The sequence below is a fragment of the Rhodococcus coprophilus NBRC 100603 genome (assembly GCF_001895045.1).
GTDB classification, from domain to species: domain Bacteria; phylum Actinomycetota; class Actinomycetes; order Mycobacteriales; family Mycobacteriaceae; genus Rhodococcus; species Rhodococcus coprophilus.
In genome coordinates this window covers 114,065-229,407 of the sequence record NZ_BDAM01000001.1, presented here as the reverse complement: position 1 = coordinate 229,407, position 115,343 = coordinate 114,065, and the positions used below count along the sequence as shown (strand labels likewise).

General features: G+C 69.9%; 86 protein-coding genes and 1 pseudogene (2 of these 87 running past the window's edge). 51 read left to right on the top strand and 36 right to left on the bottom strand.

Annotation, left to right across the window (positions count from 1 at the left end):
* Nucleotides 1-354, bottom strand: partial view of a DJ-1/PfpI family protein gene (locus RDCOP1_RS00970; RefSeq protein WP_072698212.1) — the 5' portion only. 255 nt of this gene lie to the left of the window's left edge; only the first 354 of its 609 coding nucleotides appear in the window; the start codon lies at nt 352-354; its stop codon lies beyond the left edge, outside the window.
* Nucleotides 355-407: 53 nt separating this feature from the next.
* Nucleotides 408-1,835: a rifampin monooxygenase gene (rox, locus tag RDCOP1_RS00965; protein ID WP_072698211.1), complete on the bottom strand. Its 1,428-nt coding sequence runs from the start codon at nt 1,833-1,835 to the stop codon at nt 408-410.
* A gap of 355 nt (nt 1,836-2,190) precedes the next feature.
* Between rox and RDCOP1_RS00960 the strand changes: the two genes are divergently transcribed.
* The 4 genes from RDCOP1_RS00960 (at nt 2,191) to RDCOP1_RS00945 (ending at nt 9,596) form a co-directional block, all read left to right on the top strand.
* Complete coding sequence (locus RDCOP1_RS00960; protein ID WP_072698210.1) at nt 2,191-3,924, top strand: ABC transporter ATP-binding protein; 1,734 nt, start codon at nt 2,191-2,193, stop codon at nt 3,922-3,924.
* A gap of 35 nt (nt 3,925-3,959) precedes the next feature.
* The gene (locus RDCOP1_RS00955; RefSeq protein ID WP_072698800.1) at nt 3,960-5,876 is read left to right on the top strand and encodes an ABC transporter ATP-binding protein; all 1,917 of its coding nucleotides are present in this window, start codon (nt 3,960-3,962) and stop codon (nt 5,874-5,876) included.
* A gap of 76 nt (nt 5,877-5,952) precedes the next feature.
* A complete protein-coding gene (pepN, locus tag RDCOP1_RS00950) occupies nt 5,953-8,439 on the top strand; it encodes an aminopeptidase N (protein ID WP_072698209.1) in 2,487 nt (828 codons plus the stop codon).
* Nucleotides 8,436-9,596, top strand: a complete 1,161-nt coding sequence (locus tag RDCOP1_RS00945; protein ID WP_371836796.1) for a tyrosine-type recombinase/integrase — start codon at nt 8,436-8,438, stop codon at nt 9,594-9,596. The genes pepN and RDCOP1_RS00945 overlap by 4 nt, the downstream gene beginning before the upstream one ends.
* 27 nt (nt 9,597-9,623) lie before the next feature.
* Here RDCOP1_RS00945 and RDCOP1_RS00940 read toward each other — a convergent pair whose 3' ends face one another.
* The gene (locus RDCOP1_RS00940; RefSeq protein ID WP_072698208.1) at nt 9,624-11,030 is read right to left on the bottom strand and encodes an aminotransferase-like domain-containing protein; all 1,407 of its coding nucleotides are present in this window, start codon (nt 11,028-11,030) and stop codon (nt 9,624-9,626) included.
* Here RDCOP1_RS00940 and RDCOP1_RS00935 point away from each other — a divergent pair.
* The 5 genes from RDCOP1_RS00935 to RDCOP1_RS00915 all read left to right on the top strand — a co-directional run bounded on the left by RDCOP1_RS00935 (nt 11,029) and on the right by RDCOP1_RS00915 (nt 17,235).
* Complete coding sequence (locus tag RDCOP1_RS00935) at nt 11,029-12,018, top strand: DMT family transporter (RefSeq protein WP_072698207.1); 990 nt, start codon at nt 11,029-11,031, stop codon at nt 12,016-12,018. The two genes, RDCOP1_RS00940 and RDCOP1_RS00935, sit on opposite strands and share 2 nt — an antisense overlap.
* Nucleotides 12,019-12,062: 44 nt before the next feature.
* Complete coding sequence (locus RDCOP1_RS00930; RefSeq protein ID WP_072698798.1) at nt 12,063-12,470, top strand: YciI family protein; 408 nt, start codon at nt 12,063-12,065, stop codon at nt 12,468-12,470.
* Nucleotides 12,471-12,477: 7 nt separating this feature from the next.
* Nucleotides 12,478-13,644, top strand: a complete 1,167-nt coding sequence (locus RDCOP1_RS00925) for an RNA polymerase sigma factor (RefSeq protein WP_072698206.1) — start codon at nt 12,478-12,480, stop codon at nt 13,642-13,644.
* 84 nt (nt 13,645-13,728) lie between these two features.
* Nucleotides 13,729-14,703, top strand: coding sequence for a pirin family protein (locus RDCOP1_RS00920; RefSeq protein WP_072698205.1), 975 nt, complete (start codon nt 13,729-13,731; stop codon nt 14,701-14,703).
* A 111-nt stretch (nt 14,704-14,814) separates the two neighbouring features.
* Nucleotides 14,815-17,235, top strand: coding sequence for a phosphoketolase family protein (locus RDCOP1_RS00915; protein ID WP_072698204.1), 2,421 nt, complete (start codon nt 14,815-14,817; stop codon nt 17,233-17,235).
* A 29-nt stretch (nt 17,236-17,264) separates the two neighbouring features.
* Here the strand turns inward: RDCOP1_RS00915 and RDCOP1_RS00910 are convergent, their stop codons facing one another.
* The 4 genes from RDCOP1_RS00910 to RDCOP1_RS00895 form a co-directional block, all read right to left on the bottom strand.
* Nucleotides 17,265-18,071, bottom strand: coding sequence for an HAD family hydrolase (locus RDCOP1_RS00910; protein WP_072698203.1), 807 nt, complete (start codon nt 18,069-18,071; stop codon nt 17,265-17,267).
* Nucleotides 18,072-18,090: 19 nt separating this feature from the next.
* Nucleotides 18,091-20,535 (bottom strand): glycoside hydrolase family 65 protein, encoded by a 2,445-nt coding sequence (locus RDCOP1_RS00905; protein WP_084722262.1) that lies wholly within the window; start codon nt 20,533-20,535, stop codon nt 18,091-18,093.
* A gap of 35 nt (nt 20,536-20,570) precedes the next feature.
* Entirely contained in the window at nt 20,571-21,386 is an 816-nt protein-coding gene (gene otsB / locus RDCOP1_RS00900) for a trehalose-phosphatase (RefSeq protein ID WP_072698796.1), read from the bottom strand.
* Between the two features lie 142 nt (nt 21,387-21,528).
* A complete protein-coding gene (locus RDCOP1_RS00895; RefSeq protein ID WP_174555756.1) occupies nt 21,529-22,611 on the bottom strand; it encodes a helix-turn-helix domain-containing protein in 1,083 nt (360 codons plus the stop codon).
* A 113-nt stretch (nt 22,612-22,724) separates the two neighbouring features.
* Here RDCOP1_RS00895 and RDCOP1_RS00890 point away from each other — a divergent pair, with 113 nt between their 5' ends.
* Nucleotides 22,725-23,186: a 6,7-dimethyl-8-ribityllumazine synthase gene (locus RDCOP1_RS00890; RefSeq protein ID WP_072698202.1), complete on the top strand. Its 462-nt coding sequence runs from the start codon at nt 22,725-22,727 to the stop codon at nt 23,184-23,186.
* A 24-nt stretch (nt 23,187-23,210) separates the two neighbouring features.
* On the opposite strand, the gene RDCOP1_RS00885 is transcribed toward RDCOP1_RS00890, so the two are convergent.
* Nucleotides 23,211-24,110: an SDR family oxidoreductase gene (locus RDCOP1_RS00885; RefSeq protein WP_072698201.1), complete on the bottom strand. Its 900-nt coding sequence runs from the start codon at nt 24,108-24,110 to the stop codon at nt 23,211-23,213.
* A gap of 126 nt (nt 24,111-24,236) precedes the next feature.
* Between RDCOP1_RS00885 and RDCOP1_RS00880 the strand changes: the two genes are divergently transcribed.
* The gene (locus RDCOP1_RS00880) at nt 24,237-25,310 is read left to right on the top strand and encodes an AraC family transcriptional regulator (protein ID WP_072698200.1); all 1,074 of its coding nucleotides are present in this window, start codon (nt 24,237-24,239) and stop codon (nt 25,308-25,310) included.
* 236 nt (nt 25,311-25,546) lie between these two features.
* On the opposite strand, the gene RDCOP1_RS00875 is transcribed toward RDCOP1_RS00880, so the two are convergent.
* Complete coding sequence (locus tag RDCOP1_RS00875) at nt 25,547-25,972, bottom strand: Lrp/AsnC family transcriptional regulator (protein WP_072698199.1); 426 nt, start codon at nt 25,970-25,972, stop codon at nt 25,547-25,549.
* Nucleotides 25,973-26,040: 68 nt separating this feature from the next.
* Here RDCOP1_RS00875 and RDCOP1_RS00870 point away from each other — a divergent pair, with 68 nt between their 5' ends.
* Nucleotides 26,041-26,679 carry a LysE family transporter gene (locus tag RDCOP1_RS00870; RefSeq protein ID WP_072698198.1) on the top strand — a complete coding sequence of 213 codons (639 nt, stop codon included), beginning with the start codon at nt 26,041-26,043 and terminating at the stop codon, nt 26,677-26,679.
* A 364-nt stretch (nt 26,680-27,043) separates the two neighbouring features.
* On the opposite strand, the pseudogene RDCOP1_RS22055 reads toward RDCOP1_RS00870, so the two are convergent.
* The 5 genes and pseudogenes from RDCOP1_RS22055 to RDCOP1_RS21655 all read right to left on the bottom strand — a co-directional run bounded on the left by RDCOP1_RS22055 (nt 27,044) and on the right by RDCOP1_RS21655 (nt 32,501).
* Nucleotides 27,044-27,510 (bottom strand): annotated as a pseudogene (locus RDCOP1_RS22055) (Rv1443c family protein).
* Between the two features lie 17 nt (nt 27,511-27,527).
* Nucleotides 27,528-27,869: a nitrite reductase small subunit NirD gene (gene nirD / locus RDCOP1_RS00865; RefSeq protein WP_072698197.1), complete on the bottom strand. Its 342-nt coding sequence runs from the start codon at nt 27,867-27,869 to the stop codon at nt 27,528-27,530.
* Nucleotides 27,866-30,376: a nitrite reductase large subunit NirB gene (gene nirB / locus RDCOP1_RS00860; RefSeq protein ID WP_072698196.1), complete on the bottom strand. Its 2,511-nt coding sequence runs from the start codon at nt 30,374-30,376 to the stop codon at nt 27,866-27,868. Before nirB ends, nirD begins: the two co-directional genes overlap by 4 nt.
* A gap of 56 nt (nt 30,377-30,432) precedes the next feature.
* On the bottom strand, nt 30,433-31,605 hold the full coding sequence (locus RDCOP1_RS00855; RefSeq protein ID WP_072698195.1) for an MFS transporter: 1,173 nt from the start codon (nt 31,603-31,605) through the stop codon (nt 30,433-30,435).
* Complete coding sequence (locus tag RDCOP1_RS21655; RefSeq protein WP_072698194.1) at nt 31,602-32,501, bottom strand: PAC2 family protein; 900 nt, start codon at nt 32,499-32,501, stop codon at nt 31,602-31,604. Before RDCOP1_RS21655 ends, RDCOP1_RS00855 begins: the two co-directional genes overlap by 4 nt.
* Before the next feature lie 51 nt (nt 32,502-32,552).
* Here RDCOP1_RS21655 and metH point away from each other — a divergent pair, with 51 nt between their 5' ends.
* The 6 genes from metH (at nt 32,553) to hisG (ending at nt 39,865) form a co-directional block, all read left to right on the top strand.
* Nucleotides 32,553-36,122: a methionine synthase gene (gene metH / locus RDCOP1_RS00845; protein ID WP_072698193.1), complete on the top strand. Its 3,570-nt coding sequence runs from the start codon at nt 32,553-32,555 to the stop codon at nt 36,120-36,122.
* Nucleotides 36,115-36,831: an HAD family hydrolase gene (locus tag RDCOP1_RS00840; protein WP_072698192.1), complete on the top strand. Its 717-nt coding sequence runs from the start codon at nt 36,115-36,117 to the stop codon at nt 36,829-36,831. The genes metH and RDCOP1_RS00840 overlap by 8 nt, the downstream gene beginning before the upstream one ends.
* Nucleotide 36,832: 1 nt before the next feature.
* Nucleotides 36,833-37,693, top strand: coding sequence for an oxygen-dependent tRNA uridine(34) hydroxylase TrhO (trhO, locus tag RDCOP1_RS00835; RefSeq protein WP_072698191.1), 861 nt, complete (start codon nt 36,833-36,835; stop codon nt 37,691-37,693).
* A 1-nt stretch (nt 37,694) separates the two neighbouring features.
* Nucleotides 37,695-38,582: a pseudouridine synthase gene (locus tag RDCOP1_RS00830; RefSeq protein WP_072698190.1), complete on the top strand. Its 888-nt coding sequence runs from the start codon at nt 37,695-37,697 to the stop codon at nt 38,580-38,582.
* Nucleotides 38,583-38,632: 50 nt separating this feature from the next.
* Nucleotides 38,633-38,914, top strand: a complete 282-nt coding sequence (locus RDCOP1_RS00825) for a phosphoribosyl-ATP diphosphatase (protein WP_174555748.1) — start codon at nt 38,633-38,635, stop codon at nt 38,912-38,914.
* 87 nt (nt 38,915-39,001) lie between these two features.
* A complete protein-coding gene (hisG, locus tag RDCOP1_RS00820; RefSeq protein ID WP_072698188.1) occupies nt 39,002-39,865 on the top strand; it encodes an ATP phosphoribosyltransferase in 864 nt (287 codons plus the stop codon).
* A 64-nt stretch (nt 39,866-39,929) separates the two neighbouring features.
* Here hisG and RDCOP1_RS00815 read toward each other — a convergent pair whose 3' ends face one another.
* Nucleotides 39,930-40,757 carry a thioesterase family protein gene (locus tag RDCOP1_RS00815; protein WP_231922940.1) on the bottom strand — a complete coding sequence of 276 codons (828 nt, stop codon included), beginning with the start codon at nt 40,755-40,757 and terminating at the stop codon, nt 39,930-39,932.
* Between the two features lie 277 nt (nt 40,758-41,034).
* Here RDCOP1_RS00815 and RDCOP1_RS00810 point away from each other — a divergent pair, with 277 nt between their 5' ends.
* The gene (locus tag RDCOP1_RS00810; RefSeq protein ID WP_072698793.1) at nt 41,035-41,886 is read left to right on the top strand and encodes a tRNA (adenine-N1)-methyltransferase; all 852 of its coding nucleotides are present in this window, start codon (nt 41,035-41,037) and stop codon (nt 41,884-41,886) included.
* A 39-nt stretch (nt 41,887-41,925) separates the two neighbouring features.
* Here the strand turns inward: RDCOP1_RS00810 and RDCOP1_RS00805 are convergent, their stop codons facing one another.
* Nucleotides 41,926-42,417, bottom strand: coding sequence for an MTB12 C-terminal domain-containing protein (locus tag RDCOP1_RS00805; RefSeq protein ID WP_072698187.1), 492 nt, complete (start codon nt 42,415-42,417; stop codon nt 41,926-41,928).
* 188 nt (nt 42,418-42,605) lie between these two features.
* On the opposite strand from RDCOP1_RS00805, the gene arc reads away from it, so the two are divergent.
* The 5 genes from arc to prcA all read left to right on the top strand — a co-directional run bounded on the left by arc (nt 42,606) and on the right by prcA (nt 48,010).
* On the top strand, nt 42,606-44,390 hold the full coding sequence (arc, locus tag RDCOP1_RS00800; RefSeq protein WP_072698186.1) for a proteasome ATPase: 1,785 nt from the start codon (nt 42,606-42,608) through the stop codon (nt 44,388-44,390).
* Between the two features lie 122 nt (nt 44,391-44,512).
* Complete coding sequence (gene dop / locus RDCOP1_RS00795) at nt 44,513-46,006, top strand: depupylase/deamidase Dop (protein WP_072698185.1); 1,494 nt, start codon at nt 44,513-44,515, stop codon at nt 46,004-46,006.
* A 152-nt stretch (nt 46,007-46,158) separates the two neighbouring features.
* Nucleotides 46,159-46,350, top strand: a complete 192-nt coding sequence (locus RDCOP1_RS00790) for a ubiquitin-like protein Pup (protein ID WP_072698184.1) — start codon at nt 46,159-46,161, stop codon at nt 46,348-46,350.
* Nucleotides 46,347-47,201, top strand: a complete 855-nt coding sequence (gene prcB, locus RDCOP1_RS00785; protein WP_072698183.1) for a proteasome subunit beta — start codon at nt 46,347-46,349, stop codon at nt 47,199-47,201. Before RDCOP1_RS00790 ends, prcB begins: the two co-directional genes overlap by 4 nt.
* Nucleotides 47,198-48,010, top strand: a complete 813-nt coding sequence (gene prcA, locus RDCOP1_RS00780) for a proteasome subunit alpha (protein ID WP_072698182.1) — start codon at nt 47,198-47,200, stop codon at nt 48,008-48,010. Before prcB ends, prcA begins: the two co-directional genes overlap by 4 nt.
* Here the strand turns inward: prcA and RDCOP1_RS00775 are convergent.
* The gene (locus RDCOP1_RS00775) at nt 47,995-49,479 is read right to left on the bottom strand and encodes a bifunctional phosphatase PAP2/diacylglycerol kinase family protein (protein WP_072698181.1); all 1,485 of its coding nucleotides are present in this window, start codon (nt 49,477-49,479) and stop codon (nt 47,995-47,997) included. The two genes, prcA and RDCOP1_RS00775, sit on opposite strands and share 16 nt — an antisense overlap.
* Before the next feature lie 63 nt (nt 49,480-49,542).
* On the opposite strand from RDCOP1_RS00775, the gene pafA reads away from it, so the two are divergent.
* The 7 genes from pafA to RDCOP1_RS00740 all read left to right on the top strand — a co-directional run bounded on the left by pafA (nt 49,543) and on the right by RDCOP1_RS00740 (nt 58,053).
* Complete coding sequence (pafA, locus tag RDCOP1_RS00770) at nt 49,543-50,901, top strand: Pup--protein ligase (protein ID WP_072698180.1); 1,359 nt, start codon at nt 49,543-49,545, stop codon at nt 50,899-50,901.
* A gap of 69 nt (nt 50,902-50,970) precedes the next feature.
* A complete protein-coding gene (locus RDCOP1_RS00765; RefSeq protein ID WP_072698179.1) occupies nt 50,971-51,972 on the top strand; it encodes a helix-turn-helix transcriptional regulator in 1,002 nt (333 codons plus the stop codon).
* Entirely contained in the window at nt 51,969-52,946 is a 978-nt protein-coding gene (locus RDCOP1_RS00760) for a helix-turn-helix transcriptional regulator (RefSeq protein ID WP_072698178.1), read from the top strand. Before RDCOP1_RS00765 ends, RDCOP1_RS00760 begins: the two co-directional genes overlap by 4 nt.
* Before the next feature lie 122 nt (nt 52,947-53,068).
* The gene (tatA, locus tag RDCOP1_RS00755) at nt 53,069-53,338 is read left to right on the top strand and encodes a Sec-independent protein translocase subunit TatA (RefSeq protein ID WP_072698177.1); all 270 of its coding nucleotides are present in this window, start codon (nt 53,069-53,071) and stop codon (nt 53,336-53,338) included.
* 108 nt (nt 53,339-53,446) lie between these two features.
* On the top strand, nt 53,447-54,376 hold the full coding sequence (gene tatC, locus RDCOP1_RS00750) for a twin-arginine translocase subunit TatC (RefSeq protein ID WP_072698792.1): 930 nt from the start codon (nt 53,447-53,449) through the stop codon (nt 54,374-54,376).
* Between the two features lie 35 nt (nt 54,377-54,411).
* A complete protein-coding gene (locus RDCOP1_RS00745) occupies nt 54,412-57,129 on the top strand; it encodes a DEAD/DEAH box helicase (protein ID WP_072698791.1) in 2,718 nt (905 codons plus the stop codon).
* Nucleotides 57,130-57,258: 129 nt separating this feature from the next.
* Entirely contained in the window at nt 57,259-58,053 is a 795-nt protein-coding gene (locus tag RDCOP1_RS00740) for a DUF4333 domain-containing protein (RefSeq protein ID WP_072698176.1), read from the top strand.
* 37 nt (nt 58,054-58,090) lie between these two features.
* On the opposite strand, the gene RDCOP1_RS00735 is transcribed toward RDCOP1_RS00740, so the two are convergent.
* Nucleotides 58,091-59,074, bottom strand: coding sequence for a 5'-3' exonuclease (locus RDCOP1_RS00735; RefSeq protein ID WP_072698175.1), 984 nt, complete (start codon nt 59,072-59,074; stop codon nt 58,091-58,093).
* Nucleotides 59,075-59,109: 35 nt separating this feature from the next.
* On the opposite strand from RDCOP1_RS00735, the gene RDCOP1_RS00730 reads away from it, so the two are divergent.
* The gene (locus RDCOP1_RS00730) at nt 59,110-60,240 is read left to right on the top strand and encodes a M24 family metallopeptidase (protein ID WP_072698174.1); all 1,131 of its coding nucleotides are present in this window, start codon (nt 59,110-59,112) and stop codon (nt 60,238-60,240) included.
* Between the two features lie 51 nt (nt 60,241-60,291).
* Here the strand turns inward: RDCOP1_RS00730 and RDCOP1_RS00725 are convergent, their stop codons facing one another.
* Entirely contained in the window at nt 60,292-60,687 is a 396-nt protein-coding gene (locus RDCOP1_RS00725; RefSeq protein WP_072698173.1) for a PPOX class F420-dependent oxidoreductase, read from the bottom strand.
* Nucleotides 60,688-60,785: 98 nt separating this feature from the next.
* Here RDCOP1_RS00725 and dprE2 point away from each other — a divergent pair, with 98 nt between their 5' ends.
* Nucleotides 60,786-61,532, top strand: coding sequence for a decaprenylphospho-beta-D-erythro-pentofuranosid-2-ulose 2-reductase (gene dprE2, locus RDCOP1_RS00720; protein ID WP_072698790.1), 747 nt, complete (start codon nt 60,786-60,788; stop codon nt 61,530-61,532).
* Here the strand turns inward: dprE2 and RDCOP1_RS00715 are convergent.
* The 4 genes from RDCOP1_RS00715 to RDCOP1_RS00700 all read right to left on the bottom strand — a co-directional run bounded on the left by RDCOP1_RS00715 (nt 61,529) and on the right by RDCOP1_RS00700 (nt 65,290).
* Nucleotides 61,529-62,032 (bottom strand): nitroreductase/quinone reductase family protein, encoded by a 504-nt coding sequence (locus RDCOP1_RS00715; RefSeq protein WP_197713475.1) that lies wholly within the window; start codon nt 62,030-62,032, stop codon nt 61,529-61,531. The two genes, dprE2 and RDCOP1_RS00715, sit on opposite strands and share 4 nt — an antisense overlap.
* A gap of 185 nt (nt 62,033-62,217) precedes the next feature.
* Complete coding sequence (locus RDCOP1_RS00710) at nt 62,218-62,703, bottom strand: VOC family protein (protein ID WP_072698172.1); 486 nt, start codon at nt 62,701-62,703, stop codon at nt 62,218-62,220.
* Between the two features lie 241 nt (nt 62,704-62,944).
* The gene (locus RDCOP1_RS00705) at nt 62,945-64,435 is read right to left on the bottom strand and encodes a dihydrolipoyl dehydrogenase family protein (protein ID WP_072698788.1); all 1,491 of its coding nucleotides are present in this window, start codon (nt 64,433-64,435) and stop codon (nt 62,945-62,947) included.
* Nucleotides 64,436-64,519: 84 nt separating this feature from the next.
* Entirely contained in the window at nt 64,520-65,290 is a 771-nt protein-coding gene (locus tag RDCOP1_RS00700; RefSeq protein WP_072698787.1) for a ferredoxin-like domain-containing protein, read from the bottom strand.
* A 101-nt stretch (nt 65,291-65,391) separates the two neighbouring features.
* Here RDCOP1_RS00700 and RDCOP1_RS00695 point away from each other — a divergent pair, with 101 nt between their 5' ends.
* Together RDCOP1_RS00695 and RDCOP1_RS00690 are read left to right on the top strand one after the other, a co-directional pair.
* A complete protein-coding gene (locus RDCOP1_RS00695; RefSeq protein WP_072698171.1) occupies nt 65,392-65,817 on the top strand; it encodes a PPOX class F420-dependent oxidoreductase in 426 nt (141 codons plus the stop codon).
* A gap of 221 nt (nt 65,818-66,038) precedes the next feature.
* Nucleotides 66,039-66,572: a glutathione peroxidase gene (locus RDCOP1_RS00690; RefSeq protein ID WP_072698170.1), complete on the top strand. Its 534-nt coding sequence runs from the start codon at nt 66,039-66,041 to the stop codon at nt 66,570-66,572.
* 16 nt (nt 66,573-66,588) lie between these two features.
* Here the strand turns inward: RDCOP1_RS00690 and RDCOP1_RS00685 are convergent, their stop codons facing one another.
* The 3 genes from RDCOP1_RS00685 to RDCOP1_RS00675 are packed head-to-tail and all read right to left on the bottom strand — an operon-like array spanning nt 66,589 to nt 70,256.
* Nucleotides 66,589-67,959 (bottom strand): metallopeptidase TldD-related protein, encoded by a 1,371-nt coding sequence (locus RDCOP1_RS00685; protein WP_072698169.1) that lies wholly within the window; start codon nt 67,957-67,959, stop codon nt 66,589-66,591.
* Entirely contained in the window at nt 67,956-69,467 is a 1,512-nt protein-coding gene (locus tag RDCOP1_RS00680; protein ID WP_072698168.1) for a TldD/PmbA family protein, read from the bottom strand. Before RDCOP1_RS00680 ends, RDCOP1_RS00685 begins: the two co-directional genes overlap by 4 nt.
* A gap of 21 nt (nt 69,468-69,488) precedes the next feature.
* Entirely contained in the window at nt 69,489-70,256 is a 768-nt protein-coding gene (locus tag RDCOP1_RS00675) for a sulfite exporter TauE/SafE family protein (protein WP_072698167.1), read from the bottom strand.
* A gap of 155 nt (nt 70,257-70,411) precedes the next feature.
* Between RDCOP1_RS00675 and RDCOP1_RS00670 the strand changes: the two genes are divergently transcribed.
* Genes RDCOP1_RS00670 through RDCOP1_RS00655 form a run of 4 tightly spaced genes read left to right on the top strand, consistent with a single transcriptional unit; the run spans nt 70,412 to nt 75,024 of the window.
* Complete coding sequence (locus RDCOP1_RS00670; protein ID WP_072698166.1) at nt 70,412-70,984, top strand: FxsA family protein; 573 nt, start codon at nt 70,412-70,414, stop codon at nt 70,982-70,984.
* Between the two features lie 19 nt (nt 70,985-71,003).
* Nucleotides 71,004-72,614, top strand: a complete 1,611-nt coding sequence (locus RDCOP1_RS00665) for an amidohydrolase (RefSeq protein ID WP_072698165.1) — start codon at nt 71,004-71,006, stop codon at nt 72,612-72,614.
* A gap of 38 nt (nt 72,615-72,652) precedes the next feature.
* The gene (gene lnt, locus RDCOP1_RS00660; RefSeq protein WP_072698164.1) at nt 72,653-74,245 is read left to right on the top strand and encodes an apolipoprotein N-acyltransferase; all 1,593 of its coding nucleotides are present in this window, start codon (nt 72,653-72,655) and stop codon (nt 74,243-74,245) included.
* Nucleotides 74,245-75,024 carry a polyprenol monophosphomannose synthase gene (locus RDCOP1_RS00655; RefSeq protein ID WP_072698163.1) on the top strand — a complete coding sequence of 260 codons (780 nt, stop codon included), beginning with the start codon at nt 74,245-74,247 and terminating at the stop codon, nt 75,022-75,024. The genes lnt and RDCOP1_RS00655 overlap by 1 nt, the downstream gene beginning before the upstream one ends.
* 33 nt (nt 75,025-75,057) lie before the next feature.
* On the opposite strand, the gene RDCOP1_RS00650 is transcribed toward RDCOP1_RS00655, so the two are convergent.
* From RDCOP1_RS00650 to RDCOP1_RS00630, 5 genes are all read right to left on the bottom strand, one after another.
* Nucleotides 75,058-76,062, bottom strand: a complete 1,005-nt coding sequence (locus RDCOP1_RS00650) for an AurF N-oxygenase family protein (RefSeq protein ID WP_072698162.1) — start codon at nt 76,060-76,062, stop codon at nt 75,058-75,060.
* A complete protein-coding gene (locus tag RDCOP1_RS00645; protein ID WP_072698161.1) occupies nt 76,059-76,973 on the bottom strand; it encodes a prephenate dehydrogenase/arogenate dehydrogenase family protein in 915 nt (304 codons plus the stop codon). The genes RDCOP1_RS00650 and RDCOP1_RS00645 overlap by 4 nt, the downstream gene beginning before the upstream one ends.
* Entirely contained in the window at nt 76,970-79,099 is a 2,130-nt protein-coding gene (gene pabB / locus RDCOP1_RS00640; RefSeq protein WP_072698160.1) for an aminodeoxychorismate synthase component I, read from the bottom strand. The genes RDCOP1_RS00645 and pabB overlap by 4 nt, the downstream gene beginning before the upstream one ends.
* Nucleotides 79,100-79,107: 8 nt before the next feature.
* Nucleotides 79,108-79,488: a chorismate mutase gene (locus RDCOP1_RS00635; RefSeq protein WP_072698159.1), complete on the bottom strand. Its 381-nt coding sequence runs from the start codon at nt 79,486-79,488 to the stop codon at nt 79,108-79,110.
* A 255-nt stretch (nt 79,489-79,743) separates the two neighbouring features.
* Nucleotides 79,744-80,082, bottom strand: a complete 339-nt coding sequence (locus RDCOP1_RS00630) for an RNA polymerase-binding protein RbpA (protein WP_072698158.1) — start codon at nt 80,080-80,082, stop codon at nt 79,744-79,746.
* Between the two features lie 182 nt (nt 80,083-80,264).
* Here RDCOP1_RS00630 and RDCOP1_RS00625 point away from each other — a divergent pair, with 182 nt between their 5' ends.
* Complete coding sequence (locus RDCOP1_RS00625; protein ID WP_072698157.1) at nt 80,265-80,597, top strand: hypothetical protein; 333 nt, start codon at nt 80,265-80,267, stop codon at nt 80,595-80,597.
* A gap of 38 nt (nt 80,598-80,635) precedes the next feature.
* Here the strand turns inward: RDCOP1_RS00625 and RDCOP1_RS00620 are convergent, their stop codons facing one another.
* Entirely contained in the window at nt 80,636-81,238 is a 603-nt protein-coding gene (locus tag RDCOP1_RS00620; RefSeq protein ID WP_072698156.1) for a hypothetical protein, read from the bottom strand.
* 496 nt (nt 81,239-81,734) lie between these two features.
* Between RDCOP1_RS00620 and RDCOP1_RS00615 the strand changes: the two genes are divergently transcribed.
* Nucleotides 81,735-103,829 (top strand): non-ribosomal peptide synthase/polyketide synthase, encoded by a 22,095-nt coding sequence (locus RDCOP1_RS00615; RefSeq protein ID WP_072698155.1) that lies wholly within the window; start codon nt 81,735-81,737, stop codon nt 103,827-103,829.
* Nucleotides 103,830-103,850: 21 nt separating this feature from the next.
* Here the strand turns inward: RDCOP1_RS00615 and RDCOP1_RS00610 are convergent, their stop codons facing one another.
* The 3 genes from RDCOP1_RS00610 to RDCOP1_RS00600 are packed head-to-tail and all read right to left on the bottom strand — an operon-like array spanning nt 103,851 to nt 105,612.
* Complete coding sequence (locus RDCOP1_RS00610) at nt 103,851-104,435, bottom strand: ATPase (RefSeq protein ID WP_072698154.1); 585 nt, start codon at nt 104,433-104,435, stop codon at nt 103,851-103,853.
* Nucleotides 104,432-104,809, bottom strand: coding sequence for a TA system antitoxin ParD family protein (locus RDCOP1_RS00605; protein WP_072698786.1), 378 nt, complete (start codon nt 104,807-104,809; stop codon nt 104,432-104,434). Before RDCOP1_RS00605 ends, RDCOP1_RS00610 begins: the two co-directional genes overlap by 4 nt.
* Before the next feature lie 53 nt (nt 104,810-104,862).
* Nucleotides 104,863-105,612, bottom strand: coding sequence for a TetR/AcrR family transcriptional regulator (locus RDCOP1_RS00600; RefSeq protein WP_072698153.1), 750 nt, complete (start codon nt 105,610-105,612; stop codon nt 104,863-104,865).
* A gap of 109 nt (nt 105,613-105,721) precedes the next feature.
* Between RDCOP1_RS00600 and RDCOP1_RS00595 the strand changes: the two genes are divergently transcribed.
* The 5 genes from RDCOP1_RS00595 (at nt 105,722) to RDCOP1_RS00575 (ending at nt 109,736) form a co-directional block, all read left to right on the top strand.
* On the top strand, nt 105,722-106,099 hold the full coding sequence (locus RDCOP1_RS00595; protein ID WP_072698152.1) for a VOC family protein: 378 nt from the start codon (nt 105,722-105,724) through the stop codon (nt 106,097-106,099).
* A gap of 102 nt (nt 106,100-106,201) precedes the next feature.
* Nucleotides 106,202-107,380, top strand: coding sequence for a cytochrome P450 (locus tag RDCOP1_RS00590; RefSeq protein WP_072698151.1), 1,179 nt, complete (start codon nt 106,202-106,204; stop codon nt 107,378-107,380).
* The gene (locus RDCOP1_RS00585) at nt 107,377-107,571 is read left to right on the top strand and encodes a ferredoxin (RefSeq protein ID WP_072698150.1); all 195 of its coding nucleotides are present in this window, start codon (nt 107,377-107,379) and stop codon (nt 107,569-107,571) included. Before RDCOP1_RS00590 ends, RDCOP1_RS00585 begins: the two co-directional genes overlap by 4 nt.
* A gap of 28 nt (nt 107,572-107,599) precedes the next feature.
* The gene (locus tag RDCOP1_RS00580) at nt 107,600-108,736 is read left to right on the top strand and encodes an NAD(P)/FAD-dependent oxidoreductase (RefSeq protein ID WP_072698149.1); all 1,137 of its coding nucleotides are present in this window, start codon (nt 107,600-107,602) and stop codon (nt 108,734-108,736) included.
* Nucleotides 108,737-108,803: 67 nt separating this feature from the next.
* The gene (locus tag RDCOP1_RS00575) at nt 108,804-109,736 is read left to right on the top strand and encodes a LysR family transcriptional regulator (RefSeq protein ID WP_072698785.1); all 933 of its coding nucleotides are present in this window, start codon (nt 108,804-108,806) and stop codon (nt 109,734-109,736) included.
* Between the two features lie 21 nt (nt 109,737-109,757).
* Here RDCOP1_RS00575 and RDCOP1_RS00570 read toward each other — a convergent pair whose 3' ends face one another.
* On the bottom strand, nt 109,758-110,345 hold the full coding sequence (locus tag RDCOP1_RS00570; protein ID WP_072698784.1) for a TetR/AcrR family transcriptional regulator: 588 nt from the start codon (nt 110,343-110,345) through the stop codon (nt 109,758-109,760).
* Nucleotides 110,346-110,493: 148 nt separating this feature from the next.
* On the opposite strand from RDCOP1_RS00570, the gene RDCOP1_RS00565 reads away from it, so the two are divergent.
* The 5 genes in view from RDCOP1_RS00565 to RDCOP1_RS00545 are tightly spaced (at most 50 nt apart) and all read left to right on the top strand, a layout consistent with a single transcriptional unit that may run on beyond the window.
* Nucleotides 110,494-111,492, top strand: a complete 999-nt coding sequence (locus RDCOP1_RS00565) for a phosphotriesterase family protein (RefSeq protein ID WP_072698148.1) — start codon at nt 110,494-110,496, stop codon at nt 111,490-111,492.
* Between the two features lie 41 nt (nt 111,493-111,533).
* Complete coding sequence (locus RDCOP1_RS00560; RefSeq protein WP_072698147.1) at nt 111,534-112,487, top strand: phosphotriesterase family protein; 954 nt, start codon at nt 111,534-111,536, stop codon at nt 112,485-112,487.
* Nucleotides 112,488-112,537: 50 nt separating this feature from the next.
* The gene (locus RDCOP1_RS00555; protein WP_072698146.1) at nt 112,538-113,665 is read left to right on the top strand and encodes an FAD-dependent oxidoreductase; all 1,128 of its coding nucleotides are present in this window, start codon (nt 112,538-112,540) and stop codon (nt 113,663-113,665) included.
* Between the two features lie 13 nt (nt 113,666-113,678).
* A complete protein-coding gene (locus RDCOP1_RS00550; RefSeq protein WP_072698145.1) occupies nt 113,679-114,623 on the top strand; it encodes an alpha/beta hydrolase in 945 nt (314 codons plus the stop codon).
* A 16-nt stretch (nt 114,624-114,639) separates the two neighbouring features.
* On the top strand, nt 114,640-115,343 hold the 5' portion of the coding sequence (locus RDCOP1_RS00545; RefSeq protein ID WP_072698783.1) for an MBL fold metallo-hydrolase. It continues 238 nt past the right edge of the window; the window shows 704 of its 942 coding nt (coding positions 1-704); its start codon is at nt 114,640-114,642; its stop codon lies off the right edge, out of view.

The following is a 115,343-nucleotide window of genomic DNA, read 5'->3' as shown; positions in this document are numbered from 1 at the left end:
CGCAAGCAGGAATGCCCCGGTGCACACCGAGGCGACGATCGGTGTCGACGCTCGAGCGGTGATCCAGGTGAGCAGGTCCGGATCGGTCTCCGCGATGTGCGTGACACCTCCCGGCACGAGCAGGACATCGAATTGCGGTGCGGTGGCGATCGATACGTCGGTGCACACCCGCAGACCGCCACGTGCCGTGACGATCGACCGATCGGGATACGCCGACACGAGTGTCGCACCGGCACTTCCGTGCGGACTACCGGCGGAGAGCCGCGCGGCCACCGAAAACACTTCGAACGGCCCGAACACGTCGAGCACCTCGACGTCGTCGTATACGAGGATGCCGTACCGAGTCGCTGCCACGGCGCGATCGTATCGTCGCTGCCGTTCCGTGGTTGCGTGTGGTCGGCGGGGTCTCAGCGCACCGGTGCACCGAACCACCGCGTGAGGCGGCTTTCCAGATCCTGCTGGTCCTCGCCGACCCAGGCTACGTGCCCGTCCGGCCGCAGCAGCACCGCCGGCACGTCGAGTTCGGCGCAGGGATCGGCGAGCCGGTCGACGCGATCCGCCCATCCTGCGACGGACAGCCGCCCGATCCGGTCGAGCACCAACCCGCGGCCCGCGTGCATCCGGTCGTAGAGCCGACCGTGCGCGAGGGACACGTCCCGCAGGTGCCGTCCCACCAGGTCGTGCCCCGCGCCGCAGTCGTAGCGGACTCCGAGCGCGGTGACCTTCTCGACCAGATGCCGGTTCACCACGTCGAAGTCCATCAGCTCGGTCATCAGCTTGCGGACCGCCCGCGCGCCGGGTTCGAGCGACATCAACTCCGTCATCGCGCGGGTGGTGTCGAGCACGTCGGCGGCGACCGGGTGCCGCTCGGCGTGATAGCTGTCGAGAAGGCCATGCGGCGCCCAACCGTTCACCTGTGCGGCAAGCTTCCAGCCCAGATCGAACGCATCCTGCACACCCAGATTGAGGCCCTGCCCGCCGGTCGGGGGATGGATGTGCGCGGCGTCGCCCGCCAGCAGGACCCGGCCGACCCGGTAGTGCTCCACCAGCCGGGTGGCATTGCCGAACCGCGACAGCCAGCGCGGCGAATGTGCCCCGAAGTCCGTTCCGGAGACGGCGCGCATCTGGTGCGTCAGTTCGGAGAACGTCGGTGTGGTCCTCCGGTCTTCGGCCACTGCGGCGGCCGGCACGATCACGCGATACAGCCCGTCGCCGAGCGGCATCGCGCCGAAACGCAACTGTGTTTTCCGGACTTCGCCGCCGACCGCACCGATCGTCTCCGGGGTCGCGGTCAGCTCGACCTCGCCGAGCAGGGTGTCCATGGTGGACGGCTCGCCCGGGAAAGGGAGGCCGAGCAGGGTGCGCACCGTGCTGCGTCCGCCGTCGCAGCCGATCAGGTACCGCGCGCGCATCGAGGTGCCGTCCGACAGTACGGTCGTCACGCCGTCGTCGTCCTGTTCGAGTCCGACGACCGCCTGGCCGCGGCGGATCGACGCACCCAGTTCGGCGGCGCGTTCGGTCAGAAGGCGATCGGTGACCGGTTGTGGGATACCCAGGACGTAGGGGTGGGCGGTGTCCAGCCCGTCCGGGGCCGGGGCGGGGATACCGGCGAAGAACCCGCCGAGCGGGTGCCGCTTCCCGTGTGCCAGGAACCGCTCGAGGATTCCGCGCTGATCGAGCACCTCGATGCTGCGTGCGTGCAGACCGAGGGACCGCACGACCGGGGACGGCTCGGCGTCCCGCTCCAGCACAACCACCCGCACGCCGTGCAGGCGCAGTTCGGCGGCGAGCATCATGCCGGTCGGACCACCCCCGACCACGATCACATCGAACACGGCAACCCCCCGTTTCGGCAGAATCGAACGTCGGTCGTGCGCGACGCCACACGAGACGCCTGCTGTTTTGCGCAGGTCCTGGCGTCGGACCGCGATTCTGCTACCTGACCGGGGGCTTGCCGCAAGACCGGGGGTGAGTTATATGTTGAAAGGGGCAGGGAAAACAGATCCCTGCCTTCTTCTCTGCCCGCGCCCGGTCCGCAGCGTCGATCACGTCGACGATCGCGACCGCCTCCGGTCATTGCCACGAGTCATTGCCACGGGACACCCGCCGCGGGGACCCCTTTCGGCGCGTTCGACGACGGTCTCCGGCACGCACGCGCCGGGTTGTGGTTACCGTTGTGAGGGTGATCACATGTTGACGCGCCTGATCGCCGCGTACCTGCCGCGTTATCGCGCGTACGTCGTGGCGGTGGTGGCGTTCCAGTTCGTCGCGACGGCCGCGATGCTCTACCTCCCCACCCTCAACGCCGACATCATCGACAACGGCGTCGCGAAGGGGAACACCGGTTACATCCTGCGCATCGGCGGCTGGATGCTGGTCGTGGTGTTCCTGCAGGTGCTCTGCACCGTCTCGGCTCAATACTTCGGGTCCCGGGGAGCACTCGCCATCGGCCGCGACATCCGCCACGACCTGCTGCACCGGGTCAACAACTTCTCCGCGCGCGAGGTCGGCACCGTCGGGGCTCCCTCACTGATCACCCGGAACACCAACGACGTGCAGCAGATTCAGATCCTGCTGGTGATGAGTTCGTTCGTGCTGGTCACCGCGCCGATCATGTGTATCGGCGGCATCGGCATGGGGGTGCGCGTCGCACCGGGACTCGCCTGGATTCTCCTGGTGGCGGTGCCCGTCCTCGGCCTGACGATGGCCCTGATCATCCGGGCGACGATCCCCGGATTCCGTGCCATGCAAGCCCACCTGGACAGCGTCAACCGCGTGCTGCGGGAACAGATCACAGGGATTCGGGTGGTGCGCGCCTTCGTCCGCGAACGCCACGAGATCGACCGATTCGCGGTCGCCAACGACCAACTCGCCGACGCCACGCTGCGCGTCGGACGCCTGATGGCGCTGATGTTCCCGGCGGTCATGTTCGTCACCAACGTGACCACCGTGGCCATCATCTGGGTCGGTGGCCACGAAGTCTCCGACGGCAGCGTGGAGATCGGCGCACTGACCGCGATGATCACCTACGTCGTCCAGATCATGATCTCGGTGATGCTGGCATCGTTCCTGGCGATGATGGCCCCGCGAGCCTCCGTGTGCGCGGACCGGATCGGCGAGGTCCTCGCCACGGAAACGTCGGTGGCGCCTCCTCCGGAACCGGCCGGGTTCGCCACCGACCCGGCGACCGTCGAGTTCCGCAGCGCCGAGTTCCGCTATCCCGGCGCAGATCAGCCGGTGCTCCACGACCTGACGTTCCGGGTTGCGCCGGGGACGACGACGGCAGTGGTCGGATCCACCGGATCGGGGAAGACCACGCTGGTCGGGTTGGTGCCGCGCCTCATCGATGTGACCGCCGGATCGGTCCTCGTCGGCGGCACCGACGTCCGCCGCCTCGACCCCGACCGGTTGCGCTCGGTGATCGGACTGGTCCCGCAACGGGCCTACCTGTTCTCGGGCACCGTCGCCACCAACGTGCGGCACGGCAAACCCGATGCGACCGACGACGAGATCTGGGAAGCGCTGCGCATCGCCCAGGCCGACGAATTCGTGCAGGCGATGCCGGATGGACTCGACACTCCGATCGCCCAGGGCGGTACCACCGTCTCGGGTGGGCAACGCCAGCGTCTCGCGATCGCCCGGGCGGTGGTCCGGAAACCGGACGTCTACGTGTTCGACGACGCGTTCTCGGCGCTCGACCTGTCGACCGACGCGCGGTTGCGGGCCGAGTTGCGGCCGGTGACCCGCTCCGCCGCGGTGATCATCGTCGCGCAACGGGTGTCGACGATCATGGACGCCGACCAGACCGTCGTGCTCGACCGCGGCCGGATCGTCGGGTTGGGGCGGCACCACGATCTCGTCGACACCTGCCCGACCTACGCCGAGATCGTCCGATCCCAGTTCACCCTCGAGGAGCAGGTGTGACCGGCCCCGCCGCCCGGGCCGCGGCGTCCGCGCCGATGCAGAAGGCCCGCTCGTTCGGGCCGTCGGTGCGCCGCCTGATGCACCTGCTGCTGTCCTACCGCACCTACGTGGTGACGGTGCTCGTCGCCATCGTCGGGTCGGTGATCATGTCCGCGCTCGCGCCGCGGGTACTCGGGCAGGCCACCGATCTGATCTTCGACGGTGTCGTCGGCCGGATGCTCCCGGCCGGTACCACCAAGGAGGAGTCGGTCGCCCGGCTCCGTGTGCAGGGGCAGGACACGTTCGCGGACATGGTGTCGTCGATGAACCTCACTCCCGGTGTGGGCGTCGATTTCTCCGCGGTCGCCCGGGTTCTTGTGCTCGTGCTCGGGTTGTATGTGGGCACCGCGCTGCTGTCGTGGATCGGCGCCTACCTGCTCAACGTCGTCGTCGTCGGCACGGTGCGACGGTTGCGCGCCGACGTCGAAGCGAAACTGCACCGTCTGCCGCTGCGCTATTACGACACCGTTCCGCGCGGGGATCTGCTCAGCCGGGTCACCAACGACCTCGACAATCTCTCCCAGAGCCTGCAGCAGACCATCTCGCAGGCCCTGAACTCGGTGCTGACCGTCATCGCCATCTTGTTCATGATGCTGTGGATCTCGCCGCTGCTCGCGCTCATCGCACTGGTGACGGTGCCGTTGGCGCTCGGCGCGACCGCGCTGATCGCTCGCCGCTCCAAACCTCACTTCGCGGCGCAGTGGGCGTCGACCGGAAAACTCAACGCACAGGTGGAGGAAGCGTTCACCGGGCACGACGTGTTGCAGGCGTTCGGGTTGCAGGGCGAAGTGGAGGAGGAGTTCGACACCCGCAACGACAAGCTCTACAACTCGAGTTGGCGCGCGCAGTTCATCTCGGGACTGGTGCAACCGGCCGTGATGTTCCTCGGCAACCTGAACTTCGTGGCGGTGGCCGTCGTCGGCGGTTTGCAGGTCGCCTCCGGTTCACTCAGTCTCGGGTCGGTTCAGGCGTTCATCCAGTACTCGCGGCAGTTCACCCAGCCGCTCAGCCAGATCGGCGCGATGTTCAACATCCTGCAGAGCGGTGTCGCGTCCGCCGAACGGATCTTCGACATTCTCGACGCCGACGAGCAGACTCCTGATCCCGTCGACCCGCAAGTGCCCTCGACCGACAACGGGCGCATCGAATTCGAGGACGTCTCCTTCCGGTACGTGCCGGACAAGCCGCTCCTCGAGCACCTGTCGCTGGTGGCCGAGCCCGGGCACATGGTCGCCATCGTCGGTCCGACCGGCGCCGGAAAAACCACCCTGGTGAACCTGATCATGCGGTTCTACGACGTCGATTCGGGCACCATCCGGGTCGACGGCGTCGACTCGATGACCATGACGCGCGACGACCTGCGCGAGCGCACCGGCATGGTGCTGCAGGATTCCTGGCTGTTCGGCGGCAGCATCTACGACAACATCGCGTACGGCGACCCGGACGCCTCCCCGGAGGAGGTGCGCGAAGCCGCCGAACTGAGCCACGTCGACCATTTCGTGCGGGCCCTGCCCGCCGGGTACGACACGATGCTGGACGAAGAGGGAGGCGGCATCAGTGCCGGTGAGCGACAACTCATCACGATCGCCCGCGCATTCCTGGCCAAGCCCGTCGTGCTCATCCTCGACGAGGCGACGAGTTCGGTGGACACCCGCACCGAACTGCTGATCCAGCAGGCGATGGCCACCCTACGCACCGACCGGACCAGCTTCGTCATCGCGCACCGGCTCTCCACGATCCGCGACGCCGACGTCATCGTCGTCATGGAGGACGGCCGGATCGTCGAACAGGGCAGCCACGACGAACTGCTCGCCGCCCGCGGTGCCTACTACCAGCTGTATCTGAGCCAGTTCGCCGGTCCGGCCGACACCGCGGAGGACCCGGACCGGATGCCGGTGGCCGAGCGGGCGTGACGAGGACCCGCCGGCCGGCGTATGCGGCTGTGGCCCGACGCCACAAATCTCGTGTCGCGGTGGCAGGATCGAACGCGTGAGTTCTGCGAACCTGACCCGATCCGAAACCGCTGCCCGCGCCGCCGCCGTCGACGTGCACTCGTACGAGGTCGAACTCGACGTGCGTGGCGCCATCGACGCGCACCGCACGAACTTCCCGACGGTGACGACGATCGAGTTCACCGCGTCCACCGACGAGACGTGGATCGACTTCCTCGGGGATTCGGTCGAATCCGTCACCGTCAACGGCGAATCGGTCCCGGTGGTCTACGACGGAGCGCGCATCACCATCGGCGGCCTCCGTGAAATCAACGTGGTGACCGTCGCGGCCACCGGCCGATACAGCCGGTCAGGGGAGGGACTCCACCGCTTCGTCGACCCCGTCGACGGCGAAACCTACCTCTACACGCAGTACGAACCCGCCGACGCCCGCCGGGTCTTCCCGTGTTTCGAACAACCGGATCTCAAGGCACCGTTCACGTTCGTGGTGACCGCCCCCGAGCACTGGCAGGTGCTGTCCAACCAGGTCGCCGAACGACAGAGGCCCGCCGAGGGCGCACAGACCGTCACCTTCGCACCGACGCTGCCGATCTCGACGTACATCACCGCGATCGTCGGGGGCCCCTACCACCGCGTCGACTCGACCTGGAGCAGGGGCGAGCTCACCGTCCCGCTCGGGGTGCTGTGCCGCGCCTCCCTCGCCGAGTACTTCGACGCCGACGAGATCCTCGCGATCACCGCGCAGGGAATGGACTACTACGCCGAGCATTTCGACTTTCCGTACCCGTTCACGAAGTACGACCAGGTGTTCGTTCCCGAGTACAACCTCGGCGCGATGGAGAACCCGGGGTGCGTGACCTTCACCGAGGCGTACGTGTTCCGCGGCGCCGCCACCGACGCGCAGCGGCAAGGCCGGGCCAACACCATTTTTCACGAGATGGCGCACATGTGGTTCGGCGACCTCGTCACCATGAAATGGTGGGACGACCTGTGGCTCAAGGAGTCCTTCGCCGACTACATGGGCTCGCTGGTCAGCGCCGAGGCCACCGAGTTCCGTGACGCCTGGGTGGCGTTCGCGAACCGTCGCAAGGCGTGGGCGTACCTGCAGGATCAGCTGCCCACCACCCACCCGATCGTCGCAGACATCGTCGATCTCGAAGCCGCCAAACTCAACTTCGACGGCATCACCTACGCGAAGGGCGCCAGCGTCCTGAAACAACTCGTCGCGTATGTCGGGCGCGACGCGTTCTTCACCGGGATCCGCCGCTATTTCCGGGCCCACGCCTTCGGCAACACCACCCTCGGTGATCTGCTCACCGAACTGTCCTCCGCTTCGGGACGCGACCTGGGGGAGTGGGCCCGGCAGTGGCTGCAGACCACCGGTGTCACCACCTTGAGTCTCGCCCCCGCCGGCGACGAAATCATCCAGTCCCCGCCGCGCCCGCACCGGCTCGCGGTCGGCATCTATACGTTCGACGACGCCGGCGACCTCGTGCGCACCGACCGCCGCGAACTCGACATCACCGAGAGCCGCACCGCCGTCGACCTGCCCGACGCGCCGCTGATCCTGCTCAACGACGACGATCTCACCTACGCCAAGATCCGGCTCGACGAGCGCTCGCTCGACACCGTCGAAACCTCCCTCGACCGGCTCGGTGAGCCCCTCGCGCGCGGTCTGGTGTGGTCGGCGCTGTGGAATGCCACCCGCGACGGTGAACTGGCCGTGAAACGTTATCTGTCCATGGCTCAGCGTTTTTCGCCGAGCGAGACGAACCTGTCGCTTCTCGCGTCGGTGCTCGCGAACGCGCCCGCCGCGATCGAGCACTATCTTCCGGTCACCGAGCGGCCGGCGGCGCGTGCCGCATGGCTCGACGCCGTATGGGCGGCCCTCTTTGCGGCACCACCGGGTGGAGGTGCGCAACTGTCCTTCGCGCGGGCGGTGGCCGCGGCGGCCACCACGTCCGATGGTCGCGCTGCGGAGATCCGCGGCATCCTCGACGGCAGCGGTGCCGCGCCCACCGGATTGGCGCTGGACCCGGATCTGCGGTGGGCCCTGTGGACCGCCCTGAGCGCGACCGGGTACGCCGACGAGACCGATCTCGCCGACGAACTGCGGCTCGACGACACCGCCACCGGCCGCACCGCATACCTCCAGGCCCTCGCCGCACGACCCCGTGCCGAAGTCAAAGCCCACGCGTGGGCGTCGATCCTGGCGGATCGGACGTTGACCAACGACCATCTCGACGCGGTCATCGGGGGTTTCCGCGCCGGAGCGCGGCGCGATCTGACGGCCCCCTACGACGCCGACTACTTCGCGGTACTCCGGGACACCTGGACCGACCGAAGCATCGAGATCGCCCGGCGCATCGTCGTCGGGTTGTTCCCGCCCGCCGAGACCCTCGAACCGGTCGACGTCTGGCTCGCCGCCAATGCCGATGCGCCGGCGGCGTTGCGGCGACTGGTCGTCGAACAACGCGACCACCTGGCCCGGGACCTGCGCGTCCGGAAACTCAACACGCCGTGACAGACGTCGACCCGTACCCCGCGCCGGTGGTCGCCGCGACCGATCTGCCGGTGCCGTCGCCCCCGCCGGTGCCGGACACCGTCAGCGACGCGATGCGCCGGCTTCGGGACAAGGCGGCCTCCGGCAACACCCGCGCGGCGCATCTGAGCGACTGGGGCATCTTCACCCGCTGGTGCGACAGCACCGGGCACACTCCGCTGCCCGCGACACCGGAGCAACTCGGATGGTTCCTCACCGAGAAGGCCGCAGAACTTCGGCCCGACGGCCGCTGGGCGTACGCCCCGTCGACGTTGTCGCGCTGGGTGTCGACGATCAACAAACTGCATGCACTGGCCGGGCATCCCCGCCCGGGACAACACGAATCGGTGCGGGAGTTGTTGCGCGGCATCCGCCGTGATCGGGCCACGCCACCGGCCCGCCGCACACCGCTGCTGACCGACGACATCCGCACGATCCTCGTCGACATGCGGGCCACCGCGCGCGACGGCGAGTGGCCGGACCGCGCGGCCGAGCGCCGCGACTCGGCGCTGCTGCTGATCGGGCTGGCCGGAGCGCTGCGCCGCAGCGAACTGTCCGGGCTCGTCGTCTCCGATGTGGTCCCGCACCGCGCCGACGGGCTGTACGTGACGGTGCGGCGGTCCAAGACCGACCGTCAGGCTCGCGGTCGCACGGTGACCCTGCCGTACGGCTCCGACCCCCACACCTGTCCGGTGTGCGCGTACCGCCGGTGGCGTGAGGTACTCGACGCGTGGGACGACGAGGGGCGCGACGCACTCGCCGCGCTCCTCGCGGGCGACGCGGACGGCTTCGAGAACCACTGTTGCCGCGGCCTTTCCACCGGAGGGTCGGACGGGGATCGTCCGTTGTTCCGGCCGGTGCACCGCTCCGGGTCGCTCGGGGCGGGAGCGCTGTCGGGGCAGTCGGTGCACTCGATGATCCAGCGTCGTGCGCGTCGTGCGGGGTTCAGCCCCGATCTGGTCGCGACCCTCGGCGGGCACAGTCTGCGAGCCGGGTTCGTCACCCAGGCGGTCCGCAACGGCGCCACCACCCAGACGATCATGACGCAGACCGGCCACGCCGACGAGCGGATGGTCGCGCTCTACAGCCGGCACCACGCCGGGCTGGTCGGCAACGCGGTCACCCACCTCGGGCTCTGACGAAGTCACCCCGGGGAGGTGGGCGGGTCAGCGGCCCGCCAGAACGTCGCCGAGGACCCGGGCCGCGTCGGGAAACGCCCCGGGATTGGCACCGGAATAGTTGAGCCGCAGGTACGGAGCGGTGGGTTCGGCGGGGAACCACTCGTCGCCCGGCGCGACGACGACACCTCTCGTCTCACACTCGCGGACGAGTCGCGGCAGGTCGGTGCCGTCGGGAAGCCGCGCCCACAGATGGAGTCCGCCGGGCGGCACCGCCTCGACGTGGGCGGACGGGGCGTGCTCGCGGACGGCGGCGGCGAGCAGATCCCTGCGGCTTCGGAGTTGCTGCCGCAGACCGCGCAGGTGGGTCCGCCAGCCCGGTTGGGAGACGACATCCCACGCCACCGCCTGGAGCATCCCGCTGACGTACATCGACTGTGCCTGCGCTTCGGCCAGGATGCGGTCGCGGGCCGGTCCGCGTGCCACCACGGCGGCAACCCGCACGGAAGGCGACACACTCTTGGTCAACGAGCGGACGTAGACGACGTGTCCGCTGTCGTCGAGCGCCGCGACCGGTTGCGCTTCGGTGCTGATCCCGAAGTCGTGCGCCCAATCGTCTTCGATGAGAAACGCGCCCACGTCCCGCACCAGGTCGAGTACCCGTTCGGTCAGCGCCGGGGTCCACTGTGCCCCGCTCGGGTTGGCGAAGTTGGGCTGGGCGTAGAACGCCCGGGCTCCGGTGCGCTCGAACGCGCGGGCCAGTTCGTCGGGATCGGGACCGGCGGGTCCCCCGGCCACGGGCACCAGACGCACCCCCGCGCGCGCCGCCGCGAGCATCGCACCCCAGTAGGTGGGTGATTCCACGAGCAGGCAATTTCCGGTTCCGACGAGGGCGTGGAATGCGGCCCCGAGACCGCTTTGACTGCCCGGGGTGACGATGACGTCGCTCGCGGACGGGGTGGCGACGCCGAGAGGTGCCACCGCGCCGAGTTCCCCTGCGAACCAGGCTTGCAACTCGGGAAGTCCGGCAGCGGGTGGGCGGGCGACGACGGCGTCGCTGCGTGCGGCGCGGGCGAATGCACTGCGAACCAACCGCTCCGGCAGCAGTTCGCGGTCCGGGTAGCCCGAGTGCAGCGCGATCACGTCGTTCGGGACGGTCCGCAAGGCGGAGGAGAAGCGGGGGATCCGGTGTTGTGGGGTGCCCAGGGCCGCTGTCTGCCAGCCGAAATCGGTGGGGTGCGCGAGCCGCGCTCCGCGCACGAAGGTGCCGACACCGGGCCGGCTTTCCACCGCACCCCGGGACTGCAGCGTGCGGAGAGCCCTCTGCACGGTCACCGGGCTCGCTCCGTACCGTTCGACCAGTGTCCGCGTCGACGGAAGTTGCGCGCCGGGTGCCGCCGATCCGATCCACCGCTCGAGGTCGGCGACGATCCGCGCACTGCTACCATCATTCATGAGAAACAAGAGTAGCGCTATCGCAGGAGTGGGGCCGGTGCTACCGGCCGGGGGCAACGGCCTTCCGTGGGGACTCCTCGGGGTCGCGGCATTCTCCCTGACCCTCCCGTTCACCCGCTTCGTCGAAAACGACGCGATGTCACCGATGTTCGTCGGTGCGGGCCGCGCGGTCGTCGCCGGGCTGCTCGCAGCGGCCGCCCTCGGCCTCACCCGTCAGAAATTTCCTCGGGGCTCCCAATGGGTCCGGCTCGCGGCAGTCGCAGGCGGTGTGGTGATCGGTTTTCCCTTCTTGACCTCGTATGCGCTGACCACCGTGCCTGCCGGCCACGGCGCCGTCGTCGTCGCGATGCTGCCCGCCGCCACCGCCGTGGCCGCCGTCCTGCGGGGCAGGGAACGGCCACCTGCACGGTTCTGGATCACCGCGAGTGTCGGCGCCGTAGCGGCACTGGTGTTCGCGAGCCTGCAGAGCGGTGGGTTCTCCGGCCTCGAACGGTCCGATGCGCTGCTCTTCGGCGCGGTGATCGCCGCCGCGATCGGCTACGCCGAGGGCGGGCTGCTCGCCCGTGAACTCGGCGCGTGGCAGACCATATCCTGGGCACTCGTACTGAGCATGCCGATCACGATCGGCCTGACCGCACAGTCGATGACGGATCGGCTGCCGACCGGCACCTTCCCCGAATGGGCCGCCTTCGGGTATCTGGGTGTGGTGAGCATGTTCCTGGGATTCTTCGCGTGGTACCGAGGTCTGGGGATCGGGCCGATGGCGCAGGTCAGCCAGATCCAGCTCACCCAGCCGGTGATGACCATCTGCTGGGCCGCGGTGATCCTGCACGAACACCTGACCTGGCCGGTCGTCGCCGGCGGACTCGTCGTGATTGCGTGTGCCGCGACCACCGTGCGGACCCGCGCGGTGCGGGCACCGGACCACGCGGCGAAGAAAGATCCCCGGGTCGATGTCGAGAATCCGTCACCGGCTCCGTCTCCGTAGTGAATGCGACCACAATGGGCCGCATCAGCACCGAGGAGAAGACGATGGCCAAGTACTTGTTGCTCAAGCACTACCGAGGCGCTCCGGCAGCCGTCAACGACGTGCCGATGGATCAGTGGACACCGGACGAGGTCTCCGCGCACATCCGGTACATGAACGACTTCGCGTCCCGGCTCGAAGGTACCGGCGAATTCGTCGACGGACAGGCGCTCGCCCCCGAGGGCACCTTCGTCCGGTACGACGGGGAGGGTCGCCCACCCGTCACGGACGGACCGTTCGCCGAGACGAAGGACCTCATCGCGGGCTGGATGGTGATCGACGTCGACAATTACGATCGTGCCCTCGAACTGGCCGGCGAGCTGTCCGCAGCGCCCGGCGCCGGGGGAAAACCCATCCACGAATGGCTCGAGGTGCGTCCGTTCCTCACCGCACCGCCGACCGTCACGGAGTGACCTCGCAGTGGACGAGACCGAACTCCGGCACTTCACCCCGAGCGTGCTGAGCATCCTCGTCCGCCGTGGCGCCGATTTCGCGGCGGCCGAGGATGCGGTGCAGGACGCGCTGATCGAAGCGCTGCAGGTGTGGCCGCACGGCCCACCCACCGAGCCGAAGGGCTGGCTGGTCGCGGTCGCGTGGCGCCGCTTTCTCGACGCGACCCGCGCGGACGCGGCGCGTCGGCGGCGGGAGCGTCTCGCCGACGCCGAGCATCACACGGCGAGCGGTCCGGGCGCCGCCGCGCCGACGATCGCCGTGGACGACACGCTGCACCTGTATTTCCTGTGCGCGCATCCCTCGCTGACCCCGTCGTCGGCGGTCGCGCTCACGCTGCGGGCCGTCGGTGGGCTGACGACACGGCAGATCGCGCAGGCCTACCTCGTGCCGGAATCGACGATGGCGCAGCGCATCAGCAGGGCGAAACGCACGGTCTCCGGCGTGCGGTTCGATCGTCCCGGCGACGTCGCCACCGTGTTGCGGGTTCTCTATCTGGTGTTCAACGAGGGATATTCGGGCGATGTCGACCTCGTCGCCGAAGCCACCCGGCTCACCCGTCAACTCGCAGCGGCGATCGATCACCCCGAGGTACAGGGACTGCTCGCCCTGATGCTGCTGCACCACGCGCGGCGCGACGCCCGATTTTCCGCCGACGGACGCCTGATACCGCTGGTGGACCAGGACCGCAGCCGATGGGACACCGCCGCGATCACCGAAGGTGTCGATATTTTGCAGGCCGCTCTCACCCGCGACCGTCTCGGCGAGTTCCAGGCCCAGGCCGCCATCGCGGCTCTGCACGCGGACGAGCCCACCGCCGCGGAGACCGACTGGGTGCAGATCGTGGAGTGGTACGACGAACTCACGCGCTTGACCGACAGCCCGATCGTCCGGCTCAACCGCGCAGTCGCCGTCGGTGAGGCCGACGGCCCTCGTGCCGGACTGGCGGCGCTTACGGAGGTGGACGGATCGGTGCCCCGCCACGCGGCGGTGGCGGCGTACCTGCACGAGCGAGACGGCGACCCGGCGACGGCCGCCCGGCTGTACGCCGAGGCCGCCCACCACGCGCCCAACCTCGCCGAGCGTGAGCACCTCGTGCGGCAGGCCGCGCGCCTCAGCAACCCCCCTTCGCGCTGAGCGGGGAACAAAATCGACGCCGCGGCGTTGAGATGGGCAAGATAGTTGAACAATCAATTATTTCCGCATCGAGGGAGAGTCCACATGCCCGCCGTGACCGTCGACAACATCCTTGCCCTTCCGCGCATCACCGACCCGGTGCCCTCCGCACTGCCGAGACCGGTGCTGTCGGTGACGACCGCGCCGCGCGGCTTCGAGGGTGAAGGTTTCCCCGTCCACCGCGCCTTCGCCGGCATCGACATGCGGCACCTCGACCCGTTCATCCACATGGACCAGATGGGTGAGGTGCACTACGCGCCCGGCGAACCGAAAGGCACCCCGTGGCATCCGCACCGCGGCTTCGAAACCGTGACCTACATGATCGACGGAATCATGGAACACCAGGACTCACACGGGGGAGGAGGCACCATCGCGGACGGTGACACCCAATGGATGACCGCCGGTGGCGGCATCCTGCACATCGAAGCGCCACCCGAGCACGTGGTGACCAGCGGCGGCCTGTTCCACGGTGTCCAGCTGTGGGTGAATCTGCCGCGTGAGGACAAACTGGTGGCACCTCGCTACCAGGACATCTCCCGCGACCGGGTCACCTTGCTGTCCTCGCCGGACGGTGGAGCGCTCATCCGGGTGATCGCCGGCGAACTCGACGGGCACCCCGGACCGGGCTCCACCCACACCCCGATAACCCTCCTGCACGTGAGCCTGGCGCGCGGCGCGCGCGTGACGGTGCCGTGGAATGCGGAGTTCAATGCCCTGGCCTACGTGCTGGCGGGGGACGGCTCCGCCGGCGTCGACCGCCGCCCCGTCCACTCCGGGCAGACCGTCGTCTTCGGGCGCGGCGACACCCTGACGATCGAGGCGGCCGACCAGCAGGACTCGCGCACCGACACCCTGGAGGTGTTCGTTCTGGGCGGCAAGCCGATTCGTGAACCCGTGGCGATGGCAGGGCCGTTCGTGATGAACACGAAGGCGGAGGTGATCACCGCGTTCGAGGATTTCCAGGCGGGACGCTTCGGCTCTGTGCCCGCGACCGGCGGATTCGCGGAGCCGCCGCAGTAACTCGGCGGTGCACGGCCTCCGGTGGCGCGTCGCACCCATGCGTGAGGCGCGCGCCCGGCGGGTACCCGGTCCGGGCACGACCGACCTGCCGCCGGGCGACCGAGGAGAGCAATGCAGTCACGTACAGCAGGGTCACGTACAGCGGCGAGCAGCGAGCCGGCAGTTCCGGTCGACTCCGAGTTCCACGACCTCGACGCATGGTGGCGCGCGGCGAATTACCTTTCCGTGGGCCAGATCTACCTGATGGACAATCCACTGCTGCGGGAACCGCTGCGGCCCGAGCACATCAAACCGCGACTGCTGGGGCACTGGGGCACCACACCCGGCCTGAACTTCATCTACGCGCACCTCAACCGGGTCATCACCGCGCGGGATCTCGACATGGTCTACGTGATGGGTCCCGGCCACGGTGGCCCCGGGCCCGTGGCTGCGGGATGGCTCGAAGGCACCTACAGCGAGCGGTATCCCCAAGTCTCCCAGGACGAAGCCGGAATGGCGCGACTGTTCACCCAGTTCTCGTTCCCGGGCGGTATCCCCAGCCACGTCGCCCCGGAAACGCCCGGATCGATCCACGAGGGCGGCGAGCTGGGATATTCGCTCGCGCACGCATACGGCGCGGCGTTCGACAATCCCGACCTGATCGTCGCGGCCGTCGTGGGGGACGGTGAAGCGGAGACCGGGCCGCTCGCCGCGAGCTGGCACTCCACCAAGTTCGTCGACCCGCAGCGCGACGGTGCCGTGCTTCCGATTCTGCATCTGAACGGCTACAAGATTGCCAACCCCACCGTCCTCGCCCGCATAGACGACGATGAACTCCACTCGCTCCTCCGCGGATACGGACACGAACCGATCGTCGTGGCCGGCTCCGACCCCGCGCAGATGCACCGGGCGTTCGCCGCCGCCCTGGACCGGGCACTCAACCGGATCTCCGAGATCCAGGAGCGCGCCCGGGAAACAGGCGACACCGCGCGCCCGGCATGGCCGATGATCGTGCTGCAGTCGCCTAAGGGCTGGACGGGCCCGGCCGAGGTCGACGGCACCCCGATCGAAGGCAGCTGGCGCGCGCACCAGGTGCCGTTCGGCAACGCCCGCAACGACTCCGGGCACCGCAAGATCCTCGAGGAATGGATGCGCAGCTACCGGCCCGAAGAACTCTTCGACGACACCGGTGCTCCCGTTCCGACGATCCGCGACCTGCACCCCGAAGGTGCGCGGAGGATGAGCGCCAATCCGCACGCCAACGGCGGCGCGATCCTGCGGGATCTCGTGTTCCCCGATTTCCGCGACTACGCCGTCGGGCTGGGCGGTCCCGGCACCGACACCGCCGAGGCCACCCGCGTGCTGGGGGAGTTCCTCCGCGACATCATGGTTCGCAATCCGACGACGTTCCGGATGTTCGCGCCGGACGAGAACAATTCGAACCGGCTCGACGCAGTGCTGGAAGTGACCGACCGCACCTGGAACGCCCGGATCGTGCCGGGCGACGACCGTCTCGCACCCGACGGGCGGGTGATGGAAGTGCTGTCCGAACACATGTGCCAGGGCTGGCTCGAGGGGTATCTGCTCACCGGCCGGCACGGGCTTTTCTCCTGCTACGAGGCCTTCGTCCACGTCGTCGACTCGATGTTCAACCAGCATGCGAAGTGGCTGCGCACCACGAACCGCATCGAGTGGCGCCAGCCGATCCCGTCGCTGAACTACCTCCTCACTTCGCACGTGTGGCGGCAGGATCACAACGGTTTCTCCCACCAGGACCCCGGTTTCATCGACCATGTCGTCAACAAGAAAGCCGAGGTCATCCGTGTCTACCTGCCGCCGGACGCGAACACCCTGCTCTCGGTGGCCGATCATTGTCTGCGCAGCCGCCAGTACGTCAACGTGATCGTCGCCGGAAAGCAACCCGAACTGCAGTACCTCGACATGGATTCTGCGGTCACCCACTGCACCAAGGGAATCGGGATCTGGGAGTGGGCGTCGACCGACGCGGGAACCGAACCGGATGTGGTGCTCGGCTGTGCCGGTGACGTGCCCACGAAGGAGACCCTCGCGGCCGTCGAGATCCTTCTCGGGTTCTTCCCCGACCTGAAGATCCGCGTCGTCAACGTTGTCGATCTGATGAGACTGCAGGACGACCGCGAACATCCGCACGGTCTTCCGGCCGCGGACTTCGACGCCCTGTTCACCACCGACAAGCCGGTGATCTTCGCGTTCCACGGGTATCCGTGGCTGATCCACCGCCTCACCTACCGGCGCACCAACCACGACAACATCCACGTGCGCGGCTACATCGAGGAAGGCACCACCACCACGCCGTTCGACATGTGTGTCCTCAACCGCATCGACCGATTCCACCTCGCGAAGGACGTCATCGACCGGGTCGAACGGCTCCGGCCCATCGGCGCTCATGCCCGCGAACACCTGCTCGACACCCTCGCCGAGCATCACCGCTACATCCGTATCCACGGTGAGGACATGCCGGAGATCACGCAGTGGCAGTGGCGCGGACCCGAGACGGTGACCACCTCGTCCTGAGAGGGATCACGCCCGGAAGGCCGGTTGGTTCAGGCGAGATCGCTTTCCGGGCGGCGCAGCACCGGCTCACCCCGGACCAGCCGGTCGACATCGACCTGGTCGAGAGAGGTGACGACGAGGTCGGCGCCGGCCTCGGCAAGCCCTCGCTCGTCGTCGGCACGTGCGATCCCGATCGAGAGCATGCCTCCGGCGACGGCGGCTTCGATCCCGCTGACCGCGTCCTCGACGACCACGCAGTCCTCCGCAGAGGCATCGAGTTCGGCTGCAGCCGTCAGAAAGATCTCGGGATCCGGCTTCCCGCGGGCGAAGTCGCGGCCCGAGAGATCCGCGTCGAACATGTCGCTCAGCGTGCTGCCCTCAGCGACCGAGGCGGTGTCGAGTCCTTCGTTCCGTGCGAAAACATCCATCCGAACCGCGCGCAGAAAACGGAACGCGTTCTTCGACGACGACGCCGCAGCGATCGGGACACCCGCGGCACGCAGCGCGAGCACGAAGCGCAGTGCGTCCGGGAAAGCCCGGAACCTGCCCTCGTCGATCAAGCGGATCAGCAGGTCCTGCTTGCGGTCCGCGTAGGTGTGGAGGTGTTCGTCGTCGTCCGGAAGTCCGAAGTACCGCAACGCGGCCCCGGCCCCCTCGAAACGCGGCCGACCCGACATCACCTCCTGGTAGACGGCGGGCGTGAACGCGTCCTCAGACCATGTACTGCGGTCGCGGATCGGCGCCCAGTCTCCGAGCATCAGCTCGCGCAGGCTTTCACGCCACGCATGCTCGTGTGGCGAGTCGACGAGTACCCCGTCGACATCGAAGATCGCACCGCGGAGTACGTGCTCGGTCATCGTCGCTCCCGTCGTCGGGTCAGGCCGGTAGCTCGTGCCGGTCCGGTTCCACCGGCAGCGGCGGAATATGGAACACGTGTGACGCACCCGCCCCGAGTTCGACGATGTTGCCGGCGACGCCCACCCGCACCGGCACCCGGAAACCTTCGGCCTCGGCGCGCACGGTCAACTGGTCGCCCGCGATGCGCACGCGCAGGGGAGTACCGCGATACCGCATCGAGAACGCCACCCCGTCGAGCCGCTCCATGAGGCGGGGACGGAACATCAGCGCGCCGCCGTAGATGCGGGCGCCGACGTAATAGCGCTGCACGAGGTCGAGCGTTCCGGCCATCACCCCCATGTGGATGCCTTCTTTGGTGGTGCCACCCTGCAGGTCACTCACGTCGCTCTCGAGCGCGACCATGAAACGCTCCCACGACGACTCCGGATCGAACGCCGCCAGCACACCGGCGTAGGTGAGGAAGCTCAACGTCGACCCGTGTGAGGTCCGCTGGTCGTAGTATTCGACCGTCCGCACGGCCATGGGGCGATCGATGTCGTAGCCGAGTCGCGCGAACAAGGGTTGCAGCTCGTTGAAGTCGAACAGGAAGAACAGCATCACCGCGTCGGCCTGCTTGGAGACCTTGTACCGGTTCGGGTCCTTGCCCTCCGCCCGCAGGATGCGGTCCATCCGCTGAATGTTGCCGTACTTGCTGCGGTAGTGGTCCCAGTCGATCTCCTCGAGGTCTTCATAGCCCTCGAACTGGCTGATCACCCCGTCGTGGAACGGGACGAACATCTTGGTGGTCATCTGCGACCACGTCTCGAGCTCGTCGTCGGTCACGCGCAGGCGGGCGCGCAGCGCCGTCTGCCGGCTCGCGGACAGTTGCTCGAGCACGTCGAGCGCCTTGCCGGCGATCCACGCGACCATGACGTTGGTGTAGGCGTTGTTGTCGAGTCCCGCTGCCTCGACGCCGGGATACCGTTCGTGGAATTCGTCCGGGCCCATGACGCCGTGGATCTCGTAGCGGTCGCGGTCGGGGTTGTAGCGGGCGATCGAGGCCCAGAACCGTGCGATCTCGAGCATCAGTTCGGCGCCGAAATCGGCGAGGAAATCGAAGTCGTCCGTCGCCTGGTAGTACCGCCACACGTTGTAGAAGATGGCTGCACTGACGTGGCGCTGATTGCGGCTCAGATCCGGATCCCATTGTCCCGACAGGGGATTGAGGTGAACGGTCTGGGTTTCCTCCGTGCCGTCGCTACCGCTCTGCCAGGGGAACATCGCCCCGTCGTATCCCGCCTCGTGCGCTGCGGCCTGCGCCTCGACCAACCGGCGGTACCGGTAGCCGATCAGGCCCCGGGTCACGTCGGGCATCCGCAGATCCAGGAACGGATAGACGTACAACTCGTCCCAGAACACGTGCCCGCGATACGCCTCGCCGTTGAGCCCTCGGGCCGGAACGCCCGCGTCGTGCCGCGCGGTGTGCCGCGAACACACCTGGAGCACATGCGCGACGTGCAGGCGGAGCAGCATCTGGACCCGTGGTTCCTTGGGCACCCGGATGTCGCAGATGTCCCACAACTCGTCCCATGCGGCTTCGTGTTCGGCGTACGCCTCGTCGAAGCCCGGATAGCGCACCACGTGACGTCCTGCTGCCGCGAGCGGTTCGGTGATCGCGTCGTCGCGGGCGGTGAACATCGAGACGAGTTTCTCGACCCGCACGGGCGTGCCCTGGGTGACGTCGAAGGCGAGGACCTGCTGGATGTAGTCCTCCATCTGGTACAGGTCGCGTTCGACGTCGAGACAGTCCTGCTCACCTTCGTAGAAGACTTGCGTGCGGGCCGCCTGGGCGATGTAGATATCGGACTGGCGTGTCTGCACTTTCAACGCGATCGTGTCGGCGCTGAAGGTTCGGGGTGAGACGGGATCGAGGTGACGGCCTTCGAGTTCGCGGTACCGCGCGACCGCGCGATTGGTCATGCGCCCGTCGAGCGCGGATACCAATTCGATGCGTCCGGACCAGTTCTCGGGGGTGATGGTCCAGGACAGCCCGGCCTGGTGCCGGTGGGCCATGCTCACGAATCGGCGGCTGTGCAGCGTCGTTTCGCGGCCCTTCCGGTCCCGGAACCGGATCTTCCGCATGATCGTCGCGGTGCGGATGTCGTAGATGTGCCGGTACGACAGGATCTCGACGTTCGACAGCCGGACCGCGTCCTCGCCTTCGATGCGCAGTTTCAGCACCAGCCAGTTGGGCAGGTTGACCAGATCCTCGTTGAGCACAGGACGCCCGCCCATGATCGTGGTCTCGCGGTTGTAGCACCCGTGGGAGTAGGTGCCGGGGTAATGGACTTCCCCCATGTCCTCCCACTCCGCCGTACCCCGGGTACAGAAATATCCGTTGCCGGTGGAGGTCATCGCCTCGCGGAGGCCCTCCTCGTCCGGAACGAAGTTGGTGTATTCGAGGGTGAACTCCGGGTCGGACACGCTTACCTCCAGGGCGAGTAGCGGTGGTCGACGGATCAGCGGGCCAGGTTCGACAGGAACCTTTCGACGTCGTCCACGGAACCGAGCACGAACTCGGCCGCGGTGGTGCGGCCCGCCATCTCCGGGTCGTCGGGGCGGCCGACGAGGATGCCGATCCCTTTGCCGCGCAACGCGCGGAAGGCGCTTTCGTCGGTGATGTCGTCGCCCAGGTAGAGCGGCACGATGTCGTCGGACGTCAGCCCGAGGACGTCGATGAGGTGGAGTACGGCCTTGCCCTTGTTCCAGTCGATCGCCGGGGTGAACTCGTACACCATCTTTCCAGGGACCAGCGTGAGCCGATCGCGGTTGCGGTCGCGCAGATCGTCGATGACCTCGTCGACCCGGGTGCGGGTCTCGGGTGTGGCCTGCCGGTAGTGCACCGCGACCGACGCGTGCTTGGCTTCGATGGTCACGCCCTCGAGACCACGAAGTCGCTCCCGCAGCGTCGCGGTGGTCTCCGCGATCAGATCGGTGAAGTCGGTGAGCGCTTCGTGCACGACCTGCCCCTGACCGGGACTCCAGATGTCGAATCCGTGGCTGCCGGCGACGGTCAGCGAGTCGACACCCATCAACTGCTGCACCACCTGGCGGTCCCGGCCGGTGACGATGCAGACCGAACACCGCTCGGCGAGCGAAATCACCGTGCGGCGCATGCTGTCGGACCACACCGCGTCCTCGGGGCGAGGAACGATCGGCGTGAGCACACCGTCGTAATCCAGGAAGACGGCCGGCCGGCGACCCTCCAGCCGCTGCCGCAGTGCTTCCGATCCGAGTGCCGGGGCCAGATCGCCCACGGTCGACGCCGTTTCCATGTGGCCGGACCTCCTGCCGTCGGGTTCCTCACCGGTCGTTCCGGACTCCGTGCGCTACCTGCCCGCGAGGAGAACACATACACCGAAACCGTACACCCCGGGGACATGCGCCCGGAGGCGATGGAAGACGTACCTTCCGTCGTCAGCGGACCGGGCGCCGCCACCGCGCGTCGTCCGCCGTCAGCTGCGTGACCAGGTGTTCCGCCGCGTCGGCGTTGCGGAAGGGCCCCGACAGCAGGTCGGCGTAGACGTGGGACGGCGCGACACGCCGCAAACCCCCGTGCCGGTCCATCCGATCGAACACGACGGGGGACCAGGGGATCGCCACGACCACGTCTCCGCCGCGCTCGACGGGACGTAACCCGAGAGCCGACGCGAACTCGTCCGGATCGTCGGCGTAGACCTCGACGACGGCCGGTTGTGCGTAGTCGGTCGCTCCGACACCGGTGAGCGCGTACGGGATGTCGATGTGCTCGGCGAGTCGCTCCCGGATCGCGGCCACGCCGTCCGGCGCGGCGAAACGGCGCACGGCGCAGACTTTTCGATCCGCGGCCCACGCGCGCAACATCGGTTCCCACCGCACCTCGGTGATCGCGCCGCGGGGGATACGCCGGATGAGTTCGCGCTCGACGAGCACTTCGACGACACGATAGGTGGCACCGGTGGACGCTCCCGACAGCTTGATCAGTTCCGGAACGGTGATCTCACCGGTGTGATCCGCCAGGGCGCGTACCACACGGTCGGACGGCTCACCGGTGAGCACACCGGAAGGCCTGCCCGGACCGCGCCACGGATCGGCATCGGCGCCGCGGTTGCGCACCCAGATCGCCGGGCGTGTCGCCACGAGCGCGAGGTTGCCGGTGGCGTCCGCATAGGAGATCCCGTGCTGGTCGAGTTGCCGGCGCACCGGATCGGACAGGTAGTGGGCGCAGACGAACCCGCGGTCCGATTCGGACAGTTCGGCCGTGATGCGCGCGACGTCGCCGCTGAGGACCCCGCGCGACGGGATGACGGCGAACGACACCGATTCACCGTCGGGTGCGGTGACGAGGAGTCGCCTGGGTGCTTCGGGGGAGCGGGGCCGATCGGCGCTCAGACTCCAGCCGAGAGGCAGGCACGCTTCGAGCCCGGCGGCCGCACGGCGGTAGATGTCGATGTGGCGTTCGGGCCGGGGCCCCGCCGAGTTCTCGGCTACGGCCAGGGTGTCCTGTTGTGTCACATCCACCACACTAGTCACTCTGTACCCGACGGAAAAGCCCTTTTACCGAGAGTGGAACAAGAACCGCAAACGCGGTGCCCTCGCACAAAGCCCAGGATCCATGCGCTAGCGTCGTTCTCATGACTGACAGCGTCGGCCGGATCGCGTTCATCCAGGCCACATGGCATCGCAACATCGTCGACCAGGCGAAGGCCGGGTTCACCGACGAGATCACCTCGCTCGGATGGTCTGCAGACGCCGTCGACTTCTTCGAAGTGCCCGGAGCATTCGAGATTCCGCTGCACGCGGCCCGCCTCGCCCGCACCGGCCGGTATGCCGGGATCGTGGCCGCAGGGCTCGTGGTCGACGGCGGCATCTATCGGCACGACTTCGTTGCAACCGCGGTCATCGACGGTTTGATGCGCGTCCAGCTCGACACCGACGTCCCGGTGTTCTCCGTGGTGCTCACTCCCCACCACTTCCACGAGCACGACGAGCACGTGGCGTACTACACCCGGCACTTCGTGACGAAGGGCGCCGAAGCAGCGCGGGCGCTCGACTCCACCGTGACGTCGCTGCGCGCGTTGCCGACCGCGAACTGACTCGCGGCCGGCAACGCCTCGCGATCAGCTCATCTGGCGGCGCGACTCGTCGTCCGTCACGGGTGCGGGTGCGGGGGAGGACTCGGTGCGATTCCGGTAGGCGGCCCGTGCGGTCTCGTCCGACTCGAGAACCACGGACTGCAGTCCGAAGATTCCGGAGACCCGGTGGCGGGCTGCCTCGGGCATCAGACGCAACACTGCGATGATGGCCCCGGCGGTGCGGGGCACAAAACGAAGACCCGGCCGTCCCGAGCCGATCACCGCGGTGATCGCTTGCGCGACGTCCTCGGGGCCGACCATCCCGACGCGCTGGATAAGCGCGTTGGGCTTGATGCCCGCAATCAGTTCGGTGCGGACGAATCCCGGAGCGATGGTCGAGACCGTCACACCGGAGCCCGCGAGTTCCTGCCGCAGCACCGAGCCCAGGCCGATCACCGCGTGCTTGGTGGCCGAGTACACGGCGATCCCGGGTGCGCCCTCGACACCGACGACGGACCCGAGGTTGACGATGTGACCGTGCCCCTGCTCGGTGAAGCGCGCGGCCGCCAGTTTGGACCCGATGATCACGCCGCGCACGTTGATGTCGATCTGACGATCGGTCACCGCGTCCGTCTCGTCGAGAAACCGCCCGGTGGGCATGATGCCGGCGTTGTTGACCAGGACGTCGAGTCCGCCGAGTTCGATCGCGGCGAGATCGAGGAACTGTTCGAACGAGCCGCGGTCGGTCACGTCGAGCGGCAGCCCGAGAACGGTCGATCCGGATCGCGCAGTCAGCTCGGCGGCCGTCTTCTCGACCAGGGCGGTGTCGATGTCACCGATGACGACCTGGGCACCGGCGCGGAGAAGCGCCTCCGCGGTGGAGCGGCCGATTCCGCGTGCGCCACCGGTGATTGCGACGCGCTTGCCCTGTAGACCTCGGGTCATGTTGCCATCCTTGCTCTCGAGCGGATTGATGCGTTGTGCTCACGCTAGAAAGCTCGGTGCCGGTGAACCATGCCCAAACCGGCTGTTTCTTGTGAATTTCGGCCACGTGGCCGAAGATTGGCACCCGTGACGATCTTGGTCCCTCGCCGGGCCGCAACCAGTGCGCGGCTACTGGTGGACTTCGCCCGCGAATGCGGTCTCGAGACCGAGTCGGTCCTGCGCGGCACCGGAGTGCCAGCAGAGGAACTCTCCGACCCCAGAAGCGAGATCACCGACGAGCAGGAACTGGTCCTGATCCGCAATCTCGTGGAAGCGCTGAACGACGCGCCGGGCTGCGGTTTCGCTCTCGGCGCTTCCTATCAGGCGGCGGTACACGGGATCTACGGATACGCCCTGATGAGCTGCGCGACGGTGCGGGAGGGAATCGAGGTGGGTACGCGCTACTTCGACCTGTCGTACGCGTTCTCCCGCGCGACGTTGGCCTACGCAGACGACGAGGTGCGGTTCTCGCTCGACGACCGTGACGTTCCGCTCGACGTGCGGGGATTCCTGCTCGAGCGGGACCTGTCCGGAATCCTGGCGCACTGGACGGCCCTGTGGGGCAGCCCGGTCGAGGTGCGCCGGATCGAAGTCGACGAGTCGCTGTTCGGCCGCATCGCACCGATGGTGCGCGAACACGGTTACGAGGTGGTGTCCGTGTCCGGGCCGCACACGGTCGTGGTGGACGCGGCGGCTGTGGAACGTCCGATGCCGACTGCCAGCGCGGCTGCGTCGGCGTTGCTGCTCGAAGAATGCGCGGAACTTCTTCAGCGGCGCCGGTTCCGCAGTGGGACCGCATTCCGGGTCCGTGAGATCCTGCTTCGTGCCGCGTCGTCGGGGGCGTCGCAAGAGCGCGTGGCGGGGGAGTTGGGGCTGAGTGTGCGGACGCTGCGGCGGAGACTCGGCGAGGAAGGAACGTCGTACCGAGAGGTGGTGGCGGAGACGTACAGCGCGGTGGCCGAAGAGCTTCTCGATGCGGGCCTCTCGGTCGAGCGGGTAGCGCACCGCTTGGGCTATTCCGATGCATCGAGCTTCACGGTAGCTTTCACCAGATGGACGGGAACGACTCCGGGCCGGCGAGCCAGGGGAGCGCGCGGGGCAGGAAGAGGCAGCAGTAGACGAAGCCCTGGACAGTATTCTGGACCGGACGGAATTCAGTAATAACAGAACAATCGTCATTGCCCGTTCAATGGATCTCACATCGTGCAGTTCCCAGATGGCGGGCGCGGCCAGGTGGCGAGCCACCGAGGTAACCGAACGAACGCCGGCCGACAGCTGATCGAGCCGGCTCCCAGCCGGTCTCGACGATCGAGCAGTGCATCGCAGCATGCGGGGGAGTGATTCCGGGGCTCTTCGTAGTCGAGAGTGTAGGTGACCTCTGTTCTTGGCAGGAACGATCAAAGGGCGCGCAGTGCCACCCGAGTCTGTGTCTGCGCCGCACCGCACTCCGATTTCAGTCGGCGTAGCAACAGGTCCAGCGCACGAGTGTCGGGGACATATGCGCGCAGAAGATAGTCATAAGGCCCTGTCATATGGATTGCCTCAACGACCTGGTGGACTGTCTCGATTCGCGCGGTGAACGTGTCGTAGTCGGTCTCGGTGTCGAGGCGGACGTCGATGAAGACCTCGAGGCCGCCGCGAGGACCGGGGGCGTCTTGGCCGGCGAGAACGGTGTAGCCGAGGATGACCCCTTCGGTTTCCATCCTCCGCACCCGAGCTGCCGTCGCGCTTGTACTCAGTCCGACCAAACGCCCCAGCTCGCTGAACGAACGACGGGCATTTTCGCGGAGTTCTCCGAAAATCTGTTCGTCTATCTGATCCATGCGCGCAGATTAGCTCGATTGCAGTGAATCTGTCGGTGGCGTCCGAAAACGATCCACACACTGGGCCAATGCTGGATGAGATCTGGACCCCGGTCGCGGCAGGGGTCGCTGCCGGACTTGGCGTGGCGATGCCACTGGGTGCAATCGCGGCGCTGCTGTTGCGCGAGGGGCTACTGCACGGCTTCCGAGTGGCGGCCGCTGCCGCCGCCGGAACAGCAACGGTAGACCTGATCTATTGCGTCATCGCGACGCTGACCGGCGCGACCTTCGCTCGAGTAATCGATGGTCACCGCGGAACGTTCGTGCTTGCCTCGGGAGTGGTGATCATCGCCATCGGCATAGTGCAACTGCGTCAGGGTCACGAACAGAGTGCACGTAGGGCTGGTGACGTGGAGCGAGTCACGGCGCGCATAGCGTTCGGCCGGTTTGCCGGACTCACCGCCGTCAACCCGATCACTCTGGTCTACTTCGTCGCCCTTTCCGGCGCAGTGACCACCGCCGGTGGCTCATGGGTCGGGCCAGTCGTCTTCGCCGCGACGGTCGGTGCCTCCTCGCTCGCCTGGCAGCTCCTTCTCGCCGGGGTCGGTTCGTACGTCGGTGCGTCGGTGAGCCCGAATGCTGTCCGCGCCATCGGTGTCATCGCTTCGTTACTCATCGTCGGCCTGGGCGCCGTGGTCTTGATCAATGGCGCGGCCGCACTTGCATAGGCATCGCCGAGGCCCGGACCACGATTCTCACGAACACAGCGACAGCGGCCATCAAGATCCAGCCCCCCACACGCATCACGATCATCACAAGAGCATGCACAATGCGAGACGCCCCGGACGGGAACGCCGAACACCGAAATCCGGCTCGCTGCTGGTCCGATCACGATGCGAAGTCTGGGACGGGTGTGTGCGCGAGCGACGCTGGTCGACCATGTCACTGCTCGAGTGGGGTACTCGGTACGCGCTCACCTCGGACGCAACGCGCCGATGTCGGCACGCAGGCGGCGCGGTGGCCGCCCTGCGGGTGAGCGTCTCTCCTCGGGGACGAACACGACAATCGTGCGAGGTCCCGCAAATTACCGCGTCATCTCGACCGGCACCGGTCCAGGACGGACCGTCGTGGAGGTCGGTTGGAGAAAACCAAGATGTTCCGAAACCTGTGTCCAAAACCGGTGTTTCGAAACAACCGAGGGAACCGGCCGAAATAGCGAGCAAGCCTGCGATGTCGGTGAGCGAACAGTCCCGCGACCACGCGGTGCGCCAATGCGGTGGCTATCGGCACACGCGACAGGGGAGCGCGCAACTGGAAGGTGAGGCGATCGTGGATCCGGGTTCCGCCGGACGGCAGCGGTTGTAGCTCACGTTCGTGCTCCCATCGGCGCAGGAGCACCATGCTGGACTTTTCGTGGAACCGGCGACCGGGGTCGACGGCTGCGACGGTGAGGTCGTCGAATCGACCGGCAGTACCCCGAAAAGAAGCAGCGGTGCACGGCCGAGTCGCACGCCGACCGGCACCTCGTCGATCGAACGGCCCCGGACCGAACGCGGCATGCGCATCGCCAGAGTTGTTACCGGAAGCTCGTCGCGCACGGTGACAACAGGATTCGCCCCTCGCTCACCTGGACAGGGTATGTGCGGACCGACCCGATCCCCTTGGTGGCGCACGTGCCGGTATCGAACGAGAAGACGTACTGATGCAGCGGGCACACCACGCCGGTGTCGTCGATCTGCCCGTCGGCCAGGGGACCGCCCTTGTGCGGGCACACCGCGTCGGTGGCGCGCACCGATCCGTCGGACAGCAGGAACACGGCGATCTGCCGGTCGTCGACCGTGTACGTACGGCCTTCGCCGCGGGTGAGGTCCGAGACCGCACCGAGGTCGACGACCGCGCTGTCCTCCACCGCGGTCATCGGACGGGAACCTGCGGCAGCGGCAGCAACGGCAGAGACGGCGCGAACTGCGCGGGGGACTTGGGTTCCGAGCGGTCGAGCCACGGGTCGCGGTAGCCGGCGACCGCGACCTCGAGGCGTTCGTCGAGTCCGGACACGATGTTCTCCTCGTCTTGCAGCAGCAGGGCCTGGAGTCGGTCGAGCCCGATACGCGGCACGAACGCGTAGGTGCGTTCGAGCCACTGGGCGGTCTCGCGGTAGTACTGGATGAACCGTCCGGCGACCGCGACGACCTCGTCGGCGGACTCCACGGTCGCGAGCAGGTCACCTTTGCGGATGTGGGCACCGGCAGCGCCCCCGACGTAGATCTCCCAGCGGCCGTCGCCGACGGCGACCACCCCGAGGTCCTTGCACAACGCCTCGGAACAGTTACGGGGACAGCCCGCGACGGCCAGTTTGAGTTTTGCCGGTGTCTCGAGTCCCTGGAAGCGTTCCTCGAGTGCGATTCCCAGGTTCGTCGAATCGCCCAGCCCGAACCGGCAGAAGTCGCTGCCGACGCAGGTTTTCACGGTGCGGAAACTCTTGCCGTAGGCGAACCCCGACGGCATGTCGAGATCGGCCCAGACCTTCGGCAGATCCTCCTTCTTGATGCCGAGCAGATCGATGCGCTGCCCGCCGGTGAGTTTCACCATCGGAACGCGATACTTGTCGGCGACGTCGGCGATGCGGCGCAGTTGATCGGGCGTGGTGACGCCGCCCTTCATCTGGGGAACGACGGAGAACGTGCCGTCGCGCTGGATGTTCGCGTGCACCCGGTCGTTGATGAACAGTGCGCCGCGTTCGTCGACCCAGTCGGGACCCCACAGGGTACGCAGCAGCGACGCCAGCGGCATCTTCGCGGTTGCGTCCTCCCGTCCGTGGGGAGCGAGTTCGGCGAAGACCTGTGACACCGCGCGCAGGTCGTGCTCGCGGATCGCGGCGATCAGGTCGGGTTTGGTCATGGGGATGCACGGCACATACCAGTTCGCGGCGGGATCTTCGGCGAGGGCACCGCCGGCCGCGCACGCGACGATGTCTCCGACGAGCGCCTTGCAGGATCCGCAGCCTTTGCCCGCCCGGGTGGTGGCTGCGACGTCGGCGAGGCTGGTCGCACCGCCGTGGACGCACGCGACGATGTCGCCCTTGGTGACCCCGTTGCAGTTGCACACCTGGGTGCTGTCGGGGAGATCGGCTGCGACGTCGGCGCCTTGGGGCTCGCCGATGTCGAAGAGCAGTGCCGCGCGATCGTCGGGGAGCTCGATCGCGCCGGCGAAGGCCTGTCCGAGCATCGACGCCTTGCCGATGTCGCCGAGGAGCATGGCACCGATCAGTTTTCCGTCGCGGACGACGACGGCCTTGTACACGCCGCTGCGCGGATCGTAGAACTGCACGAACTCGTCGTCTTCGCGTTCCGGCCCCTTCACGCCCATCGCGGCGACATCGATGCCGGCGACCTTGAGTTTCGTCGTGGTCCGCGAGCCCTCGTACGCGGCATCCGGGTCGGTGCCGGTGAGATGCCGGGCGAGGACGACGGCCTGCTCCCACACCGGCGCGACCAGCCCGTACACCTCGCCCCGGTGCTGCACGCATTCCCCGACGGCGTAGACGCTGGATTCGTCCTCACAGCGCAACTGATCGTCGACGACAAGTCCCCGCTCGACGAGAAGGCCACCGGTACGCGCGAATTCGGTGTTGGGACGGATACCCGCCGCGACGACCACCATGTCGGTAGGGACGACGGTGCCGTCGGCGAACCTCACGCCGGCCACGTCACCGTGATCGTCGCGCTCGATGCCGACCGTGCGGGTACCCGTGTGGACGGTGACGCCGAGTTTTTCGATCTCGGTGCGCAGGACCCGGCCGCCGCGTTCGTCGAGCTGCTGGTTCATCAGATGCCCGGGGGAGTGCACGACCGTCACGTCCAGCCCTTGGGTACGCAGTCCGTATGCGGCTTCGAGACCGAGCAGGCCCCCGCCGACGACCACGGCGGACACGCCGTCGCGCGATTCCGCCATCTGCAGCATGCCGTTGGTGTCGGCGAGGGTGCGGAACCCGAAGACGCCGCGCCCGAGTCGGCCGTCCTTCTCGCGCAGCCCGTCCATGTTGGGAAAGAAGGTCGACGACCCGGTGGCGACGACGAGCAGGTCGTAGTCCACCACCCGGCCGGATTCGCAGGTGACGGTCTTCGCGAACCGGTCGAGACGGACCGCGCGGTCGCCCGCGTAGAGGGTGATGCCGTGGTCCCGGTACCAGCTCATGGGGTTGAGCACGAGATCGTCGTCGTCGACGGTCGCTTCCCCGGACAGCACGTGCGAGAGCATGATCCGGTTGTAGTTGCCGTACGGTTCGTCGCCGATCATGGTGATGTCGAAGAGGTCCGCTCCACCGCGCGCGAGGATCTCCTCGACGGTGCGAGCGCCTGCCATACCGTTCCCCACGACGAGCAGCCGCCGGCGCGGGGTCTCCTGTGGGAGCGGGATCGATGTCATGAGTCGAGGGTCGGCCGTGCCGGTGACGGAGCGACTGCCGGGGCGTTACATGCCGATCAGGAAGACCTCACCCCGTCCTTGCCGGGACTGTCAGGTCGGGGTGGTGCGGGGATCGCGAGCGGGGTGACGACGGCGAGCAGCGCCGCGGGGACGAGGAACGCCGCGGTCGGATCCGCCGAGTACACCGGGGTGAGGGCGAGCGGAGCGAAGGCGCCCCCGCCGAAGCGGAAGGCCTGCACTACCGACACCGCACCCCCGCGGTTGGGCCCCGGGTCGCCCAGGACGGCGGCATTGACGCCGACGAGCACGCACTGCGAGGCGATCCCCGCCAGGAACCAGGCGACCGCGACGACCGCCAGGTTCGTCACCGTGCCGATGGTCACCACGAGGGCCGCGCCGCTGAGCGCACCGATCAGGACGGTGCGCCGCGCACCGATCCGGTCGACGAGGATGCCGACGCGGCGGGCGGTGAGGATGCCGGCGAGCCCGAGGAGGGTGAGCAGGGCGCCGCGCTGCGAGGGATCGAGATCGAAGACGTCCTCGGCGCGGAAGGCGAGCAGGAAGTTGATGCCGCCGATGGCGCCCCACCCGAGGAGCGCGACGATGCCGATGCGGACGATGCGGGGGCGCAGCGCGTCACGCAGCCGCGCGCGCCCGGCGGGCGAGTCGGCGTCGCTTTCGGGGGTGTCGGGCAGGCCGACGCAGGCGAGTGCGAGCGCGGCGGCGGCGAGGACGACGAACGCCCATCGCCAGTCGATTTCGGCGGCGATCCCGCCGACGAGGGGCGCGAAGGTCAGTCCGGCGGCCTGCAGCGCGCCGAAGAGCCCGAGGGCGCGGCCGAGCCGGTCCTTCGGGGTCAGCGCCGCCAGGGCCGCGAGCAGCAGTGGTGTGGTGAACGCATTGGCGGCGCCTTGCAGCATGCGGGCACCGAGCAGCACGGTCAGGGTGGGTGCAAGCGCGGCAGCGAGGGAGACAGTGGCGTAGGCGAGGTAGGCGAAGCGCACGGTGCGGGCCTGCCCCCAACGGGCTCCGAGGGTGCCGGAAAAGAGCATGACGGCGGCGAAGACGCCCAGGTAGGCGGTCACGGAGGTGGCCGCGGTGGCGGCCGTGACTCCGAGATCCTCACCCATCTCGGGGAGCATCGAGACGACGACGCTCCCGCCGAACGGGCCGAGGAAACCTCCGGTGTAGAGCGCCGCGCGCGGGAGTGCCGCGCGCAGCGCGCTCACTGGGCGAGTCCGCCGGGACCGCGTCGGCGCAGGTACCGCTCGAATTCGGCGGCGATGGCGTCGCCGTCGATGTTGGAGATGTCGTCGGTGATGTCGGATTCGGCTTCGGCGTCGCCGCGCTCTTCGAGGCCGCGGACGTAATCGGCGACGTCTTCGTCGTCGTCGGTCATCTCGGTGACGGCCTGTTCCCATTCCTCGGCGAGCACGGGCAGTTCACCGAGGGGGACTTCGACGTCGAGGATGTCCTCGAGACGGCGGAGCAGTTCGACGGTGGCCTTGGGGTTGGGTGGGTGCGAGACGTAGTGGGGGACGGCGGCCCAGAAGGACACGGCGGGGATACCGGCGCGCACGCAGGCGTCCTGGAGGACGCCGGTGATCCCGGTGGGTCCTTCGTAGCGGGACTTCTCCAGGTTGAATCGTTTGGCAGCTTCCGCGCTGTAGGCGGTGCCGGTCACCGGCACGGGCCGGGTGTGCGGGGTGTCGGCGAGCAGCGCGCCGAGCAGGATGACGGTGTGCACGCCGATGTCGTCGATCAGTTCGATGATGGCGTCGCAAAAGCTGCGCCAGCGCATGTTGGGTTCGATGCCGCGCAGCAGCACGATGTCACGCTCGCTGCCGGGCAGCGCGCAGACGGACAGGCGGGTGGCGGGCCAGTCCAGTTCGCGGCTGACACCGTCGACGAGCCGGACCTGAGGGCGGTTGACCTGGTAGTCGTAGTAATCCTCGGAGTCCAGTTCGGCGAAGGGTTCGGCGTCCCAGATGAGTTCGAGGTGTTCGACGGCTCCGCTGGCGGCGTCGCCGGCGTCGTTCCAGCCCTCGAACGCGGCAACGAGCACCGGATCGCGGAGGACGGGTACGTCCTGGTCCGGGGCGTCGGAATTCTCGTGTGCACTCACTCGTCCAGCCTACGACCCGGGTCGGTTCGTCCGCCCACTAGTCTGGTGGGTATGTCCACCCCATTGCACTCTGTCTTGCTCGATGCGCTCAAGCGGCGCGTTGTCATCGGCGACGGGGCGATGGGCACGATGTTGCAGGCTGCGGATCTCTCGCTCGACGATTTCCGCGGCTTGGAGGGGTGCAACGAGATTCTCAACGAGTCTCGGCCGGATGTGATCCGTGGGATCCATCGGGCGTACTTCGAGGCCGGCGCAGATGTGGTCTCGACGAACACCTTCGGCTGCAACCTGCCCAATCTCGCCGACTACGACATCGCCGACCGTATTCGTGACCTGTCCGAACGGGGCGCTCGCCTGGCTCGTGAGGTGGCCGACGAGATGGGCCCGAGCGCAGACGGCATGCCGCGGATGGTGATCGGGTCGATGGGACCGGGTACCAAGCTGCCGAGCCTGGGGCATGCGCCCTACGCGGTGTTGCGGGATGCCTACGCGGAGGCGGCGCTGGGCATGATCGACGGTGGCGCGGATGCGATCCTGGTGGAGACGTGCCAGGACCTGTTGCAGGCCAAGGCCGCGATCGTGGGCAGTCAGCTCGCGATGGAGCAGGCGGGACGCCGGCTGCCGATCGTGACCCACGTCACGGTCGAGACCACGGGCACGATGCTGCTCGGTTCGGAGATCGGTGCGGCGCTGACGGCGCTCGAGCCGCTGGGGATCGATCTGATCGGCCTCAATTGCGCGACCGGCCCGGCGGAGATGAGCGAGCACCTGCGTTACCTGTCGCAGCACGCGCGGATTCCGGTGTCGGTGATGCCGAATGCGGGGCTGCCGGTGCTGGGCCCCAACGGTGCGGAGTATCCGCTCGGTCCGGAGGAGCTGGCGGCGGCGCTGGCCGGGTTCGTCTCCGAGTACGGGCTGGCGTTCGTCGGCGGGTGCTGCGGTACGACTCCCGAGCATGTGCGGCAGGTCGCCGCGGCGGTGCGCGAGGTCGCACCGGCGACGCGTACACCGGTGCCGGAGCCCGGCGTGTCGTCGCTGTACACGGCGGTGCCGTTCGAGCAGGACGCGTCGATCCTGATGGTCGGGGAGCGCACCAACACGAACGGATCGAAAGCGTTCCGGGAGGCGATGCTCGCCGCGGACTGGCAGAAATGCCTGGATATCGCGAAGGATCAGATCCGCGACGGCGCGCACATGCTGGATCTGAACGTCGACTACGTGGGACGTGACGGCGCCGCGGACATGGCCGAGCTGGCCTCCCGGTTCGCGACCGCGTCGACACTGCCGATCATGATCGACTCGACGGAACCGGCCGTGATCCAGGCGGGTCTCGAGCATCTCGGTGGCCGGTGCGCGGTGAACTCGGTGAACTACGAGGACGGGGACGGCCCCGGGTCGCGGTTCCAGCGCATCATGGAGCTGGTGGTGACCCACGGCGCGGCCGTGGTGGCGTTGACGATCGACGAGGAAGGTCAGGCCCGTACCGCGGAGCACAAGGTGCGGATCGCGGAGCGTCTGATCACCGACCTGACGGAGAACTGGGGGCTCGCGCCGGAGGACATCATCGTCGACGCGCTGACGTTCCCGATCTCGACGGGGCAGGAGGAAGTGCGCCGCGACGCGATCGAGACGATCGACGCGATCCGCGAACTGCACCGGCGACACCCCGAAATCCACTTCACGCTCGGCATCTCGAATGTGTCGTTCGGTTTGAATCCGGCGGCCCGGCAGGTGCTCAACTCGGTGTTCCTGCACGAGTGCACCGAGGCCGGTCTGGATACCGCGATCGTGCATGCGTCGAAGATCCTGCCGATGGCGCGGATCCCCGAGGAGCAGCGGCAGGTCGCGCTGGATCTGGTGTACGACCGGCGGCGCGACGGCTACGACCCGCTGCAGAAGCTGATGGAGTTGTTCGAAGGTGTGTCGGCGGCGTCGGCGCGGGAGTCGCGGGCGCAGGAACTGGCGGCGCTGCCACTGTTCGAGCGGCTCGAGCGCCGCATCGTCGACGGCGAACGTAACGGTCTCGAGGACGATCTGACCGAGGCGATGACCACCACCCCGCCGCTCACGATCATCAACGACACGTTGCTGTCGGGGATGAAGACGGTCGGGGAGCTGTTCGGGTCGGGGCAGATGCAGTTGCCGTTCGTGCTGCAGTCCGCCGAGGTGATGAAGACGGCTGTGGCATTCCTCGAACCGCACATGGAGTCGACCGGCGCGGACGGTAAGGGCCGGATCGTGCTCGCGACCGTCAAGGGCGATGTTCACGACATCGGGAAGAACCTCGTCGACATCATCCTGTCGAACAACGGCTACGAGGTGGTCAACCTCGGTATCAAGCAGCCCATCGCGACGATTCTCGATGCGGCGGTCGACAAGCGCGCCGATGTGATCGGCATGTCGGGTCTGCTGGTGAAGTCCACCGTGGTGATGAAGGAGAACCTCGAGGAACTCAACGCCCGCGGGGTCGCCGAGCAGTTCCCGGTGATGCTCGGCGGGGCGGCGCTGACCCGCAGCTATGTCGAGAACGATCTCGCGGCGGTCTACGACGGCCAGGTGTCGTACGCGCGCGATGCGTTCGAGGGCTTGTCGTTGATGGACAAGGTGATGGCCGTCAAGCGGGGCGAGGCCCCGGCGCCGGACAGCCCGGAGGCACTGGAAGCTGCCCGCAAGGCCGCCGAGCGCAAGGAACGGCACGAGCGCAGCAAGCGGATCGCGGAGAAGCGCAAAGCGGCGGAGGCACCGGTGGTGGTGCCCGCGCGCAGCGACGTCGCGGCCGATCTTCCGGTGCCGACCCCGCCGTTCTGGGGGACTCGGGTGGTCAAGGGCATCCCGCTGGCCGACTACGCGTCGCTGATCGACGAGCGGGCGTTGTTCCTCGGGCAGTGGGGGCTGCGGGGTCAGCGCGGCGGCGACGGCCCGAGCTACGAGGAACTGGTGGAGACCGAGGGCCGGCCGCGGCTGCGGTACTGGCTGGACCGGTTGGCGACCGAGGGGATCTTGCAGCACGCCGCGGTGGTGTACGGCTACTTCCCGGCGGTCTCCGAGGGCGACGACGTGGTGGTGCTCACCGAGCCGCGCCCGGATGCGCCGGAGCGGTTCCGGTTCACGTTCCCTCGGCAGCAGCGCTCCCGGTTCCTGTGCATCGCCGACTTCGTGCGGTCGCGGGAGGATGCGCTCGCGTCGGGGCAGGTCGATGTGTGGCCGTTCCAGCTGGTCACGATGGGTCAGCCGATCGCCGATTTCGCGAACGAGTTGTTCGCGGCGGACGCCTACCGCGACTATCTGGAGGTGCACGGTATCGGCGTGCAACTGACCGAGGCGCTGGCGGAGTACTGGCATCGCCGGATCCGGCAGGAGTTGGCGTTCGCCGGTGGCGGGACGGCCGCCGACGAGGATCCCGACGAGATCGCCGAATACTTCAAGCTCGCGTATCGCGGGGCCCGGTTCGCGTTCGGGTACGGCGCGTGCCCGAATCTCGAGGATCGCATCAAGCTCGTCGAGTTGCTCGAGCCCGAACGTATCGGCGTGGAGTTGTCGGAGGAATTGCAGTTGCATCCCGAGCAGTCCACCGACGCGTTCGTGCTGCACCATCCGGAGGCCAAGTACTTCAATGTCTGATCAGCTCGAAACCCGTTGCACTGCACCGCTGGTCGGGTCTGCCCGCTTGCAGGCAGTGCTGTGGGACATGGACGGCACTCTGCTCGAATCGGAGCAGTTGTGGGACATCGGGATGCGGGAGTTGTCGCTGCATCTCGGGGGTCCCATGAGTGAGGAGACCCGCCGCGCGACGATCGGCGGACCGCTCGACCTGTCGGTGTGGCGGGCGTTTCACGGCCTCGGTCTCGACCCGACCCCCGACGAGCAGACCGCCGCCGAAGACTGGCTCAACGCCTACATGGCCGGGCTGTTCGCGCAGGGTCTGCGGTGGCGGCCGGGCGCGCAGGCGGCGCTCGACGCGGTGCGCCGGGAAGGCCTGGGGCAGGCGTTGGTGACCAACACCGGACGCCGGTTGTGCGAGGTCGCGCTCGAGACGCTCGGCCGGGACCGGTTCGACCACACCGTGTGCGGCGACGAGGTCCCGGCTGGGAAACCCGATCCGGCGCCGTACCGGCGGGCCGCGGAACTGCTCGGCGTCGATCCGGCGCAGTGTCTGGCGATCGAGGATTCGCCGACCGGCGCGGCGTCCGCGGAGGCCGCGGGCTGCGCGGTGCTGGTGGTGCCGTCGCTGGTGGAGGTGCCCGGGTCGCCGCGCCGGGTGTTCCGGTCCACGCTCGAGGGCCTGACAGTCGCGGATCTGCGGGAGTTGCACGGATCGGGGAGACCCTGACATGGCCGTGCCCAAGATCGTGTTGTTCTATGCGTTCACGCCGCTGCCCGATCCGGAGGCGATCCGGTTGTGGCAGCACACCCTCGCCTCGTCGCTGGGGCTGACCGGCCGGATCCTGATTTCCGAGCACGGCATCAACGGCACCGTCGGCGGGGACATCGCGGCGGTGAAGAAGTATGTGCGCGGGTTGCGCGGCTACGCCGCGTTCAAGAGCATCGACGTCAAATGGTCCGACGGCACCGGGAACGACTTCCCGCGTCTGTCGGTGAAGGTGCGGCCGGAGATCGTCACGTTCGGGGTGCCCGGCGAGGTGAAGGTCGACGACCACGGGGTGATCGGCGGCGGAACCCCGTTGTCGCCGCGCGCCGTGCACGAACTGGTGTCCGAGCGCGGCGACGAGGTGGTGTTCTTCGACGGCCGTAACCGGTTCGAGGCGGAGATCGGCCGGTTCCGGGATGCGGTGGTGCCCGACGTGGAGACCACCCGTGATTTCGTCGCCGAACTCGACAGCGGCCGCTACGACCATCTCAAGTCGCGGCCGGTGGTGACCTACTGCACCGGTGGGGTGCGCTGCGAGGTGTTGTCGGCGTTGATGCGCAACCGCGGGTTCGAGGAGGTCTATCAACTCGACGGTGGGATCGTGCGCTACGGCGAGACTTTCGGCGACGACGGTTTGTGGGAAGGGTCGCTGTATGTGTTCGACGGCCGGATGAACGTCGAATTCAGCCCGGCGGCAACAGTGTTGGGCCGGTGCACCGAGTGCGGCACCCCGACCTCGCGGTACCGCAATCATCCCGACCTCGACGGCCGCGACCTGACGTTGGTGTGCGAGGGGTGCGTGCCGGATCCTGTCGGGTCCTGACGTGCGGGGAGCACCGTTGCCGGTGCGGGACGGGCTCGGCCCGGACCGGTTGCGCATGCCCGCCGACGCGGACGCCGCGACCGTCGTGGAGTTCTTGCAGTCCCGGCATCCGGACGAGGACTGGCACGCCCACATGAGCGCCGGTGAGCTCGTCGACGAGCACGGTCGGCGCGTGGACGCCGAGACCCGCTATCAGCCGACGCGGTTCGTGTACTTCTACCGCGATCCACCGCCGGAGGTGCCGGTGCCGTTCCCGGTGGAGGTGCTGCACCGCGACGAGCGGCTGGTGGTGGTGGACAAGCCGCATTTCCTGGCGACGATCCCGCGGGGCGCACACATCCGGGAAACGGTGGTGGTGCGGCTGCGGCGGGAGCTGGCGCTGCCGCATCTGGTGCCGGTGCACCGGCTGGACCGGATGACCGCGGGGGTGCTGCTGTGCACCACCGACCCGCGGTGGCGGCGGCCCTATCAGGAACTGTTCGAGCGGCAGAGGGTGACCAAGGAATACGAGGCGGTCGCGGGGTTCCGGCCGGACCTCGAGTTTCCGCGAGTGGTGCGCACCCGCATCGACAAACAGCACGGCGAGCTCACCGCGGTGCAGAGCTTCACCGCACCCAACTCCGAGACCCGCATCGAGTTGGTCGAGCGCCGCGGCGACCGCGCCCGGTACCGGCTGCACCCGCTCACGGGACGCACCCACCAGTTGCGGCTGCACCTGACGGCGCTGGGAATCCCGATCGTGGGGGACAACTTCTACCCGGTGTTCCGGCGCCGCGACCCGGAGGACTTCACCGAGCCGCTGCGGTTGCTGGCGCGCGCGCTCGAGTTCCCGGACCCGGTCAGTGGGGCCACGCACCGGTTCGTGAGCGGCCGCACGCTCGCCTGGTGAGCGGCGCGCCGGGTGCGGTGGTGTCCTGAATTCGGGACCACCGGCGCGGCATGAAACAATCATCCCCTGTGAAGACCTTCGATTCCCTGTTCGCCGAGCTGTCCGAACGTGCTGTGACCCGTCCCGAAGGGTCCGGCACCGTCGCCGCCCTGGACGCCGGTGTCCACGCGCAGGGCAAGAAGGTGATCGAGGAGGCCGGCGAGGTGTGGATCGCCGCCGAGTACCAATCCGACGAGGAGCTCTCCGAGGAGATCTCACAGTTGCTGTACTGGGTGCAGGTTCTGATGGTGGGGCGCGGTCTGAAGCTCGAGGACGTCTACAAGCATCTGTGACGGCCGGCGGCCCCCGCCCGGGGGTAGCTGCCGTCCGTGCCCGTGGACCCTCCGATTCTTCCCTCCCTTCCCGAAAGGACGTCTGTCATGCTGCGCGTCGCAGTTCCCAACAAGGGCTCGTTGTCCGAGTCTGCCGCCGAGATCCTGCAGGAAGCCGGATACCGGCGCCGCACCGATTCGCGGGACCTGACGGTCATCGATCCCGTCAACGACGTCGAGTTCTTCTTCCTCCGTCCCAAGGACATCGCGATCTACGTCGGGTCGGGCGAGCTCGATCTGGGGATCACCGGGCGTGATCTGGCACTCGATTCGGGTGCGCCCGTCGCCGAACGGCTCTCCCTGGGCTTCGGGCGATCCTCCTTCCGGTACGCCGCCCCCAAGGGCCGCGACTGGACGGTCGAGGACCTGCACGGGCTGCGCATCGCCACGTCGTACCCGAACCTGGTCCGCCGCGACCTCGAGGCCCGCGGCCTCGACGCGACCGTGATCCGGCTCGACGGGGCAGTGGAGATCTCCATCCAGCTGGGGGTCGCCGATGCCATCGCCGACGTGGTCGGGTCGGGACGCACGCTGCGGCAGCACGATCTGGTGGCGTTCGGTGAGTCGCTGTGCGATTCGGAGGGTGTGCTCATCGAGCGGGAAGGTTCCGATCGCGGCGACCGGGCCCGCAACCAGCTCATCGCCCGGCTCGAAGGCGTGGTCTTCGCGCAGCAGTACGTGATGCTCGACTACGACTGCCCGAAGCACCTGCTCGAGCAGGCAGTGCAGGTCACGCCGGGGCTCGAGTCGCCGACGATCTCCCCGCTGGCGAACGACTCGTCGGTCGCGGTGCGGGCCATGGTGCCCCGCAAGGATCACAATGCGGTGATGGACCGTCTCGCCGAGATCGGGGCGCGCGCCATCCTCGCGTCGAACATCCGGTCCTGCCGCGCGATGCGCGCCGCCGAATAGCTCTCCGGAAGAGAACTACCGGCGGGCACATCCCGCGTCTTTCGTCCCAGGTGCGGTCCCGCGGTCAGCGGGGCCGCACCTGCACGTTCTGGGCGATGCGGCCGAGCGCACCGGCGTCGTCGTAGAGCACCCCGGCGGTCATCCCGACCCCGTCCGGGCCGACGGAGGTCTCGGCGGAAATCCCGACCCAGGTGGGCTCCGGTGCGCGGAACAGGTGCACGGTCAGTTCGGTGTTGAGGAACAGCCATTCGGTGGGGTCGAGCTTGGAGCCGACACCGTTGGCGACGTCGGCGACGGTCATCAGCCGGTCCAGCCCGGTCGGGGTTTCGCCGTCCACCAGCGGCAGCGCGGCACAGACCCACGCCGCGGAGGGGCCCGGCACCCCGAATTCGGTGACGACCCGCCACTCGAGGGTGGAAATGTATCCGCCCGACCACGCCGGGTGCCCGATCGAGCCCGACGGCACGGTGTGGACCGGCGGCAGCGGCGGCTCCGAGGTGCGGGCCACGTCGGGCAGGTCGACGGTCTCGAGCCGCCAGCCGGTGCCCCGGGCGACGGCGCGAGCGGTGCCGTCGGCGGTGGTCGCCCACAGTTCGGCGACGAGCAGTTCGATCTTGCGGCCGGGCCGCTCGATCCGGGTGCGGACCTCGAGGTCGCTGAGCGGAACCGGACCGAGCAGGTCGACGGTGATGCGGGTCAGCCGCGTGTCGGGGCGGGGACGATGCCGTTCAAGTGCGCGCGCGAGCAGAGCGGACGGCGGTGCTCCGTGCTGCAGATCCGGGCCCCAGGTGCTGACGGTGTGTTCGGTGGGCCGGAACCGTTCGATGCTCACGGTGGGGTCGGCCCCGGGATCGTGCGGGACGGGAACGGGCAGGTAGTACGCGGCGCTCACTGCGGGGACTCCTTGTGAAGACGGGACGGCACGGCGCCCGGTACGGAGCCCGGGCGCCGATCCCGATGATGGCAGTCCGGGTGCCGGACGCCGCGCGGTGGGGCGTCCCCCGACACGACCCCGGAGTCCGGGGTGCGGGCGGTGATGGGGGACTCGGTCGGTGGGGGGCATCGTCGGTCTCCGGGCCCGACCTGGCACGCTAGAGAGTCGGGACCGGCACGATGCGGGACCTGCGCGCCGAGGCCGGCGCGGTGAACGGACGAAGGTGGACACGGTGATGGCAGAAGGCGGACTCGGGCGCAGCGGACCCTTCCAGGTGGGGGACCGGGTGCAGTTGACCGACGCCAAGGGCCGGAAGTACACCGTGGTGCTCGAAGAAGGCAAGGAGTTCCACACCCATCGCGGCGGGATCGTGCACGACGCACTGATCGGCGCGGACGAGGGTTCGGTGGTGACCTCGACCAACGGCACCCCGTACCTGGCGTTGCGGCCGCTGCTGGTCGACTACGTGCTGTCGATGCCGCGCGGCGCACAGGTCATCTACCCGAAGGACGCGGCGCAGATCGTGCACGAAGGCGACGTGTTCCCCGGTGCGCGGGTGCTCGAGGCGGGCGCCGGGTCCGGGGCCCTGACGTGTTCGCTGCTGCGGGCGGTCGGCCCGGAGGGCAAGGTGATCTCGTACGAGGTGCGCGAGGACCATGCGGTACACGCGGTGCGCAACGTGGAGACCTTCTTCGGTGATCGGCCCGCGAACTGGGACCTGACGATCGGCGATGTCGCCGACTACGACCTCGAGGCGCACGGTCCGGTAGACCGGGTGGTGCTGGACATGCTCGCGCCGTGGGATGCGCTGCCGGCGGTGGCGAATGCGCTGGTGCCCGGCGGGGTGTTGATCGTGTACGTGGCGACCGTGACGCAGTTGTCGAAGGTGGTCGAGGCGATGCGGGAGCAGACGTGCTGGACCGAACCCCGATCGTGGGAGTCGATCGTGCGCGGCTGGCATGTGGTGGGGCTGGCGGTGCGGCCGGAGCACCGGATGCAGGGACACACCGCGTTCCTGGTGTCGGCACGCAAGCTCGCCGCGGGCACCGTCACCCCGAAGCCGCAGCGCCGGGCCGGCAAGGGCTGACCCTGCGACATCCGGGGGCGGCCGAATCGACGAGACCGGTCAGCTGCAGGTGATGCGGCCCATCTCGAGGATGGAGCAAGCGGCGTCGTCGTCGAGGACCCAGCGGCCGTCGTCGGTGCGGCTGAACTGCAGGGGCATCGGGGCGCCACCGTGCGGTCCGGCCACCTCGGTGGTGGCGGTGACGGTGTCGTCGTCGACGGTGGTGACCTCGCCGACGGTGCCGGTCAGCGGGTAGCCGGCGAGCACGCCGGTGAACTGCTCGAGTTCGGGGAGGTGCTCGGTGCCGTCCTCGACGACCGCTGCGCGGTCCTCGGAGGTGGCGGCGGGATCGAAGAACACGTCCACCGACTCCTGCAGGGCCGCGGCGTCGACCGGCGGGGTGCCGGTGGTCGCGGTCGCGGTGGTGGTGGTGCTGATGGTGCTCGCCGCGTCGGCGGGGGTGGTGTCGGAGTCCGATACGGCGTCGGAGCAGGCGGGCAGCAGGGCCAGGGCGGCCACGGCAACGGCGGCCCACAGGGTACGGGTGGTCACGGGTCGGGTCCTTTCGGGACAATGGGACGAACAGTTAGTTAGGTTAGCCTAAGAGTGGTCCGTGGGGTATCGCCACGGGGGCGTGGTGAGACAACCGACACCTGTTCGGTACCCGACCATTTCGTGTCGTCGTACACATTCGGCGAACGCCCGGTAGCGTGGAATAACCACAGTGGAGGGAGTCGCACATGAACTCACAGAATCCGGATGCGGTTGCGGCGGCACGGGAAATCGAAGAGATGCGCGCGGAGGTAGCCACACTGCGCCGCATGCTCGCCGAACCGTCCGACCGGGTACGCGACCTCGAAGCCCGGCTCGAGTCCCTCACCGTGCGCAACGGCAAGCTGCTCGAGACGCTCAAGGACGCCCGGCAGCAGCTGATCACCCTGCGGGAGGAAGTCGACCGGCTCGGGCAGCCGCCCAGCGGTTACGGGGTGATGCTCGAAACGTACGACGACCACACCGTCGACGTGTTCACCTCGGGCCGCAAGATGCGGGTGGCGGTCTCACCCAACCTCGACCTCGACGAGTTCCGGCCGGGACAGACCGTCCGGCTCAACGAGGCCCTCACCATCGTCGAAGCCGGCGAATTCGAGCGGGTCGGGGAGATCACCACCCTGCGCGAACTGCTCGACGACGGGCGCCGCGCCCTGGTCGTCGGGCACGCCGACGAGGAACGGGTGGTGTGGCTGGCGGCGCCGCTCGCCGCCGCGGCCGCCCGCACCCTCGACCCGGCGTCGACCGTCTCCACCGACGAAACCGACGGCCCGGACAACTTCAAGCTGCGACCCGGCGATTCGCTGCTGGTCGACAGCAAGGCCGGCTACGCGTTCGAACGGGTCCCCAAGGCCGAGGTCGAAGACCTCGTGCTCGAGGAGGTGCCGGACGTCGACTACGGCGACATCGGTGGCCTGGGCCGGCAGATCGAGCAGATCCGTGACGCGGTGGAACTGCCGTTCCTGCACAAGGACCTGTTCCACGAGTACGCGCTGCGACCCCCGAAGGGTGTGCTGCTCTACGGCCCGCCCGGCTGCGGTAAGACGCTCATCGCCAAGGCGGTCGCGAACTCGCTGGCCAAGAAGATCGCCGAGGCCCGCGGGGAGGACTCGAAGGACGCGAAGTCCTTCTTCCTCAACATCAAGGGCCCCGAACTGCTCAACAAGTTCGTCGGGGAAACCGAGCGGCACATCCGGATGATCTTCCAGCGGGCCCGGGAGAAGGCCTCCGAAGGCACCCCGGTGATCGTGTTCTTCGACGAGATGGATTCGATCTTCCGGACCCGCGGGTCGGGGGTGTCCTCCGATGTGGAGACGACCGTCGTGCCGCAGTTGCTCAGCGAGATCGACGGTGTCGAGGGGCTCGAGAACGTCATCGTGATCGGTGCCTCCAACCGCGAGGACATGATCGATCCGGCGATCCTGCGGCCCGGACGCCTCGACGTGAAGATCAAGATCGAGCGGCCGGACGCGGAGGCGGCCCTGGACATCTTCTCGAAGTACCTCACCGAGACGCTGCCGGTGCACGCCGACGACATCGCCGAATTCGGCGGCGACCGTGCCGCCTGCATCCGCGCGATGATCGAACGGGTCGTCGACCGCATGTACGCCGAGTCCGAGGAGAACCGGTTCCTCGAGGTCACCTACGCCAACGGCGACAAGGAAGTCCTGTACTTCAAGGACTTCAACTCGGGTGCGATGATCCAGAACATCGTCGACCGCAGCAAGAAGTACGCGATCAAGTCGGTGCTCGAGACCGGCGCGCCCGGTCTGCGGGTGCAGCATCTGCTCGATTCGATCGTCGACGAGTTCGCCGAGAACGAGGACCTGCCCAACACCACCAATCCGGACGACTGGGCCCGGATCTCGGGGAAGAAGGGCGAACGCATCGTGTACATCCGGACGCTGGTCACCGGCAAGAACGCCAGCGCCAGCCGCGCGATCGACACCGAGTCGAACACCGGCCAGTACCTGTAGTCGCACCCACCCCGTCCGATCCCGGCCCCGGCGCCGGTGCCCGCACCCGTGGCACCGTCCCGGGGCCGGGCCGGTTCGGCGTCCGCACGCCCGCCTCGCGGCCATCGCCTAGGCTCGACGCTATGCAGCGGATCATCGGTATCGAGGTCGAATACGGGATCTCCTCGCCTCACGACCCCACAGCGAACCCGATTCTCACCTCCACCCAGGCGGTGCTCGCCTACGCCGCCGCCGAGGGCGTACCCCGCGCCAAGCGGACCCGGTGGGACTACGAGGTCGAATCGCCCCTTCGCGACGCCCGCGGCTTCGATCTGGGCCGGTTCAACGGCCCCGCCCCGGTGATCGACGCCGACGAGGTCGGTGCCGCCAACATGATCCTCACCAACGGGGCGCGGCTGTACGTCGACCACGCCCACCCCGAATACTCGGCTCCCGAGGTCGCCGACCCGCTCGACGCGGTGATCTGGGACAAGGCCGGCGAACGGGTGATGGAAGCCGCCGCGCGGCACGCGTCGAGTGTCCCCGGCGCCCCGCGGCTGCAGTTGTACAAGAACAACGTCGACGGCAAGGGCGCCTCCTACGGCACCCACGAGAACTACCTGATGGCCCGGCAGACTCCGTTCTCGTCGATCGTGGCAGGCTTGACCCCGTTCTTCGCCTCCCGTCAGGTGATCTGCGGGTCGGGGCGGGTCGGGATCGGGCAGAACGGTGACGAAGCCGGATTCCAGCTGTCCCAGCGATCCGACTACATCGAGGTGGAAGTCGGCCTCGAGACGACCCTCAAGCGCGGCATCATCAACACCCGCGACGAGCCGCACGCCGACGCCGACAAGTATCGACGGCTGCACGTGATCCTCGGCGATGCCAATCTCGCCGAGATGTCGACGTACCTGAAGGTCGGCTCCACGGCGCTGGTGCTCGACCTCATCGAAGCGGGTGTGGACCTGACCGATCTGCAGCTCGCCCGCCCGGTCACCGCGGTGCACCACATCAGTCACGATCCGACCCTGCGCAAGACCGTCGCACTGACCGACGGGCGGGAGCTGACCGGCTTGGCGCTGCAACGGATCTACCACGAACGCGCCGCGCGGTTCCACGACGGCACCGACGACAAGCGGGTCCTCGACATCCTCGACAAGTGGGCGATGGTGCTCGACCTGCTCGAACGCGACCCGATGGAGTGCGCGGACCTGCTGGACTGGCCGGCGAAGCTGCGGCTGCTCGAAGGGTTCCGGCAGCGGGAAAATCTGGCGTGGTCGGCGCCGCGGCTGCACATGGTGGACCTGCAGTACTCGGATGTGCGGCTCGACAAGGGTCTCTACAACCGGCTGGTGGCGCGCGGTTCGATGCAGCGGCTGGTCACCGAACAGCAGGTGCTCGACGCGGTGCACACCCCGCCGTCGGACACCCGGGCGTATTTCCGGGGGGAATGCCTGCGCCGGTTCGGCGCCGACATCGCCGCGGCGAGCTGGGATTCGGTGATTTTCGATCTCGGTGGGGAATCGTTGGTGCGTATCCCGACCCTGGAACCGCTGCGGGGCAGCCGCGCGCACGTCGGGGAACTGCTCGACAGCGCCCAGTCGGCGGCCGAACTGGTCGATCAGCTCACGCACTGAGCAGCGGGGACTCCTGCGGGCGAGGCGAGCCTCGTCGTGTCGTCGCCGCGCAGCGGTGTCGCTCGGTAGGGTAGGGGTCTGAAGTAGCGGTGGCCTCACCGATCGTCGACCGGTGACGGGAATCGCACTGATACAGGAGGAGGTCGGCGGCTATGGCGCAAGAGCAGACCACACGCGGTGGCGGCGGAGACGACGACGAGGGCGTCGGCGACGGCGGTGCCGGTCAGGAACGCCGCGAGAAGCTGGCTTCGGATACCGACGATCTTCTCGACGAGATCGACGATGTGCTCGAGGAGAACGCCGAGGACTTCGTGCGGGCCTATGTGCAGAAGGGTGGCCAGTGACAGCGGACCGGTCGTCGTTTCTCTCCCGCGAGGTGCAGCCCCGGCTGCACCTCGCGTCACCTCTGTCGTCGTTTTCCGACCACCTGCGCATCCACGCGCCGGAGTTGCTGCCGGAGAACCGGTTCCGGTTCGAGGGCGGTGACCGGGTGGACATGGCACCGCACGGCACCACCATCGTCGCGCTGACGTTCGCCGGCGGGGTGCTCATCGCCGGGGATCGGCGCGCGACCATGGGCAACCTGATCGCCTCCCGCGACGTGCAGAAGGTGTTCGTCACCGACTCGTATTCGGCGGCCGGTATCGCCGGCACCGCGGGCCTGGCGATCGAACTGGTGCGGCTGTTCGCGGTCGAACTCGAGCACTACGAGAAGATCGAAGGGGTGCCGCTGACCTTCGACGGCAAGGCCAACCGGCTCTCGTCGATGGTGCGCGGCAACCTCGGAGCGGCCATGCAGGGTCTGGCGGTGGTGCCGCTGCTCGTCGGGTTCGATCTCGATGCCACCGACGCCGCGCAGGCCGGCCGGATCGTGTCCTACGACGTGGTCGGCGGCCGGTACGAGGAACGTGCCGGCTACCACGCGGTGGGGTCGGGATCGTTGTTCGCCCGCTCGTCGCTCAAGAAGTTGTACCGGTCGGATGCGGACGAATCGTCGGCGTTGCGCACCGCGGTCGAAGCGTTGTACGACGCGGCCGACGACGACACCGCCACCGGCGGCCCGGACACCACCCGGGGCATCTATCCGACCGCGGTGGTGATCACCGCCGCGGGCGCGGTGGAGGTGCCGGAGGAAACCTTGTCGACGCTGGCCCGGGCGATCGTGGCCGACCGCACCGCTGGAGGTGAGCAGTGACGCTTCCGTACTATGCGTCCGCCGAGCAGATCATGCGCGATCGCTCGGAACTGGCGCGCAAGGGCATCGCCCGCGGGCGCAGCGTGATCGCGCTGAGCTACGCCGACGGGGTGCTGTTCGTCGCGGAGAACCCGTCGAAGGCGCTGCACAAGATCAGTGAACTGTACGACCGGCTGGGGTTCGCCGCGGTCGGCAAATACAACGAGTTCGAGAGTCTGCGGCGCTCCGGCATCATGCACGCCGACATGCGCGGGTATTCCTACGACCGGCGCGATGTGACCGGGCGGGCGCTGGCGAACGCCTACGCCCAGACCCTCGGGTCGATCTTCACCGATCAGCCCAAGCCCTTCGAGGTGGAGATCTGCGTCGCCGAGGTGGGCCGGGCGGGCAGCGACGAGGCGGCGCAGCTGTACCGGATCACCTACGACGGTTCGATCGTCGACGAACCGCAGTTCGTGGTGATGGGCGGCAACACCGAACCGATCCTCACCGCACTGCGGTCGTCGTACCGTCCCGGCCTGTCGCTCGAGGATGCGGTCGGGGTGGCGGTGCGGGCGCTGCAGCAGCCCCTCGGCAACGATGCGACGCCGCGGAATCTGGGTCGCGGCGAGCTGGAGGTGGCGGTGCTCGAGCAGGCGCGGCCGCGCCGCGCGTTCCGCCGGATCTCGGGGGCCGCGCTCGAGGCGCTGCTCCCGGCCGGCACCGTCGACGGCGCGGAGCCGGACGCACCCGCGACGGGCACCGGCGGGACCGACCCCGACGGGCCGGCTTCCGGCTCGGAGGCCGCCCCCGGTCAGAGCAGCGACTGATCGACCCGGGACCGGTACACCAGCAGCGCGGACGGTAACGCCCGGAAGTCGAAGACGGTCCCGTCGACGGGTGCTTCTCCGTCGACGGCCAGCGCCACCGCGGGCCCGTCGACGCGGACCGACAGCGCGGCATTGTCGTGCTGGCGGTACACCGGCGAGGCGCCCAGGGTTCCGGTGGCGGCGGCGTAGAGCAGCCGCACCCGGGACCAGCGGCGGTCCGCGGACAGGTACCGCACGTCGAGGGTGCCGGTGTCCAGCGCCGCCCGCGACATCGGCACCTGGTCGCGGGGGGTGTACCGGCCGTTGCCGGCGAACAGCAGCCACCAGCTGGTCGGGATGCCGTCGAGCGCGCCTTTCATCGGTTCGGCGGTGCGCAGCACGTCGATCATCGCCAGTGCCGCCGCCGGCCACTTGCCGATACGCGGTTCCCAGCGTTCCCGCAGCCGCACCGCATCGGGATACCCCCCGATGCCGGCGGTGTTGACGAACAGGCGGGTCCCCGTGCCACCGGCCCCGGTCACGGTGACCTCCCCCAGGCCGACGACGGTGGTATACCCGCCGGTCACGGCGCGCATCGTGGCGTCGATGTCGGCGACGCCGAGATCCCGCGCGAAGTGATTGAGGGTGCCGCCGGGGAACACCGCCAGCGGCAGCCGGTGTGCCCGCGCGGCCGCAGCGACGACGGCGACGGTGCCGTCACCGCCGCACACGCCCAGCGCGGCGGGCCGGTGCGCGGCGACGAGGTCGTCGAGTTGGGTGGCCGGGTCGATGTCGATGTCGAGCGTCAGGTGCCGGGCGCTGGGAAGTCCCCGGCGCAGTAGATCGGCGGTCTGGTCGCTGCTGCCGGCACCCGGGTTGATCACCAGCAGCAGTCCGTCCCCGTCGCGGAGGGCGGGCGCGGCGACCTCGGTGCGCACGGCGGCGGGTTCGTCGGCCCGCACCGCCCACCAGCGCCGCGTCGACAATGCCACCGCCACGCCGACGGCCGCCCCGACCACCACGTCGCTGGGCCAGTGCACCCCGGTGTGCACGCGGGAATAAGCCACCGCCGCGGCGAGCGGGGCCAGCGCCGCACCGGCAACCGGGGATTCGAGGGCGACGCCCGTCGCGAACGCCGCAGCGGACGCCGCGTGCCCGGACGGAAACGACGAGGACCGGGGTGTCGGGACGATCCGGCGGGCGAAGTGCGGGGCGGTGCGCGCCGGGGGCCGCCGCCGCGGCAGGAGCGGTTTGAGCACCCCGTTGGCAAGGGTGCTGGCCCCGGCGACCGACAGCAGCCCGCGGACGGCGCCGCGGCGGGCGCGGCCCCCGGCGGCGGCGCACACCGCGGCGCATCCGAGCCACAGCACGCTGTGGTTCGCGGCGCGGCCCAGCTCGCGGAAGAACGGGTCCGCGGGGGAGGGCCGCAGTGCTCCGCTGCGGTGGAACAGGGCCCGGTCGGCGGATCGTCGTCGCTCGCGAAGAGTCACACCTTGCACCGTAGATGTCGTTGCACCCCATGGTGGTCGGACCGTGGCGGTACTGTCGAAGTTGTGCAGCGACGAATCATGGGTATCGAGACGGAATTCGGCGTCACGTGTACCTTTCACGGGCACCGCAGGCTCAGTCCGGACGAGGTGGCCCGCTACCTGTTCCGCCGGGTCGTGTCCTGGGGGCGCAGTTCCAACGTGTTCCTCCGCAACGGCGCACGGTTGTACCTCGATGTCGGGTCGCATCCGGAGTACGCGACCGCCGAGTGCGACAACCTGCTGCAACTCGTCGAACACGACCACGCCGGCGAACGGGTGCTCGAAGAACTGCTCGTCGACGCGGAGCAGCGACTCGCCGAAGAGGGCATCGGCGGCGACATCTACCTGTTCAAGAACAACACCGATTCGGCGGGCAACTCGTACGGCTGTCACGAGAACTTCCTGGTGGCGCGGGTCGGCGAGTTCTCCCGGATCTCCGATGTGCTGCTGCCGTTCCTGGTGACCCGGCAGTTGATCTGCGGCGCCGGCAAGGTGCTGCAGACCCCGAAGGCCGCCACGTTCTGCCTGTCGCAGCGCGCCGAGCACATCTGGGAGGGCGTCTCGTCGGCGACGACCCGGTCCCGTCCCATCATCAACACCCGCGACGAACCGCACGCCGACGCCGAGAAGTACCGGCGGCTGCACGTGATCGTCGGCGACTCCAACATGTCCGAGACCACCACGATGCTCAAGGTGGGGTCGGCGGCGTTGGTCCTCGAAATGATCGAGGCGGGGGTACCGTTCCGCGATTTCGCGCTGGACAACCCGATTCGCGCGATCCGCGAGGTAAGCCACGACCTGACCGGCCGGCGACCGGTGCGACTCGCCGGCGGCCGGCAGGCCAGCGCCCTCGACATCCAGCGTGAATACCATGCGCGGGCGGTGGAGTACCTCGACACCCGCGCTCCGGACCCGTACGTCTCGCAGGTCGTCGATCTGTGGGGGCGGGTGCTCGACGCCGTCGAATCGCAGGATTTCGCGAAGGTCGACACCGAGGTCGACTGGGTGATCAAACGCAAACTGTTCCAGCGCTACCAGGACCGCTACGACATCGAACTGTCCGATCCGAAGATCGCGCAACTGGACCTGGCCTACCACGACATCAAACGCGGCCGCGGCGTGTTCGACCTGCTGCAACGCAAGGGGCTGGCGGCCCGCGCCACCGACGACGAGGCGGTGGAGGCAGCGGTCGACACCCCGCCGCAGACCACCCGCGCGAAACTGCGCGGCGATTTCATCGCCGCCGCGCAGGCCGCGGGCCGCGACTTCACCGTCGACTGGGTGCATCTCAAGCTCAACGACCAGGCGCAGCGCACCGTGCTGTGCAAGGACCCGTTCCGGTCCGTGGACGAACGAGTGGAGCGGCTCATCGCGTCGATGTGAGCCGCCCGTCCGCCGCATCCCGGCCCGTTCCGGGACGGTATGCGGGGTGCGGGGCATTAGGGTTGGGCCGTGGCGATCTCGAAAGTCGAACGGCTGGTCAATCTGGTCATCGCGTTGCTGTCCACCCGGCAGTTCCTCCCGGCCGAGAAGATCCGCACGTCGGTGGCCGGATACTCGGAGTGCGCGAGCGACGAGGCGTTCAGCCGGATGTTCGAGCGCGACAAGAACGAACTACGTGACCTCGGGGTGCCGCTGGAAACCGGGATGCCGTCCCGGTTCTCCACCGTCGAGGGCTACCGCATCAACCGGGACGCCTACGAACTGCCCGACATCGACCTGACCCGTGAGGAAACCGCGGCGGTCGCGGTGGCGTCCGCGCTGTGGGAATCGCCCGAACTGACCTCCGCCGCGCAGGGCGCGTTGCTGAAGCTGCGGGCGGCAGGCGTGCAGGTCGACGTGGACCCCGGGACGGTCGCCCCGATTCCGGCGCGCGCCCGCGGCTCGGAACCGGCCCTGCAGGAACTGCTTGCCGCGATCGACGCGCGACGCGCCGTGCGGTTCTCGCATCGCAGTTCCCCCACCGAACCGTGGACCACCCGCACCGTGGATCCGTGGGGGGTGGTGACCGTGCACGGCCGCTGGTATCTGGTCGGTCACGACCGCGACCGGGTCGCGCCGCGCACGTTCCGGCTCTCCCGCATCGGCGACGATGTCACCGCGATCGGCCCGGCCGGGGCGGTGCAGATCCCGGAGGGGGTGGATCTGCGGGCTCGGGTGCTCGCCGCCACCAGCCAACGTGAGGTTTCCGGGTCGGCGCGGGTATGGGTGGCGGCGGGTAAGGCCTACGAGTTGCGCCGGCTCGGCGAGGAAGTCGAGTCGCGGCAGATCGGGGGACGCGATGGCAGTGTGCTCGAGGTGCCGGTGCGGTCGTGGGAGTGGATCGAACGGATCATCGCCGGGCAGGGCGCCGACGCGCTGGTGCTGGAACCGGCGGAATTGCGGGCCGAGGTGCAACGCATCCTCGGCCGGGTGGTCGGCGACCGGGTCGCCGCGGAGGGGGACGAACGATGAGCGCACGACTGTCGGGTCGGCTGGCGCGGTTGCTGAACCTGGTGCCCTACTTCCAGGCGCACCCGGGGATCAGCGCGGTGGAGGCGGCCCGCGACCTGGGGGTCACCCCGAAACAGATCATGGACGATCTGAACCAGCTGTGGGTGTGCGGGCTGCCCGGCTACGGACCCGGCGACCTGATCGACCTGTCGTTCTCCGAGGACAGCATCGTGGTGACGTTCACCGCCGGCATCGACCGTCCGCTGCGGCTGACCTCCACCGAGGCCACCGCGCTGCTCGTCGCGTTGCGGTCGCTGCTGGAGATGCCCGGGGTGGTCGAGCCTGCCGCGGCGCAGTCGGCGATCGCGAAGATCGAGGCCGCCGCCGGGACCGCCGCGACCGCGGACACCCCCGACGCCGGCCCCGCGGTGACCGAGAATCCCGTCGCGGGGCGGGTGCGGGACGCGGTACGCCGTGGCCGGGCACTGGACCTGACCTACTATTCGGCCTCGCGCGACACCGTCTCCGAACGGGTCGTCGACCCGATCCGCATCGTGCTCATCGACGAACACACCTATCTGCAGGCATGGTGCCGCACCGCCGAGGGGGTGCGGTTGTTCCGGTTCGACCGGATCGACGACGCGACCGTGCTGGACGAGGCAGCGCAACCGCCGCAGCGCGCCCTCACCGGCGACGAGCACCTCGAGTTGTTCGAGGGCGACCCGGCGCTGCCCGCCGCCCGGCTGCGGCTCGACCCCGGCTACACGTGGCTGCTCGACTACTACCCGCTCACCGACGTGGAGGTGTTCCCGGACGGCAGTTGCGAGGCGGTGCTGCGGTACGCGTCGCGGGACTGGATGGTGCGGCTGCTGGTGGGCTTGGGGAGCGGCGTCACGGTGCTCGCCCCCGCCGACCTGGTCTCCGCGGTTCGGTCCCGCGCCGGGGAAGCGCTCGCCGCCTATGCGGCCCTCGACGCCGCGGAACCGCCCGCCTGAATCGACCCGCAGGAAACGATTGTGTGAACCCGGTGCAAACTCCCTGCGGATTCGCTGCTCACGCGAGTCGGCGGGTGCCCGGTCCGGTAGCATCGACACCAGCCGATTTGTGGAGGTTGTAAATGGGTGCAATGAGCCCGTGGCACTGGGCCATCGTCGCGTTGGTCGTCGTGATCCTGTTCGGGTCGAAGAAGCTCCCCGACGCCGCACGCGGCCTCGGTCGTTCGCTGCGCATCTTCAAGAGCGAAGTCAAGGAGATGCAGAACGACGACGCACGCCCGGCCGCTGCCCAGCAGCCGCTGCCGCCCGTGACGCAGGCGCCGCCGGTGGAGCAGACCGTCGTCTCGCCGCAGCAGCAGAACGCCCCTCACAGCGAACCGCGGTCTTACTGACCGCGCTCTACCCTCCGGGACACCCACACGGGTGTCCCGGTTCCGCTGATGCCGAGGGGTGCGGACCCCGAACCCCGGTGGCCATTGTCAGGAGCTGAGAACCGCACCGTGCGCATCCCGTTCGATCCCCGCCGCAGTCGGCGCAAGACCAACCCCGACGGCACCATGTCGCTGGTCGAGCACCTGTACGAACTGCGCACGCGCCTGCTCATCGCAGTCGCGGCGGTGCTCCTCACCAGCATCCTCGGGTTCATCTGGTACAGCCGCGGCGTGTTCGGGCTCGACAGCCTCGGCGAGATCCTGCGCGGCCCGTACTGTGCGCTGCCGCCGTCGTCGCGCGCCGACCTGAGTACCGACGGGGCCTGCCGGTTGCTGGCGACCGGCCCGTTCGAACAGTTCATGCTGCGCCTGAAGGTCGCGATGACCGCCGGAATCGTGATGGCGTGCCCGGTGTGGCTCTACCAGCTGTGGGCGTTCGTCACCCCCGGCCTGTACAGCAAGGAACGGCGCTACGCGATCGGGTTCGTCGTCTCCGGGGCGGTGCTGTTCGTCTCCGGCGCGGTGCTGGCTTACCTCGTGGTCTCGCATGCATTGTCGTTCCTGCTCACCGTCGGTAACGACGTGCAGGTCACCGCGCTGTCCGGCTCCGAGTACTTCGGTTTCATCATCAACCTGCTGGTGATCTTCGGGGTGTCCTTCGAGATCCCGCTGGTGATCGTCGCCCTCAACGCGGTCGGGGTGCTGCCCTACGAGAAGCTCAAGGCGTGGCGCCGCGGCCTGATCATGGCAATGTTCGTCTTCGCCGCGATCGCCACCCCCGGTCAGGACCCGTTCTCCATGATCGCCCTCGCGATGGCGCTGACGCTGCTGCTCGAAGTGGCCATCCAGATCTCCCGGATCACCGACCGGCGTCGCGCGCGCCGCCGTCGCGTGGACGGCTGGGGCGACCTCGACGACGACGAAGGCTCCTCGATCCCCGCACCGGCACCCGTCGAACCGTCCGCCCCGACGCGCCCCGACTACTCCGACACCCTGTGAGCGAGCACCCCCACGTCGAGCCGGCCGTCCCGCAGATGTCCGGCCCCCGGCTCACCGACTTCGCCGCCGCACTCGCCTTCCCGCTCGACCCGTTCCAGCAGGATGCATGCCGCGCCCTCGAGGACGGTCACTCCGTGCTGGTGTGCGCCCCGACCGGCGCCGGCAAGACGGTGGTCGGTGAATTCGCGGTGTACCTGGCGTTGCAGGCCGGCACCAAGTGCTTCTACACCACCCCGATCAAGGCACTGAGCAACCAGAAGTACGCCGATCTGTGCGCCCGGCACGGAAAAGCAGCGGTGGGGCTGCTCACCGGCGACCAGTCGATCAACGCCGACGCACCGGTGGTGGTGATGACCACCGAGGTGCTGCGCAACATGATCTACGCGTCGTCGTCCTCGCTGATCGGGTTGACACACGTGGTGATGGACGAGGTGCATTTCCTCGCCGACCGGTTCCGCGGCGCCGTATGGGAGGAGGTCATCTTGCACCTCCCCGAGGACGTGCGACTGGCGAGCTTGTCCGCGACGGTCTCCAACGCCGAAGAATTCGGGGAATGGATGACCACCGTGCGCGGCGACACCACCGTCGTCGTCGACGAGGTGCGGCCCATCCCGCTGCACCAGCACATGATGGTCGGCCCGCGGATCTACGACCTGTTCGACACCACCGCCGAACCCGCCGACCTGCCCCGGCGGGAACGCCGCCGCGGAATCGTCGTCAACCCGGAACTGCTCGCTGCGGTGCGCCGCCGGCTCACCGCCGACGGCGCGGACCGGTGGCAGGGCCGCGGCGGACGCGGCTTCGGGAGCCGCAACTTCCGGCCGCTGCCCCGGCCCGATGTGATCACCCGCCTCGACCGCGACGGGTTGCTGCCGGCGATCACGTTCGTGTTCAGCCGCGCCGGATGCGACGCCGCGGTGCTGCAGTGCCTGCGCTCCGGGTTGCATCTGACCACCGAGCAGGAAGCCGCCGAGATCGGCCGCATCGTCGACGAGCACACCCGGGAGCTACCGCGCGCCGACCTCGAGGTCCTCGGCTACAGCACGTGGCGCACCGCCCTCGAACGCGGCATCGCCGCGCACCACGCCGGGATGCTGCCGGCGTTCCGGCACACCGTCGAGGAACTGTTCGTGCGCGGACTGGTGCGGGCGGTGTTCGCCACCGAAACCCTCGCGCTGGGCATCAACATGCCGGCCCGATCCGTGGTGCTCGAAAAACTCGTCAAATACAACGGGGAAACACACGCCGAGCTCACCCCCGGTGAATACACCCAGCTCACCGGCCGGGCCGGACGCCGCGGCATCGACATCGAAGGGCACGCGGTGGTGCTGTGGCAACCCGGGGTCGAACCGGCCACGGTCGCCGGGCTCGCCTCCACCCGCACCTTCCCGCTGCGCAGTTCGTTCCGGCCGTCCTACAACATGGCGGTCAATCTCATCGATGCCGTCGGGGTGGAACGCTCCCGCGCCCTGCTCGAGATGTCGTTCGCCCAGTTCCAGGCGGACAAATCGGTGGTCGGCCTGACTCGCGGAATCGAACGCAACGAGGCGACGCTGGCGAAGCTGCGCGACGAACTCGGGGGCGCCGACAGTGAAATCCTCGACTACCTGACGCTCCGGGCGGACCTGACCGCGGCGGAACGCGAACACGAACGCCGCGGCCGGCAGGACCGCCGCCAGGAGGCGGTGGCGTCGCTGGTGGTGCTGCGGCCGGGCGACATCGTCGCCGTACCCGCCGGGAAGCACTCCGGGCTGGCCGTCGTCGTCACCGCCGATCAGGACGCCGTCGACCCGCGCCCGCAGGTCGTCACCCCCGACGGCTGGTCGGGACGGTTGTCGGCGGGGGACTTCCCGGCACCGGCGCAGCTGCTCGGGCGCCTGCGACTACCGCGGCACGTCGACCATCGCACCGGCCGGGGCCGCCGCGACATCGCCTCGGCGCTGCGGTCGAAGGGGCTCTCCGCGCCGCGCCGTCCGAAACGCGGCAAATCCAAAGCTCACAACCGGGAGATCGACGGGTTGCGGCGCCGGTTGCGCAGCCACCCCGCGCACGACCGCCCCGACCTCGAGTCGCTGACGCGGCTCGGGGAGCGGTACCACCGGCTGCTGCGGGAAACGCAGCAGCAGCGGCGCCGCGCGGAGGCGACCACCGATTCACTGGCCCGCACGTTCGAGCGGATCGTGGCGCTGCTGACCGAACGCGGTTATCTCACCGGCGGTGACGATCCGGAGACCACCGACGCCGGTGACCGGCTGGCCCGCGTGTACGCCGAAGCCGACCTGCTGGTCGCGGAGTGTCTGCGACATCGGATCTGGGCGGGATTGTCCCCGGCCGAACTGGCGGCGGTGGCGTCGTCGGTGATCTACGAGTCGCGGACCGACGATGTGATCAGCGTGCGCGGTCCGACCGGCCCGAGCCGCACGGCGCTCGCCGAGACGATCCGGATGTGCGACACGTTGCGCGCCGACGAGGTGCGCCATCGGTTGCCGCCGACCCGCGAACCCGACCTGGGATTCGTCACCGCGGCGTTCACGTGGGCGAACTCCGGGTCGCTCACCGACGCGCTGATCGCCGCCGACACCGCGGGACGGGAGCTGTCGCCCGGCGATTTCGTGCGCTGGTGCCGTCAGCTGATCGACCTGCTCGACCAGGTGCGGACCTGCACCGACGACCCGGAACTGGCCCGCACCGCCGGTCGGGCGGTCGGCGCGATCCGGCGGGGCGTGGTCGCCATCGATCCGACGGCGGAATGAGCCGCGGCCGCGCCCGCCGCGACGCGGCCGGTCCGGAATGTGTGATTTGATACGCGCTGCCGTACCGGTGCCGGGAGATCGGTGGCGCTACGGTGAACCAACCGATGTGACGGGCAGCTGGAGGCGACGATGACCGGGCCGAACGAACCGCAGGACCCGGACGGGCAGCAACCGTCCCGGCCCGCCGACCCGTGGGCGAACCCCGCATCCGGCCGTCCGTGGGAGGCCGCTCCCGACGACCGGGCCTGGGCGCCGCCGCCTCCCTCCGGCTGGGGACAGCAACCCGCACAGCCGAACCCCGGGCCGCCGCCGTGGCAGCAGCCCGGTGGCGCGCAGCCCGGCGCCGCGCAGTGGGGACCGGGCGGGGCCGCACCGCAGCAGCAACAGCAGCCGTGGGGTCCGCCGCCGCAGCAGCCGTCCGCGCCGCAATCCGGCCCGCAGGGCTGGGGACAACCCGCCGGACAACAACCCGGGTGGGGTGCGCCGCAGCAACCCGGCTGGGGGCCGCAGCCCGAGGCTCAGCAGTGGGGTCAGCCCGCGCCGCAACCCGGACAGCCGTGGGGACCACCGTCCGCCGGCGCCCAACCGTGGGGGCAACCCACTCCGCCGCCGGCGAAGTCGAAACTGCCGCTGCTCATCGGCGGGGTGGTGGCGTTGGTGCTCGTCATCGGCGCGGTGATCGCGATCGCGACCCTCGGTGCCAAGACCACCCTCGACGCAGACGCCGCCGAAGCGGGTGTGGCGAAGGTGCTCACCGAGTCGTACGGCGCCGCCGACGTCGGCGACGTGTCCTGCCCGACCGGTCAGGAAGTCGCCGCGGGTAACAGCTTCACGTGCACCGTCACCGTCGACGGCCAGTACCGGTCGGTGACGCTGACCTTCACCGACGACGCCGGCACCTACGAGGTCAGCCGCCCCAACTGACGCAGCCACCACCGGTGGGCGGTGTCACCGCTGCCGGTCATTCCCCGGCGAGCGCCGCGACGAGGGAGGTCACCGGCCGTTCCACACCCCACCGCCGCGCGAGGTCGTCGAGTCGGGTGGCGTCGGCGGGCACCGGCGGCAACGCGTCCGGCCGCGACATCTGCACCTGCGCGTCGGTGGCGACCCGCACCACCGGCAGCGCCGCGTCGAGATAGTCGCCGGCTGCGGCCAGTTTCGCGCGCATCCCCTGCGACAGCCGCGAGGAGTCGTCGGTGACGGCCGCGCGGACCGCCGCGAGCGAGCCGTACTGCAGCAGCAGCCCGGACGCGGTTTTCTCCCCGACGCCCTTGACGCCGGGCAAGCCGTCCGACGGGTCGCCGCGCAGCGCCGCGAGTTCGGCGTAGGCGGCGCCGGCGCGGTCGGCCGGCACCCCGTAACGCTCCGCGACCTCGGCGGGACCGAACAGTTCGGCCTTGGCCAGTCCGCGCCCGACGTACAGCACCCGCACCGGCACCGGGGTGTCGGCGACGACCTGCAGCAGATCCCGATCGCCGCTGACCACGACCACCGGATCGGTGCGTTCCCGGGCGGCGAGGGTGCCGAGCACGTCGTCGGCCTCGAAACCCGCGGCGCCGCCGGTGGCGATCCCCGCGGCCGCGAGCAGGTCGAGGATCACCGGGACCTGCGGCAGCAGCGCCGGGGGAACCTCTTCGACGGTGCCGTCGGATCCGGCCGTCACCCGATGTGCCTTGTAACTGGGGACCGCGGCGACCCGGAACGCCGGGCGCCAGTCCAGGTCCAGGCACACCACCAGCCGGGTCGGGCGGTGCCGGCGGATCAGCGACGCCACCATGTCCACGAACCCGCGGACCGCGTTGACGGGGGTGCCGTCCGGCGCGGTCATCGACTCCGGCAACGCATGGAAGGCGCGGAACCACAGGCTGGCGGCGTCGAGCAGCAGCACCGTCGGCTGGGGGGCGGTCGGCGGCGGGGACGTCTCGGGTGCGGTCACGGACCACATCCTGCCATCCGGTTCGGACCGATACGCTGGGGATCATGACCACCGTCGCTACCCGATTTCCCGCCGCCCGTTACGGAACCCGCCTCGCTCGCGCCGCCGAACTGGGGGCCGCCGCCGGGCTCGACGCGTTGTTGATCACCCCGGGCCCGGACCTGCGGTACCTGATCGGCTCGCGTGCCGAGTCGTTCGAGCGGCTGACCTGCCTGGTGATTCCCACCGACGGATCGCCGGCGACGGTGGTCGTGCCGCGCCTCGAGCTGGCGTCGCTGACCGGCTCGGCGGTCGCCGACCTCGCGCTGCCGGTGCGCGACTGGGTGGACGGACAGGACCCGTATGCGCTGGTCGCCGACCTGGTGCCGGGCGCTAGCACCGTCGCGGTGGCCGAGGCGATGCCGGCGCTGCATCTGGTGCCGCTGGCCGACCGGTTCGGCGCGACCCCGGTGCTGGCAACCCCGGTGATCCGGCAACTGCGCATGCTCAAGGACCCCGACGAGGTCGACGCGTTGCGCCGCGCCGGGGCCGCGATCGACCGTGTCCACGCCCGCATGGGCGAGTGGTTGCGCGCCGGTCGCACCGAAGCGGAGGTCGCCGCGGACATCGGCGCCGCGATTCTCGCCGAAGGGCACACCGAGGCGGCGTTCGTGATCGTGGGGTCGGGTCCGCACGGCGCCGACCCGCACCACGAGGTGTCCGACCGGGTCATCGAACCCGGAGACATCGTGGTGATCGACATCGGTGGGCCCGTGGAGCCGGGCTACAACTCCGATTCCACCCGCACCTACAGCATCGGCGAGCCCGACCCGGAGATTGCCGGCAGGATCGCGGTGCTCGAAGCGGCGCAGCAGGCCGCCGTCGACGCAGTGCGCCCCGGAGTCACCGCCGAAGCGGTGGATGCCGCCGCTCGGGACCTGCTCACCGCGGAAGGGTTCGGGGAGGTGTTCGTGCACCGCACCGGGCACGGCATCGGCCTGTCCGTGCACGAGGAGCCGTACATCGTCGGCGGCAACACCGAGACGCTGCAACCGGGCATGGCCTTCAGCATCGAACCGGGGATCTACTTCCGGGGACAGTGGGGCGCACGCATCGAAGACATCGTGGTGGTCACCGCGGACGGCTGCGAGCCGATGAACCTGCGGCCACACGGGCTGACGGTGCTGCCCGCCTGACCCGATCCCCGCAGTGTTCCGCCGGACGGCCCGCGCCACCCCGCAGGTCGGTCATTCCAGCACCGACCCCATCACCCGCGACACCGCGATCTCCACCACCACCCGGGTCGGGTTCTCCCGCGGCGGCCGGTACCGCTCGGCGTAGCGGGCGACCCCCTCGGCGACGGCGTCGGCGTCGTCGCGGACCCGGGCCGGACCTTCCAGCGTCAGCCACCGACCCCCGTCGACCTGCGACACCGCGCCGTAGCCGCCGCGGGCGGCATTACGGGCCTTCTGCGACCCGGCGTTGGTGATCACCCGCGCCACCTGCGCGTCGGGATCCCAGGTGAACCCGACCGCCACCACGTGCGGTGTGCCGTCGGACCGCAGCGTGGTCAGGGTGCCGAGATGGTATTCGGACAGGAACTGCCGGGCACGGTCGCCGAGCGCATCGGGGGTGTGAACCATGCTCGGCAGCCTAGAGGGCGCGGGACCGCCACGACTCTCCAAGGGCAACCCGGGGCCCGGCGGCACACGTGCTTCCCGATGCCGCGACACTGGCGGACATGAACAGCACACCGGGAACCGTCGTCGTATTCGGAGGCCGCAGCGAGATCGGGGTCGATGTGGCCCGTCGGCTCGCGCCCGGCCGCACCGTGATCCTCGCCGCGCGCCGCGCCGACGACCTCGCCGAGGAACGGAACGCGGTGCGCACCGCGGGTGCCGCCGCGGTCCACACCGCCGAGTTCGACGCCGACGCGCTCGACACCCACCAGCAGGTGCTCGACGACCTGGTGGCCGCGCACGGGCCGATCGGCGTGGCGGTCCTGGCGTTCGGGATCCTCGGCGACCAGACCCGCGCCGAAACCGATGCCGCGCACGCCGTGGCGATCGTGCACACCGACTACGTCGCGCAGGTCGCGTTGTCGACCCGGCTGGCGACGCTGCTGCGCGCGCAGGGCTCGGGCCGAATCGTGGTGTTCTCGTCGGTGGCGGGAGTGCGGGTGCGCCGCGCCAACTACGTCTACGGCTCGGCGAAGGCCGGTTTGGACGGATTCGCGTCGGGCTTGGCGGACGCGTTGCACGGCAGCGGGGTGTCGTTGCTGCTGGTCCGGCCCGGATTCGTGATCGGGCGGATGACCGAGGGGATGAGCCCGGCTCCGTTCTCGAGCACACCGTCGCAGGTCGCGGACGCGGTGGTGCGCGCGCTGGGCCACGGTCGCGGGGAGGTGTGGGTGCCGGGACTGCTGCGCCCGGTGTTCTTCGGGATGCGGTTGCTGCCGCGGGCGATCTGGCGGCGACTGCCACGCTAGGTGGCGGCGTCGACCCGGAACACCGGATACCGGTCGGCGATCCGCTCGAACTCGGCGGTGGCCGCGTGCCGGTCGATCGGGAAATGGGGTCGCGCGCCCGGCGCGAGGTCGAGGTAGCGGCGCAGAATCGGGGCCCGCTCGCCCGGGTCGATTTCTTCGAGGTGCACGGTGTCACTGCCGTGGCGGTGCAGCACGGCCCGGCCGTGCGCAGCGCGCACGTTGCGCACCCAGTTGGCCTCGCCGAGCATCGACACCAGATACCGCCCGCCGTCGTAGTCGGCCACCACCACGGGCAAGGTCACCGGCTGCCCGCTGCGCCGCCCGATCACTTCGAGGGTCATCGCATAACCGGGGGAGAGCAGACCCGCCGCGTACTGGCGGCCCGCGACCCTGTTCATCACGCGGGCCACCGGTCCCGGGCGTCCGCCGCGGTACATCCGGCGGGTGAGCCCGTCGTATCCCCGGATGGCCCTGCGCTTCAACGCCTGGATGGGATTCATCGTCGACCACCGTTCGTGTCGCATCGGCCAGCCCGTGTGCGACGGACTGGTCCACTGTCCCGGGCCCGTGCTGTCGTGACGCTGCGGGGAGTGCCCCCACCGCCTGCGGCACGCAGCCTACCGGCGCGCGGACTGTGTACTCAGCCGAATACGCAAGGTTTGGTGGAGTTTTGCCCGCTGGGCGGTCACTTATCCACCACGGATGCCTGAGCCGCCCATGCGTCGAGCCGGCGCTTCACCTCCTCGGCCGGTACGTCCTCCACGCGGGTCATCACCGCCCAGCGGTGGCCGAACGGGTCGAGCAGCGAGGCGAAGCGGTCACCGGTCACGAACGTCGACGGTTCCTCGAAGACGCGGGCACCGAGGGTGACGGCGCGGGCGAACACGGCGTCGACGTCCGCGCAGTACAGCACATACGAATGGTCCACGTCGGTGGTTCCGGTGGGAGCGCGCAGGGCCATCTCCGGGTTCGGGTCGCTCAGTTGCATTCGGCCGCGGCCGAAGTCGAGTTCGGCATGCATCACAGTGCCGTCGGGTGCGTCCATCCGCTCGATGACACTCGCGCCGAACACATCCCGGTAGAAGTCGATCGCACGGGCTGCACCGTCCACGACGAGGTACGGGGTGAGGGCGGTGTATCCCTCGGGTACGGGGTTCACGTTGTCGGTCATGCATCCACTGTCGGACAGCGGATACCGGTACGTATTGAACAAAACCGACCGATCTCGCCGCCGCGGGCCGGTGGTCGATCAGTCCGGTCGGTAGCGCGTCGCACGAACCCGCTCACCACCTGACCATGGTTCACGGTGCTGCCGATGTCGATCACAGTCGTCTCCGCACCGACCGCTGCTGCTGCGGATGTGCCGTGACGGCCGTGTGCCGCACCGGCAATCGGCCGGAAGTCGTGCCCGCTCAGGAGCGGCGGGCTTCGAGCAGCCGCAGCCACACTTCGCTGACCGTCGGGTACGACGGCACGGCATGCCACACCGTGTCGAGGGGTACGTGCCCGACGAGAGCGACCGTGGCGGCGTGCACGAGTTCGCTCACGTCGGTGCCGACGAACGTCGCGCCGACAAGGGTGTCGGTGGCGCGGTCGACGACCAGCGCGGCGTGGCCGGTGAAGTCGTCACGTGACAGCGCGGCGCCGGCCACATCGATGTCCGCCTCGAGTACCTCGACGTCGAAGCCGTCGGCGTGGGCCTGCTCGGCGGTGCGCCCCACCGCGGCGATCTCCGGGTCGGTGAAGATCACCTGGGGGACCTGATGATGGTCGGCGCTCGCCCGGTAGCGGGCCCCGCCGAGGGGGCGGCCTTCCGCTCGGGCGGCGATAACGTCCCCGCACACCCGGGCCTGGTACTTGCCCATGTGGGTCAGGGCTGCGCGGCCGGCGACATCTCCGACGGCGTAGAGCCAGTCACCGTCCACTCCCTCGACGGTGAGATGGTCGTCGACGGTGATCGCCGCGTCGGACGCCAGCCCGATCGTGTCGAGACCCAGAGTGCTGGTGGTCGGGCGTCGGCCGGTCGCCACCACGATCTCGTCGACCTCGAGGCGGGTGCCGTCGTCGAGTTCGACGGTGACCGGACCGCCGTGGATCCGGCCGATGCCGGTTTCGCGCACGTCGGGGCGCTCGACCTGCCGGATCGCGGCGTGGAGGCGGACCGTGATGCCGTGTGCGCGTAGCGCTTCGGTGACAAGGTCGGCGGCGAACGGTTCGACGCGGGGCAGCAGCCGTGATCCGCGCACCACCATCGTCAACTCCTCCACGCCGAGTTGCCGCAGCCAGGTGGCGGTTTCGCAGGCGACCACCCCGCCGCCGACGACGAGCACCCGGCGCGGGATCTCCAGCAGATTGGTCGCATCGCGGGAAGTCCACGGCAACGCCGCGCGCAGGCCGGGGGTGTCGGGGACGACGGCGACCGTACCGGTGGCGAGAACCACCGCGTGCCGGGCGCGGAGGATGCGGGGCCGGTCCGGGTGGGCGCCGGTGACGGCGACGGTGCGTTCCCCGTCCAGTCGTCCGCGGCCCCGCACCACGTCGATGCCCGCCGAGCGCGCCCAGTCCACCTGTGAGCTGTCGTCCCGGTGACGGGTGAGCCCGTCGCGGCGGGCGAGGACGGCAGGCACGTCCACACCGTGTGCACTGACCTTCTCGCCGACGCCGGGCATGTGCCGCGCCGTCGCGAGCACCTGGCTGGGCCGCAGCAGCGCCTTCGACGGTATGCAGGCCCAATAGGAGCATTCGCCGCCGACGAGTTCGTGTTCCACCAGCGCGACGGTGCGGTCGCTTCCGGCGACGGCGTACTGCGCGGCGTTCTCCCCGGCGGGTCCACCGCCGACCACGATCACGTCGTAGGTGTCGTCGGCGGTCGCGGGCCCGGAGGGACGGTCGGCGCGGGTCACCCGTTTCACGGTAGGCGGCGCACGGAACCGGCGGACCCGTTCGGCGGGATCGACCGGCGGTTCATCCCCCCCGACCGGGAGTGGTCAGTCCAACTCGGAGGAACCGGCGTCGAACACCAATCCCATCGGGGCGAGGACCCGCACGATCTGCTCGGCGGTCCACTCGTCGAGGTCGCACAGCAGCACCGACCGCCACGGCGTGATCACGACGGGTCGTTCCACCGCGGCAAGGAATTCGGCGAGACGCGTGGGCAGCACCCCACCGGGCAGACCACCGGCGAGGGTGACCCCACCGTCGGTCTGGTCGAGCCACCCGATCGGGGCGGGGGGAGGTGAGGGCAACGGCTCCACCGCATCCGGGGCCTCGTCCGGTGGGGTCTCGGCGAGCAGGATTTCGACGGCGGCGTCCGGGTCGATGCGCACTCCCGTGTCGACACCGTCGCGCACCACCGCCATGCGCCCGTCGGGACGGGCGAGCACCGCGAGGTGCGGCGCCAGCGCGACGATGTCGCCGGTGCCGTCGTCGATGCCGTAGATCCGCGCACCGCGGTCGGGGGAGTCGTGCAGCCGCGCGGCGACGGCACGGACGAGCGGACGGATGTCGCAGTGCCCCTCGAGACGTCCGCTCAGCGGTGAAGCGAGCACCCGGGAACGTGTCGGCGCGTCCGCGCTGAGCCCGATCTCGCCGAGCCGCTCGGTGATCTGTTCGGCATCGCCGTGCAGGCGGACCTGCGCGCGGCCGGTCAGGTGCAGCTCGCCGCCACCGTGCGCTTCGGCGAGTTCGGCCAGGGCGCGCAACTGCGCCGCGGTGAGCACGCCACCGGACAAGTGGATTTCGACAGCGGTGTCGGGCATGGTCACAGGCTAGAGCGTCGGGCGGGTGGTGACCACAACTTCGCTGGCTGGGGGAGGTGCCGCCGCGCGAGAGGGCACGAAAAGACCGTAGGGTGTCGGCCATGTCCGAAACTCGCTCCGAGCGACCCTCGTTCGCGGAGCTTTCCGCAGCCAAGTACGTCCTGCTGACCACGTTCCGGAAGGACGGGTCTCCGGTGGGCACCCCTGTGTGGGCGGCGCCCGAAGGCGACCGTCTGCTGGTGTGGACGGAAGCGGATGCCTACAAGGTGCGCCGGTTGCGGCGCGACCCGCGGCTGACGCTGGCGGTGTGCGATGCGCGTGGCAACGCGAAGTCGGCGGCGGTCCCCGGCACCGGGGTGATCCTCGATGCCGAACAGACCGCCCATGCGCGGTCGGTGATCGCCCGCAAGTACGGCCTGCTCGGCCGGCTCATCGTCGGCGCGAGTGTGCTGCGCCGCGGCCGCACCGGGACGGTGGGGCTGGCGTGTTCTCTCGATCCGGACACCGGAACCACCGACACGCAGTAAACCGACGGCAACCGCCGGACCGATGCGGCACAGCTACCACTCCCAGTCGATCGCCGTCGCGCAGTTCCGTGGCGACTGGGATTCGGTAGCGACCGGAACCCTGACGTGACATCGGACACAGCGGCGACGTGATCAGGGTGTCGTAGTTTTGCTGTGACACCGATCTTGTTCCGCCCGCCCCTGCATTCCGACTCGCAGCATCAGATCCGCCAGGAGACCGCATGACCGTGCACGACTTCACCGTTCGTACCGCCGAGGGAGAGACCGTCTCGCTCGGTGAGTACGCCGGTTCGTATCTGCTCATCGTCAACGTCGCCAGCAAGTGCGGCCTGACACCGCAGTACGAGGGCCTCGAAAAGTTGCACCGCGACACCGCCGATCGGGGACTGCGGATCATCGGGTTCCCCTGCAACCAGTTCGGCGAGCAGGAACCGGGCACCGACGCGGAGATCCAGGAATTCTGCAGCCTGACCTACGACGTGACGTTCCCCGTGTACGGCAAGGTCGAGGTCAACGGCGACGACGCCGACCCGCTGTTCCGGCACCTGCGCAGCGCGGCGCCCGGTGACTTCGGCCCCGAACACGGATTCCTGTTCGAGCACGTCAGCAAGAGCCGTCCCGAGGCCATCGGCACCGACGAGGTCAAGTGGAACTTCACGAAGTTCCTCGTCGACCCCGACGGCGCGGTGGTCACCCGGTTCGAACCGACCGTCGGGCCCGACGAGATCGCCGCCCGGCTCGCCCCTCTGCTGTAGGGCGCGGGTCGCGCTGTCAGTGGGCGGCGCTGACCGACGACATGTGGAAGTCCGGGATCCGCATCGGCGGCATCGAGGTGCGGGTGAACCAGTCCTTCCATTCCCGCGGCAGGGTGCGTTCGGTCGCGCCGACCTCGGTGGCCCGTCCCAGCAGCGTCACCGGGGATTCGTTGAACCGGAAGTTGCCGACCGCGCCGCGCACCCGGCCGTCCTCGATCAGGTACACCCCGTCGCGGGTGAGCCCGGTCAGCAGCAGGCTCGCCGGATCGACGTCGCGCAGGTACCACAGCGTGGTGAGCAGCAGACCGCGTTCCGTGCCGGCGATCATCTCGTCGAGGGTCGCGGCGCTCCCACCGGTGAGCAGCAGGTTGCGGCCGGGGGCGGTGGGCGTCGCGGCGAACTCGGCGGCCGCGGCCCGCGGATAGGTCAACGCGTGGACCGCACCGTCCCGGATCCAGTCGACCCGGCCGGCCGGTAGTCCGTTGTCGAAGATCGACACCGCGTCGCTCGACGCGGTGGCGGTGACGAACGGGGCGTACCGCAGGCCCGGTGCCGCCGGATCGGAGGTCAACGTCAGCGGCAGGTCGGTGAGGGTGTCGCCGAGGCGGGTGCCGCGCGGACCGGACCACACGGTGTGGCCTTCGTGCGCGCTCCGGCCCTCCATCGACCACATCAGATAGATCATCAGGTCGGCCACCGCGGACGGCGGCAAAACCGTCTCGTACCGGCCTGCCGGCAGCGTCACCGAGGTGGCGGCCCAGTCCAGGCGCCGCGACAGGTCTTCGAGCAGCCGATCGGTCCGCACATCGGTGAAATCGGTGGTGCCGGCGCCGACCCACGCGCTGGCCCCGTCGAGTCCGCCGCGTTTACCGGTGATCTCGATCGACCCGTCGCGTTGGATCCAGCGTCGCCGCAGCCCGGTCGACGTGCCCAGCCAGGTGCTGTGCACCTGGTGTTCCGCGAAACCGTACAACACGTCGGACCCGTCGAAACCGTGCGCGAGAGACGCGATGACCGGGTCGAACACGTGGATGCCGGTGTGCTCGGTGGGGTTGTCCCAGTCGTGCGGTGTCCCGTCGCCGGGCACCAGGTCCGTCGCGTCCGCGGCCGGTGGGGCGGTGCGGGCCGCGGCATCGGCGGCCCCGACCACCGCTATGATCTCGCGGTGGTTCAGCAGCGAGGCGGTGACGATGCCACAGCGGGCGCCGGCGGCGGTGCGCCGCACCGCGATCACCGTCACCGTCCGGGACCGGGTCGAACCGTTGGTGGTCATCGAGTTGCCCGCCCACCGCAGCGCCGCTTCTTCGGTGTCGGTGACCAGCACGATCGTCTCGTCGGCGGTCGACGCGGCCAGGGCCGCCTCGACGAGGTCCGGTCCAGAGATCATCGTCCACCCTCCTGCACGGTGTTGAGCACGGAGATGCCACGCACCAGCACCGACGGGCATCCATGGCTGACCGCCGCGACCTGCCCCGGTTGCGCCTTCCCGCAGTTCATGGCGCCGCCGAGCCGCCACGTCGACGGCCCACCGACCGCCTCGAGGGCACCCCAGAAGTCGGGGGTGGACGCCTGATACGCCACGTCGCGGACCTGCCCGACCAGCCGGCCCCCGCGGATCCGGTGGAACTGCTGCCCGGTGAACTGGAAGTTGTATCGCTGCATGTCGATCGACCAACTGCGGTCCCCGACGATGTACAGCCCGTCCTCGACCCCGGCGATCAGGTCGGCGGTGCTGCGGTCGACGACCGGATCCGGCTGGAGCGACACGTTCGCCATCCGCTGGATCGGCACGTGGTGCGCCGAGTCGGCGTAGGCACAGCCGTTGGACCGCGGCACACCGAGTTTCGGTGCGAACGCCCGGTCGAGCTGGTAGCCGACGAGCACGCCGTCGCGCACCAGATCCCACGACTGCGCGGCCACGCCGTCGTCGTCGTATCCCGTGGTGGCGAGCCCGTGCCGGGTGGTGCGGTCAGCCGTCACGTGCATCGCGGCGCTGCCGTAACGCAGCGTGCCCAGCTGGTCCGGGGTGGCGAACGACGTGCCGGCGTATGCGGCTTCGTAGCCGATCGCCCGGTCGAATTCTGTGGCGTGCCCGACCGATTCGTGGATCGTCAACCACAGGTTGGTGGGGTCGATCACCAGATCCGTCGGACCGGCCGTCACCGACGGTGCCCGGGACTTCTCGGCCAGCAGGTCGGGCAGCCGGTCCAGTTCTCCGGTCCAGTCCCAGTGCGCGTCGCCGGCGAGGTACTCCCAGCCGCGCCCGACCGGCGGCGCCAATGTGCGCATCGATTCGAAGCTGCCTGCCCGCCGATCCACGGTGATCGCCTCCAGGTGGGGTTGCACCCGGATGCGTTGCTGGGTGATCGACGACCCCGCCAGGTCGGCGTAGAACGTCTGTTCCTTGACGTGCTCGAGTCCGGCGGTGACATGGTCGATCCCGTCGGCGTCGAGCAGTCGCTGCGAGAACGCGCCGAGCACCGCGATCTTGTCCGCGGTGGGCACCGTGAACGGGTCGATCTCGTACGCGGAAGTCCACGTCGCGTCCGGATACACCGGTTCGTCCGCCCACTGCACGCGGTCCCGATTCAGCGGCCGCACCGCCCGCGCGACCGCCACCGCCCGGGCCGCCGCCTTCGCTGCGCCGTCGGGTCCCGGCTCCGGGTGCGACGCGAACCCCCAGGTGCCGTCGAGCAGGACCCGCACCGCGAGCCCGCTGTCGGTGCCGTCCACCGCGGCCTGCACCGCGCCGTCGCGCAGCGTCAGCGAGTGCGTGCGCACCCTCTGCACCCGCACGTCGGCGTGGGTGGCGCCGGCGGCGCGGGCCACCGACAACGCGGCGTCCGCAGCGGCCGTCAGCGGCAGGGCAAGAAAGTCGTCGTCCACACCGGTCACCGGCCTACCGTAGCGACCGGTTCACCCGAACTGCTGGAAGCCGAGCCGGACCGCCATCGCGACGACCACGATCAGCAGCACCACCCGCACGAACCCGGCGCCGCGCCGCAGCGCCATCCGGGAGCCGAGCACCGATCCGGCGACGTTGCATACCGCCATGGTCAACCCGAGGGTCCACCACACGTGCCCGCCGATCGCGAAGACCACCAGTGCGCCGAGATTCGAGCCGAGATTGAGCACCTTGGCCATCGCCGCGGATTTCACGAACTCGCTGCCGAGCATCACCGCGAACGTGAGGATCAGGAAGGTGCCGGTGCCCGGACCGAGAATGCCGTCGTAGAACCCGATCACCATGGCTGCACCGACGGTCACCGTGGCCATGCGCAGCACGCTGGGGGTGTGCCCCACCGTGGCGGTCCCGAGCGAGGGGCGGGCCGCGACGAACACCGCCACCGCGACGAGCACCACGATGACGATCGGGATGAACACCTCCCGGTCGAGCAGCGACACCGCGGCCGCACCGGCCCCGGCGAACAGCGCCGCCACCAGCGCCGCCGGTCCCAGCACCGACCAGCGCAACGGGATCCGCCGCGCGAAGGTCCACACCGCCGCCCCGGTCCCGAAGATCGCCGTGAGCTTGTTGGTGCCCAACGCCGCCTGCGGCGCCAATTGCGGGGCGACCAGCAGCAACGCCGGCAACAGGATCAATCCGCCACCGCCGACGACCGCGTCGACCCATCCGGCGGCGGTCGCGGCGGCCAGCAGCACCGCCCAGTCGGCCATAGTCATGAGCGTCATTCGATCATGGGTCGCAGCGGCGGAGCGGAGCGGCCATCGCACCGTTCGCAGAGCCCGGGAGCAAACTCGGCGTCTCGTACGTTGAACAGACGAGTCCCTCACCCGAGAGACGTTCGCGCCGGACCCGGCGTACGGAAGGACCCCGCGTGTACCTGTTGCTGTTCGTCGTCTACGTCGCTGCGGAGATCGCTGTGCTGGCCTGGCTCGGCTCGACCGTCGGCGCCCTCGCCACCGTGCTGATCTTCCTCGCCGTCAACGTCGCCGGGTACATGGTGCTCGGCGCGCAGGGCCGCCGCGCGCTGCGCGGCCTCGGCAAACTCCGCAGCGGCCCCCTCCCGCCCACCGGTTCACCCGACAAGGTGCTCACCGACGGCGCGCTCATCGGTGCCGGTGCCGGTCTCGTCCTGATCCCCGGCCTGATCACCACCGTCCTGGGTGTCGTGCTGCTGCTGCCGAGCCGCGCACTGCTGCGCCCGGTGGTGCGTGCCCTGGCTGCCCGCACCGCCCGCAACCACGCCGCCACCTGGCGCGGACAACGCCTGGTGGTCGTCGACGGTCAGGTCGTCGGGCACACCGTCGTCGGCTCGGCACCCCATCTGCCCGGCGGTTACGACGGCACCGGTCGCGGTCCCACCGGCCCGACGCGGCCGGACATCGTGGACGGCGAGATCCTCGAAGGGGAGATCGTCGACACCCCGCGGCGCCCCCACACACCGTGACGGGGCAGACTGGGCAGTCGTGAGCCCAGCACCGCACACCCAGCTCTTCGTCGGCGGCCGCATCTACAGTGCGAGCGCACCCGATGCCACCGCGATGGCCGTCTCCGGCGGCCAGATCGTGTGGGTCGGGCAGGACCGCACCGGCCGGGTCCTGCATCCCGACGCCGAGATCGTCGACCTCGCCGGCGCCTTCGTCGCCCCCGCCTTCGTCGACACCCACGTGCACGTCACCGCCCACGGCCTCGCCCTGACCGGCCTGGACCTGACCGGCGCCGCGACCCGCGACGACGTGCTCCGCCGCGTCACGGAGTTCGCCGCCGGCTGCGACGACGCCGTGATCTGGGGACACGGCTGGGACGAGACACGGTGGCCGGACCCCACCCCGCCGACCACCGACGAACTCGACGCCGCCGCCCCCGGCCGGCTGGTCTACCTGGGCCGGATCGACGCACATTCCGCTGCGGCGTCCTCGGCGTTGCGCGCCGCGGCAGGCACCCTCACCACGCTCGACGGGCACCACCCGCAGCGGCCCGTCACCGCCGCGGCACACCACGCCGTGCGCGCCGCGGCCCGCACCGGGCTCACCGCAGCGCAGCGGGCCCGCGCCCGGGCAGCAGCCCTCGACGACTTCGCCGCACACGGCGTCGTCGCCGTCCACGAATGCGGCGGTCCCGACATCGCCGGCCTCGACGACTTCACCGAACTGCTCGCCACCGACCATCCGGTGGAGGTGCGCGGCTACTGGGGTCAGGCGGTACGCACCGCCGCCGGCGCCACCGCCCTGCTCGCCGAGACCGGCGCACACGCCCTCGGCGGCGACCTGTTCGTCGACGGCGCATTCGGTTCGCACACCGCGTGGGTCACCGACCCCTACGCCGACCGCCCCGACTGCCACGGCACCGCCTACCTGACCGTCGACGAGCTCACCGACCACGTGCGGGCCTGCACCGACGCCGGCATCCAAGCCGGATTCCACGTGATCGGGGATGCCGCCGTCGCCGCCACCGTCGCCGCGTTCGACGCGGTCGCAGCGGACCTGGGCGGACCGGCGGTCGGTGCGCGCGGACACCGCCTCGAACACGTCGAGTCGATCACCGGACCGCAGGCCGAACGCCTCGCCCGGTACGGGGTGATCGCCAGCATGCAGCCGATGTTCGACGCGCTGTGGGGCGGCCCCGACTCCATGTACGCACAACGTCTCGGGGCGCCGCGCGCCGCCGCCCTCAACGCGTTCGCCACCATCGCCTCGACCGGGATGTCGCTCGCCTTCGGTTCCGACGCCCCGGTCACCGCTCCGCGACCCTGGCAGATGCTGCGCGCCGCAGTGCATCACCGCACCGCCGGCAGCGGCATCTCCCCGCGCGCCGCGTTCGCGGCCGCGACCCGCGGCGCCTGGCGCGCCGGGGGTGTGCGCGACGGCATGGCCGGCACCCTCGATCCGGGTGCTCCGGCGTCGTATGCGCTGTGGGAGGCGGACGAACTGGTGATCCGCGCCCCGCAGGACAGTGTGCAACGGTGGTCGACCGACCCGCGGTCGCGGGTCGCGCCGCTGCCCGACCTCGCCGAGGGCACCGACGATCCGGTATTGGTGCGCAGCGTGCACCGCGGCCGCGTCGTGTACGCGCGGTGACGGCACCACAATCGGGTGCCAGGCGGCGGGTCGCCGCGATGATCGCCGCCCGGTCTGTCGCGGCGATCCTTGCCGGAGTGTTGCTGTTCGCCAGCTTCCCGCCCCGTCCGCTGTGGTTCCTCGCTCCCGTCGGCATCGCCCTGCTCACCGCGGTGCTCACGGCCCGGCCGATACGGCGACGCGCCGGATTCGGCTACGGCTATCTCGCCGGACTCGGATTCCTGGTGCCGCTGCTGCCGTGGGTCGGGGTGTACGTCGGGCCGTTGCCGTGGCTGGCGCTCGCCGCCGCCGAAGCGGTGTTCATCGGCCTGTTCGGGGCGTTGGCCGTGCACCTGCGGGCGCTGCCGGCGGCGCCGCTGTGGATCGCGGCGGCGTGGAGCGCCACCGAATTCCTGCGTTCGTCGGTGCCGTTCGGCGGGTTCCCGTGGGGCCGGCTCGCGTTCGGGCAACCCGACGGGATCTTCGTCTCCCTCGCCGCGGTCGGCGGCGCCCCGCTGGTGTCGTTCGCGGTCGCGCTGACCGGCACCGGGCTGGCGGCGCTGGGCCTGTCGCGGGTGCGCCGGGACGGCGCCCGCGTCGACCGGGGCCGCGCGGTGCGGGCGGCCGCGTGGACGGCGCTCGCGCCCCTGGTCGCGCTGGCGCTGTGGCCGCTGCTGCGCACCGACCGCGCCGACTCGCCGGTGGTCACCGTCGCCGCGATCCAGGGCAGCGTGCCCCGGCTCGGACTCGACTTCAATGCGCAACGCAAAGCGGTGCTCGACAATCACGTCGCCCGGACCCTGGAACTCGCCGAGGACGTGCAGTCCGGTGCGGTGCCGCAACCGGACGTGGTGATCTGGCCGGAGAACGCCTCCGACATCGATCCGCTGCGCAACGCCGACGCCGCCCGCGACATCACCGCCGCCGCGACCGCCGTGGGCGCACCGATCCTCGTCGGCGCGGTGCTGCTCAACGGGGACGGCACCACCAGCAACTCGGTGATCGTGTGGGACCCGCAGACCGGGCCGGGCGAGCAGCACGACAAGCGGATCATCCAGCCGTTCGGGGAGTACCTGCCGTACCGGTCGTTCTTCCGGTTGTTCTCCGAGTACGCCGACCGCGCCGGCAATTTCGTGCCCGGCGACGGGGACGGGGCGGTCACCGCCGGGGACATCACCATCGGGGTCGCGACCTGCTACGAGGTCGCCTTCGACCGGGCGTTCTCGGACTCGGTGGACGCGGGTGCCCAGTTGCTTGCGGTACCCACCAACAACGCCACGTTCGGTGACACCGAGATGACCTACCAGCAGCTGGCGATGTCGCGGGTGCGGGCGGTCGAGCACGGCCGCACCGTGGTGGTCGCCGCCACGAGCGGGGTCAGCGCGATCGTCGATCCGGACGGATCGGTGCAGCAACGCACCCCGCTGTTCGAGCCGGCGGCCCTGGTGGCGCAGGTGCCGTTGCGCACGGACGTTACGCTGGCTAGTCGGCTCGGCCCGATTCCGGAGCTCGTGCTCTGCGTCGGTGCCGTCGTCGCCGCCGGTCTCGCCCTCGTGCGGAGCCGACGTGACAAGGCCGGTCGGGGCGCGCAGTCCCGTCCCGGCACCGCAGGAGCACCGGCCCCCGGCCGGTTCGACAGGGAGGACCTTTGATGGCATCGGCGACGCCGGCCGGGAACGACAGCGCACCCAGCGCCCGCACCCTGGTGATCATTCCGACGTACAACGAGCGCGACAACATCGGTCGGATCGTCGAGCGACTGCACGCCGCCCTGCCCCGCACCGACGTGCTGATCGTCGACGACGGCAGCCCCGACGGCACCGGCGCGATCGCCGACGGTCTCGCCGAGGCGGACGACCGCATCCACGTGATGCACCGCACCGAGAAGAACGGGCTCGGTGCCGCCTACATCGCCGGATTCCGGTGGGGGCTCGGCCGCGACTACACCGTGCTGGTGGAGATGGACGCCGACGGCAGCCACGCCCCCGAACAGCTGCATCTGCTGCTCGAGCGCGTCGACGCGGGCGCCGATCTGGTGCTCGGTTCCCGGTACGTGCCCGGTGGCACCGTGGTGAACTGGCCGTGGCACCGCGAGGTGCTCTCGCGCGGCGGCAACATCTATTCGCGGCTCGCACTCGGGGTGAAGGTCAGCGACATCACCGGTGGATACCGCGCCTACCGCCGCGAGGTGCTCGAAGCCCTCGATCTCGACGCGATCGCCTCCCACGGCTACTGCTTCCAGGTGGATCTGGCGTGGCGGACGCTGCAGGCCGGCTTTGCCGTCGCCGAGGTGCCGATCACGTTCACCGAACGGGAGATCGGGGAGTCGAAGATGAGCGGCAACATCGTGCAGGAGGCGCTGCTGCGGGTCACGTTGTGGGGGCTGCGCAGCCGCTACGAGCGGGTGCGGGCGCTGCTGCGCCGCAGCTGACCACCGGCCCTGACCGACACCGGCCCTGAGCTATCACGTCTGTAGCCGGCGGGCCCGGTGGGCGTCGAAGTCCTCGCCCGCCCCCACCGACGCGCACAGGCGGTGGATCGCGCTGCAATCCTGCACCACCGGTTGGTGCGCGGTCGCGTCGGCGGTGTCGGCAATCATCTCCCGGCCACCGGGGATGCCTTCGTGCGCGACGATCGCCGCCCAGGTCGTCATGTCGCCGCCGGTGAAGGCGTCGATCCCGGCGGCGAGCGCCTCGAACAGCCGCTCCCGGTCGGCGGCGTCGAGTTCGGTGAACACCGTGGTGAACAGTTCCCCGGTGAGGGTGGCGTGGCACAGTTCGTCGCGCCGGTGCACCGAGACGGTGGCCCGGTTGACCGGTTGCACCGTTTCGTCCCCGATGAACAGGGCGAGGTAGGCGCTGATCGACGTTTCGGCGACGGTGGTGAACGCCAGTTGCACCAGCGCCTCGTGCCGTGGATCGGTGGCGCGTTGCACCGCGGCGCGATGCGCCCGCAGAGTCCGGCACGCCGGGAGCACCGCGTCGGGCAGCGTCAGGCCGCGGCGCCGCCGGGTGAGCGCGTTGGCGTTCTGGTGCATGAGGGTGTGGTACTGCTCGTCGACCATCGCCTGCATCACCCCGAGGACCACCGTGTCCGGGGGAGCGAGCCCGAACACGTCGGAGGTGATCAACCCGAAGCCGGGGTTGACCACGTACTGCTCGATGTCGATGACGTTCTTGTTGTAGGCGATCCACCCCCACGCCCGCAGTCGCGCCCGGGCGGGTTCGTCGAGCGCCGCGTAGCGGGGATGGGTGTGGAACGGCAGCAGCGTGTCGGGGAAATCGTCGCGAGCCGGTTCGAACAGCGCATCGCGGTCCGGTTCGGTCTTCTTCACCGCGGCGCGGCGCGGCCACGATCGGGTCAGGCCGCGGATCACCGCGGCGGCCGCCGGATCGGCGGCGTCGTGCTCCGGGAGTTCCGGCGGCCGCAACCGGGCCGCCCGCCTGTTCGCTGCCTGATGATCGGTCATGGTGCGACCTCGTTCCGCACGGCGCCGGTTCCGCGCAGGTCCGACGGGAGCCCGGCGAACACCTCCCCGCACAAGGCTCGATAGCGATCCTTTTCGTCGCCGAGCGCGTGACAGCCGCGCACGGTCAGTTCCGCGAACCGCTCCGGATCGTCGGCCGCGTCGAGTTCGTCGAGGGCGTCGCGCAGGGCCCGCCGGGCCTCGGCGGCGTACGGGTTGGCGACCTGGATGTCGTGGTAGACCGCTGGGGTGCCGGACGCGATCCGGGCGAGCAGCGCCCGGAGCAGCACATGTGGCGGGGGTGCGGCCGCGGCCGCCGCCGGTGGTGGCGCCAACCGGTCGAGGGCACTGCCGAAGGCCAGGATCACCGCGTGGGTGAGCGCCTGGCTGACGGCCGTCGCCCGGTCGTGCTCGGCGGCGCCTACTTCGACGACGCGCATCCCCCAGCGGTGCAGCGCGTCGACGAACGCACCGACGGCGTCTCCGTCCCGGTGCCGCACCGCCAGCACCGGCCGGCCGGCCGCACCGAGTGCCGGAGCGAACATCGGGTTGATCCCGAGCGCCTCCCGGTCCGGCAGCTGCGCATGCAGCGCCGCCGCGACCGGAGTTTTCACCGACAGGGTCTCCACCAGCAGCGCCCCCGGCCGCACTACCTCCGCCAGGGCCGGCAACGCGGCGACCGCGACCGCGTCGGGTACGGCGAGGATCACCGTCCCGGCCGAACGCAGCGCCGCCGCGGCCGGCGGGCTGGGATCGGCGATGTCGCCGGGCAACACCTCCGGGCCTGTTCGGGTCGCGGCGGGGTCGACGAGCACCACACGATGCCCGTCGCCGCGGAGCGCCGCGGCGAGCATCGTGCCCACCGCGCCGCAGCCACCGGCGACGACGACCGGGCCGGATCCGGGGATCGTCACGGCCCAGCGCCGCCGTCCGGCCGGGCCCGCACCGCGGAGTTGCCGTCGAGAGGGGTGGTCTCCGTTTCCGTGAGGCAGCGCTGCATCACAAGGGATTTGACGAGGGTTTCCTCGAGTTCGTCGTCCGGGTCGGACAGTGCGACGATCGCGCCGCCGATACCGAAGGTGACCTGATGGTCGGTGGCGACCATGGTGCGGATGACGATCGACAGGTCGGCGGTGCCGGTGGGCGACAGGTAGCCGATCGCCCCCGAGTACACCCCGCGGGGACCGTCCTCGAGTTTGTCGATGATCTCCATCGTGCGCAGTTTCGGGGCGCCGGTCATCGAGCCGCCGGGAAACGCCGCACGCACACAGTCCACCGCCGTGACGTCGGGGCGCAGCGTGCCGCGCACCGTGGAGACCAGTTGATGCACCGCCGAGTACGTTTCGACGTCGAACAGTCTCGGCACGTGCACCGACCCGGGTTCGCAGACCCGGGACAGATCGTTGCGCACCAGATCGACGATCATCAGGTTCTCGGAGCGGTCCTTCTCGCTGGTGCGCAGGCTGTCGCGCAGCGCGGTGTCCTCGGCGACGGTGCCGCCCCGCGGCCGGGTGCCCTTGATCGGTTTCGACTCCACGGTGCCGTCCGCGCCGATCCGCAGGAACCGTTCCGGGGACGCGCTGAGCACCGACACCTCCGGGAAATGCAGCAACGCACTGTAGGGGGTGGGGCTGATCTCGCGCAGCGTCCGGTAGGCGCGCAGCGGGTCGATGCGGCGGTCGACGGTCGCGGTGTTGGTCAGGCACACCTCGTAGGTCTCACCGCTGCGGATCTCCGCCTGACACTGCTCGATCATGTCGAGGTAGCGCGCCGGGGTGTGCCGCAACCGGATCTGCGGGTCGTGTTCGTCTCTCAGCAACGGCACCGGCGTCGGCGCGGCGACATCGGTGTCGGCGAGCGTGGCCAGCGCCGCGGCGGTGCTGTCGAACCACGCGACGGTCTCCGGGTCGTCGGCGCGGTCCGACAACGCCAGCAGATAACAGCGGCCCGCCTCGTGATCGAGCACAACGGCGCGGTCGGCGAACACCATCGACGCATCGGCGATCGTGGAAGTGTGCACCAACTGCCCGCCGGCGTCCGCCTTGAGTTCGTAGCCGAGGTAGCCGACGTAACCGAGAGCGAACGCGAACGGCAGATCATCGCGGCGGGCGACGCGCCGTTCGGTGAGCCGCTCGTCGAGATGGTCGAAGAACGTGCGGTGGTACTCGGCGACGGGCGCACCGGCCCGGTATTCGCGCACCGTCGTTTCGGCGACGCTGTAGGTGACGAACTCGGCACGCGGACCGGAACTGTCGCCCATCACGGTGAACCGGGTGCCGGGTTCGGTGGTGACGGACCCGTCGAGCCAGAAGCTGTGCGGGCCGTCGGCGAAGAGCGTCTCGTAGACGGCGTGCGGATCGGGATGGAAATCCAGCACGCGGGTGTCGAGCACAAATTGCGGTAGCCGCGGGTCCGCCGCCGGTGGGGGACCGGTCACGGTGATCGGCGCCCGGGCCGGGGTGGCGGCACGAAAATTGCCGAGCAGTTCGGCGCCGTAGTCGGTGCAGATCGATTCGGGATGGAACTGCACTCCCCACAGCGGGCGCTGCCGGTGCGCGACGGCCATCAGCAGACCGTCGTCGGTGTAGGCGGTCGCGACGAGCTCGTCGGGGACGCGCGCGGCGATCAGCGAGTGGTACCGGACCGCGTCGAACGGCGACGGGAGGCCCGAGAACAGGCCGGTCCCGTCGTGCACGATCCGGGCGATCCGGCCGTGCACCGGCTCGGGGGCGGGCACCACGGGGCTGCCGTACAGGTGGCACAGACCCTGGTGGCCGAGGCACACACCGAGGACCGGTAGCCCCGCGTCGGCGAGGATGCGGTCGCTGATCCCGAAGTCGCGGGCGCGGTCGGGGCGGCCCGGACCGGGGGAGACGACGATGTTGTCGAACCGCTCCAGCCCCAGCTCGTCCCACTCGGTGTCGTGGGTGACGACCACCGGGGGGATCCCGTTGACCCGGGAGAGCAGGCTGTAGAGGTTGTAGGTGAAGGAGTCGTAGTTGTCGACCAGCAGAGTCCGGGTCGGTGGCGGTGCGCTCATCTCGCGCCTCAGATCTGGGGGTCCCCGGAGCGCGCCGCGCGTCGCGGACCGGCGTCGGCGCCCGCACCGGCGACGATGTCGTTCTCGACGCGGCAAGCCTCCCCGATCAGCAGCGTGAACAGCTCCTCGACGAAATCACCGGACAAACCGTTGCGGTGCGCGTAGTCCTGGGCGCGGCGATGCACCACCTGCATCCGGCCCGGTTGGAGCACGGCGATGTCGTGGCGCTGTTTGAGCTCGGCGACGCGAGCGCACAGCGCCAGCCGGTCACGGATGTCGTCGAGCAATGCGCGGTCGACTCGGTCGAGTTCGCTGCGCAAGGCATCGAGCTGGGTTTCCGGTGTCGGTGCGGTCGTGGTGTCCGCCGCGGAGATGTGCCTGTCGTTCACGTGCGCTCACCCCTGTACAGCCCCCGGGGTGGGGGTCGGATCGTGAAGTTCGACGGTGCCCGACTCGTCGGTTGGTATTCGCTCATGATTGCATGTGGCAGAACCAGGTGCCGACAATTGATGGATTTGTGCCACTCCGGCAACACACGGGTGGCCGGTCTCGAAACGGTGTCGGCACAATCGCCTCGAAAAACGGAAAATGCCGTTGCGGGAAACAATTCCCGCAACGGCATTACCTGCGTCGGTGCAGCCTGGTCAGGCGCCGCGCCGCTTCGCCTTGATCAGATCGAGGCGTTCCTGCAGCAACACCTCGAGTTCCTCGATGGAGCGGCGTTCGAGCAGCATGTCCCAGTGCGTGCGCGGCGGCTTGACCTTTTTCGGTTCCGGTGCGGCGCCCTCGACGAGGGTGCCCTCCAGTCCGTTCTTGCACATCCAGGTGCCGGGGATCTCCGCTTCGTCGGCGAACGGCACATCGAACTCTTCGCCGTTGTCGCAGCGATAACGGGCGATCCGCCGCGGCGCAAGATCGTGGTCACGGTCGGTTTCGTAGCTCACCGCGCCGAGCCGGCTGCCTCGCAGTACACGATCTGCCATGGTGGTGTCCTCTCCTTGTGCTCCACCCGCTGGTGGGCCCGCCGGTGCCGGCGAGCGCCCACGCGGGATCAACGTTCACCTCATGTCAACGCCGACGGGGCCGATTCCGTTCCCGCGCCCGCGTCAGGGCCGGATACACCACATTACCGGCCGTCTCCTCGACGGCAGTAAGGTGTCCGGTCATGACCGAACGGACCCGCCCGCCGGGCAGCTGCCTGTGGTGTGGTCGACCGGTCCCGGAGATCGGGACGGGACGGCGCCGACGGTACTGCCGGCAGTCGTGCCGGCAACGCGCCTACGAGCAGCGCCACACCACCCGGGAGGCCGGGCTCCCCGAGGATGCCGTCGTGCTCACCGCCGCGGAGGTCGAATCGCTGGCGGACCGCTCCTACCTGGTGCGCTGCGCCGCCGAGGATGTGGCGACCGCGGTGGCCGAAGGGGCCGACGCGGCAGAACTGGGCGAGCTGTGCGCCGAACTGGTGACGCTCGCCCGCGACGCCGAGCGGATCCGCTGAGCGGCTCCGCCCGGCGGCGCGGTCAGAGGGTCGGGGTGTCAGGCGAAGAATCCGCCCATCGTGTAGACCACCTGGCAGAACGCGCCGTTGGTGTAGTTGATCGACCCGAACAGCGCCGCCAGCACCGGGCCGGTCCCTGTGTTCACGGTCTTCGACAGTTGCGGAACGCCGCCGATCGTGTCGTCGAGCGTTTCGATGCCGCCGCGGAAGGTCTCCATGTTGAGCCAGACGAATTTCAGGTCGGCGGCGGCGGGGGTGACCGGGATGGTGGGCGCGACGAAGATCTTCAGCTGCCCGATCTGCACGTCCGGGTTCACGTTGGGGCCGGGCTGCACCCACCCGGTGGTCATCGCGTACGGCACCAGTCCGCCGCCGCAACCCGGTCCGAGGGTCGGCGCGGGCTGCATGAACGGCTGCGGGGTGTTGCGCGGCGGCGGCGCGAACAGCGCCGAGCCCGTTCCACCGCCGAGCATGTCGTCGACGGCGCGCAGTGCACCGGGGTCGGGTGCGGCGGCCGCCCGCAACTGCTCGATCGGCAGGCCCGGCGGCGCGGGTTCGGCGGAGGCCTGGGCGGGCAGGGCGACGGCGAGTGCGGTGGCGAACAGTACGCCGAGAGTGCGGATGGTCCGGCGACGCGGCATCGGGAGCTCCTTCGGGTCGGCTGTGACGAGTCGGGGGAAGCAGGTCGTGCGGAAACCAGGTCGTGCGGAACTCTGAATTCTCTGACGCGTACGGGGGTACCAGAACCCGAGGATAAAGAAGCGGAGTACACCTCCGGGCGAAATTGGCACACATGTACGAGCATTTCCGACATTTGCCGCGAACCGCGGGAATTCTTTCGTTCGGAAGGGCGGTCACGCATCCGCTCGTAATGGGCGGCATACGCGCGGGGAAACGGTCGGTAAAAAAATGGTCGCGTAAATACAAGATCGACTTCTGCGCGGCGCGCAATTCGCCGTTCCTGTTTCCAGAATTCGGACGCCTCCGGTAATTCTGAGCTAGCTTGGGGAAGTGCTCGCGGTCATGCCGCGGAGCACGAACGGGGGCCGTACTCGGCGAGACAGGATCGGCGAGGATCGGCCCCGACGCGATGTCGGGGGCGCGCCGTTTCACGCCAACATCGCTTCCGGAGGGGACATGTCGTTGCGACAGGGTCGTCTGCAGCTACCACCCGATGCTTTTCCACTCTCGTCCGCACAACGCTCCATCTGGTTCGCACAACAACTCGAACCCGACGTGCCGATCTGCATTGCCCAGTACGTCGACCTGCCCGGTGAACTCGACATCGACCGGGTGCGTCAGGCCGGCTACGTCGCCGGCGGTGAGTTCCAATCCGCGTACCTGCGGGTCGTGGAAGTCGACGGCGAGCCGTACCAGTACGTCGACCCGGCGCTGGCCGAGCATCCGATCGACCTGGTCGACTTCCGGGCCGAATCCGACCCGCTCGAGGCGGCGCACAGCTGGATGACCGCGGACTACTCCCACCCGGTCGATCTTGCGCACGACCCGCTGGTGAACATGACGCTGCTGCGGATCGCCGACGCCCGCTATCTCTGGTACGGCCGCATCCATCACGTCGCGCTCGACGGTTACGCCGCGATGACCATGGTCAACCGCATCGCCGCGCTCTACACCGCCGCCCTCGAGAACCGCGATCCCGATCCGGCGGGCGCCGCCGACCTGCGCACCCTCTACGACTGGGACCGCGATTACCGCGAGTCCTCCCGGTACATCACCGACCGGGACTACTGGATGGAGCGGGTCGCCGGGCTCGAAGACGGCTCGTCGCTGGCCACCCGCACCGGGCCCCTCGCACCGGTGTCGCTGTTGTCGAGCATCGCGCTGCCCGACGACCTGGTCACCGCCCTGACCGCCATCGACGAGGACTCCGGGTCGTCGTCCACCGCCGCCGTGGTCGCCGCGTTCGGGTGCTACCTGGCGCGGATGACCGGCACCGACGACGTGGTGGTGAACCTGCCGGTCTCCGCCCGCACCACCGCCTCCGCCCGGCGCTCGGGCGGCATGCTCGTCAACACCGCCCCACTGCACCTGCACATCGACCCGGACGGCACCCGCACCGCGCTGGTGCGGCGCGTGCAACTGGAACTGACCGGGGCGCTGCGCCACCAGCGGTGCAGCATCGAGGACATCCGCCGGGAATCGGGCACCACCGCCCCGCACGCCTACGCCGGGCCCACCATCAACGTGATGCTCTTCCGGCAGGAGATCGTGCTCGGGGACCTGCGCGGCGAATTCCACATCATGACGTCCGGGCCCGTCGAGGACCTGCTCGTCAACATCTATCAGAGCGGCACCCCGGCCAGGACGTTCCTCGATTTCCGGGGCAATCCGCATCGGTACGACGACGCCGAGATGCGCGAGCACCACCACCGGTTCGTGGAAGTACTCACCGCGTTCCTGCACGCCGACGGGGACACACCGGTCGGCGAGATCGAGCCGGCAACCGCCGCGATCGGGGCACAGCGCGCCCGCGCCGCCGCCGACGCCGCGTACTGGCGCACCACCCTCGCCGACGCGCCCGACCACCTCGCCCTGCCTCGCCCCACCCGGCCCGCCGACCTCGAGCCCGCGGAGGCGGGGGAGGGGATCCGCGACAGCGGAGTCGCCGAGTTCGACACCGCGCTGACCGTCGCGGACGGCACCGCCGAGGTGCTCCGGGACCCGGACGCCGACCCGCGGCCCCTGCTGTACGCCGCCGCCGCCGTGGTCACCGCGATGCTCACCGGCAGCCGCGACGTCCTCGTCGGCGCCCCCACGAGCACCGCCGTGCTGCCGGTGCGCAGCGGCAGCACCGCGGTGCTGCCGCTGCGCAGCGACGTCGACCCCGCAGAACCGTTCGCGCAGTTCCTCGAGCAGGTCCGGCAGCACGACCGCGACGCGCAGACGCACGCCGGTGTCGACCCTGCCGTGCTCGCCGGGGTGTACGTGCCGGTCGTCGTCGACGTCGCCGCGGCGCCCCACGACGCCACCGCACACCCCACCGACGGCACCGCGCTGACGTTGCGCCTCACCACCGACGCCGACGGATTGCGCGTGCACGGCCGCTACCGCCCGGACCTCGTCGACGAGGACACCGCCCGCAGCGTCGTCACCCGGATCGCCCGCGTCCTCGACACCGCCGTCGCCGCCCCCACGACGTCGATCGGGGACCTTCCCGTCGTCGGTGACGACGAACTCGCCGGACTGCTGCCCGCACGCGGGCTCCCGGCGACCTCCCCGCAGACGCTGCCCGAAATCCTGTCGGCGGTCGCGGCGATCGTGCCCGACGCGGTGGCGTTGTCTCGCGGCGACGACTCGCTGACCTACCGGGAACTCGACGAGTGGTCCAACCGGGTCGCGCGGATCCTCGTCGACGCCGGTGTCGGCCCCGAACAGTACGTCGCGCTGGGCATCGGCCGGTCCCTCGAATCGGTCGCCGCGGTCTGGGCGGTCGCCAAGTCCGGGGCGGCGTTCGTGCCGGTCGACCCCTCCTACCCGCGAGACCGGATCGAGTACATGCTCGCCGACTCCGGCGCCGCCGTCGGGCTCACCACCACCGCCCACCGCACCGCGCTGCCCGACGCGGTGGACTGGCTCGTCCTCGACGACCCGGCTGTGCGCACTCGCATCGCCGGCACCGACGCGACCGGCCTGACCGACATCGACCGCCGCACACCGTTGCACACCACGCACCCCGCCTACCTGATCTACACCTCCGGTTCCACCGGCCGCCCCAAGGGCGTCGTCGTTCCGCACCTGGGCCTGGCGAACCTGTCCGCGACGCTGCACTCGCGGCTCGCGCCGCAACCCACCTCCCGCGTCTCCCACTTCTCGTCGCCGAGTTTCGACGCCTCGATCTTCGAATACATGACCGCGTTCGGCATCGGCGCGACCCTGGTCGTCATCCCCGCCCACGTGTACGGCGGCGACGAGCTGGCCCGGCTGATGCGCGAGGAACGGATCACCCACGCCTTCTCCACACCCGCCGCGCTGGCCTCCGTCGACCCCACCGGCGTCGACTGCGAGGCGGTCACCGTGGCGGGGGAGGCCTGCCCGCCCGAACTGGTCGCCCGCTGGGCACCCGGCCGGCGCATGTTCAACGGCTACGGACCGACCGAAACCACCATCGTCGTCAACATCACCGATCCGCTCGTCCCGGGCGAACCGATCACCATCGGCACCCCCGTGTGTGGTGTCGACGAGACGATCCTCGACAACCGGTTGCGCCCGGTGCCCGCCGGGGTGACCGGCGAACTGTACGTCGGCGGACCCGGCGTGACCCGCGGATACCACGGGCAGCCGGGACTGACCGCCACCCGGTTCGTCGCCGACCCGCACGGACCCGCCGGGAGCCGCGTGTACCGCACCGGCGACGTGGTGCGCTGGCGGCCCACCCCCGACGGCGCCCCGACCGCCGAATACCTCGGCCGCTCCGACTTCCAGGTCAAGATCCGCGGATTCCGCATCGAACTCGGCGAGATCGATACCGCGCTCACCGACCATCCCGACGTCGCGTTCGCCGCCACCCTCGGCCACACCGCCCCGTCCGGTGACACCCTGCTGGTGTCCTACGTGCTGCCCGAACCCGGCCGCACCGTCGAGCACGACACGCTCCTCGCGCACCTGGCGGGCAGACTCCCGGCGCACATGGTGCCCGCCGCGCTCGTCGCACTCGACGAGATCCCGCTCACCGCGGTCGGCAAACTCGACCGCCGCGCCCTCCCGGAACCGGTGTTCGGCCCCGCCGGCCCCACCGGCACCGCACCGGCGTCCGCCGCCGAGGCGACGATCACCCGGGTGTTCGCCGAGCAACTCGGCGTCGCCGAACTCGGTGTGCACGACAGTTTCTTCGATCTCGGCGGCAACTCCCTGATCGCCACCCGCGTGGTGTCCCGCCTCAACGACGCACTCGGCACCGACCTGGGGGTGCGGACACTGTTCGAAGCGCCCACCGCGCGCACCCTCGCCGCGCAACTGACCGACGCCCCCACCGACCGGGTGCCGCTGATCGCCGGTCCCCGCCCGGACCGGATCCCGGTCTCCGCCGCCCAGCAGCGCCTGTGGTTCGTCAACCAGCTCGACCCGGGGTCCGCGTCCTACAACCTCCCGATGGCCCTGCACCTGACCGGACCGCTCGACACCGCCGCGCTCGCCGCCGCCGTCACCGACGTGTTCGACCGGCACGAAACGCTGCGCACCGTCTTTCCCGCCACCGCCGACGGACCGATCCAGCAGGTCGTGCCCACCACCGAGCTGGACCCGGACCTGGCCGCCGTGCCGATCGACGCCGCCGACCTCGACGCGGCCGTCGCCGAATTCACCACTGCCGGTTTCGATGTCACCACCGACCTGCCCGTGCGGGCCCGGCTCTTCACCACCGCCACCGACGACCACACCCTCGCGGTGGTGGTGCACCACATCGCCGCGGACGGTGCCTCCCTCGCCCCGCTGGCCCGCGACCTGGTCTCCGCCTACGCCGCCCGCACCCACGGCACCGCGCCGACGTGGACACCGCTGCCCGTCCAGTACGCCGACTACACACTGTGGTTCGACGAGGTGCTCGGCGATGCCGCCGACCCCGATTCGCGGGCCGCGACCCAACTCGCGTTCTGGCGCGACAGGCTCGCCGGCGCCCCCGAACTGACGACACTGCCCACCGACCGGCCGCGCCCACCGCGGCAGTCGTTCCGCGGCGACACCGTCCGATTCGACCTGGACCCCGAGTTGTACCGCAGGGTCGACGAACTGGCCCGTGCGCAGGGCGCCACCACCTTCATGGTCGTGCACGCCGCGCTCGCGGTGCTGCTCGCGCGCCTGTCGGGCAGTGACGACATCACCGTCGGCACCCCGGTCTCCGGCCGCGGCGATTCGGCTCTCGACGAACTGGTCGGCATGTTCGTCAACACGGTCGCGCTGCGCACCGTGTTGCACGGAGACGGGACGTTCACCGACCTGCTCAGCACGGTCCGCGACGAGGACCTCGACGCCTTCGCGCACGCCGACGTGCCGTTCGACCGGCTCGCCGACACCCTGGTCACCGCCCGGTCGGAGGCGTACTCCCCGCTCTTCCAGGTCATGTTGGCGTTCCAGAACAACGAATCCGCGCATCTGCAGTTGCCGGGCCTGGCCATCGACATCGCCGAAATCGACACCGGCACCACCAAATCCGACCTGCACCTGATGCTCAGCGACGTCCGCGGCGACGACGGCACCACCGTCACGTCCGCCGGCGCGCTGTCCTACGCGACCGACCTGTTCGACCGCGCCACCGCCGCCGCGTTCGCCGACAGCTTCGTGCGGATGCTCACCGCGCTCGTCACCGCCCCCACCACCGCGATCGGGGACGTCGACCTGCTCACCGCCGACGAACGCACCCGCATCCTCGAGGACTGGAACGCCACCACCGCACCCCGCACCGACGCGACCCTCGGCGACCTGTTCGCCGCGCAGGTCGCCGCCACCCCCGATGCACCCGCCGTCACCGCGGGCGACAGCACCCTGAGCTACGCCGAGTTCGACACCGCCGCCAACCGTCTCGCGCACGTCCTGCTGGGCGCCGGCGCCGGACCCGAACGGGTCGTCGCCCTGGCCGTGCCCCGCTCGCTCGACCTGCTGATCGGCATGTATGCGATCGTCAAGACCGGAGCGGCGTATCTGCCGCTCGATCCGGACCACCCCGTCGACCGGATGGCCTACGTCCTCGACACCGCCCGCCCGGTGACGGTGCTGACGCGCGGCCGCGACCATCTCACGCTGCCCGACGGCACCCCCACCGTCGACCTGGACACCGTCGACACCACCGGCGTCCCGGCGACCGCACCCACCACCGCCGACCGGCCCGACCCGACCGGCGACACCCTCGCCTACGTGCTGTTCACCTCCGGCTCGACCGGCCGGCCCAAAGGGGTTGCCGTCGGGCACGCTGCCATCGTCAACCGGCTGCGCTGGATGCAGCACACCTACCCGCTGACCGCCGCCGACACCGTCGTCCAGAAAACCCCCGCCACCTTCGACGTGTCGGTCTGGGAGTTCTTCTGGCCGTTGCAGGTCGGTGCGCATCTCGTGCTCGCCGACCCCGGCGGCCACCGCGACCCCGCCTACCTGCTCCGGCTGATCGACGCCCGGCAGGTCACCGTCGCCCACTTCGTGCCGTCGATGCTCGAGGTGTTCGTCGACACCGTCACCGACGGTCGTGGCGCCTCGCTGCGGTTGCTGTTCGCCTCCGGGGAAGCGCTGCCGGCGGCGGCCGTCGCCGCCACCCGCGCCGCGCTGCCGGGCGCGGCCCTGCACAACCTGTACGGCCCCACCGAGGCCGCTGTGGACGTCACCGCCTGGCCCACCGGCGACACGGACACCGGTTCGGTGCCCATCGGCACCCCGGTGTGGAACACCCGCACCTACGTGCTCGACGCGCGCCTGCATCCCGTCCCGCCCGGCGCGGCCGGCGAACTGTATCTCGCGGGCATCCAACTCGCCCGCGGCTACCTCGACCGCCCTGCCCAGACCGCCGACCGGTTCGTCCCGGACCCGTACGGGCCGCCCGGATCACGCATGTACCGCACCGGCGATCTCGCCACCTGGCGCCGCGACGGCGCACTGATGTACCTGGGCCGCACCGACTTCCAAGTAAAAGTTCGCGGTCTGCGCATCGAACTCGGCGAAATCGAAGAGGTGCTGCGCAGCCACCCGGACGTCGCGCAGGCCGTCGCGGTGGTCTACCGGCGCGGCGACACCCATCTGGCCGGCTACGTCGTGCCGCGCCCCGACCGGGCCGTCGACACCGCGGCGTTGACCGCGTACACCGCCGCGCGGCTGCCGGACTACATGGTGCCCGCCGCGCTGACGGTGCTCGACCGTCTTCCCATCGGGCCCAACGGCAAACTCGACCGCCGGGCCCTGCCCGAACCCGACCACACCGGCACCGCCCCGTACCGGCCGCCGCGCACCCCCGACGAGCAACACGTCGCCGCGGCGTTCACCGATCTGCTCGGCACCCCCGACGTCGGCCTGGACGACAACTTCCTCGACCTGGGCGGCACCTCGCTGCTCGCCATGCGTCTGGCCGCCCGGCTGTCCGCGTCCCTCGGCGCCGATGTCGGCATCCGGGATCTGTTCGACCATCCCACCGTGGGCGATCTCGCCGCGCACCTGAGCCGCGCCGACCGCGACACCGCCGCCCGGCCTGCCCCGGTCGCCGGGCCCCGCCCGGACCCGATTCCGCTCTCCCCGGCGCAGCAACGCATCTGGTTCATCAACCAGTTCGACACCACCTCCCCGGCCTACAACATCGCCGTCGCCCTGCGGCTGTCCGGTGACCTCGACCTCACCGCGCTGCGCCTCGCCGTCGCCGACGTCGTCGCCCGCCACGAATCGCTGCGCACCCGTTACCCGTTCGCCGACGACGGGCCCGTGCAGGTCGTGGTGCCCGCCGCGGCCGCCCCACCCGAGTTCGGGGTGATCCCGCTCGATCCCGGGGCCGATCCCGCCACGCAGATCACCCGCATCGTCGGCGCCGGGTTCGACGTCGCCACCGAAATCCCCACCCGGATCCGCGTCCTGACCGTCTCCGACACCGAACACATCCTGGTGCTGGTGGTACACCACATCACCGCCGACGGGTTCTCGATGGGCCCGCTGGCCCGCGACATCATCGGCGCCTACACCGCGCGCCGCGCCGGGCACCCCCCGCAGTGGGACGCCCTGCCCGCGCAGTACGCCGACTACACGCTGTGGCAGCACCGCGTCCTCGGCGACGAGAACGATCCCACGTCCGTCGCCGCCCGGCAGCTACAGTTCTGGCGCGCCACCCTCGACGGCGCGCCCGAACTGCTCGAACTGCCCCTCGACCGGCCCCGCCCGGTCCAGCAGAGCCAGCGCGGCGCGCAGGTGCCGTTCACCGTCCCCGCCGGCACCCACCGGCAACTGGTGGCCGTCGCCCGCCGCCACGACGCGTCGGTGTTCATGGTCGTGCACGCCGCCCTGTCGGTGCTGCTCGCCCGCCTCGCCGCCACCACCGACATCGTCGTCGGCACCCCTGTCGCCGGGCGCGGCCACCGCAACCTCGACGACCTCGTCGGCATGTTCGTCAACACCGTGGTGCTGCGCAGCCACGTCGACGAAAGCGCCCCCTTCACCGCGCTGCTCGACGAACTGCGGGACGGCGACCTCGCCGCGTTCGGACACGCCGACGTCCCGTTCGAACGGCTCGTCGAGGTCCTCGACCCGCCCCGCTCGACCGCGTATTCCCCGCTGTTCCAGGTGCTGCTCGAGTTCCAGGACACCGAACGTCCCGACGTCCACCTGCCGGGGCTGACCGCCTCGGTGCTGGACCTGCAGCCGGGACTGTCGCATTTCGACCTGCAGTTGTCGATCGCCGAAACCGCCGACGAGAACGGACCCGCCGGGATCCGCGCCGCGTTCACCTACGCCACCGACCTGTTCGACGAGGCCACCGTGGCGTCGTTCGCCGACCGGTTCGTGCGGATCGTCGACACCATCGGCACCACCCCGACCGTCCCCGTCGGCGACATCGACATCGTCACCGGACGCGAACTCGCCGCACTGTCGCCCGCCCGCGGCCTGCCGCCGGTCTCACCCCAGTCGTGGCCGGAACTGCTGACCTCGACCGCGGCGATCGTGCCGGATGCGGTCGCGCTGTCCTTCCGCGGCCGCGAGGTGACCTACGCCGAACTCGACCACTGGTCCACCCGCGTGGCGCGGCTGCTCATCGACGCCGGCATCGGACCGGAATCGGTAGTGGCCCTGGGATTGTCGCGTTCGATCGAGTCGGTGGCGGCGGTATGGGCGGTGACGAAGACCGGTGCGGCGTTCGTCCCCGTCGACCCCACCTACCCACCCGACCGCATCGCCTACATGCTCGCGGACTGTTCCGCCGCCGTCGGTGTGACCACCACCGACCACGCCGCGGCGCTGCCCGACACGGTGCCGTGGCTGGTCCTCGACGACCCGGCGGTACGGCGCCGCATCGACGCCGCCTCCGACACTCCCGTCACCGACCTCGACCGCACCACCGCGCTGCACCTCGACCACCCCGCCTACCTGATCTACACCTCCGGATCGACGGGCCGCCCCAAGGGCGTGGTGGTCACCCACCGCGGCATGGCCAACCTGCACGCCGAGGTGCGCAGCCACTTCACGCTCACCCACACCGCCCGCGTGTCCCACCTCGCGTCGCCCAGTTTCGACGCGTCGATCTTCGAACTCACCAAGGCGTTCTCCGCCGGCGCCACCCTGGTCATCGTCCCGCCCGACATCTACGGCGGCGACGAACTCGCCCGGGTACTGCGCGACGAACGAGTCACCCACGCCTTCGTCACCCCCACCGCCCTCGCCTCACTCGACCCCGCCGGACTGGACACCCTGCAGGTGCTGGTCGTGGCGGGGGAGGCGTGCCCCCCGGACCTCGTCACCCGCTGGGCACCGGGCCGGCAGATGTTCAACGGCTACGGCCCGTCCGAAGCGACCATCGAAACCAGCGTCAGCGCGCCCCTGGAACCGGGGCACACCGTCACCGTCGGCGGCCCCGCCATCGGCTTCCACCAGGTGGTGCTCGACGACCGGTTGCGGCCCGTCCCCACCGGGGTGGCCGGCGAACTGTACATCGCGGGTGCCGGCGTGGCGCGCGGCTACCACCGCCGCCCCGACCTGACCGCGGCCCGGTTCGTCGCCGACCCGTACGGCGCCCCGGGGGAGCGGATGTACCGCACCGGCGACATCGTGCGGTGGCGCTCCGACGGCACCGTCGAATACCTCGGCCGCTCCGACTTCCAGGTCAAGGTCCGCGGTTTCCGCATCGAACTCGGCGAGATCGACGCGGCCCTGACCGCCCACCCGGACGTGGTGTTCGCGCACACCCTCGGCCACACCGCACCCAGCGGCGACACCGTCCTGGTGTCCTACGTGCTGCCCGACCCCGCGGCCGCCCCCGACCCGCAGACGCTGCGCACCCACGTCGGGGCGTCCCTGCCCGCGCACATGGTGCCGGCCACCGTCGTCGTACTCGACGAGATCCCGCTCACCCCGGTCGGGAAACTCGACCGGCGCGCCCTGCCCGTCCCGGACCTCGCCGCGACCGGCGGCGACTACACGGCCCCGACCTCCGACCTCGAGCGGGTCCTCGCCGGCATCCTCGCCGAGGTGCTCGGCCACCCGCAGATCTCCATCGACGACAACTTCTTCGACCTGGGCGGCAACTCGCTGATCGCCACCCGGGTCGTCGCCCGCATCAACACCGCGCTCGGCACCGACGCCGGGGTGCGGGTGCTGTTCGAAGCACCCACCGTCCGGGCGCTGGCGACGCGGGTCCTCGACGACCACGGCGGACACGGCGGGGTGCCGCTCACCGCCGCGGAACGCCCGGACCGGCTCCCGTTGTCCCCGGCGCAGCAGCGGATGTGGTTCGTCAACCAGTTCGACACCGCCTCCGCCGCCTACAACATCCCGCTGGCGATCCGGCTCACCGGCCGCCTGGATCTGCCCGCACTGGCCGCCGCGGTCGGCGACGTCCTGGCCCGGCACGAAATCCTGCGCACCTGGTATCCGGACGACGGGCACGGCCCCCACCAGGTCGTCACCGACACCCGCCGGGTCCTCGCCGACCTCACCCCGGTGCCCGTCGCCGCACCCGACCTGCCCGCCGCGCTGCTCGAATTCGTCTCCGCGGGATTCGACGTCGCAACGGCCGTGCCGGTGCGGATCCGGTTGCTGCACGTCGTCGCCGAGGACCCGGATACCGGTGCCGACACCGACCGGCCCGACGAACACGTGCTCGCCGTGGTGGTCCACCACATCGCCGCGGACGGCGCGTCGATGGCCCCGCTCGCCCGCGACCTGATGACCGCCTACCTCGACCGCACCCGCGGCGCCGAACCCTCGGCGGCACCGCTGACCGTGCAGTACGCCGACTACGCGCTGTGGCAGCAGCAACTGCTCGGCGACCCCGACGACCCCGACTCGCTGGCCGCCGGCCAGTTGCGGTACTGGCGCGAAACGCTCGCCGACCTGCCCGAACTGCTGCCGCTGCCCACCGACCGGCCGCGCCCGGCGCATCGCACCTTCCGCGGCGACCTCGTGCGGTTCACCGTCGACGCCGACCTGCACCATCGCATCGCCGCCCTCGCCGCCGAGCACGGCGCCACCGTGTTCATGACGGTGCACGCCGCGCTCGCGGTGCTGCTGGCCCGGCTGTCGGGCACCGACGACATCGCCGTCGGCACCCCCGTCGCGGGTCGCGGACACCGCGCCCTCGACGACCTCGTCGGCATGTTCGTCGACACCGTGGTGCTGCGCACCCCCGTCTCCGGCGACCTGTCGTTCGCCGACCACCTCGACCGCACCCGCGAAATCGACCTGTCCGCCTTCGGGCACACCGAACTGCCCTTCGAAAAACTCGTCGACGTGCTCGCGCCCACCCGCACCACCGACCACTCACCGCTGTTCCAGGTGGTGCTCGAATTCCAGAACAACGAACGCCCCCACCTGGACCTGCCGGAACTGACCGTCGAGCCACTCGACACCGACCTGCCCGTCGCCAAATTCGACCTGCAACTGAGCCTGCAGGAAGAACCCGACGGCACCGGCATGTCCGGGGCGTTCACCTACGCCACCGACCTGTTCGACGCCGACACCGTCGCCGCCTTCACCGACCGGTTCGTGCGGGTCCTCGACGCGGTCACCACCGACCCGCACCGCCCCGTCGGCGACGTGGACCTGCTCGCCCCCGGCGAACACCCCCGCCGCGGTGGGCCACCGCGCGTCCCGTCCGCCGACACGCTCGTCGACCTGTTCCGCCGCGGCGCCGACCGCGACCCCACCGCCGTGGCCGTCACCGCCGAGGACGGCACCCTCACCTACCGGGACCTCGGCGACCGGGTACACCGGCTCGCCAGGCTGCTCGTCGGCCGCGGCGCCGGGCCGGGCACCCTCGTCGCGGTCGCCCTGCCGCGCACCTGCGACCTGGTCGTCACGCTCCTGGCGGTCCTCGAGACCGGCGCCGGGTACCTGCCCATCGACGTCACCTACCCCGCGGACCGGCTCGCCCACATGTTCGCCGACGCCCGCCCGGTGTGCACCGTGACCAGCGGCGACCACGCCGCACCACTTCCCGGCACGGGACCGGAGACGATCCACCTCGACGACCCCGCCGTCCGCACGCAACTCGACGCGCTGCCCGGCACCGCCCTGACCGGCACGGACCGCCTCGGCCCGCTGCACCCGGACACCACCGCCTACGTCATCTACACCTCCGGATCCACCGGCCGACCCAAAGGGGTCGTGGTGCCGCACCGCACCGTCGTGACCCTGATGAGCGACACCCGCGAGATGTTCGAGTTCGATCACCGCGACGTGTGGACGATGTTCCACTCCTACGCGTTCGACTTCTCGGTGTGGGAGATGTGGGGAGCGCTCGCCCACGGCGGCCGGCTCGTCGTCGTCGACTACCACACCGCCCGCAACCCGCAGGACTTCCTGCAGTTGCTGCGCCGCGAACACGTCACCGTCCTCAACCAGACCCCGACGGCGTTCTACCAGCTCATCGAGGCCGACCGCGCCGCCGGGGGAGACCACCTCGCACTGCGCCGGGTGTTCTTCGGCGGCGAAGCGCTCGACCTGGCCCAACTCGGCCGCTGGTACCGCCGGCACGACGACACCGCACCGGCGCTGGTGAACATGTACGGCATCACCGAAACCACCGTGCACGTCACCGCGCTGCCGCTCGACCGGCACCTCGCCGAGACCGCCACCGCCAGCCTCATCGGGGAGCCGCTGCCCGCACTACGGCTGCATCTGCTCGACGAGCGCCTGCACCCCGTGCCCACCGGGGTGGCGGGGGAGTTGTACGTCTCCGGAGACCAGCTCACCCACGGTTACCTCGGACGCCCCGACCTGACCGCCGCCCGGTTCGTCGCCGACCCGTACGGCCCACCCGGGGCCCGGCTGTACCGCACCGGCGACCGGGCCCGCCGCACCCGCCAAGGCGACCTCGAATACCTCGGGCGCAGCGACTTCCAGGTCCAGATGCGCGGATTCCGCATCGAACTCGGCGAAATCGAGACGGTGCTGCTGCGCTGCCCCGGCGTCGCCCGCGCCATCACCGTGGTGCACACCGACGCACGATCCGGCACCGACCGGATCGTCGGGTACGTCGTCCCCGAAACCGGCACCGACCTGGACGTGACCGCCACGCTCGAGCGCGCCGCCGCCGACCTCGCCGGTTACATGGTGCCCGCCACCCTCGTCGTGCTCGACGCGCTGCCGGTCACCTCCACCGGCAAACTCGACCGGCGCGCGCTGCCCGCCCCCGACTTCGCGGCCCGCACCACCGGCGGCCGAACACCCACCGTCGGCGCCGAACAGGCCCTCGTCGAGCTGTTCGCGCAGGTTCTCGGGCTCGACACCGTCGGTGTGGACGATTCGTTCTTCGCCCTCGGCGGCGATTCGATCATGTCCATCCAGCTGGTTTCCCGCGCCAAGGCTCTCGGCCTCGACCTCACCCCGCGCGCGGTGTTCGAACACAAGAGCCCCGCCGGTCTCGCCGCGGTCGCCGGCACCACCGCCGCCCCCGCGGAACTGGCCGAACTGCCCGGCGGGGGAGTCGGCGCGATGCCGCTCCCGCCGATCGTGCACTGGATGCTCGAACGCGGCGGCCACTTCGACCGCTACTCGCAGGCGGTGCTGCTGCGCCTGCCCACCGGCCTCGACGACGCCACCCTCACCGCCGTCGTCGACGCCGTCGTGAACCGGCACGACATGCTCCGGGCGCGTCTCGTCCCCGACCCGGACTCACCCGCCGGATACGGATTGCACGTCGACCCGCCCGGCAGCGTCACCGCCGACACCGTCGTGCACCGCGTACCGGTGACCAGCGCCGCCGACACCGACGAGTTCTTCGCCCTCGCCGCCACCGAACTCGACGCCGCCGCCGACCGCCTCGACCCGACCGCCGGCCGGGTCGTGCAGATGGTGTGGTTCGACGCCACCAGCGGCGCCGGCCGGCTGCTGATCGTCGTCCACCACCTCGCCGTCGACGGCGTGTCGTGGCGCATCCTGGTGCCCGACCTTGCCGCAGCGTGGGGCACAGCTGCGCACGGCGACGCGACCGGGCCTCTGCTGCCCCCACCGACGGGCACCTCGGTGCGCCGCTGGGCGCATGCGCTCGTCGACGCCGCCCGCGACCCGGACCGCCGCGCCGAAGCCGAGTACTGGCGCGACATGCTCACCGGCGACGAACCGCCGCTCGGGCACCGGCCGTTCGACCCGGGCCGCGACACCAACGACACCGTCACCACCGTGATCGGGGACCTGCCCACCGCGGTCACCGACGCGATGCTCACCACCGTGCCGACCGCGTTCCACGGCACCGTCGACCACGCGTTGCTCACCGCCGTCGCCCTCGCCGTACAGGCGTGGCGCCGTGCCCGCGGCGACGACACCACCGGGGTACTGCTCAACGTCGAAGGGCACGGCCGCGACACCGCCGCCGTTCCCGGCGCCGATCTGTCCGGCACCGTCGGCTGGTTCACCACCATCCATCCGCTGCGCCTGGACCTGGCGGGCATCGACCTCGACGACGCACTGGCCGCCGGTCCCGCCGCCGGCCGCGCCGTCAAGACCGTCAAGGAACATCTCGCCGCCGTCCCCGACCACGGCATCGGGTACGGACTGCTGCGCTACCTCGACCCCGACATCGGCGCCGACCTCGCCACCCGGACCACACCGCAGATCAGCTTCAACTACCTCGGCCGGCCCACCGCCGGCACCGGCGGCGCCACCGACACCCCGTGGCTGCCGATCACCGGCTTCCCGCACGGCGGCGCCCAGAACCCCGACATGCCGGCCGCCGCCGTCATCGACATCAACGCCGTCACCGTCGACACGCCCGACGGGCCGGTACTGCGCACCCACTGGTCCGCACCGGCCGGGCTGCTCGACACCGCCGACCTGGCCCGGCTCGACGCCACGTTCACCGCCGCGGCCACCGCGCTGTCCCGCCACATCCGCCACCCGCACACCGGGGGACTGACCCCGTCCGACCTGCCGCTGGTCCGGCTGCCGCAGGACACCATCGAAGATCTCGAACAGCGGTACGGGCCGCTGGAGACGGTCTGGCCCACCGCACCGCTGCACAGCGGTCTGCTGTTCCACGCGCTGCTCGCCGGGGACGATCCCGACGCCTACATCGTCCAACTCGTCCTCGACCTGCGCGGCTCCCTCGACCCCGCGCGGCTGCGGCGCGCCCTCGAACTGCTGCTCGACCGGCATCCCAACCTGCGGGCCGCGTTCGCTCCCGGCCCCGACGGCCACCTCCAGGTGATCCCGGCCCACGTCGAGCTGCCGTTCACCGTCGTCGACACCAGCGACGAACCCGACCCCGAGGCGACCGCCGCGCATCTGCTCGACACCGACCGGCACACCCGGTTCGACACCGCACACCCGCCACTGCTGCGCGTCACCGTCGTCAGCACCGGCCCGGACCGCCACCTCGTGGCGCTGACCAACCATCATCTGCTGCTCGACGGCTGGTCCACCCCCGTCCTGATCCGCGAACTGCTCGTGCTCTACGCCACCGACGGCGACCCCGCCGTCCTGGACCGGGCACACAGCTACGGCACCTACCTGCAGTGGCTCGCCGACCGCGACCCCGACGCGTCGATCGACGCCTACCGGGACGCCCTCGACGGCCTGGACGAGCCGACTCTGCTCGCCCCGCAGCACCGGGCCGCGCACAGCACCGGTGTCTCCGAAGACCTCGACATCGACCTCGACCCCGGTCTGTCCGCACGTCTCGACGAGATCGCCGCGGCCCGCGGCGTCACCGTCAACACCCTCGTGCAGACCGCCTGGGGCCTGGTCCTCGGGGCATTGACCGGCCGCACCGACGTGGTGTTCGGTGCCACCGTCTCCGGCCGGCCCCCGCAGGTGCCGGGCATCGAATCGATGGTCGGGCTGTTCATCAACACCGTGCCGGTCCGCATCGCGGTGCGGCCCGGGGACACCGTGGGCGGGCTCGTCGACCGGGTCCGCGCCGAACAGACCGCGCTGCTCGACCACCACCACCTCGACCTGGGCACCCTCGACCGGCATCTCGGCGCCGCCACCCGCTTCGACACCCTCACCGTGTTCGAGTCGTACCCCGTCGAACGCGCCGGGCTCACCGCCGACACCGACATCGGCGGCATCCGCGTCGCCGACATCACCGGCCACGACGCCGCCCACTACCCGCTGAGCGTGGTGGTGCACACCGACACGGCAGTGCACCTGCGGATGAAGTACCTGCCCGACGTGTTCGACCGCAGCGAAGTCACCGGCATCGCCGACCGCATCGCCCGCGCGCTCGACGCCCTCGCCGGCGACCCCACCGTGCCCGTCACGGCCGTCGACATGCTCACCCCCACCGAACGCCGCACGCTCGTCCCCGTGCACGGACCCGTCGGCGGCAGCGCTGCCACGCTGCCCGACCTGTTCACCGCCACCGCGGCCGCGCACCCGGACCTCCTCGCAGTGCTCGACCCCGCCTCCGGCGCGACCGAACGCACCCTCACCTACCGCGACCTCGACGAACAGTCCACCCGGCTGGCCCGCATCCTGCTCGGACGCGGAGTGGGACCGGAAACCTTCGTGGCACTCGGTATCGCCCGCTCCGTCGAGTCCCTCGTCGCGCTGTGGGCGATCACCAAGACCGGAGCGGCGTTCGTGCCGGTCGATCCCCGCTACCCGGCCGACCGAGTCGCGTTCATGCTCGACGACTGCGGCGCCACCCTCGGGGTGACCACCGCCGCGCACGTCCCCGACCTGCCCGGCACCGTGCAGTGGCTCGTGCTCGACGACCCGGAGACGACCACGGCGCTCGCCGCCGCCGACCCGGCACCGATCACCGACCGGGACCGCACCGTCCCGCTGCGCCTCGACCACGCCGCCTACCTGATCTACACCTCCGGGTCCACCGGCCGCCCCAAGGGGGTGCTCACCACCCACCGCAGCCTCGACAACTTCGCCCACACCCAGCAGGACCGATTCCACCCCGGCCCGGGCTCGCGGGTCATGCACTTCTCGTCACCCAGCTTCGACGCGTCCATCTACGAATACCTGCTGGCCTTCGCCTCCGGGGCGAGCCTGGTGGTGGTGCCCCCGCACGTGTACGGCGGCGCCGAACTCGGCCGACTGCTGCGCGAGACCGCCGTCACCCACGGGTTCATCACCCCCGCCGCGCTGGCGTCGCTCGACCCGGCAGACCTGACCGCGTTCACCGACCTGTCCGTCGGCGGCGAAGCCTGGCCTCCCGAACTGCGCGACACCTGGGCGCCGCACCGGCGACTCGTCAACGGGTACGGCCCCACCGAAACCACCGTGATGGCGACGATCAGCGACCCGATCGGCCCCGGCGACCCGCTCACCCTCGGCGGCCCCCTGCACGGCGTCCACGCCGTCGTCCTCGATCCGGCGCTACGGCCCGTCCCGCACGGTGTCCCCGGGGAGCTGTATCTCGCGGGGCTCGGCCTCGCCCGCGGCTACCACGACCGTCCCGCCCTGACCGCCGACCGGTTCGTCGCCGACCCGTACGGCACGCCGGGAGAACGGATGTACCGCACCGGCGACATCGTCCGCTGGACCGGCGACCCCGATAGCGCCCTGCACCTCGAGTACCTCGGCCGCGCCGACTTCCAGGTCAAGATCCGCGGATTCCGCGTCGAACTCGGCGAGATCGACGCCGCCCTCACCGCGCATCCCGCGGTGTCCTTCGCCGTGACCGTCGCGCACACCGCACCGAGCGGCGAACCGGTGCTCGTCGGGTACGTCCGACCGGCCGCCGACGGCCCCGTCGACGCGGACGACATCAAAGAGCATCTGGCGCAACTACTTCCCGAACACATGGTGCCCACCGCCATCACCGTCCTGGACACGATCCCGCTCACGCCGGTCGGCAAACTCGACCGCAGGGCCCTGCCCGTCCCCGACCTGACCGGCACCGGCGCCTACGAGCCACCGCGCGGCGACCTCGAAACCGCCGTCGCCGCCGAATTCGCCGACGTGCTCGGCCTCGACCGCATCTCGGTCACCGACAACTTCTTCGACGTCGGCGGCAACTCCCTGGTCGCCACCCGCGCCGCGGCCCGCCTCGGCGACAGGCTCGGACGCGACCTCCCGGTGCGCACGATCTTCGAAACGCCCACCGTCCGGATGCTCGCCACCCGCCTCGACACCGGCACCCGCACCCGCACCCGCACCGCCCGCGACACCGCGGGCCCCACCCCCCGGCCGCGCCCGGCCCACATCCCGCTGTCGCCGGCGCAGCAGCGCCTGTGGTTCCTCAACCAGTTCGACCCCGCCAGCGCGGCCTACAACATCCCCCTCGCCATCCGGCTCCGGGGCCACCTGTCCGCGGCGGCGCTCGGCGATGCCCTCCACGACGTGGTTGCACGGCACGAAAGTCTGCGCACCGTGTACCCGGCGTCCGCCGCCGGACCGCGGCAACGCATCCTCGACGCCGACGACGTGGCCCTCACCCTCGACGTGGTGCCCGCCGACCCCGACACGGTGACCACGGCGATCGCCGACTTCATCGGCACCGGGTTCGATGTCACCGTCGACATCCCGCTCCGCGCACGGGTGTTCGCCCTCGGCCGCGACGACCACCTCGCGGTGCTGGTGGTGCACCACATCGCCGCCGACGGTGCCTCCACCAGCCCCCTCGCCCGCGATCTGCTCGGCGCCTACCAGGCCCGCAGTAACGGAGACGCTCCGGCGTGGACACCGCTGCCCGTCCAATATCCGGACTACACGCTGTGGCAACTCGACCGGCTCGGCGAACCGACCGACCCGGCGTCGCTCGCCGCCGCCCAAGCCGAGTACTGGCGCACCACCCTCGCCGGGCTACCCGACGTGCTCACCTTGCCCACCGACCGGCCGCGCCCACCGCAGCAGTCGTTCCGCGGCGACATCGTGCGGTTCCCGATCGATCCCGATCTGCACACCGAACTCACCCGGCTGGCGTCCGCGCACGGCACCACTTTGTTCATGACCGTGCACACCGCCCTCGCCGTGCTGCTCGCCCGCCTGTCCGGCAGCGACGACATCGCCGTCGGATCGCCGATCGCCGGGCGTGGCCACCGCGCCCTCGACGACCTGATCGGCATGTTCGTCAACACCGTCGTGCTGCGCAGCCGCATTCCCGGCGACGCGCCGTTCACCGACCTGCTGGGCACCGTCACCCACGACGACCTCGACGCGTTCGCCCACACCGATCTACCGTTCGAACGCGTCGTCGAGGCGGTCGAACCGGCCCGCTCGACCGCCCATTCGCCGCTGTTCCAGGTGTCCCTCGAGTTCCACAACACCGAACGCCCGGTGCTGGAACTGCCGCACCTGACCGTCGAGGGCGTGCACCTCGACCCGCAGGTGTGCAACTTCGACCTCGAACTGCTCCTCGGCGAGGACCCCGCCGGAGGCATGGACGCCGCCTTCGTCTACGCCACCGACCTGTTCGACCGGGACACCGTCGCCGGGTTCGCCGACCGGTTCGTCCGGCTCCTCCGCGCCGTCACCACCGACCCCTCCGCCCTCGTCGGCGACGTCGCCCTGCTCACCGACTCCGAACGCGCAGCGCTGGTGCCCGCCACCGGCCCGGCGGGCGGCCCCGCCCGAGTGTGGCCGCAGTTGCTCGACGACGCCGTCGCCACCGACCCGGACGGTCTCGCCGTACTCGACGGAGACACCACACTGACCTACCGGGACCTCGACGCCCGCTCCACCGCGCTGGCCCGCCTGCTGCTCGACCGGGGAGCCGCCCCGGACACGGTGGTCGCGCTCGCACTGCCCCGATCCGTGGACGAGATCACCGCGGTGTGGGCCACCACCCGCACCGGCGCCGCGATCGTGCCCGTGGACCCGACCTACCCGCCGGACCGGATCGGCTACATGCTCGACGACAGCGCCGCCACCATCGGGGTCACCGTCGCGGCGCACCTCGGGCAGCTGCCCGGCTCGGTGACCTGGATCGTGCTCGACGACAGCGAGATCCGCGACGACCTGGCGGGCCGGGACACTCGCCCGGTCACCGACCCCGACCGCGCCGTGCCGCTGCGCCCCGACCATCCCGCCTACCTCATCTACACCTCCGGCTCGACCGGACGGCCCAAAGGCGTGACCGTCACCCACCGCGGTCTCGGCGATCTCGCCGCCGCCGAGCGGGAGCATCTGCAGGTCGAACCGGGTAGCCGCGTCTCCCACCTGGCGTCCCCGAGCTTCGACGCGTCGATCTTCGAACAGCTGATGGCGATCTGCGCCGGCGCCACCCTCGTGGTCGTGCCGCCCGACGTGTACGGCGGGGAGGACCTCGCCGCCGTGCTGCGCCACCACCGCGTCACGCACGCCTTCGTCACCCCCACCACGCTGGCGTCCCTCGATCCCGCCGAGGTCCCCGACCTGCATGTGCTGCTCGTCGCGGGGGAGGCGTGCCCACCGGCGCTGGTGACCCGCTGGGCCGACGGCCACCGCATGATCGACGCATACGGACCCACCGAAGCCACCGTCATGAGCTCGCTGGGTGACCCGCTCACCGCCGACGAACACGTCACCATCGGCCGGCCCACCCGCGGCGCCGCCGCCGTCGTCCTCGACACCCGACTCCGGCCCGTGCCGGTCGGGGTGCCCGGGGAACTCTATGTCGCCGGCGCGGGTCTGGCCCGCGGCTACCACCGCCGCCCCGACCTGACCGCCGCCCGGTTCGTCGCCGACCCGTACAGCGACCGCCCCGGCGCCCGGATGTACCGCACCGGCGACGTCGTGCGCTGGACCGCCGACCACCGACTCGACTTCGTGGGCCGCTCCGACTTCCAGATCAAGGTCCGCGGCTTCCGCATCGAACCGGAAGAAATCGACGCCGTCCTCACCGGCCACCCCGACGTCGACTTCGCGCACACCGTCGGATATCCCGCACCCTCGGGGGAGACGGTGCTGGTCAGCTACGTGCGCACCACCGCGGTGCCCGCCCCGGATCCGGGCGCGCTCCGCGACCGTGCCGCAGCCCACCTGCCCGCGCACATGGTGCCCACCGCCGTGATTCCGCTCGCCGACATCCCGCTCACCCCCGCCGGCAAACTCGACCGCGGCGCGCTCCCGGCCCCCGAGTTCGCCGGAGCCGGCGGGCAGCACCGCGCCCCGGCCGACGACCTCGAACGCACCGTCGCCGCAGTGTTCGCCACCCATCTCGGTCTCGACACGGTGTCCGTCGACGACAGTTTCTTCGCCCTCGGCGGCACCTCCCTGCTCGCCACCCGGCTGGTACCGGACCTGTCGCGCCGCCTCGACCGGCGGATCCCGATCCAGGTGCTGTTCACCCATCCCACCGTCGCCGACCTGGCCGCGCACCTGCGGGAACCGGGGGAGGACGAGACCATCGACGACGCGCTGCGGGTGCTCGTGCCGCTGCGCGCGGGCAGCGGACCGGCGCTGTTCTGTGTGCATCCGGCCGCGGGGCTGGCCTGGGCCTATACCGGCCTGACCGAACGGCTCGGCGGGCGCGGCGTCTACGGTCTGCAACTGCCCGCCCTGAGCACCGGAGAGATCGTCGAATCGGTCCCCGCGCTCGCGCGCCGCTACGCCGACGAGATCCGCCGCGCCCAACCCGACGGGCCGTATCACCTGCTGGGCTGGTCGCTCGGTGGAGTCGTCGCGCACGCCGTCGCCGTGGAACTGCAGCGCGGCGGAGCGGCGGTGGACACCCTCGCGCTGATCGACAGTCACCTCTCCGTTCCCGGCGGGGCGAGCCCGATCGCGGTCAAGGACATGCTGCGTGACCTCGGGGTTGCCACCAACGGCGGCCCGGACCCCAGCTACGACGACGCACTGGACCTGCTCGAGCGCAGCCTCGGCGGTCCCACCGGGCTGACGCCGCGGCATCTCGAGCGGTTGCATGCGGGGTCGGCCGCCGCGACCCGCGCGGTGCGGCGGCACTCACCGGACACGTTCATCGGCGACGCCCTGTTCTTCAGCGCTCGACGGTCGTCGACCTCGGTGCCGGCGGTCACCGCGTGGCACGACCTGATCGACGGGATGCTGCACCAGTACCGCCTCGACGTCGAACACCACGAGATGGTGGCACCGCCCGCGGTGGACACCATCGCCACCGTGTTGCGGGCCCGACTCGAAGACAGCGACGCGAACCTACGACGCGGACGCCGATACCGGCGCATCGGCAGCGGATCCGGGCGGTGAACCGGGTCCGCTCGCAGACGATCAGCCCGAGACGGTCGGTGCGCCGGTCAACGCCGCAGGCGTCCACGCGGGCCACGCGACCTCGCCGACCGCATCACCGTCGACGAACCGCGCCGCGATCCGGGTGACGTCCGCGGCGGTGTTGTCGTAGACGGTCGCGTGGTCGGCCCGCCCGATCGCGTCCGCCACCAGCGGCCACAGCCGGTCGAAGCGGGAGCGGATCTTCTCTTCGGGGACGCGATGGCCGCCTTCCACGACGCGTTCGGCAACACGGGCCACCGACAACTCCACGGGCACGAGCACCACATGCAGCACCACCACGTACCCGGCGCGCTGCGCCCGGTCGATCAGATCGAGTTTCGACGGATGCGAGAACACCGTCTCGGCGATGAACGACTCGCCCTGGTCGATCAGCAGGTCACGGATGGTCGCGGCGATCTGCGCGGCCTCGTAGGAATGCTCCTCCGGGCTGTCGGGCCACCGCTGCTTGGCGATCACATCGGCGTTGACGAACACACTGCCGGGCAGCAGGGGAGCGAGACGCTGCTCGACGAACGTGGACTTTCCGGATCCGTTGGGCCCGACGACGAGATCGAGTCGCCTCACAGCACGATCTGGGTGCCGTCAGGCAGATGCTTGACGACGCGGCCCTGCTCGTCGAGCACGACCGAGGCCAGGCCGCGGGCGGCGCGGTCGTCGACGTGATGGCCGGTGGCGAGGGATTCCTCGAGGGCGGCGGCGATTTCGGCGTTGAACACCACGCCTTCTTCGTCGGAAAGTTCGCGCAGCGGCAGCCGCCCGGCGAGCGCGGCTTCGACGCGGCGCCTCGCGACCTGACGCTGGTTGGACACCTCACGGCCGACACGCGCCCAGTGTTCCAATTGCTGACGGGCCGAACGGTTCTCCCGTTCGCCTTCGGACGCAGCCGCGTCGACGAGCTCGGACGAGAACCTGGTCACCTTGTCGACGACGTTCGTCATGACGTACTCCTTCGCGCGACGCGCCACACCGTTCTCCCCAGTGTAGCAATCTGCTACAACGAGGGGCCGGAATCGTCCGATCCGGCCCGGAACAGCATGGCGAGTGCATCCAGGACGCGCTCACGCCCGAACTCCCATGACGCTTCCGGACTGTACGAGGTGTTCAGCACCGCACCGGCCGCCGCGCCGACCCGCCGGGCCAGCGGGAAGTCGTTCCCGACATAGGACGCCAGGCGTGCACGCCACGCGGACCAGACCTCCGCCATGTCCGCGGCGTGCGGGTCGGGCCGGCGAGCGCGCGCTGCGGCGCGGGTGAAGTCCGCGACGAAGGTCAGCGCCGCGTCACGATCGACGTCGCTCACACCGGTGTGGTCGAAGGCGTGCAGATCGTGGTCGTACTTCGCAATCGTCCCCGGACCGAGCGATACCCGCTGGTCAGAGACGTCGAGCAGCCATTCGTGTCCGCCGTAGAGCGCGAGGTCGGCGTCGGTGAGTTGCCGTACCCGTGTGCGCCAGTCCGATCCGAGGTACGGGCGGCGCGGCGCGGAGCCGTGCACGGCGTCGGCCATGAGCACCAGCAGATCGTCGCGTGAGCCGACGTGGGTGTAGAGCGCCATTCCGGAGATGCCGAGTTCGGCGGCGAGGCGACGCACGGTGAGCTGTTCGAGTCCTTCGGTGTCGGCCAGAGTGATCGCGGCGTCGACGGCCTGCGAGGTGGTGACCTTCGCGCGGGGTCCGCGGGCGCCGCCTTGCCGGGCGGCGGGGTGGTCGCGCCACAGCAGGTCGAGCAGTTCGCGCGCCATCGGATTCTCTCCTCCGCGGGTCGGGTACGAGTTACTCTATACACTGCACAAGGTTTTTGGGTTCCATCCCTCCCGAACATCACCTCGTCTCCGTCACCTGGAGGTTCCCGTGAAGATCACCGACACCGCCCTGTCCCTGAACGTGGCCGATCCCGCGGCCTCCGCAGAATTCGCCACCACCCATTTCGGCTTCACCGAAGCGATGTCCGCCGACGGTTTCGTGTCGCTGGCCCACCCCGACGCGGGATTCAACGTCGTCTTCCTGCGCACCGGCCTCGGCACCTTCAAGCCCGCCTCGATCGCCGGTCCCGCCGGCCAGGGCATGCTCATCGCCTTCGTCGTCGACGACCTCGACGCCGAGTACTCCCGCATCGCCGCCGCCGGCGCGACCGTGGTCACCGCACCCGAGACCGAACCGTGGGGGGAGCGGTACTGCCAGTTCACCGACCCCAACGGTCTCGTCTGGCAACTCGTGCAGTGGGTCTGAGCGGCACCCACCAGGGTATCGACCCCGATATCGATCCCATTCATGTTCTGGCATGCCAAAGATGAGTTGGCTTTATGTGGCGGGAGTCCCTTCACTGAGCACATGACCCCCAGCGCTCCCGCGACCTCCCAGATCGACCTCTTCGCCGACTCGGTCCTCACCGACCCGTACCCGACGTTCACCGAACTACGCGAGCTCGGCTCGGTGGTCCACCTGCCCGTCAACAACGTCTACGCCCTGACCCGCTACGACGCCATCCGTGCCGCACTCGCCGACCCCGCCACCTTCTCCTCCCGCACCATCGGCTTCAACCCGATGGTCAACGAAGCACTCCAAGGCACATCCCTCGCCTCCGACCCGCCGGTCCACACCGAACTGCGCGCCGCCCTCACCGAGAACCTCACCCCACGCGCGCTGCGCGGACTCAAAACCCGCATCGACACCAAGGCCGAGGCACTCGTGGCCGACCTCGTCGCCCAGGGAACCTTCGAGGCGATCGACGCCCTCGCCCGAGCATTTCCCCTCGAAGTCGTCGCCGACCTGATCGGCTTCACCGGCGCCGCCCGCGAAAACATGCTGCGCTGGGGACAGGCCGCCATGGAGGTCATCGGCCCCCTGAACCCCCGCACCCTCGAGAACTTCCCGATCGCCGGCGAACTGTACGCATGGTGTGCCGGAGTGCAGGCCGAGGACCTGGCTCCCGGCTCGGTCGGCCGCGGCATCTTCGACGCCGAAGGCCGCGGCGCCATCCCTCCCGGCACCGCCGGCCACATCATCCACCAGTACCTCGGCGCGGGTGTCGACACCACCATCACCGCCCTGGGCAACATCGTCGCACTGTTCGCCGCCTTCCCCGACCAGTTCGACCTGGTCCGCGAGAATCCCAGCCTCGTGCCCGCGGCGTTCAACGAAGTACTCCGCTTCTGGGCTCCACTGCACGCCTGGGGCCGCGAGGTCACCCGGGACGTCGAAATCGACGGCGTCCTCGTCCCGGCCGGATCCCAGGTGGCCATCCTCTTCGGCGCCGGCAACCGCGACCCACGACACTACGACAACCCGGACGCCTTCCTGGTCGAACGTAACCCCGCCGACCACCTGTCCTTCGGCTACGGCTCGCACGGCTGCGCCGGGCAAGGACTGGCCCGTCTCGAAGCCCACGCCGTCATCACGGCACTCGCAACGCACGCGCAGCGGCTGGACGCCGCCGAACCGGTGCGACTGCCCAGCAACATCACCCGCTCCATCGACGCACTCGACATCCTGAAGGTGGTCCCCGCATGAACATCATCCTCGACCGGCCCCGCTGCGAAGGCCACGGACTGTGCGAAGAAGCCGCACCCGCACTGATGCACCTCGACGACGACGGTGAACTGATCATCGACGTCGGCGAACTCCCCGACGACAGCACCGAACTCGCCGCCGCCCGCGCCGCCGTCCGGGTCTGCCCCGTCGCCGCCCTGAAACTGGCCTGACCCCACCACCCGCACGAACGGACCCGACATGAACAGCACCCGCACCGACGCCGTCCGCCGCATCGTCGTCGTCGGCAACGGCATCGCCGGCCAGACCGCCTGCGACAGCCTGCGTGCGGCAGGCTTCGACGGCGAACTGACCATCGTGGGCGACGAGCCGCACCCCGCCTACTCCCGACCGGCGCTGTCGAAGGCGCTGCTGGTCGACGGCGGCTCCCACGAGCTGGCGTCCCCCAGCCACGGCGCCACCGAGATCCTCGGGGTGGCGGCGCTCGCCCTCGACACTCGCGCCCGGCGGATGAGTTTCGACGACGGCTCGGAACTGTCCTACGACGGACTGGTGGTCGCCTCCGGTGCGCGGGCCCGCCGACTCGGTGGCCCCGACAGCCCCGAACTGACATTGCGCACCCTCGAGGACGCCCTCACACTGCGGGACCGGCTGGCGACGCAGCCGTCGGTCGCGGTGGTCGGTGCCGGCCCCCTGGGCATGGAAATCGCCTCGGCGGCCCTGTCGGCAGGGTGCGAGGTCACCCTCGTCGCCGACGGACCGCCGATGCGCGTCCATCTGGGACCGTACCTGTCCGCCGCGTTCACCACGGCCGCGGTTGCCCGGGGACTGAAACTGGTCGACGGTACTGCCGTGGGGCTCGACGGCCCGCACACCGTGCTCCTCGACGACGGCGCGCGGGTCGAGGCGGAACTGATCGTCACGGCGATCGGCGACATCCCCAACACGGAATGGCTGGCCGGCAGCGGCCTGCTGACCGACGGCCGCCTCGAAGCGGATGCGCGCGGGCGGGTAGCCCCGGGCATCGTCGCCGCCGGAGACGTCGCCTCGATCCCGACGCGGTCAGGGGTGCGCCGGATCCCGCTGTGGAACAGTGCGATCGAGCAGGCCAAGATCGCGGCCGTGGCACTGCTGACCGGCGATGCGGCGCCCGAACTGGACCTCGAACCGTACTTCTGGACCGAACAGTTCGGGTTGAATCTCAAGGCGGTCGGGCACCTGCCGGCGGCCGGGGAGCCGGAGTTTCTCACCGGAGACCGGCCCGAGGGGCCGGCGGTGATGCGCTGGACCCACGAGGACGGCCATGCGGTCGCGGTGGCGGTCAACCAGCGCATCCCGATTCCGAAACTGCGCCGCATGGCGTCCGCCTCCGGGTGAGCCCGCCCAGTCGCCGGTGGTGTGACGTCCTGCGCTCCCACAGAGGGGATGCGTACCATCCGTGTGGATGAACCAGCTGCCGGACCATCCGGGCGACCCCGATCTGGGACGGCTCGCGTCGGTCAACCTCAACCTGCTGGTGCCACTGCTGGCACTGCTCGAGGAACAATCGGTCACTCGCGCCGCGGCGCGGGTGGGCATCACCCAACCCGCAATGAGTCACGCGCTGGGCAGGATGCGCCGCCTCCTCGGAGACGAACTGGTCACGCGCCAGGGGAGCGGGCTGGTGCTGACCCCACGTGCCCGGGAGCTGATCGGGCCGCTGCGTGACGTGCTCCGCCGGACGTCGCGGGTGGTGGATTTCCCGGGCTTCGACCCGTCCCGCGACAGCCGCACCATCACGGTCGCGATGACCACCAGCACCGCGTTCGTGCTCGGGCCGCGCCTGGCACGCCTGATTGCCGAGCGCGCACCGAAGTCCACCCTGCGGATCCGCAACTTCGTCGAGCCGCAGCCGAGCGACTTCACCGACGAGGGCGTCGATGTGGTGCTGGTGTCGGAGGCGTTCTCCTCGCCGTATCCGCGGGAACGGCTCTACGAGAACCGGTGGGTGGTCGTCGCCCACCCCGACAGCGACCCGGACGCGTCCGCGCTCGAATTGCTCGCGTCGCTGCCGCACGTGACCTACGACGCCCGCAATCGGGTCGCTCCGTACGCGGCGATGGACGCGCACGGTCTGGATTACCGGATCGGGCAGCTGATCTCCGATTTTCTGCTCGTTCCCCATCTCGTGGCGAAGGGCGGCGGGGTCGCCGTGCACACCTACCTCGTGGCGACCGTCATGTCCGAACGCGTGCCGCTGCGAATCGAGGAGTTTCCGCTGCCGGTCGCACCGCTGGGCATCGACATGGTGTGGAACCCGCGGCTGGCGGACGCGGAGTTCATCGGCTGGTTGCGGGAGATTCTCGTCGAAGCGTCGGCCTTCGGGTCGCCCGCGTGATCCCGGCCCTCACCGCGAACCTCAGCGGTCCGCGGTGAGCAGGTAGCACCAGGAGTCGACGGTTTCGTCGAGGCAGATTTCTCGCGGCGTGACCCAGCCGAGCGAAAAGTAGCGGCGCGAGAGGTACTCGAGTTGCCCGAACGCGAGTACGCAGCGGACCCGCCGGCGCTCCGGCGGAAAACGGTTCGCCTGGTTCAGTCCTTGGATCATCTCGCCGACCGAGTCTTCGAACCAGCGCTCGGTCTTGGCCGCGACCTCCGATTCATGGGCGGCCTGGTACGAGGCGGTGATGTAGGGCTTGATCTCGTCCCATTGCGAAAACTTTCGATCGAGCCACTCCCGGATCAGCTCGCGCGATCCCGACGCCACCACCGCGGTCAACGTCGGCTTGTCCGCCGAGGTGAGGATCAGGTCGGCCTTGGTCAGCAGCGCGATCATCACGTCCGCCTTCGACGAGAAGTGCAGGTAGAAGGTGGTGCGGGTGGAGCCGGCGGCGGTGGCGATGTCGTCGATCGTCGTGGCGCCGTATCCCTTGTCGGAGAACAGTTCGAGTGCCTTCGCGAGGAAGAGGTCGTAGGTCATCTGCTTCTGCGCCGCACGGAGTGACATGAAACCGAATCCTAGCGGCAGTACACCCACCTATCAGCGCGTTCATTAAAATAGCGTGGCGGCCATTCACTTGACACGATGTAACGTAAAAGCTTACTGTGACTGTCACCACGTCGTGCCGACATGACGCTGACGAAAGGAAGTGCCGATGACTGGCACCCACACGGCCGAGAACGCGGTCGTCCACACCGTCCTCGGACCCGTTCCCGCCGAGGACCTCGGAGTGGTCTCGGTCCACGAGTCGCTGCTCTCGGTACTCCCCGGTGCCGAACACGCCTTCGACATCACCTTCGACCGCGCAGAAATCTTCGACACCCTCGCGGCGAAACTGACCGACTTCCGCGAGCACGGCGGCCGCACCATCGTCGACAGCACCGGCATGTTCCACGGCCGCGACGTCACCCTGTACGAAGCGCTGTCCCGCACCACCGGCGTGCACATCGTCGCGTCCACCGGCATGGGACCGGAAAACCTGCTCGGCGGGTACTTCCTGACCCCGCAGACCAACCCGCCCACCCCGTGGCCGGCCGAGAAGTTCGCCGACCTGTTCGCCGCAGAGATCACCGACGGCATGGTGGTGCCCCGCGTCGAACGCCGCGGCGCCGCCGGCCTCGTCACCACCGCCGCCGACCCCACCGGCATGACCGCCACCGAAGAAAGCCTGCTCCGCGGTGCCGCACGCGCCGCCCGCAGCACCGGGGTCGCCGTGTCCCTGCGCTACGGCAAAGACCCGATCGCCGACCTCGACGTCGCCCTCGACGAGAACCTGCCGGCCGCGCGCATCGTCGTCGGCGGACTCGACCGACGGGATGCCGTCGACGCCGGCGCGCCCCTCGAGATCGCGCGGCGCGGTGCGTACGTCGCCCTCGACCACGTCGGCACCGAAGACGATGCGCACCTCACCGACACCGCACGCGCCGAACTCGTCCGCGACCTGATCGACACCGGCTACGGCGACCGGATCCTGCTGTCGTGCAACGCCACCGGCGTCGCCAAAGGCCATCCCGGCCGTGACGTGCCGTTCGGCTACGTGCTGTCGACGTTCGTGCCGATGCTCGCCGCCCAGGGACTGCCCGGCGCCGACGTCCAGCGCATCCTCGTCGACAACCCGCGCGACCTGCTGTCGGTGCACCCCGCCGTGCGCTGACCGCCGAAACCCACCGAATCTTTTCCCGAAGGGGAGTAGCTGTGTCGAGAGTCAACACCGTCCTGGGTCCCATCGCGACCGAGGAACTGGGCATCGTCGCCATCCACGAACACATCGGATACGGCATGCCCGGCTCCGAACTGGACACCAAGTGGTGGAAAACCCCCGAGGTCCGCTACGAGGAAACCGTCCCGAAACTCCGTAAGTTCCACGAATACGGCGGCGGCACCTTCGTCGACGTCACCGGCATCTGCAACGGCCGCGACATCGACTACTACAAGTCACTGTCCGCCAAGACCGGCGTCCACATCATCGCCTGCACCGGCTTCGTCGGCGGCGACACCGCCCTGCCGTTCTTCGAACGCGCCACCGTCGAGTACCTCACCGCCCAGTTCGTCCACGAAATCACCGTGGGCATCGGCAACACCGGCAGCCGCGCCGGCGTCATCAAGGTCGGCGTCAGCCGAGGCGGTCGCATGACCGACCTCGACAAGCGCATCTACCGCGCCGCCGCCCGCGCCGCCCTGAACACCGGCGTCCCGATCCTCACCCACCTCGCCATCGACGCCGAAAACGCCATCGCCATCTTCAACGAAGAAGGCCTGCCGCTGCACCGGGTCCTGTTCGGCCACGCCGACGACGGCATCAACGCCGAAAAGACCCGCGACACCTGGATCGCCTCCCAGGGCGGCCGCGTCGGCTTCGACACCTTCGGCTACGAAACCGAACTCGAAGACCCGCCGTTCTGGGCCCGACCCCGCAACGAACGCCTCGACCACTTCCTCCGCTTCCTCCGCGCAGGTCACCTCGACCAGGCACTGGCCGGAGTCGACGCCAACTGCAGCCCACTCGGCTGGCCGGGCGTCAAAGGCCACACGGTCAACTACCTGTTCGAAGACCTGATTCCAGACCTGCGCGACGCGGGCCTCGACGACGCCACCATCACCAAGCTCTTCGTCGAGAACCCGGCCGACTTCCTCACCATCCAGCCCTGACCCACCAATCTTCCCGGCGCATCGCCGCGCCCCACCAGAGAGACACGACCATGCAGTCTGCAGACCTGAAGAACCTGACCATCGCCATCGTCGGCGCCGGATACGCCGGCGCCGCGTCCGCCAAGGCTCTGAGTCTGCTCGGCGCGGACGTCACCGTGTACGAACAAGCCACCGAAATCCGCGAGGTCGGCGCCGGCATCGGACTCCGCCCGTCCAGCATGCAGCGCTTCCGCGAGTGGGGAACCTTCGACGCCATCGCCCAGGTCAGCTCGCCCAGCGACTACTTCGAGATCCTCACCGCCACCGGTCAGCCCATCATGAAAGAAGACTGGCCGGGCATGGACGACTACGAGGTCAAGACCCACACCCACCTCATCCACCGCGGCGACTTCATCGATGCGCTCCTGAGCGTGCTACCCGACGGCATGGTCGAACTCGGCCACAAACTCGAGACCGCCGAAGACCGCGGCGACAAGACCGTCCTGACCTTCACCAACGGCACCGTCGTCGAAGCCGACCTCGTCGTGGGCGCCGACGGCATCAAATCCGTCGTCCGCCAGCAACTGTTCAGCGACCAGCAGCCCGTCTTCTCCGGTGAACACGCCTACCGCGCCGTCATCTCCGCCGACGCCACCCACGGCCTCACCACCGACGACAACCTGCGCATGTACATCGGCAAAGGCACCAAGGTGTACTTCCTGCCGCTGCGTCACCGCAACGACGTGTCCTTCGACGTCACCGCCCTGTGCCCCGACAGCACCTGGTCGCCCGAAGCCACCCGCGAAAACCTCCTCGCCACCCTCGAGGGCTTCGACGAACGCATCGTGCAGATCGCCCGCGAGATCGACATGAACACCGTCAATCTCCGCGCCGTCTACGACATCGACCCCGTCGACACCTGGCACTCCGACTCCGCCGTCCTCGTCGGCGACGCCGCCCACTCGATGCTGCACCACCAGGGACAGGGCGCGAACTCCGCGATCCTCGACGCCGGCGCCCTCGCCGACGCCCTGCGCGACGCCGACACCGTCGCCGCAGCACTCGCCGACTTCCAAGCCACCCGCAAGCCCGTCACCGACGAACTGCAGCGCATCTCCCGCCAGGGCTGGAGCGAAGACGAAGTCAACGACGTCTTCCCGGGACAGAAGCCCGCCTCGCAGCAGCCCGCCACCCACTAGAGGAGAACGCACCATGCCGCTCCACCCCAGAATCGCCGACTTCCTCGCCGACCTGCCGGCACCGCCCGACGGACCGCTCGACCCCCAGATCATGCGCGCCGTCGAAGAATCCCAGGTCCCGGCCCCCGCCGACCGTCTGCCTCTGCACCGGGTCGAGGACACCGTCGCCACCACACCCGTAGGCGACGTGCCCGTCCGGATCTACACCCCGGTCGAGACCGACAGCTACGGACTGCTCGTCTACTTCCACGGCGGCGCGTTCTTCCTCGGCAGCCTCGACACCCACGACCATGTGGCCCGGAACCTGGCGAAAGCCACCGGCCTGAAGGTCATCTCCGTCGGGTACCGCCGCGCACCCGAAGCGGCGTTCCCCGCCGGACTCGACGACTGCCTCGCCGTAGTGCGCTGGGCCGCCGACCACGGTGACACCCTCGGGTGGGACGGCACCACCCTCGCCCTCGCCGGGGACAGTTCCGGTGGGACCTTCGTCGCCGCCGTCGCCGCCCTCGCCCACGACGAGGGCTTCGACCGCATCACCCACCAGATCCTGTACTACCCGTCGCTCGACCTCGACTTCGACACCGAGCGGTACCCCTCGCTTCGCGACAACGCCGAAGGATACGGCGTGGAAACCGCCGGGCTGAAGGGGTTCAACTCCTTCTACCTCGACAGCGGCGCCGACCCCGCCGACCCCCGCGTCTCGCCGATCAAACGCGACGACCTCACCGGGCTACCCCCGGCGCTGATCGTCACCGCCGAATACGACCCCATGCGCGACGAAGGCGAACTGTACGGCGCTCGACTCACCGAAGCCGGGATTCCGGCCACGGTCCGCCGCTACGCCGGCGCCAACCACGGATTCGTGCAGAACTTCTCGTGGATCCCCGAATTCGCCGGGGTCTTCGAGGAGACCGCCCAGTTCCTGCGCGGCGACCTTCCCACCCGACAGGAACAGTGACATGGCGAGCGAGGACATGGCGAGCGAGGTGAAGATCCACCCCATCGTCTCGCCGTGGGGCCGGTTCGGCCTGTACACGTTCTTCATCGACGCCCCCGAACCCGCGATCGTCGACACCGGCATCGCATCGTCACCCGCCGAAGGCATGGCGCCCGCCCTCGAAGCCCTCGGCCGCCGCATCGAAGACATTCGATGGATCCTGCTGACCCACGGGCACATCGACCACATCGGCGGCGCACACGCGTTGTGGGAGGCCACCGGCCGCAAAGCGAAGGTCGTCATCCACGAAGACGACGCCCCGCTGCTGCGTTCCCGGCAAGCCCACGTCGACGACTACCTCCACGCGCGCGGCACCTACCTCGGCGACCCCGAAGGTGCCGCGAAGGTCGCGGCGGCGACACACGCCGTCATCTCCGGTGAGATGGAACCCACCATCCTGGTCCGGGGCGGGGAAACCCTCTCGCTCGGCGGAGATGTCACCGTCTCGGTGCACTCCATCCCCGGACACACCCCCGGGTCGGTGGCGTACGTCGTCGACGGCCAAAACGACGTTTTCGTCGGCGACGCCGTGCAGGTCCACGGCGCCGCCAACGGATTCCCCGGCTACTCGGACCCCGAGGCATACCGGACGAGCCTGCGCTACCTCCGCGAACAGATCCGGCCCCGGCACCTGTACCTCGGCCATCCGTACCGACGCGCCGACGGAGTGGCGTACGGCGT

Excerpts from the sequence above, each read along its gene's own strand:
- RDCOP1_RS00960 (WP_072698210.1), top strand. The coding sequence starts at position 2,191 with ATGTTGACGCGCCTGATCGCCGCGTACCTGCCGCGTTATCGCGCGTAC.
- RDCOP1_RS00955 (WP_072698800.1), top strand. The coding sequence starts at position 3,960 with ATGCAGAAGGCCCGCTCGTTCGGGCCGTCGGTGCGCCGCCTGATGCAC.
- RDCOP1_RS00935 (WP_072698207.1), top strand. The coding sequence starts at position 11,029 with ATGAGAAACAAGAGTAGCGCTATCGCAGGAGTGGGGCCGGTGCTACCG.
- RDCOP1_RS00940 (WP_072698208.1), bottom strand. The coding sequence starts at position 11,030 with ATGAATGATGGTAGCAGTGCGCGGATCGTCGCCGACCTCGAGCGGTGG.
- RDCOP1_RS00930 (WP_072698798.1), top strand. The coding sequence starts at position 12,063 with ATGGCCAAGTACTTGTTGCTCAAGCACTACCGAGGCGCTCCGGCAGCC.
- RDCOP1_RS00920 (WP_072698205.1), top strand. The coding sequence starts at position 13,729 with ATGCCCGCCGTGACCGTCGACAACATCCTTGCCCTTCCGCGCATCACC.
- RDCOP1_RS00915 (WP_072698204.1), top strand. The coding sequence starts at position 14,815 with ATGCAGTCACGTACAGCAGGGTCACGTACAGCGGCGAGCAGCGAGCCG.
- RDCOP1_RS00910 (WP_072698203.1), bottom strand. The coding sequence starts at position 18,071 with ATGACCGAGCACGTACTCCGCGGTGCGATCTTCGATGTCGACGGGGTA.
- otsB (WP_072698796.1), bottom strand. The coding sequence starts at position 21,386 with ATGGAAACGGCGTCGACCGTGGGCGATCTGGCCCCGGCACTCGGATCG.
- RDCOP1_RS00890 (WP_072698202.1), top strand. The coding sequence starts at position 22,725 with ATGACTGACAGCGTCGGCCGGATCGCGTTCATCCAGGCCACATGGCAT.
- RDCOP1_RS00885 (WP_072698201.1), bottom strand. The coding sequence starts at position 24,110 with ATGACCCGAGGTCTACAGGGCAAGCGCGTCGCAATCACCGGTGGCGCA.
- RDCOP1_RS00875 (WP_072698199.1), bottom strand. The coding sequence starts at position 25,972 with ATGGATCAGATAGACGAACAGATTTTCGGAGAACTCCGCGAAAATGCC.
- RDCOP1_RS00870 (WP_072698198.1), top strand. The coding sequence starts at position 26,041 with ATGCTGGATGAGATCTGGACCCCGGTCGCGGCAGGGGTCGCTGCCGGA.
- nirD (WP_072698197.1), bottom strand. The coding sequence starts at position 27,869 with ATGACCGCGGTGGAGGACAGCGCGGTCGTCGACCTCGGTGCGGTCTCG.
- nirB (WP_072698196.1), bottom strand. The coding sequence starts at position 30,376 with ATGACATCGATCCCGCTCCCACAGGAGACCCCGCGCCGGCGGCTGCTC.
- metH (WP_072698193.1), top strand. The coding sequence starts at position 32,553 with ATGTCCACCCCATTGCACTCTGTCTTGCTCGATGCGCTCAAGCGGCGC.
- RDCOP1_RS00840 (WP_072698192.1), top strand. The coding sequence starts at position 36,115 with ATGTCTGATCAGCTCGAAACCCGTTGCACTGCACCGCTGGTCGGGTCT.
- trhO (WP_072698191.1), top strand. The coding sequence starts at position 36,833 with ATGGCCGTGCCCAAGATCGTGTTGTTCTATGCGTTCACGCCGCTGCCC.
- RDCOP1_RS00825 (WP_174555748.1), top strand. The coding sequence starts at position 38,633 with ATGAAACAATCATCCCCTGTGAAGACCTTCGATTCCCTGTTCGCCGAG.
- hisG (WP_072698188.1), top strand. The coding sequence starts at position 39,002 with ATGCTGCGCGTCGCAGTTCCCAACAAGGGCTCGTTGTCCGAGTCTGCC.
- RDCOP1_RS00810 (WP_072698793.1), top strand. The coding sequence starts at position 41,035 with ATGGCAGAAGGCGGACTCGGGCGCAGCGGACCCTTCCAGGTGGGGGAC.
- arc (WP_072698186.1), top strand. The coding sequence starts at position 42,606 with ATGAACTCACAGAATCCGGATGCGGTTGCGGCGGCACGGGAAATCGAA.
- dop (WP_072698185.1), top strand. The coding sequence starts at position 44,513 with ATGCAGCGGATCATCGGTATCGAGGTCGAATACGGGATCTCCTCGCCT.
- RDCOP1_RS00790 (WP_072698184.1), top strand. The coding sequence starts at position 46,159 with ATGGCGCAAGAGCAGACCACACGCGGTGGCGGCGGAGACGACGACGAG.
- RDCOP1_RS00760 (WP_072698178.1), top strand. The coding sequence starts at position 51,969 with ATGAGCGCACGACTGTCGGGTCGGCTGGCGCGGTTGCTGAACCTGGTG.
- tatA (WP_072698177.1), top strand. The coding sequence starts at position 53,069 with ATGGGTGCAATGAGCCCGTGGCACTGGGCCATCGTCGCGTTGGTCGTC.
- RDCOP1_RS00745 (WP_072698791.1), top strand. The coding sequence starts at position 54,412 with ATGTCCGGCCCCCGGCTCACCGACTTCGCCGCCGCACTCGCCTTCCCG.
- RDCOP1_RS00740 (WP_072698176.1), top strand. The coding sequence starts at position 57,259 with ATGACCGGGCCGAACGAACCGCAGGACCCGGACGGGCAGCAACCGTCC.
- RDCOP1_RS00735 (WP_072698175.1), bottom strand. The coding sequence starts at position 59,074 with ATGTGGTCCGTGACCGCACCCGAGACGTCCCCGCCGCCGACCGCCCCC.
- RDCOP1_RS00730 (WP_072698174.1), top strand. The coding sequence starts at position 59,110 with ATGACCACCGTCGCTACCCGATTTCCCGCCGCCCGTTACGGAACCCGC.
- RDCOP1_RS00725 (WP_072698173.1), bottom strand. The coding sequence starts at position 60,687 with ATGGTTCACACCCCCGATGCGCTCGGCGACCGTGCCCGGCAGTTCCTG.
- dprE2 (WP_072698790.1), top strand. The coding sequence starts at position 60,786 with ATGAACAGCACACCGGGAACCGTCGTCGTATTCGGAGGCCGCAGCGAG.
- RDCOP1_RS00715 (WP_197713475.1), bottom strand. The coding sequence starts at position 62,032 with ATGAATCCCATCCAGGCGTTGAAGCGCAGGGCCATCCGGGGATACGAC.
- RDCOP1_RS00710 (WP_072698172.1), bottom strand. The coding sequence starts at position 62,703 with ATGACCGACAACGTGAACCCCGTACCCGAGGGATACACCGCCCTCACC.
- RDCOP1_RS00700 (WP_072698787.1), bottom strand. The coding sequence starts at position 65,290 with ATGCCCGACACCGCTGTCGAAATCCACTTGTCCGGTGGCGTGCTCACC.
- RDCOP1_RS00695 (WP_072698171.1), top strand. The coding sequence starts at position 65,392 with ATGTCCGAAACTCGCTCCGAGCGACCCTCGTTCGCGGAGCTTTCCGCA.
- RDCOP1_RS00690 (WP_072698170.1), top strand. The coding sequence starts at position 66,039 with ATGACCGTGCACGACTTCACCGTTCGTACCGCCGAGGGAGAGACCGTC.
- RDCOP1_RS00685 (WP_072698169.1), bottom strand. The coding sequence starts at position 67,959 with ATGATCTCTGGACCGGACCTCGTCGAGGCGGCCCTGGCCGCGTCGACC.
- RDCOP1_RS00675 (WP_072698167.1), bottom strand. The coding sequence starts at position 70,256 with ATGACTATGGCCGACTGGGCGGTGCTGCTGGCCGCCGCGACCGCCGCC.
- lnt (WP_072698164.1), top strand. The coding sequence starts at position 72,653 with ATGATCGCCGCCCGGTCTGTCGCGGCGATCCTTGCCGGAGTGTTGCTG.
- RDCOP1_RS00655 (WP_072698163.1), top strand. The coding sequence starts at position 74,245 with ATGGCATCGGCGACGCCGGCCGGGAACGACAGCGCACCCAGCGCCCGC.
- RDCOP1_RS00650 (WP_072698162.1), bottom strand. The coding sequence starts at position 76,062 with ATGACCGATCATCAGGCAGCGAACAGGCGGGCGGCCCGGTTGCGGCCG.
- pabB (WP_072698160.1), bottom strand. The coding sequence starts at position 79,099 with ATGAGCGCACCGCCACCGACCCGGACTCTGCTGGTCGACAACTACGAC.
- RDCOP1_RS00630 (WP_072698158.1), bottom strand. The coding sequence starts at position 80,082 with ATGGCAGATCGTGTACTGCGAGGCAGCCGGCTCGGCGCGGTGAGCTAC.
- RDCOP1_RS00625 (WP_072698157.1), top strand. The coding sequence starts at position 80,265 with ATGACCGAACGGACCCGCCCGCCGGGCAGCTGCCTGTGGTGTGGTCGA.
- RDCOP1_RS00620 (WP_072698156.1), bottom strand. The coding sequence starts at position 81,238 with ATGCCGCGTCGCCGGACCATCCGCACTCTCGGCGTACTGTTCGCCACC.
- RDCOP1_RS00615 (WP_072698155.1), top strand. The coding sequence starts at position 81,735 with ATGTCGTTGCGACAGGGTCGTCTGCAGCTACCACCCGATGCTTTTCCA.
- RDCOP1_RS00605 (WP_072698786.1), bottom strand. The coding sequence starts at position 104,809 with ATGACGAACGTCGTCGACAAGGTGACCAGGTTCTCGTCCGAGCTCGTC.
- RDCOP1_RS00600 (WP_072698153.1), bottom strand. The coding sequence starts at position 105,612 with ATGGCGCGCGAACTGCTCGACCTGCTGTGGCGCGACCACCCCGCCGCC.
- RDCOP1_RS00590 (WP_072698151.1), top strand. The coding sequence starts at position 106,202 with ATGACCCCCAGCGCTCCCGCGACCTCCCAGATCGACCTCTTCGCCGAC.
- RDCOP1_RS00585 (WP_072698150.1), top strand. The coding sequence starts at position 107,377 with ATGAACATCATCCTCGACCGGCCCCGCTGCGAAGGCCACGGACTGTGC.
- RDCOP1_RS00580 (WP_072698149.1), top strand. The coding sequence starts at position 107,600 with ATGAACAGCACCCGCACCGACGCCGTCCGCCGCATCGTCGTCGTCGGC.
- RDCOP1_RS00575 (WP_072698785.1), top strand. The coding sequence starts at position 108,804 with ATGAACCAGCTGCCGGACCATCCGGGCGACCCCGATCTGGGACGGCTC.
- RDCOP1_RS00570 (WP_072698784.1), bottom strand. The coding sequence starts at position 110,345 with ATGTCACTCCGTGCGGCGCAGAAGCAGATGACCTACGACCTCTTCCTC.
- RDCOP1_RS00565 (WP_072698148.1), top strand. The coding sequence starts at position 110,494 with ATGACTGGCACCCACACGGCCGAGAACGCGGTCGTCCACACCGTCCTC.
- RDCOP1_RS00555 (WP_072698146.1), top strand. The coding sequence starts at position 112,538 with ATGCAGTCTGCAGACCTGAAGAACCTGACCATCGCCATCGTCGGCGCC.
- RDCOP1_RS00550 (WP_072698145.1), top strand. The coding sequence starts at position 113,679 with ATGCCGCTCCACCCCAGAATCGCCGACTTCCTCGCCGACCTGCCGGCA.